General features: G+C 54.8%; 105 protein-coding genes and 4 tRNA genes (2 of these 109 running past the window's edge). 46 read left to right on the forward strand and 63 right to left on the reverse strand.

Annotated elements, in window-relative coordinates; genetic code table 11:
- Positions 1–161: the 5' portion of a helix-turn-helix domain-containing protein gene (locus tag ACOKCT_RS03950; RefSeq protein WP_103177863.1), read on the reverse strand. Its footprint begins 721 nt before the window's first position; the window shows 161 of its 882 coding nt (coding positions 1–161); the start codon lies at positions 159–161; the stop codon falls past the left edge of the window.
- Between the two features lie 9 nt (positions 162–170).
- Positions 171–815, reverse strand: a complete 645-nt coding sequence (locus ACOKCT_RS03955) for an NADPH-dependent F420 reductase (RefSeq protein WP_420193183.1) — start codon at positions 813–815, stop codon at positions 171–173.
- 69 nt (positions 816–884) lie between these two features.
- Between ACOKCT_RS03955 and ACOKCT_RS03960 the strand changes: the two genes are divergently transcribed.
- A complete protein-coding gene (locus ACOKCT_RS03960) occupies positions 885–1,784 on the forward strand; it encodes a LysR family transcriptional regulator (RefSeq protein ID WP_156653731.1) in 900 nt (299 codons plus the stop codon).
- Between the two features lie 78 nt (positions 1,785–1,862).
- Here ACOKCT_RS03960 and ACOKCT_RS03965 read toward each other — a convergent pair whose 3' ends face one another.
- Positions 1,863–2,144, reverse strand: a complete 282-nt coding sequence (locus tag ACOKCT_RS03965) for a YjcB family protein (RefSeq protein ID WP_103177866.1) — start codon at positions 2,142–2,144, stop codon at positions 1,863–1,865.
- A gap of 549 nt (positions 2,145–2,693) precedes the next feature.
- Between ACOKCT_RS03965 and ACOKCT_RS03970 the strand changes: the two genes are divergently transcribed.
- A complete protein-coding gene (locus tag ACOKCT_RS03970; RefSeq protein WP_103177867.1) occupies positions 2,694–4,097 on the forward strand; it encodes a sensor domain-containing diguanylate cyclase in 1,404 nt (467 codons plus the stop codon).
- Positions 4,098–4,436: 339 nt separating this feature from the next.
- Positions 4,437–6,023: an EAL domain-containing protein gene (locus ACOKCT_RS03975; RefSeq protein ID WP_159340261.1), complete on the forward strand. Its 1,587-nt coding sequence runs from the start codon at positions 4,437–4,439 to the stop codon at positions 6,021–6,023.
- Here the strand turns inward: ACOKCT_RS03975 and soxS are convergent.
- Positions 6,020–6,346, reverse strand: a complete 327-nt coding sequence (gene soxS, locus ACOKCT_RS03980; RefSeq protein ID WP_103177869.1) for a superoxide response transcriptional regulator SoxS — start codon at positions 6,344–6,346, stop codon at positions 6,020–6,022. The two genes, ACOKCT_RS03975 and soxS, sit on opposite strands and share 4 nt — an antisense overlap.
- A 98-nt stretch (positions 6,347–6,444) precedes the next feature.
- Here soxS and soxR point away from each other — a divergent pair, with 98 nt between their 5' ends.
- From soxR to ACOKCT_RS04000, 4 genes are all read left to right on the forward strand, one after another.
- A complete protein-coding gene (gene soxR, locus ACOKCT_RS03985; protein ID WP_103177870.1) occupies positions 6,445–6,903 on the forward strand; it encodes a redox-sensitive transcriptional activator SoxR in 459 nt (152 codons plus the stop codon).
- Positions 6,904–7,177: 274 nt separating this feature from the next.
- Complete coding sequence (locus ACOKCT_RS03990; protein WP_159340260.1) at positions 7,178–7,849, forward strand: glutathione S-transferase family protein; 672 nt, start codon at positions 7,178–7,180, stop codon at positions 7,847–7,849.
- A 298-nt stretch (positions 7,850–8,147) separates the two neighbouring features.
- Entirely contained in the window at positions 8,148–9,497 is a 1,350-nt protein-coding gene (gene ghxP / locus ACOKCT_RS03995) for a guanine/hypoxanthine transporter GhxP (RefSeq protein WP_103177872.1), read from the forward strand.
- A gap of 151 nt (positions 9,498–9,648) precedes the next feature.
- Positions 9,649–11,295, forward strand: coding sequence for a Na+/H+ antiporter (locus tag ACOKCT_RS04000; protein ID WP_103177873.1), 1,647 nt, complete (start codon positions 9,649–9,651; stop codon positions 11,293–11,295).
- Between the two features lie 78 nt (positions 11,296–11,373).
- On the opposite strand, the gene ACOKCT_RS04005 is transcribed toward ACOKCT_RS04000, so the two are convergent.
- On the reverse strand, positions 11,374–12,258 hold the full coding sequence (locus ACOKCT_RS04005; protein WP_103177874.1) for a LysR family transcriptional regulator: 885 nt from the start codon (positions 12,256–12,258) through the stop codon (positions 11,374–11,376).
- Positions 12,259–12,359: 101 nt separating this feature from the next.
- Here ACOKCT_RS04005 and ACOKCT_RS04010 point away from each other — a divergent pair, with 101 nt between their 5' ends.
- Entirely contained in the window at positions 12,360–12,770 is a 411-nt protein-coding gene (locus ACOKCT_RS04010; RefSeq protein ID WP_103177875.1) for a CidA/LrgA family protein, read from the forward strand.
- A complete protein-coding gene (locus ACOKCT_RS04015; RefSeq protein ID WP_106993951.1) occupies positions 12,763–13,452 on the forward strand; it encodes an LrgB family protein in 690 nt (229 codons plus the stop codon). The genes ACOKCT_RS04010 and ACOKCT_RS04015 overlap by 8 nt, the downstream gene beginning before the upstream one ends.
- 52 nt (positions 13,453–13,504) lie before the next feature.
- Here the strand turns inward: ACOKCT_RS04015 and ACOKCT_RS04020 are convergent, their stop codons facing one another.
- Both ACOKCT_RS04020 and ACOKCT_RS04025 read right to left on the reverse strand, forming a co-directional pair.
- Complete coding sequence (locus tag ACOKCT_RS04020; protein ID WP_420193184.1) at positions 13,505–14,782, reverse strand: ABC transporter substrate-binding protein; 1,278 nt, start codon at positions 14,780–14,782, stop codon at positions 13,505–13,507.
- Positions 14,783–14,889: 107 nt separating this feature from the next.
- Positions 14,890–16,185, reverse strand: coding sequence for a Gfo/Idh/MocA family protein (locus ACOKCT_RS04025; protein WP_420193185.1), 1,296 nt, complete (start codon positions 16,183–16,185; stop codon positions 14,890–14,892).
- Positions 16,186–16,230: 45 nt separating this feature from the next.
- On the opposite strand from ACOKCT_RS04025, the gene ACOKCT_RS04030 reads away from it, so the two are divergent.
- Positions 16,231–17,808, forward strand: coding sequence for a hypothetical protein (locus tag ACOKCT_RS04030; protein ID WP_156653736.1), 1,578 nt, complete (start codon positions 16,231–16,233; stop codon positions 17,806–17,808).
- Positions 17,809–18,018: 210 nt separating this feature from the next.
- Here ACOKCT_RS04030 and actP read toward each other — a convergent pair whose 3' ends face one another.
- The 3 genes from actP to acs form a co-directional block, all read right to left on the reverse strand.
- A complete protein-coding gene (gene actP, locus ACOKCT_RS04035) occupies positions 18,019–19,668 on the reverse strand; it encodes a cation/acetate symporter ActP (protein WP_103177880.1) in 1,650 nt (549 codons plus the stop codon).
- Positions 19,665–19,979, reverse strand: coding sequence for a DUF485 domain-containing protein (locus ACOKCT_RS04040; RefSeq protein WP_103177881.1), 315 nt, complete (start codon positions 19,977–19,979; stop codon positions 19,665–19,667). Before ACOKCT_RS04040 ends, actP begins: the two co-directional genes overlap by 4 nt.
- A gap of 132 nt (positions 19,980–20,111) precedes the next feature.
- Positions 20,112–22,070 carry an acetate--CoA ligase gene (gene acs / locus ACOKCT_RS04045; protein WP_103177882.1) on the reverse strand — a complete coding sequence of 653 codons (1,959 nt, stop codon included), beginning with the start codon at positions 22,068–22,070 and terminating at the stop codon, positions 20,112–20,114.
- Between the two features lie 420 nt (positions 22,071–22,490).
- On the opposite strand from acs, the gene gltP reads away from it, so the two are divergent.
- Positions 22,491–23,804, forward strand: coding sequence for a glutamate/aspartate:proton symporter GltP (gltP, locus tag ACOKCT_RS04050; RefSeq protein WP_103177883.1), 1,314 nt, complete (start codon positions 22,491–22,493; stop codon positions 23,802–23,804).
- Between the two features lie 76 nt (positions 23,805–23,880).
- Here gltP and ACOKCT_RS04055 read toward each other — a convergent pair whose 3' ends face one another.
- The 3 genes from ACOKCT_RS04055 to fdhF all read right to left on the reverse strand — a co-directional run bounded on the left by ACOKCT_RS04055 (position 23,881) and on the right by fdhF (position 27,296).
- The gene (locus ACOKCT_RS04055; RefSeq protein ID WP_159340258.1) at positions 23,881–24,555 is read right to left on the reverse strand and encodes a tetratricopeptide repeat protein; all 675 of its coding nucleotides are present in this window, start codon (positions 24,553–24,555) and stop codon (positions 23,881–23,883) included.
- 117 nt (positions 24,556–24,672) lie between these two features.
- Positions 24,673–24,825, reverse strand: coding sequence for a Hok/Gef family protein (locus tag ACOKCT_RS04060; protein WP_103177885.1), 153 nt, complete (start codon positions 24,823–24,825; stop codon positions 24,673–24,675).
- A gap of 323 nt (positions 24,826–25,148) precedes the next feature.
- Positions 25,149–27,296, reverse strand: coding sequence for a formate dehydrogenase subunit alpha (gene fdhF / locus ACOKCT_RS04065; RefSeq protein ID WP_420193186.1), 2,148 nt, complete (start codon positions 27,294–27,296; stop codon positions 25,149–25,151).
- A 266-nt stretch (positions 27,297–27,562) separates the two neighbouring features.
- Here fdhF and ACOKCT_RS04070 point away from each other — a divergent pair, with 266 nt between their 5' ends.
- The gene (locus tag ACOKCT_RS04070) at positions 27,563–28,297 is read left to right on the forward strand and encodes a response regulator (RefSeq protein ID WP_103177887.1); all 735 of its coding nucleotides are present in this window, start codon (positions 27,563–27,565) and stop codon (positions 28,295–28,297) included.
- On the opposite strand, the gene ACOKCT_RS04075 is transcribed toward ACOKCT_RS04070, so the two are convergent.
- The 6 genes from ACOKCT_RS04075 to ACOKCT_RS04100 are packed head-to-tail and all read right to left on the reverse strand — an operon-like array spanning position 28,294 to position 34,401.
- Positions 28,294–29,307 (reverse strand): carbohydrate kinase family protein, encoded by a 1,014-nt coding sequence (locus ACOKCT_RS04075; RefSeq protein WP_263951632.1) that lies wholly within the window; start codon positions 29,305–29,307, stop codon positions 28,294–28,296. The two genes, ACOKCT_RS04070 and ACOKCT_RS04075, sit on opposite strands and share 4 nt — an antisense overlap.
- Positions 29,304–30,164, reverse strand: a complete 861-nt coding sequence (locus ACOKCT_RS04080) for a ketose 1,6-bisphosphate aldolase (protein ID WP_156237530.1) — start codon at positions 30,162–30,164, stop codon at positions 29,304–29,306. Before ACOKCT_RS04080 ends, ACOKCT_RS04075 begins: the two co-directional genes overlap by 4 nt.
- Before the next feature lie 9 nt (positions 30,165–30,173).
- Positions 30,174–30,860 (reverse strand): D-lyxose/D-mannose family sugar isomerase, encoded by a 687-nt coding sequence (locus tag ACOKCT_RS04085; protein WP_103825422.1) that lies wholly within the window; start codon positions 30,858–30,860, stop codon positions 30,174–30,176.
- 54 nt (positions 30,861–30,914) lie between these two features.
- Entirely contained in the window at positions 30,915–31,856 is a 942-nt protein-coding gene (locus tag ACOKCT_RS04090) for an ABC transporter substrate-binding protein (RefSeq protein ID WP_103177891.1), read from the reverse strand.
- A gap of 32 nt (positions 31,857–31,888) precedes the next feature.
- Positions 31,889–32,884 carry an ABC transporter permease subunit gene (locus ACOKCT_RS04095; protein WP_103177892.1) on the reverse strand — a complete coding sequence of 332 codons (996 nt, stop codon included), beginning with the start codon at positions 32,882–32,884 and terminating at the stop codon, positions 31,889–31,891.
- Complete coding sequence (locus tag ACOKCT_RS04100; protein ID WP_156653742.1) at positions 32,881–34,401, reverse strand: sugar ABC transporter ATP-binding protein; 1,521 nt, start codon at positions 34,399–34,401, stop codon at positions 32,881–32,883. Before ACOKCT_RS04100 ends, ACOKCT_RS04095 begins: the two co-directional genes overlap by 4 nt.
- Before the next feature lie 130 nt (positions 34,402–34,531).
- On the opposite strand from ACOKCT_RS04100, the gene ACOKCT_RS04105 reads away from it, so the two are divergent.
- The 3 genes from ACOKCT_RS04105 to yjdP all read left to right on the forward strand — a co-directional run bounded on the left by ACOKCT_RS04105 (position 34,532) and on the right by yjdP (position 37,949).
- Positions 34,532–36,823, forward strand: a complete 2,292-nt coding sequence (locus ACOKCT_RS04105; RefSeq protein WP_103177894.1) for a hybrid sensor histidine kinase/response regulator — start codon at positions 34,532–34,534, stop codon at positions 36,821–36,823.
- Between the two features lie 100 nt (positions 36,824–36,923).
- Entirely contained in the window at positions 36,924–37,556 is a 633-nt protein-coding gene (locus ACOKCT_RS04110) for an N-acetyltransferase (protein WP_103177895.1), read from the forward strand.
- Positions 37,557–37,625: 69 nt separating this feature from the next.
- The gene (yjdP, locus tag ACOKCT_RS04115) at positions 37,626–37,949 is read left to right on the forward strand and encodes a DDRRRQL repeat protein YjdP (protein WP_103177896.1); all 324 of its coding nucleotides are present in this window, start codon (positions 37,626–37,628) and stop codon (positions 37,947–37,949) included.
- Positions 37,950–38,036: 87 nt separating this feature from the next.
- Here yjdP and phnP read toward each other — a convergent pair whose 3' ends face one another.
- From phnP to ACOKCT_RS04190, 15 genes are all read right to left on the reverse strand, one after another.
- Positions 38,037–38,795 carry a phosphonate metabolism protein PhnP gene (gene phnP / locus ACOKCT_RS04120; RefSeq protein WP_159340254.1) on the reverse strand — a complete coding sequence of 253 codons (759 nt, stop codon included), beginning with the start codon at positions 38,793–38,795 and terminating at the stop codon, positions 38,037–38,039.
- Between the two features lie 9 nt (positions 38,796–38,804).
- Positions 38,805–39,239 carry an aminoalkylphosphonate N-acetyltransferase gene (gene phnO / locus ACOKCT_RS04125; protein ID WP_103177898.1) on the reverse strand — a complete coding sequence of 145 codons (435 nt, stop codon included), beginning with the start codon at positions 39,237–39,239 and terminating at the stop codon, positions 38,805–38,807.
- Positions 39,226–39,783 carry a ribose 1,5-bisphosphokinase gene (gene phnN, locus ACOKCT_RS04130; protein WP_103177899.1) on the reverse strand — a complete coding sequence of 186 codons (558 nt, stop codon included), beginning with the start codon at positions 39,781–39,783 and terminating at the stop codon, positions 39,226–39,228. The genes phnO and phnN overlap by 14 nt, the downstream gene beginning before the upstream one ends.
- Positions 39,780–40,916 carry an alpha-D-ribose 1-methylphosphonate 5-triphosphate diphosphatase gene (gene phnM / locus ACOKCT_RS04135; protein ID WP_420193187.1) on the reverse strand — a complete coding sequence of 379 codons (1,137 nt, stop codon included), beginning with the start codon at positions 40,914–40,916 and terminating at the stop codon, positions 39,780–39,782. Before phnM ends, phnN begins: the two co-directional genes overlap by 4 nt.
- Entirely contained in the window at positions 40,913–41,593 is a 681-nt protein-coding gene (phnL, locus tag ACOKCT_RS04140; protein ID WP_420193188.1) for a phosphonate C-P lyase system protein PhnL, read from the reverse strand. Before phnL ends, phnM begins: the two co-directional genes overlap by 4 nt.
- A gap of 108 nt (positions 41,594–41,701) precedes the next feature.
- Positions 41,702–42,457, reverse strand: a complete 756-nt coding sequence (gene phnK, locus ACOKCT_RS04145; RefSeq protein ID WP_156653748.1) for a phosphonate C-P lyase system protein PhnK — start codon at positions 42,455–42,457, stop codon at positions 41,702–41,704.
- Positions 42,454–43,299 carry an alpha-D-ribose 1-methylphosphonate 5-phosphate C-P-lyase PhnJ gene (gene phnJ / locus ACOKCT_RS04150; RefSeq protein WP_103177903.1) on the reverse strand — a complete coding sequence of 282 codons (846 nt, stop codon included), beginning with the start codon at positions 43,297–43,299 and terminating at the stop codon, positions 42,454–42,456. Before phnJ ends, phnK begins: the two co-directional genes overlap by 4 nt.
- Entirely contained in the window at positions 43,292–44,356 is a 1,065-nt protein-coding gene (locus ACOKCT_RS04155; protein ID WP_420193189.1) for a carbon-phosphorus lyase complex subunit PhnI, read from the reverse strand. The genes phnJ and ACOKCT_RS04155 overlap by 8 nt, the downstream gene beginning before the upstream one ends.
- Positions 44,356–44,940 (reverse strand): phosphonate C-P lyase system protein PhnH, encoded by a 585-nt coding sequence (gene phnH, locus ACOKCT_RS04160; protein ID WP_103177905.1) that lies wholly within the window; start codon positions 44,938–44,940, stop codon positions 44,356–44,358. The genes ACOKCT_RS04155 and phnH overlap by 1 nt, the downstream gene beginning before the upstream one ends.
- The gene (gene phnG, locus ACOKCT_RS04165) at positions 44,937–45,389 is read right to left on the reverse strand and encodes a phosphonate C-P lyase system protein PhnG (protein WP_103177906.1); all 453 of its coding nucleotides are present in this window, start codon (positions 45,387–45,389) and stop codon (positions 44,937–44,939) included. Before phnG ends, phnH begins: the two co-directional genes overlap by 4 nt.
- Positions 45,390–46,115 carry a phosphonate metabolism transcriptional regulator PhnF gene (gene phnF, locus ACOKCT_RS04170; RefSeq protein WP_103177907.1) on the reverse strand — a complete coding sequence of 242 codons (726 nt, stop codon included), beginning with the start codon at positions 46,113–46,115 and terminating at the stop codon, positions 45,390–45,392.
- 20 nt (positions 46,116–46,135) lie between these two features.
- Positions 46,136–46,915, reverse strand: coding sequence for a phosphonate ABC transporter, permease protein PhnE (gene phnE, locus ACOKCT_RS04175; protein WP_159340249.1), 780 nt, complete (start codon positions 46,913–46,915; stop codon positions 46,136–46,138).
- 50 nt (positions 46,916–46,965) lie between these two features.
- Positions 46,966–47,982 carry a phosphonate ABC transporter substrate-binding protein gene (phnD, locus tag ACOKCT_RS04180; RefSeq protein WP_420193190.1) on the reverse strand — a complete coding sequence of 339 codons (1,017 nt, stop codon included), beginning with the start codon at positions 47,980–47,982 and terminating at the stop codon, positions 46,966–46,968.
- Between the two features lie 23 nt (positions 47,983–48,005).
- Positions 48,006–48,794: a phosphonate ABC transporter ATP-binding protein gene (gene phnC / locus ACOKCT_RS04185; RefSeq protein ID WP_103177910.1), complete on the reverse strand. Its 789-nt coding sequence runs from the start codon at positions 48,792–48,794 to the stop codon at positions 48,006–48,008.
- A 214-nt stretch (positions 48,795–49,008) separates the two neighbouring features.
- Complete coding sequence (locus ACOKCT_RS04190) at positions 49,009–49,344, reverse strand: zinc ribbon domain-containing protein YjdM (protein ID WP_156653751.1); 336 nt, start codon at positions 49,342–49,344, stop codon at positions 49,009–49,011.
- Positions 49,345–49,935: 591 nt separating this feature from the next.
- Here ACOKCT_RS04190 and crfC point away from each other — a divergent pair.
- Together crfC and ACOKCT_RS04200 are read left to right on the forward strand one after the other, a co-directional pair.
- Positions 49,936–52,293 (forward strand): clamp-binding protein CrfC, encoded by a 2,358-nt coding sequence (gene crfC / locus ACOKCT_RS04195; RefSeq protein WP_156653752.1) that lies wholly within the window; start codon positions 49,936–49,938, stop codon positions 52,291–52,293.
- Positions 52,290–53,168, forward strand: a complete 879-nt coding sequence (locus tag ACOKCT_RS04200) for a diguanylate cyclase regulator RdcB family protein (RefSeq protein WP_103177913.1) — start codon at positions 52,290–52,292, stop codon at positions 53,166–53,168. The genes crfC and ACOKCT_RS04200 overlap by 4 nt, the downstream gene beginning before the upstream one ends.
- 433 nt (positions 53,169–53,601) lie before the next feature.
- Here ACOKCT_RS04200 and kdgT read toward each other — a convergent pair whose 3' ends face one another.
- Positions 53,602–54,597 (reverse strand): 2-keto-3-deoxygluconate transporter, encoded by a 996-nt coding sequence (gene kdgT, locus ACOKCT_RS04205; RefSeq protein ID WP_103177914.1) that lies wholly within the window; start codon positions 54,595–54,597, stop codon positions 53,602–53,604.
- Between the two features lie 657 nt (positions 54,598–55,254).
- Here kdgT and proP point away from each other — a divergent pair.
- The 11 genes from proP (at position 55,255) to ACOKCT_RS04260 (ending at position 68,852) form a co-directional block, all read left to right on the forward strand.
- Positions 55,255–56,757, forward strand: a complete 1,503-nt coding sequence (gene proP, locus ACOKCT_RS04210; protein ID WP_103177915.1) for a glycine betaine/L-proline transporter ProP — start codon at positions 55,255–55,257, stop codon at positions 56,755–56,757.
- A 404-nt stretch (positions 56,758–57,161) separates the two neighbouring features.
- Positions 57,162–58,577, forward strand: a complete 1,416-nt coding sequence (locus ACOKCT_RS04215; protein ID WP_103177916.1) for an undecaprenyl-phosphate glucose phosphotransferase — start codon at positions 57,162–57,164, stop codon at positions 58,575–58,577.
- Positions 58,567–59,853, forward strand: coding sequence for an outer membrane beta-barrel protein (locus ACOKCT_RS04220; RefSeq protein WP_263951595.1), 1,287 nt, complete (start codon positions 58,567–58,569; stop codon positions 59,851–59,853). Before ACOKCT_RS04215 ends, ACOKCT_RS04220 begins: the two co-directional genes overlap by 11 nt.
- A 1-nt stretch (position 59,854) precedes the next feature.
- The gene (locus tag ACOKCT_RS04225; RefSeq protein ID WP_103825453.1) at positions 59,855–60,412 is read left to right on the forward strand and encodes a polysaccharide biosynthesis/export family protein; all 558 of its coding nucleotides are present in this window, start codon (positions 59,855–59,857) and stop codon (positions 60,410–60,412) included.
- A 2-nt stretch (positions 60,413–60,414) separates the two neighbouring features.
- Entirely contained in the window at positions 60,415–62,541 is a 2,127-nt protein-coding gene (locus ACOKCT_RS04230) for a GumC family protein (RefSeq protein ID WP_159340245.1), read from the forward strand.
- Positions 62,538–63,749 carry a lipopolysaccharide biosynthesis protein gene (locus tag ACOKCT_RS04235; protein ID WP_103177920.1) on the forward strand — a complete coding sequence of 404 codons (1,212 nt, stop codon included), beginning with the start codon at positions 62,538–62,540 and terminating at the stop codon, positions 63,747–63,749. The genes ACOKCT_RS04230 and ACOKCT_RS04235 overlap by 4 nt, the downstream gene beginning before the upstream one ends.
- The gene (locus ACOKCT_RS04240; protein ID WP_420193191.1) at positions 63,746–65,122 is read left to right on the forward strand and encodes a capsular biosynthesis protein; all 1,377 of its coding nucleotides are present in this window, start codon (positions 63,746–63,748) and stop codon (positions 65,120–65,122) included. The genes ACOKCT_RS04235 and ACOKCT_RS04240 overlap by 4 nt, the downstream gene beginning before the upstream one ends.
- The gene (locus tag ACOKCT_RS04245; RefSeq protein WP_103177922.1) at positions 65,119–66,117 is read left to right on the forward strand and encodes a glycosyltransferase; all 999 of its coding nucleotides are present in this window, start codon (positions 65,119–65,121) and stop codon (positions 66,115–66,117) included. Before ACOKCT_RS04240 ends, ACOKCT_RS04245 begins: the two co-directional genes overlap by 4 nt.
- The gene (locus ACOKCT_RS04250) at positions 66,117–67,328 is read left to right on the forward strand and encodes a glycosyltransferase family 4 protein (protein WP_214421520.1); all 1,212 of its coding nucleotides are present in this window, start codon (positions 66,117–66,119) and stop codon (positions 67,326–67,328) included. The genes ACOKCT_RS04245 and ACOKCT_RS04250 overlap by 1 nt, the downstream gene beginning before the upstream one ends.
- Before the next feature lies 1 nt (position 67,329).
- A complete protein-coding gene (locus tag ACOKCT_RS04255) occupies positions 67,330–68,442 on the forward strand; it encodes a glycosyltransferase family 4 protein (RefSeq protein WP_103177924.1) in 1,113 nt (370 codons plus the stop codon).
- 2 nt (positions 68,443–68,444) lie between these two features.
- On the forward strand, positions 68,445–68,852 hold the full coding sequence (locus tag ACOKCT_RS04260; RefSeq protein ID WP_103177925.1) for a hypothetical protein: 408 nt from the start codon (positions 68,445–68,447) through the stop codon (positions 68,850–68,852).
- A 40-nt stretch (positions 68,853–68,892) separates the two neighbouring features.
- Here the strand turns inward: ACOKCT_RS04260 and galE are convergent, their stop codons facing one another.
- Positions 68,893–69,909, reverse strand: a complete 1,017-nt coding sequence (gene galE, locus ACOKCT_RS04265) for a UDP-glucose 4-epimerase GalE (RefSeq protein WP_214421521.1) — start codon at positions 69,907–69,909, stop codon at positions 68,893–68,895.
- A 120-nt stretch (positions 69,910–70,029) separates the two neighbouring features.
- The gene (locus tag ACOKCT_RS04270; RefSeq protein ID WP_103177927.1) at positions 70,030–70,956 is read right to left on the reverse strand and encodes a hypothetical protein; all 927 of its coding nucleotides are present in this window, start codon (positions 70,954–70,956) and stop codon (positions 70,030–70,032) included.
- A gap of 230 nt (positions 70,957–71,186) precedes the next feature.
- Between ACOKCT_RS04270 and ACOKCT_RS04275 the strand changes: the two genes are divergently transcribed.
- Positions 71,187–72,611: a DUF4832 domain-containing protein gene (locus ACOKCT_RS04275; protein ID WP_420193192.1), complete on the forward strand. Its 1,425-nt coding sequence runs from the start codon at positions 71,187–71,189 to the stop codon at positions 72,609–72,611.
- Between the two features lie 230 nt (positions 72,612–72,841).
- Here the strand turns inward: ACOKCT_RS04275 and ACOKCT_RS04280 are convergent.
- A tRNA-Phe gene (locus ACOKCT_RS04280) sits at positions 72,842–72,917 on the reverse strand.
- A 172-nt stretch (positions 72,918–73,089) separates the two neighbouring features.
- Between ACOKCT_RS04280 and ACOKCT_RS04285 the strand changes: the two genes are divergently transcribed.
- The gene (locus tag ACOKCT_RS04285) at positions 73,090–73,932 is read left to right on the forward strand and encodes an AraC family transcriptional regulator (protein WP_103177929.1); all 843 of its coding nucleotides are present in this window, start codon (positions 73,090–73,092) and stop codon (positions 73,930–73,932) included.
- 36 nt (positions 73,933–73,968) lie between these two features.
- Positions 73,969–74,559 carry a LysE family translocator gene (locus ACOKCT_RS04290; protein ID WP_103177930.1) on the forward strand — a complete coding sequence of 197 codons (591 nt, stop codon included), beginning with the start codon at positions 73,969–73,971 and terminating at the stop codon, positions 74,557–74,559.
- Here ACOKCT_RS04290 and ACOKCT_RS04295 read toward each other — a convergent pair.
- The 5 genes from ACOKCT_RS04295 to aspA form a co-directional block, all read right to left on the reverse strand.
- Entirely contained in the window at positions 74,556–75,131 is a 576-nt protein-coding gene (locus ACOKCT_RS04295) for a transcriptional regulator (RefSeq protein WP_103177931.1), read from the reverse strand. The genes ACOKCT_RS04290 and ACOKCT_RS04295 overlap by 4 nt on opposite strands.
- Positions 75,132–75,178: 47 nt before the next feature.
- Positions 75,179–76,882: a protein-disulfide reductase DsbD gene (locus tag ACOKCT_RS04300; RefSeq protein WP_420193193.1), complete on the reverse strand. Its 1,704-nt coding sequence runs from the start codon at positions 76,880–76,882 to the stop codon at positions 75,179–75,181.
- Positions 76,858–77,181: a divalent cation tolerance protein CutA gene (gene cutA / locus ACOKCT_RS04305; RefSeq protein WP_103177933.1), complete on the reverse strand. Its 324-nt coding sequence runs from the start codon at positions 77,179–77,181 to the stop codon at positions 76,858–76,860. The genes ACOKCT_RS04300 and cutA overlap by 25 nt, the downstream gene beginning before the upstream one ends.
- Positions 77,182–77,293: 112 nt before the next feature.
- Positions 77,294–78,595 carry an anaerobic C4-dicarboxylate transporter gene (locus ACOKCT_RS04310; RefSeq protein WP_103791334.1) on the reverse strand — a complete coding sequence of 434 codons (1,302 nt, stop codon included), beginning with the start codon at positions 78,593–78,595 and terminating at the stop codon, positions 77,294–77,296.
- A 114-nt stretch (positions 78,596–78,709) separates the two neighbouring features.
- A complete protein-coding gene (aspA, locus tag ACOKCT_RS04315) occupies positions 78,710–80,146 on the reverse strand; it encodes an aspartate ammonia-lyase (protein ID WP_103177934.1) in 1,437 nt (478 codons plus the stop codon).
- Between the two features lie 335 nt (positions 80,147–80,481).
- Here aspA and ACOKCT_RS04320 point away from each other — a divergent pair, with 335 nt between their 5' ends.
- Positions 80,482–80,952, forward strand: coding sequence for an FxsA family protein (locus tag ACOKCT_RS04320; protein WP_103177935.1), 471 nt, complete (start codon positions 80,482–80,484; stop codon positions 80,950–80,952).
- 89 nt (positions 80,953–81,041) lie between these two features.
- Here ACOKCT_RS04320 and yjeH read toward each other — a convergent pair whose 3' ends face one another.
- The gene (gene yjeH, locus ACOKCT_RS04325) at positions 81,042–82,280 is read right to left on the reverse strand and encodes an L-methionine/branched-chain amino acid transporter (RefSeq protein WP_103177936.1); all 1,239 of its coding nucleotides are present in this window, start codon (positions 82,278–82,280) and stop codon (positions 81,042–81,044) included.
- Positions 82,281–82,457: 177 nt separating this feature from the next.
- On the opposite strand from yjeH, the gene ACOKCT_RS04330 reads away from it, so the two are divergent.
- From ACOKCT_RS04330 to ACOKCT_RS04340, 3 genes are all read left to right on the forward strand, one after another.
- Positions 82,458–82,751: a co-chaperone GroES gene (locus ACOKCT_RS04330; RefSeq protein ID WP_032616151.1), complete on the forward strand. Its 294-nt coding sequence runs from the start codon at positions 82,458–82,460 to the stop codon at positions 82,749–82,751.
- A 44-nt stretch (positions 82,752–82,795) separates the two neighbouring features.
- Positions 82,796–84,442: a chaperonin GroEL gene (gene groL / locus ACOKCT_RS04335; RefSeq protein WP_156653763.1), complete on the forward strand. Its 1,647-nt coding sequence runs from the start codon at positions 82,796–82,798 to the stop codon at positions 84,440–84,442.
- Between the two features lie 137 nt (positions 84,443–84,579).
- Positions 84,580–84,933, forward strand: a complete 354-nt coding sequence (locus ACOKCT_RS04340; protein WP_103177938.1) for a DUF4156 domain-containing protein — start codon at positions 84,580–84,582, stop codon at positions 84,931–84,933.
- A 51-nt stretch (positions 84,934–84,984) separates the two neighbouring features.
- On the opposite strand, the gene yjeJ is transcribed toward ACOKCT_RS04340, so the two are convergent.
- From yjeJ to ACOKCT_RS04380, 8 genes are all read right to left on the reverse strand, one after another.
- On the reverse strand, positions 84,985–85,848 hold the full coding sequence (gene yjeJ, locus ACOKCT_RS04345) for a YjeJ family protein (protein ID WP_103177939.1): 864 nt from the start codon (positions 85,846–85,848) through the stop codon (positions 84,985–84,987).
- 20 nt (positions 85,849–85,868) lie between these two features.
- Positions 85,869–87,992 carry a peptidase domain-containing ABC transporter gene (locus tag ACOKCT_RS04350; RefSeq protein WP_103177940.1) on the reverse strand — a complete coding sequence of 708 codons (2,124 nt, stop codon included), beginning with the start codon at positions 87,990–87,992 and terminating at the stop codon, positions 85,869–85,871.
- The gene (locus ACOKCT_RS04355) at positions 87,985–89,271 is read right to left on the reverse strand and encodes an HlyD family secretion protein (protein ID WP_156655429.1); all 1,287 of its coding nucleotides are present in this window, start codon (positions 89,269–89,271) and stop codon (positions 87,985–87,987) included. The genes ACOKCT_RS04350 and ACOKCT_RS04355 overlap by 8 nt, the downstream gene beginning before the upstream one ends.
- 105 nt (positions 89,272–89,376) lie before the next feature.
- Positions 89,377–89,742, reverse strand: coding sequence for a hypothetical protein (locus ACOKCT_RS04360; protein ID WP_103177942.1), 366 nt, complete (start codon positions 89,740–89,742; stop codon positions 89,377–89,379).
- Between the two features lie 191 nt (positions 89,743–89,933).
- On the reverse strand, positions 89,934–90,950 hold the full coding sequence (locus ACOKCT_RS04365) for a fimbrial protein (RefSeq protein ID WP_103181015.1): 1,017 nt from the start codon (positions 90,948–90,950) through the stop codon (positions 89,934–89,936).
- Between the two features lie 23 nt (positions 90,951–90,973).
- Positions 90,974–93,523, reverse strand: a complete 2,550-nt coding sequence (locus ACOKCT_RS04370; protein ID WP_159340238.1) for a fimbria/pilus outer membrane usher protein — start codon at positions 93,521–93,523, stop codon at positions 90,974–90,976.
- Between the two features lie 30 nt (positions 93,524–93,553).
- Complete coding sequence (locus ACOKCT_RS04375; RefSeq protein WP_159340237.1) at positions 93,554–94,240, reverse strand: molecular chaperone; 687 nt, start codon at positions 94,238–94,240, stop codon at positions 93,554–93,556.
- 56 nt (positions 94,241–94,296) lie between these two features.
- Positions 94,297–94,866: a fimbrial protein gene (locus ACOKCT_RS04380; protein WP_103177945.1), complete on the reverse strand. Its 570-nt coding sequence runs from the start codon at positions 94,864–94,866 to the stop codon at positions 94,297–94,299.
- A gap of 485 nt (positions 94,867–95,351) precedes the next feature.
- On the opposite strand from ACOKCT_RS04380, the gene ACOKCT_RS04385 reads away from it, so the two are divergent.
- The gene (locus ACOKCT_RS04385; protein ID WP_159340235.1) at positions 95,352–95,915 is read left to right on the forward strand and encodes a winged helix-turn-helix domain-containing protein; all 564 of its coding nucleotides are present in this window, start codon (positions 95,352–95,354) and stop codon (positions 95,913–95,915) included.
- A 362-nt stretch (positions 95,916–96,277) separates the two neighbouring features.
- On the opposite strand, the gene epmB is transcribed toward ACOKCT_RS04385, so the two are convergent.
- A complete protein-coding gene (gene epmB / locus ACOKCT_RS04390; protein WP_103177947.1) occupies positions 96,278–97,309 on the reverse strand; it encodes an EF-P beta-lysylation protein EpmB in 1,032 nt (343 codons plus the stop codon).
- 40 nt (positions 97,310–97,349) lie between these two features.
- Here epmB and efp point away from each other — a divergent pair, with 40 nt between their 5' ends.
- The 3 genes from efp (at position 97,350) to ecnB (ending at position 98,367) form a co-directional block, all read left to right on the forward strand.
- Positions 97,350–97,916: an elongation factor P gene (gene efp, locus ACOKCT_RS04395; protein WP_103822981.1), complete on the forward strand. Its 567-nt coding sequence runs from the start codon at positions 97,350–97,352 to the stop codon at positions 97,914–97,916.
- 93 nt (positions 97,917–98,009) lie between these two features.
- Positions 98,010–98,114, forward strand: coding sequence for an entericidin A/B family lipoprotein (locus ACOKCT_RS04400; RefSeq protein ID WP_371816544.1), 105 nt, complete (start codon positions 98,010–98,012; stop codon positions 98,112–98,114).
- Between the two features lie 106 nt (positions 98,115–98,220).
- The gene (gene ecnB, locus ACOKCT_RS04405) at positions 98,221–98,367 is read left to right on the forward strand and encodes a lipoprotein toxin entericidin B (protein ID WP_103177950.1); all 147 of its coding nucleotides are present in this window, start codon (positions 98,221–98,223) and stop codon (positions 98,365–98,367) included.
- A 65-nt stretch (positions 98,368–98,432) separates the two neighbouring features.
- Here the strand turns inward: ecnB and ACOKCT_RS04410 are convergent, their stop codons facing one another.
- Positions 98,433–99,020: a helix-turn-helix transcriptional regulator gene (locus ACOKCT_RS04410; protein ID WP_159340233.1), complete on the reverse strand. Its 588-nt coding sequence runs from the start codon at positions 99,018–99,020 to the stop codon at positions 98,433–98,435.
- 271 nt (positions 99,021–99,291) lie between these two features.
- Between ACOKCT_RS04410 and sugE the strand changes: the two genes are divergently transcribed.
- Complete coding sequence (sugE, locus tag ACOKCT_RS04415; RefSeq protein ID WP_014882209.1) at positions 99,292–99,609, forward strand: quaternary ammonium compound efflux SMR transporter SugE; 318 nt, start codon at positions 99,292–99,294, stop codon at positions 99,607–99,609.
- On the opposite strand, the gene ACOKCT_RS04420 is transcribed toward sugE, so the two are convergent.
- The 5 genes from ACOKCT_RS04420 to frdA all read right to left on the reverse strand — a co-directional run bounded on the left by ACOKCT_RS04420 (position 99,606) and on the right by frdA (position 103,517).
- Entirely contained in the window at positions 99,606–100,136 is a 531-nt protein-coding gene (locus tag ACOKCT_RS04420) for a lipocalin family protein (protein WP_103177952.1), read from the reverse strand. The genes sugE and ACOKCT_RS04420 overlap by 4 nt on opposite strands.
- An 87-nt stretch (positions 100,137–100,223) precedes the next feature.
- Positions 100,224–100,583 (reverse strand): fumarate reductase subunit FrdD, encoded by a 360-nt coding sequence (gene frdD / locus ACOKCT_RS04425; RefSeq protein WP_103177953.1) that lies wholly within the window; start codon positions 100,581–100,583, stop codon positions 100,224–100,226.
- Between the two features lie 10 nt (positions 100,584–100,593).
- Positions 100,594–100,989, reverse strand: coding sequence for a fumarate reductase subunit FrdC (gene frdC, locus ACOKCT_RS04430; protein WP_103177954.1), 396 nt, complete (start codon positions 100,987–100,989; stop codon positions 100,594–100,596).
- A gap of 10 nt (positions 100,990–100,999) precedes the next feature.
- Positions 101,000–101,734: a succinate dehydrogenase/fumarate reductase iron-sulfur subunit gene (locus ACOKCT_RS04435; RefSeq protein WP_103177955.1), complete on the reverse strand. Its 735-nt coding sequence runs from the start codon at positions 101,732–101,734 to the stop codon at positions 101,000–101,002.
- A complete protein-coding gene (frdA, locus tag ACOKCT_RS04440) occupies positions 101,727–103,517 on the reverse strand; it encodes a fumarate reductase (quinol) flavoprotein subunit (RefSeq protein WP_103177956.1) in 1,791 nt (596 codons plus the stop codon). The genes ACOKCT_RS04435 and frdA overlap by 8 nt, the downstream gene beginning before the upstream one ends.
- A gap of 309 nt (positions 103,518–103,826) precedes the next feature.
- Between frdA and epmA the strand changes: the two genes are divergently transcribed.
- Positions 103,827–104,804, forward strand: coding sequence for an elongation factor P--(R)-beta-lysine ligase (gene epmA, locus ACOKCT_RS04445; protein ID WP_103177957.1), 978 nt, complete (start codon positions 103,827–103,829; stop codon positions 104,802–104,804).
- An 85-nt stretch (positions 104,805–104,889) separates the two neighbouring features.
- Here the strand turns inward: epmA and mscM are convergent, their stop codons facing one another.
- The 3 genes from mscM to rsgA form a co-directional block, all read right to left on the reverse strand.
- Positions 104,890–108,213, reverse strand: a complete 3,324-nt coding sequence (mscM, locus tag ACOKCT_RS04450; protein ID WP_103177958.1) for a miniconductance mechanosensitive channel MscM — start codon at positions 108,211–108,213, stop codon at positions 104,890–104,892.
- A 17-nt stretch (positions 108,214–108,230) separates the two neighbouring features.
- Positions 108,231–109,199 carry an archaetidylserine decarboxylase gene (asd, locus tag ACOKCT_RS04455; protein WP_159340232.1) on the reverse strand — a complete coding sequence of 323 codons (969 nt, stop codon included), beginning with the start codon at positions 109,197–109,199 and terminating at the stop codon, positions 108,231–108,233.
- Positions 109,200–109,297: 98 nt separating this feature from the next.
- Positions 109,298–110,350, reverse strand: a complete 1,053-nt coding sequence (gene rsgA, locus ACOKCT_RS04460) for a small ribosomal subunit biogenesis GTPase RsgA (protein WP_168191995.1) — start codon at positions 110,348–110,350, stop codon at positions 109,298–109,300.
- 107 nt (positions 110,351–110,457) lie between these two features.
- Between rsgA and orn the strand changes: the two genes are divergently transcribed.
- From orn to ACOKCT_RS04480, 4 genes are all read left to right on the forward strand, one after another.
- Positions 110,458–111,003, forward strand: coding sequence for an oligoribonuclease (gene orn / locus ACOKCT_RS04465; protein ID WP_039028434.1), 546 nt, complete (start codon positions 110,458–110,460; stop codon positions 111,001–111,003).
- Positions 111,004–111,192: 189 nt separating this feature from the next.
- Positions 111,193–111,268 (forward strand) — tRNA-Gly (locus ACOKCT_RS04470).
- A 151-nt stretch (positions 111,269–111,419) separates the two neighbouring features.
- Positions 111,420–111,495: transfer RNA gene (locus ACOKCT_RS04475), tRNA-Gly, on the forward strand.
- A gap of 32 nt (positions 111,496–111,527) precedes the next feature.
- A tRNA-Gly gene (locus ACOKCT_RS04480) sits at positions 111,528–111,603 on the forward strand.
- A 270-nt stretch (positions 111,604–111,873) separates the two neighbouring features.
- Here ACOKCT_RS04480 and queG read toward each other — a convergent pair.
- Positions 111,874–113,013: a tRNA epoxyqueuosine(34) reductase QueG gene (gene queG / locus ACOKCT_RS04485; RefSeq protein ID WP_103177961.1), complete on the reverse strand. Its 1,140-nt coding sequence runs from the start codon at positions 113,011–113,013 to the stop codon at positions 111,874–111,876.
- On the opposite strand from queG, the gene nnr reads away from it, so the two are divergent.
- Positions 113,012–114,491, forward strand: partial view of a bifunctional ADP-dependent NAD(P)H-hydrate dehydratase/NAD(P)H-hydrate epimerase gene (gene nnr, locus ACOKCT_RS04490; protein WP_420193194.1) — the 5' portion only. Its footprint extends 47 nt past the window's final position; 1,480 of the gene's 1,527 nt are visible here — the first part of the coding sequence; the start codon lies at positions 113,012–113,014; its stop codon lies beyond the right edge, outside the window. The two genes, queG and nnr, sit on opposite strands and share 2 nt — an antisense overlap.

Raw genomic sequence — 114,491 nt, forward strand, 5'->3', positions numbered from 1 at the left:
ATGAAGGGCTCCGGCACGGCGGGAATAATAATCTTTTCCTGGACCTGGCGACGCGTCAGGATTTGGACAAATACATCCCGGGAGGAGAGCGCCCGGTGTTCCTTCTGCAACTCCCCGGGAATGTATTCTTCGAATGTCTCTGCGGAAGTACGCTGGGTCATGTTAATCGACTAGGCCAGTTTTACCAGGTTCAGGGCTGGCAGAGGACCGCCAGGGAACTGTTGCAGATGACCACCCGTTTCAAGGCTGCCTAAATCTATAGTGGCGAAGCCCATTCGCGCGGCCAATGCTTCCACTTCGGATTTCGCCCCGGCATCGTCTCCAGAGATAAACACGACGCGGCGTCCGCCCGCCTGGGCCGGATCCTGCGCCAGCACGCTGGCCAGAAGCGTGTTGAAGGCTTTGACGACGCGGGCGCCGGGTGCCCACTGCGTCATCACCTGGCTGGAATTTTTTCCACCCAGTTCGGCCAGGGTAAAGCCGGGTAAAATCACCGGATTGGTGGCATCAATCAGGATACGTCCACTCCAGCTTAGACCGCTTAGCGCGGCTTCGGTGCTGCTCCAGTTGGTGCTTACAAAAACTATCCCGGCTTCAGCCGCTTGCTGCACGGTACCCGCGCGAGCCCTGTCGCCTAACGCGTTCACCACTTCCGCCAGGCTGTCGGGGCCACGGCTATTGCTCAGAATAACGTTCAGCCCGGAATTGACAAGCTGTCTGGCAAAAGCCTGCCCGATGGCGCCAGCGCCAATAATACCCACGGTTTCTGTTTTCATCGCTTGTTTCCTTAAATGTATGGTTGAGAAGCTGACCAAATAGTAATCATCGCCATTCCATCTGTGTAGCCTATATAATTAGATGGATCCCATCTAACGGAGCGATACATGCTTGACGGTATGTCTATCGATCAACTGCGTACGTTTATTGCCGCAGTTGATGAGGGCAGTTTCTCGGCCGCTGGGCGCAAATTACGGCGGGCGCAGTCGGTCGTCAGCGCGACGCTGGCGAACCTTGAGTCTCAGGTTGGCTTTCCGTTGTTTGAGCGAACGGGGCGCTATCCCAGACTGACGGAGGCGGGGCTTGCCCTGCTGGAGTCAGCGCGTATTGCAACGGCGGGAATGGACGCGTTCAAGGCTAAGGCACGCACCCTGGCTGAAGGGCTGGAGCCTGAACTTGTGGTATCCGTGGATGTGATGTTTCCTGTTGAAAAATTGACTGCCGCGGTGCAAGCCTTTCAGCAGGCCTTTCCTGCTACGCCCTTGCGTCTGTACGTGGAGGCGTTGGGTGGGGTACTTCAGCCTTTACTGGCCGGTAGCTGCCGGGTGGCGGTAATCGGCTCGCTACCCGATTTACCTGCGGGTTGTGCAGCTGAGTATCTTCTCAGCGTAGGCGCCGTAGCCGTGGTATCGCCAGATCATCCGCTGGCTAAAATAGCCGGCCCTCTCCTTCGTTCGGTTGTGCAGGAGCAGGTGCAACTGGTGTTGGCCGATCGTTCCACGCTCACTGCGGGGCGCAACTTCGGCGTTATGTCGGGCAAGACATGGCGTATAGGGGACATGGGAGCGAAGCATGCATTCTTACGCGCGGGGCTGGGTTGGGGCTATATGCCTTTGCCAATGGTTGAGGAAGATCTTGCCAGCGGTCGGCTGGTCGCTTTGAATTTACAGATGCAGCCTGACGTTGGCGCGGGATTTTCAATGTACGCCGTACATTTGAGGGAATACCCTCCAGGCCCGGCCGGACGCTGGTTTATCAATAAGCTCAAAGCGCATGCAAATGAATAAGGTGAATTAGCGATCTGACAACCAGGCCGGCGATGGTCATAAAAAAACCAGACCCTGGTCTGGTTTTTATCGCTGGAACTAGGTGTACATCATTGGCCAGTCCGGCGGCGTATGGCTCATTGCCTCAACCATGATCGTTTTAACGTTATTCCAGACCGCGGCCATATCCAGCAGGGTGATGCCCAGCAGGCCGGTGGCAAACCAGCATGCCGCCGCCAGACCCAGACAGGTGCTGATCACCGCCAGTACTGCGTAATCCGACTTTTTAAACTGAACGTTCAGGGTGCTGGCCAGAAACATCAGCACCGCGCTCAACAATTCCCAGCGTGCAAAGACAACACCGGTGGTAATAGCTGCCATAAGACCGATCCTCAAAGATATCCGCCGCCGGGTATAGCGCGACGTTGCCCGGACGTGGCAAACTGGCTATCGGCAAGCTCAGACTGACAAAATGAAACGATGTTTTGCGTTACATCATATGTGTGAACTATATCACATTTGTTCTTTTATTCGCCAGTGGGCAAATGCATGAAAATGGCCTTTTTTAACCCTTTATTTAATATGGTTATAGGGCCGCAGGAATATATCTTTAATCAGCTAATTGCTCGGGTTGCGGTAACTTTATCGATAATTCATTGAGATAAGAAAACGTGTACAGGTAACCTGTGGTTGTACAATATTTACAGCCTCAGACCTATGGATTATGCTTCATCCGGTTACGTAATTAGCCCGTAATAAATAAATCAGGCTTTTACTGGTTATTATTTGCTGTACTTTTAATTTTACACACACATCTTTTTTCGACAGGGTCAGACAGCCGTAATAATAGATGCTGGCTGCGTATCCTTTCACTCCTGATTTATTCGTTGCGACATTTTTTATCTCGTTAAATGAGCGACGAATAAAACGATGAAGCAAGCAAATCGAGAGAATATAAATGACAGTACGCGGGCTCTGCACGCATTAGCTAAATTAATGCCAAAATTATCGTCGCAGCAAACCTTAACGGATCTTCTGCAGACGATTAATCATACCTTTGGCGCCCAGACCAGCTGGGTAATGGTGGAGGACGATGCGGGTCAGCAGCAGGTAGTCAGCGTCGGTGAATTAACCTGCCATTCCTCAGAAATTAAAGCCTTTCTTTCCAGCACGTTATTGCAGCGTCACCACCGCGCATGGCGGGTCATCTGTTGGAAAGAGAAGACCGGTACGCTTTTATTTCCTGCCATGCATCCGGGACACAGGCAACTACAGTGTGGCGTGCTGTATAAATTGTCGCTGCAACAGGATCGCTGCAACGGCTACTTCTTCCTCGGCTTTGCGCAACCGCAAAGCAGCATCACCGTGCTGAAACAGGTGGTGGTGATCCTGGTCGAAAAACTGAAGGACTATTTGACCGGTCTCGTTGCCCGTGAGCGCACGGCAAAAGAGATGCAGCGGGTGATCACCCAGTATAAAACCCTGTTTGAGCGGGCGCCGGTACTGATGAACTCCTTTGACCGCCATAGCCGCTGCGTATTGTGGAATGCCGAGTGCGAAAAGGTGTTTGGCTGGACGATGGTGGAGATCAACGCCCATGCCGATCCGCTGGCGCTCTTTTATCCAGACCCGGAGGAGCGCCGCCGGGTGCACGAGTCGGTGAATACCACCCCGCTGAACGATATGTACGAATGGCATCCGCTACGTCGGGACGGGGTTCAGCTGACCATCCTGTGGTCGAATATCTCTCTGCCGGACGGCTCAATCCTCAATATCGGGCTCGATATTACCGCGCGTAAAAAAGCGGAGCAGCAGCTGGAGATGAAGGCGACCACCGACGATCTGACACGCTGTCTGAATCGCTCTGCCATCCTGCAGCAGATTGGCGCTGCGCTGGAGGCCTGCCAGCGCGAAGAGGCGGATAGCCACTTCTCTGTCATGATGCTCGACCTGGATTTCTTTAAACAGATTAATGATAAGTGGGGGCATCTGGTGGGCGATGCTGCGCTGATGCATTTTTGCGACTGCCTGCGGAGGGTGATCCCCTCGGGGGCAGCGCTGGGCCGGGTAGGGGGAGAGGAGTTTTTACTGCTGCTGCCAAAGACCCGCAGTGACGCGGCGGTGCAGCTCTCCATGGTACTCCGTCAGGCGCTCTCTCTCACGCCGCTCAAGGTCGGCAGCCGCACCTTAACACTCTCTTTCAGTGCGGGCGTGGTGGAGGTGAATGGAAAACCACGCGATACCTCATCGCTACTCATTAGCGCAGATAAGGCACTTTACGATGCCAAGCGCGGCGGAAGAGGTAAAACAATCGTCGCGGTTGATTATTTATAAATCACTTCAATCATCCTGACGGGTTAAATAGCACAAAATTTCATGATGAAGTTGCGCTTTTTTCATTCTGTAGGTAGTTTGGCTTAATCGACGATTTTCTGTTGAGTTATCCGGGAGCCTGGCTTCCTGGAACGGTAATTATTTAACTTAATAAACACGAAACGAATACTTTCAGTTTGGCTTACGGACAAATATTATCGGCATAACTCAATATTAGGTTATTGGCGTTAAAAGTCAGTTGCTAACTTCGCATGATTCATGCAACGTAATCACCTGTTTAGCAAAGCATCCGGCCTTCATGACTACAGGCACATAAAAAGCAGGGATAATAGGGCGGAAATGAATCGTAACGCACGGGACAAGGTGCTGAGGATAGTCGGGGTTATCATGGTAGTTTTGCTACCTGTGATGCTTGCGCTATGGTTTGCTCAGCAACGCGCGGTCAACGAAACAAGCAGTCAACTTCGCTCATTTGCCGCACTCGCTTTAGACAAAACCGAACTGGTTATTCAGCAGGTTGAGCTGGCACGTCAGGCGGCTGAAAAATACTCGGGTGATATTTGTACACCGGATCACCGACAATATATGTTAAATATTGTCCGGGGCCGACTCTACATTGCCGACCTGCTGTACGCCGAAGGTAAAGCGTTTCTCTGCTCAACAACCAGCACGCCTGAAAACCCCTATTTAATTTCTGCTGCCAATTACCAACGCGCGCCTGACGTCTCTATCTATTATTACCGCGATACGCCATTTTATGCGGGATATAAAATGACCTATATGCAGGTCGGTAATTATGTGGTGGTGGTTAATCCTCTGACCTATAGCGAAGTCATGTCATCCGACCGCTCCCTGGCGTGGGGGGTATTTGATACGGTGAACAACGACTTTTTCTCCATTAGTGAACAGGCAAAAGAAAATGCCTTAAAAAAGCTGATTGGCGATAACGAAGCTATATTCCAGAAAGAAGGTCGTTTTTACACTATTGTTCGCTCCGAGAAACGCCCGATTGCCGCGATTGTTTCGACCACCAATCAGCGTTTTTATGAAGTTCTCTATTATCAGGCAACGTTAACCCTGCCGCTGGGCATGATCAGCAGTATTATCATTTTACTGATGTGGTCGCGGACGCGACGCGAATTTAATTCACCAGGCCGCTTATTGCACCGGGCATTAAATAAAAGACAACTATGCCTGCATTACCAGCCGATTATCGACATAAAAACAAATGCGTGTGTCGGCGCAGAAGCGCTGTTGCGTTGGCCTGGTTTTAACGGTCCGGTAATGAGCCCGGTAGAGTTTATCCCGCTGGCAGAAAAAGAGGGGATGAGCGAACGCATCACCGATTATGTGGTAGAAGAAGTCTTCAGCGATCTGGGCCATTTCCTGGCCTGTAACCCGCATCTCTATATCTCCATTAACCTCTCGGCAACGGACTTCCACTCTTCACGCCTGATTGCGATGATCACCGATAAAGCCCGACACTATAATGTGCGGGCCCAGCAGATCAAAATTGAAGTGACGGAGCGCGGTTTCATTGATGTTCCCAGGACCACGCCGGTGATCCAGGCATTTCGCCAGGCGGGATATGAAGTGGCGATTGACGATTTTGGTACCGGCTATTCCAACCTGCACAACCTCTACTCGCTGAACGTGGATATCCTCAAAATCGACAAGACCTTCATCGATACGTTGACCACCAACAGCACCAGCCATCTCATCGTCGAGCACATTATCGAAATGGCCCAAAGCCTGCGCCTGAAAACCATCGCGGAAGGGGTAGAAACCGTGGAGCAGGTGATGTGGTTGAACAAGCGCGGCGTTCAGTATTGCCAGGGCTGGCACTTTGCCAAGGCGATGTCACCGCAGGATTTCATGACCTGGCAACATCAGCCCGTCGCGGCAGCCCTTGCTCATAGCCACTAGTTAAGCTGATGGCGATAGTCGCTGGGGGTGCGATCAAATTCGCGGCGGAAGACGCGGGAGAACGTCTGCTGGGAGACATATCCCAGATCCATGGCGATATCAAAAATGGGCCGCTGGGTGGTGCGTAACGCCTGGGCAGCCAGCAATAATCTGCGTTGACGAATGTATTCGCCCAGCGTCTGGTGCGTGACGGCGCGGAACATTCTCTGTAAGTACCACTTCGAGTAACCCGACTTCTTCGCCACCACATCAATACTCAAAGGTTGATCGATATGGTCATCCATCCATTCAATAAGTGTCTGAATAATTTGTTGATGTGACATAGAGCAGCCTCTCTCTGGATACACCTGTATCGGTTGATTCGTCGTTTTGTCTGCGGGCGAGTATAATTCCTCAAGTTAACTTGAGGTAAAGAGGTTTTATGGAAAAGAAATTACCGCGGATTAAACCGCTGCTGTCGCCGGGCGAGGTGGCAAGGCGTAGCGGTGTGGCGGTCTCTGCACTGCACTTCTATGAAAGCAAAGGGTTAATTAAAAGCATCCGCAACGCCGGCAACCAGCGCCGCTATACCCGTGACGTGCTGCGCTATGTGGCGATCATTAAGATTGCCCAGCGTATTGGCATCCCGCTGGCCACCATTGGCGAGGCGTTTGGCATCCTGCCGGAAGGGCATACCCTGAGCGCAAAGGAGTGGAAGGCCCTCTCTTCCCAGTGGCGCGATGAGCTGGACCGGCGCATTCACACTCTGGTGGCGCTGCGCGATGAGCTGGATGGATGTATTGGTTGCGGATGCCTGTCGCGCAGCGACTGCCCGCTGCGTAACCCTGGCGATAAGCTGGGCGAACAGGGTACCGGCGCGCGGCTGCTGGAAGAGGATTAGCCGGACATATAAAAAACTAAAGCGCCACAACAGGGCGCTTTAGTTATTCCCGGTCTTTGTCTTTCTCTCTATCCCGCTGGTTCACAGGAGGGTTTCCCCCGACATCAACACCCCTCAGTCGAGCATCTGGTGGAGGTTCCGGCTTGTGCTGACACTTTAAGTCTAGGCCGCAGCCTTAGCTTTGCCAGCCTCATCGCGCAAAAACTCGGCAAAATTTTTTCGCCAGGTTGTGCAATTTTCTATAGTTAGTGGATACGCCTGACTGGAGATAACAATGATAACGGTCCACCACCTCAATCAGTCCCGATCGCAGCGCGTGCTCTGGGCGCTGGAAGAGCTCTCGCTGCCTTACCAGATCGTTCGTTATCAGCGGGATAAGACCATGATGGCCCCCGCCACGCTGCGTAAAATCCACCCGCTGGGAAAATCTCCGGTGCTGGAGGACAACGGCCTGATCCTGGCGGAATCGGGCGCTATCCTCGAATATTTGCAGGAAACTTACGATCCCGGGGGACAGATGAAGCCGCAGGAGCGTGAGCTAAAACTGCAATACCGTTTCTGGCTCCATTACGCAGAAGGCTCGTTAATGCCGCTGCTGCTGATGAAGCTGGTCTTCGCCAGCCTCGGTAAACCGCCCGTCCCGTTTGGCCTGCGAACGCTCGGCAAGGTGCTGGGGCAGGGGGTAGAGAAGGCCTATCTTAACCGCCAGCTGGAAACGCATGCCCGCTTTCTGGAGTCCTCGCTGGAGAAGCATCGTTGGTTCGCCGGGGATCATCTCAGCATGGCGGACGTGCAGATGAGCTTTCCGGTCTTCGCCCTGCTGGAACGCGGCGGCATAGATAATCTTCCCCGCCTGCAAAACTGGAAGAAAAATGTCGAAATGCGTCCGGCCTGGCAGCGGGCGATCCAGCAGGGCGGGCCGTTCGAGATCCCTGGCGGGTCCTGAAATTGTTATCAAATTGCGCATTCACGATAACGTTTGCGCATACTCTGTTCACTTCTTCACCGCCTCGCACGCATTTTAGCGAAAAACGTCAAAGTTAAGTTGAAAATGCCCGCATTGAGGACGGATAATCGTTTGCCTTCATTTCGACACCCGTTTTGTCAGCGCAAAGCTAAACGTTTGCTTTTTTTATGACTCCCCTTTTTGTCATAAACGCAGCACAAGGATATGACGTTTAGCGGGTCGTGGAGTGTCCGTCACGCTGACAGACGACAATTATAATTTTCAGGGGATGTTTTCTATGTCTACGCCATCTGCGCGTACCGGCGGTTCACTCGACGCCTTTTTTAAAATTTCTGCCCGCGGCAGCACCGCGCGTCAGGAGATCGTTGCCGGTCTGACGACTTTCCTGGCGATGGTCTACTCGGTGATCGTGGTGCCGGGCATGCTGGGTAAAGCTGGTTTCCCACCGGCGGCGGTCTTTGTCGCCACCTGTCTGGTTGCCGGTGTCGGCTCCATCGTGATGGGCCTGTGGGCTAACCTGCCGCTGGCGATCGGCTGTGCCATCTCGCTGACCGCTTTTACCGCGTTCAGCCTGGTGCTGGGTCAGCAGATCAGCGTGCCGGTTGCGCTGGGCGCCGTGTTCCTGATGGGTGTGCTGTTTACCATTATCTCTGCCACCGGTATCCGTAGCTGGATCCTGCGCAACCTGCCGCAGGGCATTGCCCACGGGACGGGGATTGGTATCGGTCTGTTCCTGCTGCTGATTGCCGCCAACGGCGTGGGTCTGGTTATCAAAAACCCGCTGGACGGTCTGCCGGTTGCGCTGGGTAATTTCGCCAGCTTCCCGGTGATCATGTCGCTGATTGGCCTGGCGGTGATCATTGGTCTGGAAAAACTGAAAGTGCCGGGCGGCATCCTGCTGACCATCATCGGCGTTTCCATTGTCGGCCTGATTTTCGATCCTGCCGTACACTTCTCCGGCGTATTCGCCATGCCATCCCTGAGTGACGAAAACGGCAACTCGTTGATTGGCAGCCTGGATATCGTAGGGGCGCTCAACCCTGTCGTGCTGCCAAGCGTACTGGCGCTGGTGATGACCGCGGTCTTCGATGCCACCGGTACCATCCGCGCGGTAGCCGGTCAGGCGAACCTGCTGGATAAAGATGGCCAGATTATCGACGGCGGCAAAGCGCTGACCACCGACTCCCTGAGCAGCGTCTTCTCGGGTCTGGTCGGGGCGGCACCTGCTGCGGTGTATATCGAATCGGCGGCGGGTACGGCGGCAGGCGGTAAAACCGGTCTGACGGCGATCACCATCGGCGTGCTGTTCCTGCTGATCCTGTTCCTCGCGCCGCTCTCGTATCTGGTGCCGGCTTACGCCACCGCCCCTGCGCTGATGTATGTGGGTCTGCTGATGCTGAGCAACGTGGCGAAGATTGATTTTGCCGATTTCGTCGACGCAATGTCCGGCCTTATCACCGCGGTATTTATCGTGCTGACCTGTAACATTGTTACCGGCATCATGATTGGTTTTGCCTCGCTGGTGATTGGCCGTATCGTCTCAGGCGAATGGCGTAAACTGAACATCGGTACGGTTGTGATTGCCGTCGCGCTGGTGGTCTTCTACGCGGGCGGCTGGGCTATCTAAGCCATATGCGGCGTAAAAAGACGGGTGGCTCAGGCCGCCCGTTTTTATTTTCAGGACACATCTCGTTGTCTTATGCGTTACTCTGGGAAAGGTACATTAAGGCACGATGCCAGTGGCCTAAACGAACAGAATTATCGCAAACAGGGAACGCATGGAAATTTTCTTCACAATACTCATCATGACCCTTGTGGTCTCACTTTCCGGGGTAGTTACCCGCGTACTGCCCTTTCAGCTACCGCTGCCGCTCATGCAGATTGCCATCGGTGCTCTGCTGGCCTGGCCGACGTTCGGATTGCATGTCGAGTTTGATCCGGAACTGTTTCTGGTGCTGTTTATTCCTCCTTTGCTTTTTGCCGACGGCTGGAAAACGCCCACGCGCGAGTTTCTTGAGCACGGGCGCGAGATCCTGGGTCTGGCGCTGGCGCTGGTGGTTATCACCGTCATGGGGATCGGTTTTCTCATCTACTGGGTGGTGCCGGGGATCCCGCTGATACCAGCCTTTGCACTGGCGGCGGTGCTGTCGCCAACGGATGCCGTGGCGCTCTCCGGCATCGTCGGTGAAGGGCGCATGCCGAAAAAAATCATGGGCATCCTGCAGGGTGAGGCGCTAATGAACGACGCCTCCGGTCTGGTGGCCCTGAAGTTTGCCGTTGCCGTGGCGATGGGCACCATGATTTTTACCGTCGGCGGCGCCACCGTAGAGTTCTTGAAAGTGGCGATTGGCGGTATCCTCGCCGGGTTTGTGGTGAGCTGGCTGTATGGCCGTTCGCTGCGCTTCCTCAGCCGCTGGGGCGGTGATGAACCCGCCACGCAGATCGTACTGCTGTTCCTGCTGCCATTCGCCTCTTATCTGATTGCCGAGCACATTGGCGTGTCGGGCATTCTGGCGGCGGTGGCCGCGGGGATGACCATCACCCGTTCCGGCGTGATGCGTACCGCGCCGCTGGCGATGCGCCTGCGTGCCAACAGCACCTGGTCGATGCTGGAGTTTGTCTTTAACGGCATGGTCTTCCTGCTGTTGGGCCTGCAGCTGCCGGGCATTCTTGAGTCTTCGCTGGTGGCGGCAGAGGCTGACCCGAACGTCGACACCTGGATGCTCTTTACCGATATCGTGCTGATTTATTCCGCGCTGATGCTGGTGCGTTTCGGCTGGCTGTGGACGATGAAAAAATTCAGCGTCCGCTTCCTGAAAAATAAACCGATGGAGTTTGGCTCCTGGACGACCCGTGAACTGCTGATTTCCACCTTTGCGGGCGTGCGCGGGGCGATCACCCTGGCCGGTGTGCTCTCCATTCCGCTGCTGTTGCCGACCGGCGATGTCTTCCCGGCCCGCTACGAGCTGGTGTTCCTGGCCGCCGGGGTGATCTTGTTCTCGCTGTTTGTCGGCGTGGTGATGCTGCCCATCCTGCTGCAACATATGGAGGTGGGCGATCACGTCCAGCAGCATAAAGAGGCGCGTATCGCCCGGGCGGCCACCGCGGAAGTGGCGATTGTCACCATCCAGAAGATGGAAGAGCGCCTGGCGGCCGATACCGAAGAGAACCTCGATACGCAGCTGCTGAAAGAGGTGAGCTCGCGGGTCATTGGTAACCTGCGCCGCCGTGCGGATGGCCGAAATGACGTAGAGAGCTCGCTGCAGGAAGAGAACCTGGAGCGTCGCTTCCGCCTGGCCGCGCTGCGCGCCGAACGTGCGGAGCTTTATCATCTGCGCGCCACCCGGGAGATCAGCAACGAGACGCTGCAAAAACTGCTGCACGATCTCGATCTGATGGAAGCCCTGTTGGTTGAGAAGCCGTAATGGTTGATTGCCCGGTGGCGCTGCGCTTACCGGGCCTGGTAAACCGTAGGCCGGGTAAGGCGACGCCGCCACCCGGCGCTATTCTCCCACCCAAAACCCTTCACAACATTTCAACCACGCCTGAGCGCTGTGCGACAGATAGACCCCTTCCCGCCAGATCATCCCCAGCTGCCAGTGCAGATCGCTCTGGAGCGGGATCCAGCGCAGGGTCTTTTTATCCAGCCGTTCGCAGATGGGCTGCGGCAGGATGGCAATTCCCACCCCCGCCTGCACCATGGCGGCCAGAAAGTCCCACTGCCCGCTGCGCACCGCGATACGCGGCTTAACGCCGTGCTGGTTGAACAGCTGCATCAGCTGGCGGCTGAGGGCAAAATCTTCGTTGTAGATCAGCAGCGGATGCTCGGCGAGGAGTTCAGGGTTGATGGCGTCGAGCGACAGCCAGCTGCCGGAGCGCGGCACCAGCACACAGAGCGGATGGCTGAACAGCGGCAGCGCCGTCAGACCGCTATCCTCTTCCACCGGCAGGGCGGTCATGGCCAGATCCAGCTCGCCGTTGATCACCGCCTGCTGGACGGTTAAGCCGCCAAATTCAGAAATTTTTAGCTCCACGCCGGGATAACGCTGGCGAAACAGGCCGATAGGGCCCGCCATCATCATTCCTACCATTGGCGGGATACCGAGGCGCAGTATGCCCTTGTTCAGGTGGTTGATGTCGCCAAGCTCGGCCTCCAGCTGGCGAAACTCCGCCAGGATCGCCAGCCCGCGCTCAAACACCACGCGGCCTGTGTCGGTCAGCAGCAGCTTGCGCCCGTCGCGGATCAGCAGGGTACAGTTGAGTTCATCTTCGAGGTTTTTCAGCATTTTGCTGATGGTGGGCTGGGTAACAAAGAGCTTCTCCGCGGCGCGGGTAAAACTCTGCTGGCGGACCACTTCGACAAAGTAACGCAGCGTGCGTATGTCCATGACTATTCCTCGAAACTATACCTTTGATGATTTTAATTCATTTCAGTCAATTACGGGCGCTGACTATACTGGCGCTCCGTCTCATTTTGAGGAAATCCCCCATGACCGTGGCGTTAGGTCGCGTTACGCCTGCCGTCGTGCAACGACTCCAGGTACCGGTTCAGGTCCTGCTCTATGCCGCTCTTTTTGTCTTCGCTGAATACCTTGTTCGCTGGCTCCATCTGCCGCTGCCGGCCAATCTGGTCGGCATGGTGCTGATGTTCAGCCTGATCCTCTGTCGCGTTATTCCTCTCAGCTGGGTGCGGGCGGGGTCGCGCTGGCTGCTGGCGGAGATGCTGCTCTTTTTCGTTCCGGCAGTGGTGGCGGTAGTCAATTACGTCCAACTGCTGATGGTGGACGGCTGGCGTATCTTTGCGGTGATCGCCCTGAGCACGCTGATGGTGCTGGGCGCGACCGCGTGGGTGGTGGATAAAGTCTACCGCTTTGAAATCAGCAGGCAGAAACATGACTAACTTTCAGGTCAGCGTCCTCTGCCTGGTGGTGACGCTGATTATCTATTTTGCCAACAAGCGCCTCTACCGCCGCTTTCGTAAACTGCCCCTGATGCCGCTGGTTTTCACCCCGATCCTGCTGGTGATGATGCTGGTGTGGGGGCATATCTCGTGGCAGAACTATATTGGCGAAGCGCACTGGCTGCTGTGGCTGCTGGGTCCGGCGACCATCGCCTTTGCGGTGCCGGTCTACGACAACCTCGCGGTGATAAAACGCCACTGGATGTCGCTCTCCGCCGGGGTGATCACCGCCACGGTGGTGGCCGTCACCAGCTCGGTCTGGCTGGCGCGGTTGTTTACCCTGTCGGACGAGATCCAGCGCAGCCTGGCGGTACGCTCCGTCACCACGCCCTTTGCCCTGGCGGCGGCAAAACCGCTCGGCGGACAGCCGGATCTGGTGGCGCTGTTCGTGGTGGTCACCGGGGTGTTTGGTATGGCGGTAGGGGACATGCTTTTTCTGCGCCTCTCCATTCGCGAAGGGATGGCGAAAGGGGCCGGGTTTGGCGCGGCCTCCCACGGGGCGGGCACCGCGCGCTCCTACGAGCTGGGCCAGCAGGAGGGCGTGGTGGCAAGCCTGGTGATGATGCTCTCCGGCGTGGTGATGGTGCTGGTGGCCCCGCTGGTGGGCTGGCTGATGTTCTGATAAATGCCGGGTGGCGCTGCGCTTACCCGGCCTACCGATTCTGAATGCGGCGCTAACGGTTCAACCGCCGCACAATTCGCTCCACCTTCTGGCGGAAATCCGCCGCGACCTGAGCGGGTGCCTGACCCTGCTCCAGTTTTTCCCGCGCCGAGGTGAACTGGTCGATCACCTGTAAATCCTCGATATAGGGCGTGGCGACGACCGTGGTATGCAGCGATTGCGCCTGGCGTAGCCCGGCAATCACCGGATCCTGCGGGTCAATCACCCCTTTCTCCGTCAGCTGCGCCTCCGCCGCCTTGTTGAGCGGAATGCCGCGCTCCAGCCCAAGAGCCTCCACCGACTGCGGATCGTTAAGCAGGTAATTCACCAGAATCGCCGCCTCTTTCGGATGTTTAGTGGATTTTGCCACCGACAGCATCTGTGCCGTTTTGAAGTAGACCCCGGACTCCTCTGTGCCGGGCTGCATCACGTAATCGCCCAGCACCAGTTTCGCCGGTGGCGTCATGTTGTTGGCAAACATGCGAATGGTGATGTTCCAGGTGAAGAGCCCGCCCCACTCACCGTTAATCCACGGCTTCATCTCATAGAGGTTGCCCTTGCCGTAGGAGGAGAGGGTTTTGGGCGACGGCAGAACGTGGTCGTCGCTCAGACGTTTCACAAAATCGAAGGCCTCGACCCACTGCGCGTCGTTCCAGGCGAAGGTGCCATCACTGTTGAACATCGACTTCTGGTGGGTCTGCATCATGTACGCATTGAGCAGCAAAATGACATCCTGATCGACCATGGCGTAGGGGTAGTAGTTGTTGCCCAGCGTCTGCTGGAACACTTTCCCGGCGGCAAAAAAGTCGTCCCAGGTTTTCGGATACGCCAGCCCGGCTTTCTGCCAGGTGACGTCGTTGTAGTAAAAGACCGGGGCGTTGACCGAAATCGGCAGGCCATTGAGCTTGCCTTTCACCGTGGTCGATTGCAGATCCTGCGCCTGGTACTGGCTTAAATCGAGCTCCGCTTTCAGCTTATTCAGGTCGTAATACCCTTCACCATTTTTGGAAAAGAGGATTAGCCAGGGCCAGTTGGTCTGCATTACGTCCGGCTCGGTGCCGCTCGCCATCTGGGTGGTCAGGCGCGAAAGATGCCCGTCCCAGCCGGTATATTCGGGCTTCACCTTAATCTCCGGATGCGCTTTTTCGAAGGCTTCCAGCGCTTTCAGCGTCGCCTGGTGGCGGCTGTTGCCACCCCACCACGACATGCGTAGTTCAACGGGCGCTTGTGCCCAGACAGAGGTACAGGAAAATAACAGCGATGCGATAACACCTGAAACGAGTTTTTTCATTATTGTCTCCGGAACAGAGGCATAAATATTGTTATTAAACAGGTTAGTAACTGCACAATACTACCGGCGGTTCCGGCGCGGTAGCGGGCCGCGCCGGCGTGAGACGCTTAGCGTTTCGTCAGACGGGATACCAGCTCAAACTCCTTAAAGTTGACCGGACGCTGCTGCTGCATGGAGATATTGCCCGCAATGCCGGTGAGGATAGACATGGCCCCGGCACGGTGGTCGGCTGCGCGCTGCAGCGGATCGTGGCGTGGCGCGCCGAACAGGTCGGCCAGCATCGCGTTGTCGCCGCCGCCGTGCCCCCCTTCACCGAGGCTGAATTCCGCTTTCCAGGGTTCGGCAAACATCGGGAAGACGGTGAGGTCGCACTGCTCCAGGCTGCCCTCATTTTCCCGCTCTCCCCCGGCATTGACGTAGGACTTCTCGACAATCTTCATCTCCAGACGCCCTTCGGTGCCGTTAAAGACCACATTCAGCCCTTCCCACGGCAGGTAGGCATTGAGGGAGTAGGTGAGCTGGACCTGGTTCTGGTATTTCACCAGCACCGACATCGTATCTTCGATGGTGATCCCGTCGCTGAAGACGCTCTGGTCGCGGAAGTAGCGATCTTCGTGTTCGGCGTCCAGATAGAGCGCCTTAAGTTGCGCATTCTCTTCCATATGCAGCGCAAACGGGTCGTCTTTCGCGTCGGCAAAGCCGTGGGCGCGCGGGTAGAACCGGGTCACGCCGCGCTTCTCCGCATTCTCCCTGCCGTAGAACTGCAGGCTGCCTTCGGCGTAAACCCGTTCCGGGTAGCTGCCCAGCCAGAAGTTCATCAGATCGAAGTGGTGGGTGGATTTATGCACCAGCAGGCCGCCGCTGTTGCGCTTTTCCCGATGCCAGCGGCGGAAGTAGTCCGCGCCGTGTTCGGTGTTAAGCAGCCACTCGAAATGGACCGAGGTGACCTTGCCGATCGTCCCCTGCATCAGCAGTTCGCGCACTTTACTGTGGTGCGGCGCGTAGCGGTAGTTGAAGGTCACGCGCACGCTACGGCCCGTCTCTTCAATGGCATCAAGTATGCGCAGGGCGCGCTGTTCGTCGATGGTCATCGGCTTTTCGGTGATCACATCGCAGCCGGCGTGCAGGGCGCGAACGATGTAGTCGTCATGGGTGCGGTCCATGGTGGTGACAATGACGACATCGGGCTGCGTCTCGCGGATCATCTCTTCAAACTGCGCCGCCTGCCAGGTGGAAACCGGATCCGCCCCTTCGTTTTTTAATAACTGATTGGCGTACTGCATGCGCGTCTTGTTAGTATCACAGAACGCGACCAGTCTGGCATTTTCCCGCCAGGCGCCACCGATGGCGGAAATATATAAACCCGCGCGACCGCCGGTCCCGACCAGAGCATATTTTTTCATGGCATCCTCGATTAAATAACAGAATTAATATCAGCAGGTGACGCAATGAAACGTATTCCCCATCAACTGATGGAGCTGAACAGCACGTTTATCTGGCACTGGCCCTGGTTTATTCAGGGGGTAAAAAGCGCGAAACAGCACGGTTTCACTGGCATCATCCTGCACCAACAGGAACTGCTTTCAATACTTGCGACGCCCTCGCCGTTAAGCCAGAAACTCAACGTCGAGAACCTTATTCATCAGCAAAATTACGCCCTGCACTATTTAAAACGCGTCGACCGTTACCTGGCGGAAAATAATTTATCGTTCTGGCTTCAGGGTGAGGCCGCGCCCAATGACGACATTATTAAGCGTAAATTTCCGGAACTGACGTTCGACGAAAAGCACGCGCCCGATTTCTGGCACCCTTTTTATGCCGCGATACTGCATCCGCTTTTACAGGCGCTGCCCCATCTCGGCGGGCTTATTCTCAGCCTGACGACGCCAGACTTTCAGACCAGCCGCTGGCAGCAAAGCCTGCATGATGTCTGGAGCCTGCTGCGCGCCCAGGGAAAAAAGCTCATCCTGCGCGACTTCATTGACAACAGCTGGCCGCGACAGCAGCTCTCCGGCATTCTGGCGACGCTCCCGGACGACGTGCGCGCCTCGGTAAAAGCCACCGAGCTGGATTACCACCCCGGTTTTGCCAACCATCCCAACATCGCCACCCTGCCGGGGCATAAAAAGTGGATCGAGTACGATCTCTTCGGTATCGGCTACGGCTGGAGCGCACTGCCGTGCTATCTGGCCGATGAGATTGGTGGCCGCTTAAGCTGGGCGCTCAGCGCCACAGAAAACGAAATCGAAGCGATTACCTCCCGCGTGAGCTGGCAGTGGTTACCCGACAGCCGGGTGATGGACTCCGTCAACGCCATCAACCTGTTTGGCCTCTCTGCCGCCAACCATGCCGCCGATGCCGCGCTGCCCGCTACCTTCGAGCGCTGGGCGGAACACCACCAGTTCGGCTTTCGCGCTTTGGCGGACAAACATCAGCTTTCGGCCATCCTCCACGCCAGCTACGACTGGCTGTGCAAAACGCCAAACTTCCTCGGACGGCGGTTGCACTACCAGAGCCAGATCCCGGAGAGCATTGCCCAGGCGCAGCAATTGCTCCATACGGACACCCGTAGCGCTAACTGGCTGCACGCCTGGCAGCCGCTGATGCCCGCCGACGATCCCGCCCTTGGCAAAGAGCAGCGTGAGCGGGTAGCGCTGGAAAAAGAGGCCGCCTGCTTCCTGGCGTCACGTACGCTGCACAACCTGCGTGAGCTGATGCCGCGTATGACCTGCCCGGACGACACCCTTGCGATCCTGCTGGCCGCCTGGCGCAGCGCGGAGATCTACAGCCAGATGTTCTCTCACGTCGCCGCCGCCGTGACCGACGTCGTGTGGCTGGATCACTACGGTCCGCAAAGTCTGCCTGCCGACATCCTGAAGCAGCATCAGCAGCGGCTGCTGCACTTCAGCGACACCCTGGATCGCTGGCTGACAGATCCGCCCGCCAGCAGCCCGCTCTTCCTGCCGCTGTTGCTGAGCCCGGCGCGGCTGGAGCGCTTTGCCAGAAGCCTCGGCGAGTCGCTGTAACTAAAGAATAAAAACTGCGGTCGGGGTTGTCTGTATACCGCGGGTAGGGAAAGCGGGGGATCGGCGTGGAATAGGGAAAAGTGTGATGGACGTTGCGGATTGCAGATAAAGCCTGTGATCCGCATCGGCTTTTTCTGTTCTGGCGACGTGATAAACGTCACCAGAAGGGGAAAAAAATGTGATCCCCGACCAGTGGCCGGGGAGGGGGTTTTAGTGCGCGCGGCCCTGTTCGACACCCAGGCCGGTTTGGGAGCGGATAAACTGGGCGCGGAACTTCTCGCGCTCCAGGTTGCCTTCCGGCGAGTTATCAGTTGCCGAGAAGACCCAGATGCCGATAAAGGCCACGGCGATGGAGAAGAGCGCCGGGTACTCATACGGGAAGATGGCGCTTTCGTGGCCGAGGATCTGCACCCAGATGGTCGGACCGAGGATCATCAGGATCACCGCCGTCAGCAGGCCGAGCCAGCCGCCAATCATCGCTCCGCGGGTGGTCAGCTTCGACCAGTACATAGAGAGCAGAATGATCGGGAAGTTGCAGCTTGCCGCAATGGAGAAGGCCAGCCCCACCATAAAGGCGATGTTCTGATTTTCGAACAGGATCCCCAACAGAATGGCGACGACCCCCAGGACCAGAACGGTGATTTTGGAGACCTTCAGTTCGTCGCGTTCAGAGGCGCCTTTACGCCAGACGTTGGCATAGAGGTCGTGGGAGACCGCAGAAGCACCCGCCAGGGTCAGGCCAGCCACCACCGCCAGAATCGTGGCGAAGGCCACGGCGGAGATAAAGCCGAGGAACAGGTTGCCGCCCACCGCGTCAGCCAGATGGACTGCCGCCATGTTGTTGCCGCCAATCAGCGCGCCCGCCGCATCCTTGAAGGCCGGGTTTGCACCCACCAGCATGATGGCGCCGAAGCCGATGATAAAGGTCAGGATGTAGAAGTAACCCATAAAGCCGGTGGCGTAGAAGACGCTTTTACGCGCTTCGCGCGCATCTGACACCGTGAAGAAACGCATCAGAATGTGCGGCAGGCCCGCGGTACCAAACATCAGGCCCAGCCCTAACGACAGCGCCGAGATCGGATCTTTCACCAGCCCGCCGGGGCTCATGATCGCTTCCCCTTTCGGGTGTACCGCCATCGCTTCGGTAAAGAGGTTATTAAAGCTGAAGCCGACATGCTTCATCACCATAAAGGCCATAAAGCTGGCGCCGAACAGCAGCAGTACCGCTTTGATGATCTGCACCCAGGTGGTGGCGAGCATGCCGCCAAACAGGACATACATCACCATCAGCACCCCCACCAGCACCACCGCGACATGGTAGTTCAGGCCGAACAGCAGCTGGATCAGCTTGCCGGCCCCCACCATCTGGGCAATCAGGTAGAGGGCTACCACCACCAGCGAGCCGCAGGCGGAAAGGGTACGAATCGGCCCCTGTTTCAGGCGATAGGATGCCACGTCGGCAAAGGTATAACGCCCCAGGTTACGCAGGCGTTCGGCGATCAGGAACAGGATGATCGGCCAGCCGACGAGGAAGCCCAGAGAGTAGATCAGCCCGTCGTAGCCGGAGGTATAGACCAGCGCGGAGATGCCGAGGAAAGAGGCCGCCGACATAAAGTCACCGGCGATGGCCAGCCCGTTCTGGAAACCGGTAATGTTGCCGCCCGCGGTGTAGTAATCGTTACGGGAACGCACGCGTTTCGACGCCCAGTAGGTGATGTACAGCGTCAGCACCACGAAGATCAGGAACATCACAATCGCCTGCCAGTTGGTCGGCTGGCGTTCAACCGCGCCGCCAATGGCATCGGCGGCATTTGCCGCGAGGGGGAGGGCGGCGGCAAGCGCCGTCAGGACTCTCTTCATGATGCTTTCACCTCGCGCAGTACCGCTTTGTTCAGACGGTCGAACTCACCGTTAGCGCGCCAGACGTAGACGCCGGTCAGCACAAACGAAACGACGATCACACCGATACCGATAGGGATGCCGCGCGTGACGTTGGTGCCCGCATGCAGCGGCGTGCCCAGCCAGTGCGGCGCAAAAGCGATCAGCAGGATAAAGCCCACGTAGATGATCAGCATGATAATAGAGAGAATGAAGGCAAACCGTTGCCGTTTATCCACCAGCTCCCTGTAGTGCGCACTGTTCTCTATCTGCTGACAAATATTGTCATTCATCACAGAATCTCCAGAGGTATCCCCCTTCGGTTTTCACGCAGCCTGAGCAGTCACGTGCCTGCAACGTGAAATCCTATGGGGTGGTTTTTATATTCCCCTCTCCCTTGAAGGGAGAGGGCTAAGGTGAGGGTGTTACGATGGCATTGCGATGGCCTGCTTCTCTTCGAGCAGTTTGTCCACCACGCCAGGATCGGCGAGCGTAGAGGTGTCGCCTAAATTGCTGGTATCCCCCGCCGCAATCTTGCGCAGAATACGGCGCATGATTTTGCCGGAGCGGGTTTTCGGCAGCGAGTCGGTCCAGTGCAGCACGTCCGGGGTGGCAAGCGGGCCAATCTCTTTCCGCACCCAGTTACGCACTTCGGTATAGAGCTCGGGTGACGGCTCTTCGCCATGGTTTAAGGTGACGTAGGCATAGATCGCCTGGCCTTTGATGTTGTGTGGAATACCGACCACCGCCGCTTCGGCGATTTTCGGATGCGACACGAGGGCTGATTCGATCTCGGCGGTCCCCAGACGGTGGCCGGAGACGTTCAGCACGTCGTCCACGCGGCCGGTGATCCAGTAGTAGCCATCTTCATCACGACGCGCGCCGTCGCCGCTGAAGTACATATTTTTGAAGGTGGAGAAGTAGGTCTGCTCAAAGCGATCGTGATCGCCAAACAGGGTGCGCGCCTGACCCGGCCAGGAGTCGGTGATGACCAGGTTGCCTTCGGTGGCCCCTTCCAGCGGCGTGCCTTCGTTATCCACCAGCGCAGGCTGAACGCCAAAGAACGGACGGGTCGCGGAACCGGCTTTCAGCTGAGTGGCGCCCGGCAGCGGGGTGATCATGAACCCGCCGGTTTCGGTCTGCCACCAGGTATCGACCACCGGACATTTCTCGTTGCCGATCTTCTTCCAGTACCACTCCCAGGCTTCCGGGTTGATGGGCTCACCCACGGAACCGAGGATACGCAGGGAGGAGCGGTCGGTGCCTTCAATCGCCTTATCGCCTTCCGCCATCAGGGCGCGGATTGCGGTCGGGGCGGTGTAGAGAATATTGACCTGGTGTTTGTCCACCACCTGGCTCATGCGCGCCGGCGTCGGCCAGTTTGGCACCCCTTCAAACATCAGGGTGGTGGCGCCGCAGGCCAGCGGGCCGTACAGCAGGTAGCTGTGGCCGGTGACCCAGCCCACATCGGCGGTGCACCAGTAGATATCACCCTGATGATAATCAAAGACATACTTAAAGGTGGTGGCTGCATAGACCAGATAGCCGCCGGTGGTGTGCAGGACGCCCTTCGGCTTACCGGTTGAACCCGAGGTATAGAGGATAAACAGCGGATCTTCCGCATTCATCGCTTCCGGCTGGTGCTGGTCGCTGGCCTGCTCAATCAGGTCGCTCCACCAGAGGTCGCGCCCCTCATGCCATTCAATGGCGTTGCCGGTGCGCTTGAGCACAATCACACTGTTGACGCTGTTTACATTGGGGTTTTTCAGCGCGTCATCGACGTTCTTTTTCAGCGGAACGGCACGGCCAGCACGCACGCCTTCGTCGGCGGTGATCACCAGTTTGGAGCTGGAGTCGATAATGCGCCCGGCCACCGCTTCCGGCGAGAAGCCGCCAAAGATAACGGAGTGCACGGCGCCGATGCGGGCGCAGGCCAGCATCGCCACGGCCGCTTCCGGCACCATCGGCATATAGATGGCAACCACGTCGCCTTTCTTGATGCCCTGCGCCAGCAGCACGTTAGCAAAGCGGCAGACATCGCGGTGCAGTTCACGGTAGGTGATATTTTTGCTCTGGGTGGCGTCGTCGCCCTCCCAGATGATCGCCGTCTGGTCACCGCGCTCGGCGAGGTGACGATCCAGACAGTTGGCGGCCAGGTTCAGTGTACCGTCTTCATACCATTTAATAGAGACGTTACCTGGGGCAAAAGAGGTGTTCTTGACCGTCTGATAGGGCGTGATCCAGTCAAGGATTTTGCCCTGCTCGCCCCAGAAGGCGTCAGGGTTGGTGATGGAGTGTTGATACTTCTCCTGGTACTGCTCAGGGTTAATCAGGCAGCGGTCCGCAATATTTGCGGGAATGTCGTGTTTATGGACTTGGCTCATGGTTTTTGTTCTCCTTGTAGGATGTTAATAATATGTCGCAAAAACGTTAATTGTAGGGGCTTTGGCAGCTTTGTTTACTATTTGGGCGACAGATCACGCAAATGTTAAAGAGAACAAAAAACGCGCAAATGACACTTTGAAGGAAAATAATTGCTCTTGTAGATTATTTGCTTTTATGGATAAAAAAGCGTTTTCATTACAAAAGGTTATTTATCATCACCAATATAAATTAGCGTAATGACCTTTTTTGTCAGTCAAATGCCTCGTTCTTAAAGGCTTGCGCAGCATGCCGTGCAAATGGTACTGATACCGCGCGTTAAAAAACCCCATAAATGAACGCAACACAATTCATACCCTTTCAGTATGTGTCGTCCCCTTCGTTTTACGAGTACGAACACTTCGTTGAGGAAGTCTCTTGTTATGAAAAATTTGAAAGTCAGCCTGGCCTGGCAAATTTTGCTGGCCCTTGTGCTGGGTATCTTGCTGGGTAGTTATCTGCATTATCACAGTGACAGCCGCGAATGGCTGATCGCCAACTTACTGTCACCGGCCGGCGATATCTTTATTCATCTGATCAAGATGATTGTGGTGCCGATTGTCATCTCGACGCTGGTGGTGGGGATTGCCGGGGTGGGTGACGCGAAGCAACTGGGCCGCATCGGCGCGAAAACTATCCTTTATTTCGAAGTGATCACTACGGTGGCCATTGTTCTCGGCATCACGCTGGCGAATCTGTTCCAGCCGGGGGCGGGCATTGATATGTCGCAGCTGGCGACGGTGGATATTTCGAAATACCAGAGCACAACCGCCGATGTGCAGAGCCACTCTCATGGCCTGATGGGGACGATCCTGTCGCTGGTGCCAACGAATATCGTGGCGTCGATGGCGAAGGGCGAAATGCTGCCGATTATCTTCTTCTCGGTGCTGTTTGGTCTGGGGCTGGCGTCGCTGCCCTCCGCCCACCGCGAGCCGCTGGTGACCGTGTTCCGCTCCATCTCTGAAACCATGTTTAAAGTGACCCACATGGTGATGCGCTATGCGCCGGTAGGGGTGTTTGCGCTGATCTCGGTGACGGTGGCGAACTTCGGTTTTGCCTCCCTGTGGCCGCTGGCGAAGCTGGTGCTGCTGGTGCATTTCGCCATCATCTTCTTCGCGCTGGTGGTGCTGGGCTTAGTGGCGCGCATGTGCGGGCTGAGCATCTGGATCCTGATCCGCATCCTGAAGGACGAGCTAATTCTGGCGTACTCCACCGCCAGCTCTGAAAGCGTGCTGCCGCGCATCATCCAGAAGATGGAGGCTTACGGCGCGCCGGCGTCGATCACCAGCTTCGTGGTGCCGACCGGCTACTCCTTTAACCTTGATGGCTCCACGCTGTACCAGAGTATCGCCGCGATCTTTATTGCCCAGCTGTACGGCATTGACCTCTCCCTGTGGCAGGAGATCGTTCTGGTGCTGACGCTGATGGTGACCTCGAAAGGCATTGCCGGCGTGCCGGGCGTGTCGTTTGTGGTGCTGCTTGCGACCCTGGGCAGTGTGGGTATTCCGCTGGAAGGACTGGCGTTTATCGCCGGTGTTGACCGTATCCTCGACATGGCGCGTACCGCGCTGAACGTGGTGGGTAACGCGCTGGCGGTGCTGGTGATTGCCAAGTGGGAACATAAGTTCGACCGTAAAAAAGCGCTGGCCTATGAGCGCGAGGTGCTGGGGCGGTTTGATAAGACGGCTGACCAGTAAAGTGAAAAGCCGGGTGACGCTTCGCTTACCCGGCCTACATGACCTTAGGCCCGGCAAACATAGTGCCGCCGGGCATTTACTCCCCGCTTAACGCATCAAACTCCTCACATCCGGTATCAAACCCTTCGCTACAGCTCAGATTCAACCAGTAGAGCGCCTTCTGTTTATTGGGGGTGATAAATCCCTCCTCGCCCTGCTTAAAGATCTGGCCCGCCCAGTACTCCGCATAGCCTGTGCGTGACAGCGTGGAGCTTTGCTTAAACCACCGCGCGGCCTGCACATCATCCTGCGCCACTTCCACGCCGTTGGCGTAGATCAGCCCCAGCAACTGCTGGGCATCAACGGCGGCGTCGTCTTCGGTATTCTCAGCGACCTTGTGCAGTAAGCTCAGCGCCTGCGGATAGTCGGTCTTCCCGGCCCGGGTGTTTACCAGCAAACGCGCCAGCATCACCGCGCCCGGCGAGCTGCCCGCCACCGTGGCCTGCTGCGCCAGCCCTTTGGCCTGAGCGAAATCGCCGTGCTTTAACTTGATTTGGGACAGCAGGGCCATGGCATCGATATCGCCGTTTTTCGCTGCTTTTTCGGCCCAGGTTTCGGCCTGCTTATCATCACCCGAGCTGTAATATGTTTCGGCAAGGTAATACTGGGCACGGCTGTCGCCCGCCTCAGCCTGCTTCCGGTACTGGCCGCCAATCTCCTCGGCGCTCGCCAGAGAAGTAAAAAGGATCAACAACAGATAAAGAGGTTTCATGCGTTATTTTCGTAGGAGTAGATACCGGGCAGTATAAGCGCGTGATGTGAAGAAAAAAATGGGTGCATTAAGACCTCAACCTCCCACAAGCCGGGCGGGTCTCCCCGCCCGCTGAAGTTAGCCTGCTGCGCAGGCTAATTTAGCCGCCACTTCGTGTTGTTCACTCTTTATTGTGAGTTCGCATAACTTACCGCGATTAATAAAGGCGAATATCACGATAGTCAGACAAATAATAACTATTATGCCTGCGACATATTTTAATGGCGTCATGCCCTTTACTCCTTGCTAACAAAAGAAGAAGGGGCTATCCTCAACTTGTTGGGTAGTTGAGGGATAGCCCCGGTTAATGGAAACATTTCCGGGGTTTTTCACTTTCTGTCCCTCAATACGGCTTAAGACAGAAAGCCTTAAGCACCCGCCGATAATCTTATCCCTCTGAAGTAAAAAGAAAAGATGTAATTTTCTTTGTGCGAAATTACATTTCTCTGGAATACTGCTCGCAAAATAATATTCGGTTTTTAAATTTATATTTCATAAATAAAAGAGGGGTGAATAATTCATCCCTCTTTATTCGCTGTTCCGTTAATTACAGGTTATCCCATCGCGGTTTCCCGTAAACGCTTTTTCAACGCATTATATTCATCGATAACATAGCGCTCGGCGGCAACCTGATCCGCTATCGGCTCGAGGCGCACGGCACAATATTTATATTCCGGCGTTTTGGTTATCGGGCTCAGGTTTTCCGTTACCAGCTCGTTGCAGGCGCCAATCCACCACTGGTAGGTCATGTATACCGCACCTTTGTTTGGCCGATCGCTCACCTGGGCCCGGGTGATGACCCGGCCTTTACGTGAGGTGATCCACACCAGGGCGTCATCCTCAATGCCCAGCTGTTTGGCATCCCCGGTGTTGATTTGTACATAGCCGGGCTCATCCGCCAGCGCCGACAGCGCCGCACAGTTGCCGGTCATGGAGCGGCAGGAGTAGTGACCCACTTCGCGCACGGTGGAGAGCACCATCGGATACTCTGGCGACAGCGTATCCATCGGCGCCATCCAGTCGCAGGTGAAGAACTGCGCCAGCCCGTTCGGGGTATCGAATTTCTCGGCGAACAGGTACGAGGTGCCCCGATCTTCCGGCGACTCGTCCCGGCAGGGCCACTGGATATAGCCCTGCTCGCCCATCTTCTCGTAGGTTGCCCCCTTAAAGGCCGGGCAGAGCTGGCGCAGCTCGTCCCAGATTTGCTGGGTGTTGTCGTAGTGCATCGGATAACCCATCCGGGTGGCAATCTCGCTGATAATCTGCCAGTCGGTTTTCAGGTCCCACTTTGGCTCCACGGCTTTGAAGAAGCGCTGGAAGCCGCGATCGGCTGCGGTGTAGACCCCTTCATGCTCGCCCCAGGAGGTGGAGGGGAGGATCACGTCCGCCGCCGCCGCGGTTTTGGTCATAAAGATATCCTGGACAATCACCAGCTCCAGATCGTCAAAAGCTTTGCGCACCGCCGAGAGCTCAGCATCGGTTTGCAGCGGGTCTTCGCCCATGATGTACGCCGCCCGCACCTCGCCGTGGGCCGCGCGGTGCGGCAGCTCGCTGATACGGTAGCCGGGGTTCGCCGGCAGGCTCTCCACGCCCCAGGCTTTGGCAAATTTCTCGCGGTTTTCCGGAAACTTAACGTACTGGTAGCCCGGATAGGTATCCGGCAGTGCCCCCATGTCGCATGCCCCCTGCACGTTATTCTGGCCACGCACCGGGTTGACCCCCACATGGGCTTTGCCGAGATTGCCGGTCAGCATGGCAAGGCTGGTGAGCGCACGCACGGTTTCCACCCCCTGCCAGAACTGGGTCACCCCCATGCCCCACAGCAGGGTAGCGGTGTTGGCCCCGGCATACAGACGTGCCGCCTGACGGATCTCCCCCGCACTTACGCCGGTAATGCTCTCCACCGACTCCGGCGTATAGCGTTCAACGATCTCACGGTACTCATCAAAGCCCTCCGTGCGGCTGGCAACGAAGGCCCGATCGTAGAGCTGCTCGGTAATAATCACGTGGCCGATGGCGTTGAGCAGGGCGATGTTCGAGCCGTTTCGCAATGCGATATGCATATCGGCAATGCGGGCGGTTTCGATGCGCCGCGGATCGCAGACGATGATTTTTGCCCCGTTCTGTTTCGCGCGCAGAATATGGTTGGCGACAATCGGGTGCGAATCCGCCGGGTTATAGCCAAAAATAAAGACTAACGCAGTGTTATCAATCTCGTTGATGGCATTGCTCATGGCGCCATTGCCGACCGACTGGTGCAGACCTGCAACCGAGGGGCCGTGTCAGACGCGGGCGCAGCAGTCGACGTTATTGGTGCCGATAACGGCGCGCGCAAACTTCTGCATCAGATAGTTGGTTTCATTCCCGGTGCCGCGTGACGAGCCGGTGGTCTGGATCGCATCCGGGCCGTGCTTTTTCTTGATGGCGGTGAGGCGACTGGCCACATAATCCAGCGCCGCTTCCCACGAAACAGGCGTCAGCTTGCCGCCGCGCGTTCTGCGGATCATCGGGCTTTTCAGCCGCGGGGTGAGGATTTGGGTATCGTTAATAAAATCCCAGCCGAAGTAACCCTTCAGGCACAGCGTGCCCTGGTTGGTTTTGCCGTTGGCCGCCTCCGCCCGGACGATTGTGCCGTTATCGACCACCAGGTTGATCTTGCAACCTGATGCGCAATAGGGGCAAACCGTGATGACGTTTTTCATCGATCTCGCTCCAGTTTCATATGATGCTGATATGTCGGTTGAGTATGCCGCCTCTAAGCCGCATTCTTGTTGTGGTTTTCCCCTGACTTTACGGGTGAATCCTGGGCAATACCCTGACGAAAAACAGGCCTGCGGCAAAAATTGCGGCGGCGGAAGTGACGGGGGATGTGACGGCGGTTGAAGATTCGTGATGGAAAAAGCGTTTGGGCTGGAGCCTTGCACAGAATGGGCCAGACTGATCTTTATCTTCTCTATGGGGTCCCGTAATGAAACCAGCAATTCTGGTGGTCGATGACGACACCGCGGTCTGCGAACTGTTGCAGGACGTTCTCAACGAGCACGTCTTTACCGTCCATGTCTGCCACAACGGGCAGGATGCGCTGCGTCTGGCCAGCCAGATGCCGGATATTGCACTGGTTTTGCTCGATATGATGCTGCCGGATATCAACGGCCTGCAGGTGTTACAGCAGCTGCAAAAACAGCGTCCTGAGCTGCCGGTCATTATGCTCACGGGTCTTGGTAGCGAGTCGGATGTGGTGGTGGGGCTGGAGATGGGGGCGGACGATTATATCGGCAAACCCTTTAACCCCCGGGTGGTGGTGGCGCGCGTTAAAGCTGTGCTCCGCCGCACCGGCGCGCTGGCGGCAGAGCCTGCGGCGGTCCCGCGGGCGGGCGGGATCGGCTTTAACGGCTGGACGCTGGATACCGCCCGCTGTGAGCTGATTGACGCCGCGCGCAACGTGGTCTCCCTGACCCAGGGCGAATACGGTCTGCTGCTGGCGCTTACCCAGAATGCCCGGCGGGTGTTGAGCCGGGAACAGCTGCTGGAGCTGACCCACAGCGAAAGCGCGGAGGTGTTTGACCGCACCATCGACGTGCTAATCATGCGCCTGCGAAGGAAAATCGAAATCAATCCCCATCAGCCGCTGCTGATTAAAACCATCCGCGGGCTGGGCTATGTCTTTGCCGCCGACGTGCAGCATGGCGACAGGGCGGCCTAGACCAGGGGGTTCTCCTCAATAAACAGCTGTAGCTCCTGCAACGTTTTTGCCCCGTCGATGGCGTTGGCGGCCAGCAGGCTGGCCCGGGCGCAGGCGTGCGCCATCTGAATACTCTCCGTCAGCGACAGCGATTCGTGGCAGCCATACAAAAATCCGGCGCAGAAGGCATCGCCAGCCCCGACGCTGCCGACAATCTCCTCCTGCGTAAGCCGCCACGAGGGGAGCCAGCTTCCCGCCTGGCCCGGCTCCTGACCCCACGCCCCCTCCGGGCAGTGGATCACTACCCGTGACGTCACCCCCGCCGCCAGCAGATCTGCCGCCGCCGCGGCAATATTAACGATCACCGGCGTATCCTGGTCATCGCGCATCGGCAGGCCGCTGAACTCGCCCGCCTCCAGCTCGTTGATCACCAGATAGTCGAGATGGCGCAGGGCAGGGAGCACCAGCGGCTGATAGCGCGGATCGCCCTTACGCGACACCAGATCGAGGGACGTTTTAAACCCCAGATCGCGCATCTGCGCCAGCAGCCGCGCGCTGCGGGTGCCATATTCTTCGTCCGGCATATCCAGGCTGTCGAGCAGCAGCAGATAGCCCAGATGGAAGATCTTCATGCTGTAATCGAGCCGGTCAAAGGCGGGCAGATCCAGCAGGCGGTTCGCCCCCGGTGAGTGGAAAAAGGTGCGCTGGCCGCTGGGGTCGGTCATTACCTGCGACATGGAGGTTGGGGCAAAGGTGGTGCGCTGTACCCGCTGGCGGTTGACGTGATACTGGTCGAGCATGGCGAGAATGTAATCCCCGTCGTTATCCTCCCCCACCAGCCCGACCGCCTGTAGCGGGATCCCGGTATGCATTTTTGCCACGGTTAACAGCACGTTGAGCGGTGCGCCGCCGGTGGCGCGCTCGCTGTGGGTGATCTCCGCCAGCCAGCCGCGCTCCGGCCACTGCACAATCTGGTGGACATGGTCCACCAGCATATTACCCGCCGCGATAATGCCCCGGCGTTCCATTATGCTTGCCCCGCGCTGCCGAAGATGCGCATCTGCGCGGCGACGGTGTCGGTAATCGCCTCTTCGATGCCCAGCAGCAGCTCAGCAAACTCGTCATACAGCGGCTGCCGGTTGGCCATGCGCTGCTCCACGGCCCCCAGCGCCGCCTGGGACATGCCGGTATAGAAGTTAATTTTGTGGATCCCAAGCTCAATGGCCCGGCGAAAATCGGCGTCACCGATCCCGGAGCCGCCGTGCAGCACCAGCGGCAGGCCGGTTTGCTGGCGGATGGCGTCAAGACGGGCAAAATCGAGCTTCGGCTCCCCCTTGTACTTGCCGTGGGCATTGCCGATGGCCACCGCCAGGGCATCAATGCCGGTCTGGTCGACAAATTCCCGCGCCAGGGCTGGATCGGTGAAAAAGGCTTCGTCGGCGTGACCGTACAGGGCGCCGCCCTCATCGCCCCCCACCGCGCCCAGCTCCGCCTCCACCGACACGCCCACCGCGTGGCACATCTTCACCACTTCCCGCGTCTGGCGGATGTTCTCCTCGTAGCTCAGCGTGGAACCATCGAACATCACCGAGCTGAACCCCAGACGCAGCGCCCGCACCACCGCCTCGAAATGCAGACCGTGATCGAGGTTCAGCACCACCGGGATGTCATGCCGGGCGGCTTCGAACTTCACCGCCTCCACCAGGGAATCGAGCGACACGTACTTAAAGTGCACTTCGGCAATGTTGATGATAAAGGGCGAGCTCTCCTGGCGGGCCGCGGCAAAGAGCGCCCGCAGGAAGTGAGAGTCGAGGACATTAAACGCCCCCAGCGCGTAACGCTGTTCCCGGGCGTGCGCCAGCCCGTCGGCGAGAGAGATAAGCGGCATGTTCACTCCTTACAGACGAAACAGGCTGTACTCGTTACACAGCACCAGCACGGCCGGTTCGTCTTCATCAATGTTGTTATAGCGGGCGGTGGGGTGCAGGAAGTGGTTGTCGGTGTCGTCATCATTCACCGAGGAGACCTCGCCCACCAGCACATCCCCAAAACCCGCCTCACCCCAGAAGCTGTGGTACAAACCGGGCGGCAGACAGATGCTCTCTCCCGGCGCGAGACGGATATGGCTGCCTGCCGCGTGGGTCTGCTGGCACCCGTCGATGGAGACCGTAATATCGCCATCCTCTTTCTGCTCATTTTCATCGGCGTTCCACAGCTCCAGAATCAGATTGCCGCCGCCGCGGTTAATGATGTCCTCGCGTTTGCGCCAGTGGAAATGCAGCGGCGTGACCTGCCCGTCGCGCACGTGCATGATCTTTTCCGCATAGCATCTGGCCCACGGCTTGCCGCCGGGCGAGCCGTTGCGCAGGGTAAAAAGGGTCAGCCCCTGGGCGGCGAAGTTATCGCCGCCGAAGGCGGTCACGTCCCAGCCGAGGCGAAGATCGAACACCTCGCGCCAGGCCTGTGCGTCGAGCTGCTGCCAGCGGGCAGGGGGAAAGCTGGCAAAGGGGGGCAAATGCACATCGTGCATGGAGAAAAACTGCCGCGTGTGGCCGAGGATTTCGTTAATTTCGGAGCGTTTCATGGTAACTCCTTACGTGATATGCAGAGCCCCTGATAAAGAGGCTCTGCACCGATCTCACTTAACCGTCCAGCCCTTATAGGTGCCGACGTTGTTCTTATCGATCATCGTCACCGGGATCAGCACCGGCTCTTTCGGCGCCGGTTTACCCTGCAGAATGCCATAGCCAATCTCCACCGCTTTCGCCGCCATCACCTGCGGGTCCTGCGCCGGGGTGGCGATAAAGAGGGAGTTTTCGCGCTTCAGCGCCTCTTCCGCATCCGGGGAACCATCCACGCCAACGATAAAGAACTCGTTACGTTGCGCCTGTTTCGCCGCCAGATCGGCCCCGATCGCCGTCGGATCGTTGATGGCGAACACGCCGTCGATCTTCGGATTGGCGGCCAGCAGCGAGGTCATCACCTCCAGCCCGCCTTCACGGCTGCCCTTGGCGTTCTGGTTATCCGAGAGCACCTTGATATCCGGATGTTTTTTAAATTCGGTCTGGCACCCTTCCACGCGGTTCTGTACCGCAGAGACCGGCGGTCCGTTGATGATGACCACGTTGCCTTTGCCTTTCAGACGGTCGGTAATCAGCTTACAGGCCATCTCGCCCGCCTGGGTGTTGTTGGAGGTGATGGTCGCATCGGCACCCTCTGCCGCCACGTCAACCGCCACCACCACGATCCCGGCATCTTTCGCGCGCTTCACCGCCGGGCCGATCCCCTTCGAGTCTGCGGCGTTAAGAATGATCATATCGACCTTAGCGGCGATGAAGTTATCAATCTGCGACACCTGCTGGCCGAGATCGTAACCGCTGGAGACCAGCGTCACTTTCACGTTATCTCCCGCCAGTTTGCGCGCTTCCAGCTCCGCCCCTTTGGTGATCTGCACAAAGAACGGGTTGGCCAGGTCACCCACCGTCACGCCGATGGACTTCAGCTCTTTGGCCTGGACAAACGGGGTTGCTGCAAGCAGTGCGCCAGCACAGAGCGCGGTAACAAGAGGTTTTAAACGCATATTTTTCGTCCTCGTTATGTAGGGTATTGTTGTTATGCACTTTGATGGTGTCGGGTACGGTATTTGTCGATCAGTACCGCAATGATGATCACCGCCCCTTTGATCACCAGTTGCCAGAAGTAGGAGACGCCCATCAGCGTCATGCCGTTGTTAAGGGTGGCGATAATCAGCGCCCCCACCAGCGTGCCGGTGATGGTGCCGATGCCGCCGACAAAGCTGGTGCCGCCGAGGATCACCGCGGCGATGGCGTCCAGCTCATAGCCGGTGCCGAGGTTGCCGTTGGCGCTGTAGAGTCGCGAGGCGCTCATCACCCCGCCGAGGCCCGAGAGCAGGCCGCTCATGCCGTAGACAAACAGCAGTACCATCCAGACCTTGATGCCCGTTAAGCGCGCCGCCTGCATGTTGCCGCCCACCGCATAAATGTGTACCCCGAGGGTGGTGCGGCGCAGGATGAACCAGCAGATGACGATGACCGCGAGGGCGATCACCACCAGCCATGGCACCGGCCCGAGGTAGTTATTGCCGATCCACTCAAAGCTGATGCTGGAGTTAATCACCGTGGTGCCGTCCGCCAGCAGATAGGCCGCCCCGCGCAGCGCCGTGTAGGTGCCGAGCGTGACGATAAAGGGGGGCAATCCGGCAAAGGCCACCAGCGCCCCGTTGATGGTACCCAGCACCAGCCCGAGCATCAGGGCCGCCGGGACCGAGAGCATGGAGAGCTCCGGCATCAGCGACACCACCATCGCCGCCACCGCGGTGGTGCCCAGAATCGAGCCTACCGAGAGGTCGATGCCGCCGGTCAGAATGATGAAGGTCATCCCCGCCGCCAGCACGATATTGATGGAGGCCTGACGGGTGATGTTCAGCAGGTTGCTTTCGGTAAAGAAGTTCGGGGCGATAAAGCCAAAGACGGCGACAATCAGGATCAATATCGGCAGGATCCCGATGGTTTGCATCAGATCGCCCATCAGCATTTTTTTGGCGGAGGCCGCTTTGGCCACCTGTTGCGGACTATTTTGTTGGCTCATGATTTTACCGCCTGGTGATGAGAGTCGTTAACGCCGGTTGCCAGCGTCATAATGTTTTCTTGTGTGATATCGGCCCGATGCAGCTCGCCGGCGATGCTCCCTTCGCGCATCACATAGACGCGATCGCTCATGCCCACCACTTCCGGCAGTTCGCTTGAGATCATCAGGATCGCCACCCCTTTGCGCGCCATCTGGTTCATGATCCGGTAGATCTCGCTTTTGGCCCCGACATCCACGCCGCGGGTCGGCTCGTCGAGGATCAGAATGCGTGGGCCAATCGCCACCCAGCGGGAGATGAGTAGCTTCTGCTGATTGCCACCGGAGAGGCCGCCCGCCCGCACCTGGGAATGCGGCACGCGAATGTTAAGCAGGGCGATGGCGTCATCGGAGATCGACTGCGCTTTTTTGCGGTTAAGCATGCCGAAGGTGGCGTCGCGCTCCAGCGTCGCCATGGTGATGTTCTCCTGCGCCGCCAGCTCAAGGAACAGCCCCTGCTCCTTGCGGTTCTCGGTTAAAAAACCGATGCCGTGCTCAATGGCGGCACGCGGGGAGTGGATCACCACCGGCTCGCCATCCACCTCAATCATGCCGCCGGTGGCCTTGCGCACGCCAAAAATCAGTTGGGCCAGCTCTGAGCGCCCGGCCCCTACCAGCCCGGCGAGCCCGACGATTTCGCCGGAGCGCACCAGCAGACTGCACGGCTGCACCTTGCCGCCGTCGGTCAGATGGTGGACATTCAGGCGCGGGCTGCCGAGAGGGATATCGCGCTCTTTATTGAACAGATCGCTCAACGGACGCCCGACCATCATCCGCACCAGTTCAGCGGCGTTGAGCTTGTCGCGGGTCAGGCTGCCGACGTACTGGCCGTCACGCAGTACGCTGACGCGATCCGACAGCTCATATACCTCCGCCATGCGGTGGCTGATGTAGATGATCGCCATCCCTTCATCGCGCAGGCGCAAAATCAGTTCAAACAGACGATGGGTCTCGCGAGAGGAGAGGGCGGCGGTGGGTTCATCCATCACCAGAATGCGGCTGTTGCGGTGCAGCGCGCGGGCAATCTCCACCTGCTGCTGCTCGGCGATGGTCAGCTTCATCACCAGATCGGTGGCCTTAAACTGGGCGCCAAGCCGGTCAATTACCGCCTGGGCCTGGGCCGCCATCTCTTTACGCTGCACCAGCCCGCCGCGCGACAGCTCGCTGCCGAGGAAGATGTTTTCGGCCACGGTAAGGTTTGGTGCCAGCTGCATCTCCTGATAAATCAGGGTGATGCCTGCCGCCAGGGCATCTTTTGGGCCTTTGATGTGAAACGGCTTGCCGTCGATCAGGATCTCGCCGCTGGTGGCGATGTAAGCCCCGGCGAGAATTTTCATCAGCGTACTTTTTCCGGCGCCGTTTTCACCCATTAGCGCGTGGATCTCACCGGGGAAGACCGTCAGATCCACACCCTTCAGCGCGTGAAAGCTGCCAAAGGTTTTGGCAATGCTGCGCATCTCTAAAACCGGGGTCCTGCTCATGGCGGATCTCCTGTGACGTTCGATATCCGCACTTCATCACAGCCCGGTAAATGCAAAATGTCAGAAGTCGTTCATATTTGTCATAGTTATGAATAGTTAATGTGGATCACAGTTACGCCACGGAGCCAACATGCCTTCACGCCGTCCTCCCTTTTTCGCCAGCGCCCGTGGCCGCCTGCTGATCTTCAATCTGCTGGTGGTGGCGGTGACGTTAATGGTCAGCGGCGTGGCGGTGCTGGGCTTTCGCCACGCCAGCCATATCCAGGAGCAGGTGCAGCGCCAGACGCTGGACGACATGACCGGCAGCATGAATTTGTCGCGGGAAACCGCCAACGTGGCGACGGCGGCGGTACGTTTGTCGCAGGTGGTGGGGGCGCTGGAATATAAAGACGAAGCCAACCGGCTGAAACAGACCCAGACGGCGCTGGGCCATTCACTGGCGCAGCTTGCCGATGCGCCGCTGGCGCAGCAGGAGCCGGCGCTGGTGGCGCGGATCATCCGGCGCAGCAACGAGCTGCAACAAAGCGTGACCGGGATGCTGGAACGCGGACAACGACGCCACCTGGAGCGTAATGCCCTGCTCAGCGCGCTCTACCAGAGCCAGAGCTATCTCCGCCATCTCCAGGAGATCAACCGCCGCTACGCCAGTAACGTGCCCGATGCCCGCCTGCTCAGCGAGATGGACCGGCTGATCGTCGCCGCCATCGAAACCCCTTCGCCGCGGGCGACCATCCAGCAGCTTGATACGGTGACGGCGATGCTGCCCCCTGGAGCCACTCAGCCGGTGGTGGGCTTTGTGCTGCCCGATTTTAACGCCGAGCTGAACAAGCTCGGCCCGCTCTCCCGGCAGCTGGAAGAGAGCGATCTGTCGATCAGCTGGTATATGTTTCACATCAAAGCGCTGGTGGCGATCCTCAACAGCGATATCAATCAGTATGTGGAGCAGGTGGCGCAGGCATCCCAGCTGCGTACCGCCCAGAGCCATCAGGAGCTGCGCTCCATCAGCGTCTTTATTACCCTTTCCGCCGTGCTGGCGCTGATCATTACCGCCTTTGCCTGCTGGTACATCTACCGCAACCTGGGCACCAACCTGACCGCCATCTCCCGGGCGATGTCGCGGCTGGCCCACGGGGAACAGGATGTCTCGGTGCCTGCGCTGCAACGGCGGGATGAGCTGGGCGAGCTGGCGCGGGCATTCAACGTCTTTGCCCGCAATACCGCCTCGCTGGAGCACACCACCCGGCTGCTGAAAGAGAAAACCTCCCAGATGGAGGTGGATCGCATTGAACGTCAGGGGCTGGAGGAGGCGCTGCTCCACAGCCAGAAGATGAAGGCGGTGGGTCAGCTGACGGGCGGGCTGGCGCATGATTTCAATAACCTGCTGGCGGTGATCATCGGCAGCCTGGAGCTGGCCGACCCCCATTCACCGGATGCGCCGCGCATCAGCCGCGCGCTGAAGGCCGCCGAGCGCGGGGCGCTGTTGACCCAGCGCCTGCTGGCCTTCTCCCGCAAACAGTCCCTTAACCCGCACGCGGTGGAGATGAAACCCCTGCTGGAAAACCTGGCCGAGCTGATGCGCCACTCCCTGCCCGCCACCCTTTCACTGGAGATCGAAGCGCAGACCCCGGCCTGGCCGGCGTGGATTGACATCAGCCAGCTGGAAAACGCCATTATTAACCTGGTGATGAACGCCCGGGATGCGATGGAAGGGCAAAGTGGAGTGATAAAAATCCGCACCTGGAACCAGCGCGTCACCCGCAGCGACGGACGCAGGCAGGATATGGTGGCGCTGGAGGTGATCGACCACGGCTGCGGGATGTCGCAGGCCATTAAATCCCGGGTCTTCGAACCCTTCTTCACCACCAAGCAGACCGGCAGCGGCAGCGGGCTGGGGCTGTCGATGGTGTATGGCTTTGTGCGCCAGTCCGGCGGGCGGGTGGAGATCGAAAGCGCGCCCGGGCAAGGCACCACCGTGCGGCTGCATCTGCCCCGCGCCACCCAGCAGGCACTTCCCCAGCCAGAGACGCTGGCGGCGGCCGCAGCGGTACAAAGCGACCGGCTGGTACTGGTGCTGGACGACCAGAGCGATGTCCGCCAGACCCTGTGCGAACAGCTGCACCAGCTGGGCTACCTGACGCTGGAGGCGGAAACCGGCGAGCAGGCGCTGCAGATGCTGAACGCATCGTCGGATATCGAGATGTTTATCAGCGACTTAATGCTTCCCGGTACCCTGAGCGGCGCGGAGGTGATCCAGCAGGTTCGCCAGCAGTTCCCGCATCTCCCCGTGCTATTGATGAGCGGCCAGGATCTGCGCCCGGCACATAACCCACAGCTGCCGGACGTGGAGCTGCTGCGCAAGCCTTTTACCCGTGCGCAGCTGGCGCAGGCGCTGCAAAAAATCGGTGCCATGTTTAAGAATTAATCAATCGTGTCCGCTGCATGGGTGATGTTAATCTGCGCAAAAATGAGCGGATTAGGATATAAAAGGACTTATGCCGGTACTGACGAGAGGGGACTCACATATGATCGTGATGCCTACAACCTATAGCCCGATGACAGTCGCACGCGCCTTTACGCGGGTGGAAGAGATTGAACTCTCAGGGCGATTGCTGCATGTCATCTATGATCCCCAGACGCCTCGCGCGGCAATCATTGAAGCGGATATCGAAATCTTTGAAGGCATACCGCGACATCGGGTTGTGGCAGCGCTGGATTTACAGCGCAAACCTGCACTCGGTAAAGATATCGTTGCTGTTGAACGCTGCTGGGAAGATGCCCACATCCTTCAGGTTGAAGGCGTCTGTGTTGATCCTGGCGAGCGGGATAAAGGGCTGGCAACCCGACTTTATGAGGCATTAATCCTCCAGTGCGGAATTACGCTAATAAGCGATTTTGAACAGTACGAAGGCGGTAAAATGCTTTGGCAAAAGATTGCCCGTGAATCGGATCAAATCGCTGTGTTCGTACTGGATACCGAGCAAGGCGCATTTTGGCCTTATGATGGCAGTAAAGTGATTTACGATGGCGGCTGTATTCCTGAGGAGCGTATCTGGAGTGTTTCGCCTGACCAAAAATGCCATCGCGTTGTTTTAGTGGCCGAGAACAGGCAACGTGCGAATCACCTTATGGAAGAAACTTCCCCTTACAGAATTTGAGATTCCTCCGCTACTCGCTCCACCCGCTGTTTATTACCGTAAAGCCAGCTCACCTGCGAGACTGGCTTTATGAAACATTACTCTACCGCCCTGTTATTGGGTCTGCTCTCATTAACCAGCCATCTGGCTCACGCTGATATTGTTGACGACACCATCGGCAATATTCAGCAGGCGATTAACGACGCCTACAACCCCAACAGCGACCGCAGTAACGATGACGATGACCGTTACGATCGGCGTCGCAGCAGCGATAACCGACAGTATGAAGAGCGCCAGCGCCAGCTGGACGATCGCCGTCGTCGCCTGGATGAACGTCAGCGCCAGCTGGATGAAGACCGGCGTCGTTTAGAAGATGACGAGCGCAGGCTGGAAGAGGATTACGATCGGCGGTAATGCCAATGCCCGGCGGCGCGCCGCTTGCACGGGCCTACGGTTTTGTAGGCCGGGTAAGGCGAAGCCGCCACCCGGCATTGCGATACCTCAGTCCAGCGCCAGTACCATCCCGTCATACCCCGCTTCAAACCCCACAGGGAGCGGGTTGTCCATCATCCACACGTCAAACTCATGGCTGATATGGGTCAGGATCACCTGCGGGCAGACAATTACCTGATTGAGCGCAATAACCGTATTTAAATCGCAGTGGTTGCGCGGGGGCTCGTCCTGCGGCGCATGGCTACAGTCAATCACGATCGCCTGCGGCTGGTTGTTGAGCAGAAACTTCACCGTTTTCTCCGGCAGTCCGGCGGTATCGGAGAGCCAGGCCACGCGGCTGTGGGCGCTCTCCAGCAGATAGCCAAAAGTCAGCTTCGAATGGTTGAGCGGCAGCGGCGTCACCCGCAGGCCCTGGAGTTCAAAGACCACAAACGGCTCGAGAGTATGGCTAAAGTCGAGAAGGCCGGGATGTTTAAAGAGATCGTCGCACCCGGCTTCATCTGGCGGGCCGTAAACCGGAATGGTCGCCCCCACGCCCCAGCGCAGCGGAAACAGCCCCTGGACATGATCCATATGGTAATGGGTGAGTAAAATCTGCTGAAAACTGCCCGCAGGCCAGTCGTCCATCAGGTGCGGGATCCCGGCATCCAGCAGCGTCACCGCATCATTGAATTTGACCACCGCGCTACAGGGGCGACGGCGATAATCTTCCTGCAAACGCGCCCGGCGGCAGGCCGGACAGTCGCAGCCAAAAGCGGGCACCAGCTGGGCGCCACCGGTTCCCGTTAACGTAATGGTCAGACTCATGGCGCCTCCTTACAGAGGTTTAGTGAAGCGGAAGTGGCTCTGGGTATACCCTTCACGAAGATAAAAGCGGTGCGCATCGAGACGCTTTACGCTGGTGGAGAGCTCGGTCATCTCCGCCCCGGCGTGGCGGGCCTCTTCTTCCGCCCAGGCCAGCAGCCGGCTGCCGACCTTCAGACCGCGCGCCTGCGGCATCACCACCAGCTCCTGGATCTCGCCGATCCAGTTGGCGTGATGCAGGTGAAACTGCATGTGCAGGCCGATCATCCCGATGATATGTCCATCCTGTTCCGCCAGCTGGTAACGCATATTGTGATCCTGCAGATTGGCCGCGAACCCCGCATGGAACGCCGAACGGTCAAGCTCCGCCTGTTTTAACTCACAGATCAGGCCATAGACCGCGTCAACGTCCTCCGCGGTGGCGGGGCGCAACTCACACTCGGGCATGGTTTTTCTCCTTCTGGCTAATGAGTGAAAGGAAGTTGTCGACAGACTGATGCAAACTGCCGTCATTGTTAAGGATCGGGCAGTCGGACGGCGTATAACGGGCGGCGCGCGCCAGCCGCTGGTCGATCTCTTTAGCGCTCTCCCGCCCACGCGCCTGCAGCCGGCTACGCAGGATCTCCGGCGACACCTGCAGGCAGATCGGCAGCAATGCCCCGGCGTAACGCGCCTGCGCCTGGGGCAGATGGGCGCGCGAGCCGTTTACCACCACGTCGAACCCGGCGTGCAGCCAGAGATCGATCTCCAGACCCACCCCATAATAATAGCCATTAGCGTGCCAGCTCAGGGCAAACAGATGCTGCCCGGCGCGGGTAAAAAACTCCGGCTCGCTGAGGGCGATGTGGTTTTCGCTCCCGGCAGTAGCGGCGCGCGTGATATAGCGGTGCGCCACCAGCAGTTGTGGATGAGGCTGCTCGCGCAACGCCGCCAGCAGGCTATCTTTTCCGGAGCCGGAAGGCCCCATTAACCAGATTAGTCTTCCCATCAGAACACCCGTTTTCCCTGACGCCAGACGTGGTCGATATGAATGTGCTCGCCTTTACGGTGCGCCAGCACCAGGTCCGCCCGCTTGCCTTCGCCAATCACCCCGCGATCGTGCAGGTTGAGCGCCTGCGCCGGGTTGCGGGTCACCAGGCGGATCGCCTGCGGCAGGGTAAAACGATTCTCCTCGTCGTCCGCCACCCGGAACGCCGCATCCAGCAGGCTGGCGGGGTAGTAATCGGAGGAGAGGATATCCAGCAGGCCGAGGGAAGCGAGCTGGCTTGCCGCTACGTTGCCGGAGTGCGAGCCGCCGCGCACGATATTCGGGGCGCCCATCAGCACGTTCATTCCGTGCTGGCGGGAGGCCTCTGCGGCTTCGAACGTGGTAGGAAATTCGGCGATCACACTGCCAAGCTGCCGGGATTCAAGCACATGATCCGCGGTGGCGTCGTCATGGCTGGCGAGGGCGATATTGCGCGCCCGGCACAGCGCAGCAATGGCCTGGCGGTTGGGCTGCGACCAGCGGGCGGCAAGCTGAAGCTGCTCCTCTTCGTAGCGCGCCATCTGCGCGTCGTTGAGGGCATATTTACCCTGATAATATTCACGATACTTTTCGATATTAGCGAACTGGCGCTGGCCCGGAGAGTGATCCATCAGCGACACCAGAGTGACCGGCTCACGGTCCACCAGCTTCTCGAACAGCGGCAGGGTGGTGTGATGGGGTAGCTCGCAGCGCAGGTGCAGGCGGTGCTCGGCGCGGTTGAGGCCGCGCTTCTGCGTCTCTTCCACGGCGTTGATCATCTTCTCCAGATTCTCCAGACGATCGCCGCCGTCGCGCACGTCGCCAATCGCCACCGCATCCAGCACCGTGGTGATGCCGCTGGCGACCATCATCCCGTCGTGGCTGCTCATTGCCGAATGGGCGGGCCAGTCCACTTTGGGCCGCGGGGTGAAGAACTTATCCATGTTGTCGGTGTGCAGCTCAATCAGCCCTGGCAGCAGCCAGCCGCCTTCACCGTCCATCGCTTCCGGCAGGCGGCTTTGGGTTTCGGCAAAGGCGCGAATGATGCCGTCCTGAATGTCGATGGAGCCGTCAACGACCTCGTTTTTCAGCACCAGTTTTACGTTATTGACGATCATGCGGTGATCCCCATCGGGTGCAGACGATCCGCCACGCGATCCCGCACCGCGTCGTCGTGGAAGATCCCGACGATCGCTGCGCCGCGCGCTTTGGCCTCTTCGATCAGTTCAATAACCGCTGCGCTGTTTTTGGCATCCAGCGAGGCGGTCGGTTCATCGAGCAGTAAAATCGGGTAATCGACGATAAAGCCGCGGGCTATATTCACCCGCTGCTGCTCGCCGCCGGAGAAGGTGGAGGGGGCGAGATGCCACAGGCGCTCCGGCACGTTAAGGCGCGTCAGCAGGCTGGCGGCTTTGGCGGCGCAGATGTTGCGCGGTACGCCCAGATCCAGCAGCGGCTGCATCACCACCTCCAGCGCCGGAACGCGCGGGATCACCCGTAAAAACTGGCTGACCCAGCCAATGGTGGTGCGCCTGACGTCCCGCACCTTACGCGCCGGGGCCTGCACCAGATCGACCCATTCGTCGCCGTGGCGCACATGGATATGGCCTTCGTCCGGCAGGTAGTTGGCATACAGCGAGCGCAGCAGGGTCGATTTGCCGCTGCCGGAGTGGCCGTGCAGCACCACGCATTCGCCATTTTTTACCTCAAGGGAGGCGTTTTGCAGCACCGGCAGGCGCACGCCGTTTTGCTGGTGGAGTACAAAGGTCTTACTTACGTTTTGTACGTGGATCATTTTGGCCTCGTGGCGTTTTCTTGCCGGGTGGCGCTTCGCTTACCCGGCCTACAAAGAGCGCGGTTCGTAGGCCGGGTCAGGCGAAGCCGCCACCCGGCAACAGCAACCTCAATTCTGCAATACGGACGACACCAGCAACTGGGTGTAAGGATGGTGGGGATCGTCGAGTACCCGGTCGGTCAGCCCACTTTCCACCACTTCGCCGCTCTTCATCACCAGCAGACGGTCCGCCAGCAGGCGGGCAACGCCCAGGTCGTGGGTGACAATCACCACCGCCAGGTTCAGCTCCACCACCAGACCGCGGAGCAGATCCAGCAGGCGGGCCTGCACCGACACGTCCAGCCCACCGGTAGGTTCATCCATAAAGACCAGTTTCGGATGGGTAACCAGGTTGCGGGCGATCTGCAGGCGCTGCTGCATCCCGCCGGAGAAGGTGGTGGGTAGGTCGTCGATGCGCGACGCCGGGATCTCCACCTCCTCCAGCCACTGTTTCGCCGTCGCGCGGATGTCGCCGTAGTGGCGCGCGCCGGTGGCCATCAGCCGTTCGCCGATGTTGCCCCCCGCCGAGACCTGGCGGCGCAGGCCATCCATCGGATGCTGATGCACCACGCCCCACTCGGTGCGCAGCAGGCGACGTCGCTCGGCCTCGCTCATGCCATACAGCGAGTGGCCGTCATAGAGAATGTCGCCGTTCTGCGGCGTCAGGCGCGCCGAGAGGGATTTCAGCAGGGTGGTTTTGCCGGAGCCGGACTCGCCGACAATCCCCAGCACTTCCCCCGGCCACAGGTCAAACGACACGTCGCTGAAGCCTTTGCCCGGCGCATAAAGATGGGTCAGGTTAGTGACCGAAAGCAGCGGTTTCATTGGCTGTTGGCCTCGCTCTGTTGGCGGCAAAAATCGGTATCGGAGCAGACAAACATCCGTTTGCCGGTGTCATCCAGAACCACTTCGTCGAGATAGCTGTGCTTCGACCCACAGATGGCGCACGGCTCATCCCACTCCTGCACCGTAAACGGGTGATCGTCAAAGTCGAGGCTCTCAACCCGCGTGTAGGGCGGCACGGCGTAGATGCGTTTTTCGCGCCCGGCGCCAAAGAGTTGCAGGGCGGGCATCATGTCCATCTTCGGGTTATCGAACTTCGGGATTGGTGACGGGTCCATCACGTAGCGCCCGTTCACCTTCACCGGGTAGGCGTAGGTGGTGGCGATGTGGCCGAAGCGGGCGATATCCTCATACAGCTTCACCTGCATTACGCCGTACTCTTCCAGGGCGTGCATGGTGCGGGTTTCGGTTTCGCGCGGCTCGATAAAGCGCAGCGGTTCGGGGATCGGCACCTGGAAAATCAAAATCTGATCTTCAACGAGCGGGGTCTCCGGGATGCGGTGGCGGGTCTGGATCAGCGTGGCGTCTTCGGTGCGCTCGGTGGTGTTCACCCCCGTCACGCGCGTAAAGAACTGGCGGATCGAGACGGCGTTGGTAGTGTCGTCCGCCCCCTGGTCAATCACCTTCAGCACGTCCGCTTCGCCAATCACGCTGGCGGTGATCTGAATCCCGCCGGTGCCCCAGCCGTAGGGCATGGGCATTTCACGGCCACCGAACGGCACCTGATAGCCGGGGATGGCGACCGCTTTTAAAATGGCGCGGCGGATCATGCGTTTGGTTTGCTCATCCAGATAAGCAAAGTTGTAGCCGCTGAGGTTAGCCATTGTCGCGCTCCTGTTGCAGACGTTTAAGCAGCTCCAGTTCAGCCTGGAAATCGACGTAGTGCGGCAGCTTGAGGTGCGAGACAAAGCCTGCGGCCTCAACGTTATCCGCATGGGCCAGCACAAACTCCTCGTCCTGCGCCGGGCCAGTAATGTTCTCGTCGTAGTCGGGAGCCTGAAGGGCGCGGTCAACCAGCGCCATCGCCATCGCCTTGCGCTCGCCCATGCCGAACACCAGGCCGTAGCCGCGGGTGAAGTGCGGCGCGTCGTTATCCGGGGTGACGAAGCCGTTCACCATTTCGCATTCGGTCATCAGCATTTCACCGACGTTCACCGCAAATCCCAGCTCTTCCGGCACAATATTGATGTCGATATAGCCGCTGCGGATCTCCCCCGCGAAGGGGTGGTTACGGCCATAGCCACGCTGGGTGGAGTAGGCCAGCGCCAGCAGGTAGCCCTCGTCGCCGCGCATCAGCTGCTGCAGGCGCGATGAACGTGAACAGGGGTAAACCGGCGGCGTGCGGGTGATGTCGTCTGGCTCATCGCCATAATCTTCTTCCGCTTTCGCCAGCCCCTGATTGGCCAGCAGGCTAAAGACGTGCGGCGCGGCGTCCTGCTTGGTGTTTGAGGGGGTAAGGCGAGGGGCTTCGCCGTTTGCCAGCAGGGTGAAATCGAGCAGGCGGTGAGTGTAATCGTAGGTCGGGCCAAGCAGCTGGCCGCCGGGAATGTCTTTATAGACCGCCGAAATACGGCGCTCCAGGCGCATCTCTGCGGTGTTGATGGGCTCGCTCACCGCCAGCTTCGCCAGCGTAGTGCGGTAGGCGCGCAGCAGGAAGATGGCCTCGACGTTATCGCCGCTGGCCTGCTTCAGCGCCAGGGCCGCCAGCTCGCGATCGGCGATGCCGCCTTCGGTCATTACCCGGTCAACGGCCAGGTTCAACTGCTGTTCAATCTGGGCGACGCTCAGCTCGGGGATCTGCTCATCGCCCCGGCGTCTGTGCTCCTGCAACGAGTGGGCGGCGGCGATCGCCTTCTCGCCCCCTTTGACGGCAACGTACATCAGCACACCTCCACGTGGGTGGTTCGCGGGATCGCCAGCAGGCGCTCGCCGCAGGTCAGCAGCAGGTCGATGCCCAGCGGAAACGGGTGCGGGCGCTCGGTCAGCTCGTGAATGATGCACTCCGGCAGCTGCGGGGCGACCATCCGCTCCTCGGCGATGCCGGCCCCGGTCAGGCGCAGCATGCGTCCGCCACTCAGGCTGGAGACCTGCAAAATCAGGGTGGCGCTGGTCTCCGGCGCCACAGCGGTGCCCTCGCTCAGGGCGTTGAGCTGCTCGTGGCCGATCTGCTCGTCGGCGACGGCGAACACCGCCTGCTGCGGCTGCTCCACCAGCGGGGCGCTGGTATGAAAACGCAGGTTGCTGCTGACGATATCGTTGCTGACGGAGCCCGACAGCCAGACCGGGGTGTCGTTATCGGCCAGGGTCAGCAGCACGCTGGTGGTGGCGAGGTTCAGCGGCTGCCAGCCATGCTTAAGCTGATGCAGCGAGACGATGACGCCCGGCTCGCTCATCGCTTTCAGCAGACGACGAAAGCTGTGCTGGGCATCCTGCACGGCAAGGGTAAAAGCGGGGTGAAGTGTCATGCGTTGTCTCCGCGAACGAGCGTAAAGAAGTCGACCCGGCTGGTGTTCACTTCGGCCTGACGGGCGGCAAGGCGTGCGGCGCGGTCGGCTTCCAGCGGGGCAATAACGGTTTCCATCAGGGCCTGAAAATGGGGCGCTTCCTGCAGCAGGGCGTCCACAACGGCGCACTGCTCGGCGTGGGGTTTGTTACGCCCGAGCAGGTAGCTGTAGCCGAGGGTGCCGCTGGCAAGACGCACCACGGCGCGGGTCAGGGTGGCATCGCCAGCGAAGTAGCGGGCCCCGGTACCGCCCATCCGCGCCTGGATCTGCACCAGTCCGGTTTCAGGCGCGCGGATCAGTTCATAAGCGGGCGACAGGCTCAGCGCCGACATCCGCGCGGCAAGCGCCGCAGGCTGGCTGTGGGCTAGCACCGCCATCCAGTGCTGACGGGTGGAGGTATCGAAATGCATTCAGTGCTCCATGGTGAATTCAATCATGTCGGCGCGGGTCAGGCTGACGGAGTACTCCGTCGCGTTCACCTCGCCGTCACGGTGGTTAAGGGTGCGCACGCAGAGCAGAGGCGCCATATTGGGGATCTCCAGCACCTTGCTCTCTTTGGCCTGGGCGCGGCGGGCGCTGATGCGCGTCTGGGTGCGTTTGAGCGCAACCCCCGTGGCATCCTGCAGAAAGTCATGCAGCGAGCCGCTGGTGAAATGTTGCAGCACCGGCCAGAGGGCCAGGTCCGCGAAGTAGTGATCGATCTGGCACACCGCCACGCCATTGACCCGGCGCAGGGTACGCAGGTGGATGACGTTGTCCCCCTCCTGGATCCCCAGCGCATCCGCCACGTGGCTGGAGGCCGGACGCAGCACCGAGAGCAGCTTTTCGCTGGTGGGGTGGCTGCCCTGATCCAGCAGGTTCTGGCTGAAGCGCGCCTGGGCGTTGAGCGGGTAGTCGAACGGGCGCATCAGCACCAGCACGCCGACGCCCTGGCGGCGCTGCACCCAGCCGCGCTCCACCAACTGGTCAATGGCCCGGCGCAGGGTGTGACGGTTGACTTCATAGCGGTCGGCAAGCTGCTGTTCCGCAGGTAGATAGTCCCCGCAGCGGTAGTGCGTGCGCAGCTCCACTTCGAGCTTCGCCGCAATCTCTTGCCAGCGGGTGGGGTAACTGGTCGGATGTCTGGATAAGTGCATACAAATCAAAGCCTCGCTTCTCAGATGAAGTGCTTACGCAAACGTTGAGAGAGGAAGTCCAGCAGGCTGACGGTGATGATGATGAGCACCATCAGGGCGCAGGTTTGCTGGAACTGGAAACCGCGAATCGCTTCCCACAGGGTGACGCCAATTCCGCCTGCGCCCACCATGCCAACAACGGTGGCGGAGCGGACGTTGGACTCAAAGCGGTAGAGGGAGTAGGAGATGAGCAGCGGCATCACCTGGGGCAGCACGCCGTAAAGGATCTCTTCAATTTTGTTGGCACCGGTGGCGCGAATGCCTTCGACCGGGCCGGGCTCAATGGCTTCTACCGCTTCCGAAAGCAGCTTGGAGAGTACGCCGGTGGTGTGAATAAAAAGCGCCAGCACCCCGGCGAAGGGACCGAGACCGACGGCGACCACGAACAGCATCGCAAAGACCATTTCGTTGATGGCGCGGCAGGCGTCCATCAGGCGGCGCACCGGCTGGTAAACCCACCACGGCACAATGTTGTCGGCACTCATCAGGCCGAAGGGAATGGAGAGCACCACGGCCAGGGCGGTGCCCCAGACGGCAATTTGCAGCGTGACGGCCATTTCGCTGAGGTAGTCCTGCCACTGGCTGAAGTCCGGCGGGAAGAAGTCGGCGGCGAAGGTCGCCATGTTGCCCGAGTCCTGGATCAGCGTCAGCGGGGCCATTTCCGCGCCCTTCCAGGAGATAACCAGCACCGCCAGCAGGATGGCCCAGCTTATTAGCGAGAACCAGCTGCGTTTTGGCGGTGGGAGGGTGATGGTTTGCATGTGTGCTCCTTAATCTGTTCTCCCTCTCCCTTAAGGGAGAGGGGACTTAATCACTGCACCGCTTTGGTCACGCTGGTCATCGCGCCCAGCGCGGCGGTCAGGCGGTCGAGATCGTCCAGCTGCGCCTGAATTTCAGACAGCTTGCTGTTCTTCTCTTCCTCTTTCAGCGTCTTGTTGTCCTTCACGCCCTGGATCTGTTTGAACAGCGCCAGCTGGCGAATCGGCACCAGCTGCAGGTCGCTGGAGGCGCGGAACGGCGCCCAGCCCAGGCGTTCCAGCACGGTTTTCTCTTCCGCGGTTTTGCCGTAGTTCATAAAGAAGTCGTACACCTTCTCCTTGGTGCTTTCGGAGAGGTTCTTACGCCACACAATCGGGTCGCCCGGGATCAGCGGGGATTTCCAGATCACCTTCAGTTGTTTCAGCTTGTCTGGCGCGGAGGTCTTCAGCTTGTCGAGGTTTTCGGTGTTGTTGGTGGCAACATCCACCTGTTTGTTGGCGACGGCCAGGGCGTTGGTTTCATGCCCGGCGTTGACCGTGCGTTTGAATTCGCTGGTGGAGACATTGTTTTTGGCAAAGACGTAATAGCCCGGCACCAGGAAGCCTGATGTGGAGTTGGGATCGCCGTTGCCAAAGGTGAGCTCTTTACGCCGGGAGAGCATGTCGTTGAGGTTGTTGATCGGACTGTCTTTGTTGACGATCAGCACGCTCCAGTAACCCGGGGAGCCGTCGGCGGCCACGGTTTGCGCAAAGACCTGACCGTTGGCACGATCCACCGCTTCCATCGCCGAGAGGTTGCCGTACCAGGCGATATCCACTTTATTGAAGCGCATCCCCTGGATGATGCCCGCGTAGTCCGGGGCGAAGAAGGCGTTCACTTTGATCCCCAGTTTGGTTTCCATATCTTTCAGGAACGGTTCCCACTGTGGCTTCAGGTTCTGCTGTGATTCCGTCGAAATAATGCCGAAATTCAGCGCTTTTTCCTGCTCCTCTGCAAACGCAGGGCTGAATAGGGTGCTGATGCTGAACATGCTGGTGAAGGCCAGCGCGGCAACCGTCTTATAGCTCATTTCCATTCCTCATTGTGGGGACGTTAAGCAGCCTGCGCGCGCTCTTCGACGCGGTTAATGCTGCGGTAGAGATGATCAAAGCGTTCGTTATCAAACTGATGGCTGGCGCCATCGAAGAAGACGTGCCCCTGACGCAGGGCGACGATGCGCTCGCAGTAGCGCAGGGCGTAATCCACCTGGTGCAGCGTGACCACCACGGTGATGCCGTCCTTGCGGTTAATGTCGCGCAGGGTTTCCATGACGATGCGGGCCGACTCCGGGTCCAGCGAGGCGATCGGCTCATCGGCGAGAATGATTTTGGCTTTCTGCATCAGCGCCCGGGCAATGGCCACGCGCTGCTGCTGACCGCCAGAAAGGGTGGAGACGCGCTGGTGGGCGAAGTGGGCCATGCCGACGCGGGTGAGCGCCTGCAGCGCCTCCTGCTTCTGAGCTGGCGAGAACCAGCGCAGACAGGTGCGCCAGAACGGGGTGCTGCCGAGCGCGCCAATCAGCACGTTCTCCAGCACCGTCAGGCGGTTCACCAGGTTGAACTGCTGGAAGATGTAGCCGGTCTGGGCGCGGCTTTTGCGGATATCACTCGCCAGACGGCCCGCGCGCTGCACGGTATTGCCCAGCAGCTCAACGTGGCTTTCTGAGGTTTTGTCGCAGGTGATGAGGCCGCTTAAGTGGCGCAGAAGAGTGGATTTACCTGAACCGGATGGCCCGAGCAGCGCTACCATTTCGCCCTGCTGGACGGTCAGATCAACGGCATGCAGAGCCTTGTTGTGATGGAAGGTCTTGCTGAGTTTCTCGACACGGATGACAGTGTGCATGGGTAAGGCCTCAATTCAAATGTGGCCTCATGCTGGCGGATCAATGTGACATTTAGGTTAAGTGTTGGTTGCGAGAGTTTGAAGAGTTGAGGTGAAAGCGATGACAGGCGATCAACGAGAAGGGGGAGGTATTTGTAGGCCTGATAAGCGAAGCGCATCCGGCAAAAGTGCCCGGCGGCGCTGCGCTTGCCGGGCCTCAAAAGACAACGACAAATCAGTTCTTCTTCACGAACTCGGATTTGAGCTTCATCGGGCCGAAGCCGTCAATTTTACAGTCGATATTGTGGTCGCCCTCGACCAGACGGATGCCCTTCACTTTGGTGCCGATCTTCAGCATTGAAGAGCTGCCTTTGACCTTCAGATCTTTAATGACGGTGACGTTGTCGCCATCCGCCAGCAGGTTGCCGTTGGCATCTTTAACGATCAGCTCATCGCTCTCGGCTACGGGTTCTGCGTTGTTCCATTCGTAAGCGCATTCCGGGCAGATGAACATACCGTTATCTTCATAGGTGTATTCAGAGTTGCATTTAGGACAGTGTGGAAGCTGCATGGTGTTCTCCTCAAAATAGTGCGAACCGGCGGCAATGAGGCCCGCCAAAAATCGACAGGTTGTCGAAAAAGGCGGCAAGTATAGCGCATGTCCTTACTTTTGTCGGTGATATTATTTTTCGCTTTTGGCTAAAAAAAGCGTTTCTGATGACAGGGTCTGTCAGTGACTCAGGTAATGATAAGTACCCGGCGCGAGAATGAAACGCTTGCGAATGAAAGCAATAATATTTTATTGCGGCAAATTGATACGCCGTGTCATTTCGGATAAGGTTAAGGTGCTAATGATATTCACCGTAAATGTTTTTATAGCCATCCCCGGGCTTGCAGGGATGATTACCCCCTCATTTTTGGTGGGCGATTAAAGATGGTTTATCCTGAAATTTATTAAATTTGAGCTACGCTCTTAGTCTTTCGGTTTCCCTGACCGAAGGAGCGCGCTCCGCTGCTTTCAGCGCTTAAAGAATATATTTGATTGTCATCAGGCAATTATTTTGCGTCGAACATATTTGCTACACGGAATCATATAAGCCGATCCTTCATTCTTAAAATAATTCGGTTATATAAAATTTGTGTTAAGGGAAGGCTTTTTACTATGCATACACAAACAATATTTGAGTTAAGCCAGGAAGCTGAAAGACTGCTGCAACTCTCATTGCAGAATCTCGAGTCACTTAGCGCCATGCCTGTTGCGATGCTGGACAATGCAACATCGGCCATTACCGGCGAAACCAGCAACGTTTTACCTCTACATTTTAGTACCCGTGGTTTAGAAGCGCAGCAGTCCATGCTGAATAATGAACTGCGCAAAATTACCCGTCTGGAGATGGTGCTGGCGATTGTGGGCACCATGAAAGCCGGTAAATCGACGACGATTAACGCCATTGTGGGAACGGAGGTGTTGCCCAATCGCAACCGTCCCATGACCGCCTTGCCGACGCTGATCCGTCATACGCCTGGTCAGAAGGAGCCGGTGCTGCATTTTTCTCACGTGGCGCCGATCGATACATTAATAAAACAAATGCAAAAGAAGCTGGCCAATTACGATCGCGGCAAGCTGGCCCAGCAACTTGAAATTGATAAAGATATGAATGCGTTGCTGGGGCGCATTGAAACCGGCGAAGCGTTTGAAAAACATTATTTAGGCGCGCAGCCGATATTTAATTGTTTAAAAAACCTGAATGATTTAGTGCGACTTTCTCAGGCGCTTGGAACAGATTTTCCCTTCTCCGCCTATGCAGCGATTGAGAATATCCCGGTTATTGAGGTGGAGTTTGTCCATCTGGCCGGGCTGGATGGTCATTTGGGGCAATTAACCCTGCTGGATACCCCCGGGCCGAATGAGGCCGGGCAACCGCATCTGCAAAAAATGCTTACTGAGCAGCTCGCCCGCGCTTCGGCGGTGCTGGCGGTAATGGACTATACGCAACTGAAGTCGATTTCGGACGCCGAAGTGCGGCTGGCTATTTCTGCCGTCAGCAAATCGGTACCGCTCTACGCGCTGGTCAACAAATTCGATCAGAAAGACCGCAACAGCGATGATGAAGAGCAGGTGCGGGCGATGATCTCCGGCACCCTGATGAAAGGCCATATCTCTCCGGGGCAGATCTTCCCGGTCTCCTCGATGTGGGGATACCTGGCGAATCGGGCGCGTCATGAACTGAATCAGCACGGCAAGCTGCCGGATCACCAGGAGCAGCGCTGGGTGCAGGATTTTGCCGAAGCTGCGCTGGGCCGCCGCTGGCGGACTGCCGATCTGGACGATATTGAGCACGTTCGCCACTCCGCCGATCTGCTGTGGGAGGATTCCCTCTTTGAGCAGCCGATCCGTAAGCTGATTTATGCTGCCTACGCCAATGCCTCGCTGTATGCGTTACGCTCGGCGTCGCATAAGCTGTTGAACTATGCCCAGAACGCCCGGGAGTATCTCGATTTCCGCTATCAGGGGCTGACGGTCGCCTTCGACGAGCTGGAGCTGAATATCGCCCGCCTGGAAGAGGATATGGCGCTGTTGCAGTCCCGCCAGGCGTCGGTAAGCAATGAGGTGCGGCATGAAGTCGGACAGGCGCTGGCGGCGACCGACCTGTTTATCAGCACGCAGCAGAACGATATCAAACATGCGGTCGCGCACATCTTCAACCCGGATAATTTGCTCGATCTGGCCGGGTTTAAGCCGCACACGCTCCATGCCGAGGCGTTAGCTACCCCGGGACAACTGGTGCTGGACGATGAAGGTCAGGCGCAAATCCTGCTGAGCAAAATCCGCTCCTCCTGTGAAATGATCCTGCTGGATGCACAGGCAAAAATCGGTCGCGAGCTGTCGCTGCGGTTTGACCAGCTGGAAACCACGCTGGCCCGCTCCCTGAACGACGCCATGCGGCCCATTGAAACGCGGATTAAAGAGGAGCTAAGCCATGCCGGATTCCGCGCGCGGATCAGCTTCCCGGCGTTTCAGGCAAACCAGCTTAACTTCAATACCCGGGGGCTGTTCAGCGATGCTATCGCTCAGGAGAGCCTGCCGGCTGGCCAGGGGCAGGGAACCAGCAGTGCGCTGCGCGACACGGTCTCCCGCTGGTTGAATAATCCGGGCTGGGGCTGGGAAGATTATGTAATGACGCGGACGCGCTATGTTATTAACGTGTCAGAGCTTCATGAAAAATTTAAACAGCATATAGATCACTTTTGTGAACAAATTCGTAAAGCTTTGGCTGCGCAGGTCGATGTCTCTGTTACAGCGGGTATGGCGACATTCTTTGCGGAATTCTCGTTATGCCTTGCAGGGTTACAGGAAAGCTTGCGTGATAGCCTCGCAGTGCGTCAGCAAAATGAGCATGCCACACGGGCGCTCAGCCAGCTGTTGCAGCAATGCATTACGACTGCGACGTGGATTCAGGAAGATACCCGACTGTTACGCGATGATATTCAAACGTTATTCGCGGCAGAGCAACCATGACAAAACAACTACTGGACGGTCCCGGACGGACGCTGGAATGTATCCATCCTAAATTTATGGTCGACCTGGTGCAGGGGGCTGACGCGCAGCGTCACACCTCTGTGGTGTCGCAACAGCAGCACTTTCGTGAACGTTTAACCCAGGAGATCATGGCGCAGTCTCATCTTCGTCAGTGGGCCATGGGGGGAATGTTCAGCGAAAATGCTGTGCTGCGACTCGGGCTGGCAGAGAAGCTGGCGGGCATGTTCGACCCCGGCCATCTGGCGCTGACCCGGATGACGCACATTCTCTCCACGCTGCGCCAGCAGGCCAGCCTGCGTAATCAGCCGCCGATTGGCGTGGTGCATCAATACGAAACCCTCTCCGCCCATTTTCAGCAACGTGCGCAGTTCAAAGAGAAGGCGTTAACCCAGCGCGGATTAACGGTGCAGGCAGGCGTTCACAGCGAGCAGATTTTTACCCGCTGGCGCGCCGGGCACTACGACGGCTGGTCGCTGGCCGGTCGCGGTTATGTGGCGCTGGAGGAGCTGCGCTGGGGGGCGTTCGGTGATGCCTGTCGGCTGGCGAATGCGGACGTCAGCGCCATGTTGAAAGATAACCTGTGCAGCATGGTGGCTAACTATCTGGCGCAGGGGATCAACGCTGCACCTAATACCCGCCATTTTTATCACCAGTGGCTCACCACGCCCAGTACGCCGGGGATTATCGACCATAAAGATATGCTGGGCTGGCTGGGTGACTGGTGTGATGTGGAGAGGCATCCGGTGTGCTGGTCGGTGACGCAAAGCTGGCAGAATGTGGCGCTGGGGATGCCGAGATTGTGTTCGGCGGCGAGGCTGGCGAAAGCGATGGTGGAGGAGGTTTTTGGGGAGTAGGGGATTCCCTCTCCCGTGAGGGGCTGAGGAACCCTCAGTCATTTTCTTATGCTTAACGCAATGAAATAATTAGAGAGTAATAAAAGACTTACAGCGACTCCCTGGTCCGGCTGAAAATCGCTGAGGCGTTGACCGTAGGCCGGGGCGAGGCGCAGGGATGCGCCGAGAGGGCGTGACCTACATGGATGTAGGATCACGCCCGACCCGATAGCCGAAGGGAATAAGCCGAAGGAACCGCGAAGCGGCGATTTTCTTTGCCGGGAGCCGGGGTAGCCAGGGGGGAGGCGGCGAGCCCCCCTGGCACGTTCACCGGTTCAGGTGTGACAGAGAGGCAAAGAACGTAAGGTGAACGGAACCAACAACGGAGTTGCATGTTCCCCCTCACCCTAACCCTCTCTCAAGGGAGAGAATAGTCCGGGCGAGGGCTTATATCTCAGTGGTGCAGTGATTCAACCGGGCGCTGTTCTTCGGTCGTGGTTGGGACGTTGCCAAAGCGTTTGGCGTACAGCGCGGTAATAATCGGCACCAGAATCGCGGTGACGATGACGCTTGCAGCAACCAGCGCGGTAGCGGAGGCGGCAACCGGTTCGAACGCCGGGTTAATCTGGGCGATAATCACCGGGTTTGCCACCGCAGCGCCTGCTGCGGAAGAGGCGGCGACACCCGCAGTACCATTCCCGCCGCCGATAACGCGGTCGGCAATAATCAGTGGGATACCGGTGATAACGATAACCGCCACACCCAGCACGATACCCAGCAGACCCGTATCGAGGATAACGTTCAGGTTGATGGTGTTACCCAGCGCGAAGCCGAAGAACGGGATCAGAACCGGGGTCGCTTTGCTGAAGAAGTCGCGCAGATCGTGGTCCAGGTTGCCGAGGGCAAAACCGATCAGGAACGGCAGGACGGCGCCGACAAAGTGGTGCGGTTCAAAGGAGGCCAGACCGGCGGAGCCGAGGATCAGCATGGTCATCAGCGGGCCAGATTCCAGAGACATCAGCACGAACGCGCCGGACTCCTCTTTGGTGCCGTACTGGTTCATCAGGCTGGCATACAGGCCACCGTTGGTCATGTCCATTGCAGAAACAATGGCCAGCACCGAGAGGCCTGCGAAGAAGCCGGTCTGAATACCGTTTTCCGGAATAAACATGGCACAAACCATCGCCACAATCCACGCCACGGCAATTTTGGTAATTACCAGCGTACCGGATTTACGTAATACCGTACCCGTTGCACGTAAATTTATGGAAGCGCCAATACAGAAGAACCAGACCGCAAGGATCGGTACTGTGCCGGTAATCATGCCTTTGGTGAATCCACCAAAATAGGCTCCAGTATTAGGCGCTAAGGTATTTAAAATTGCACCCAGAACCAGCGGAACCAGCATCATCCCTCCGGGGATGCGTTCTATCGCGGCTTTAATCTTCATCATCAACCCTCACATCTCATCGCGCATCGCCAGCGGACAAGTGATATTTAATAATCTAATGAATTCAACGAATTGTGACCTGGTGGCGTCAGCGGATTCGTCATTCATACAGCAGATATAACCAGTTTGGTTTTTTTAAGCCTTCACTCAAAGGCCACCAGACTCGTTGTAACGGGCTTATGATGCGATCGTTGGAATTGTGATTCAATAAAAATAAAACAGTGTTTTAGTTATCTTCGTCACATATTTTAAGGAAACACGATATTTGCCTCTTGATTATTAAAACCGCTGTAAATGCATTGTAAAATAATGTCGTTCTTTTTTAATTTCACAGCAAATAATAACGTTCGAAAGGGTATTTACAGAACCAGACATAAGAAACAACTGATGGGCATGTATTTACAGTTTTGACACTTCTGGTGATAACCATAAAAAAATATGTGAAGTTGATCACACATATAAACGCTGGTAGGGTAAAGGCTGTCATTCACAGCCCAGACAGGCGTCAACAGGTTCGGTTGTACCGGTCCGAAAGGTCAGTGTAAGTAAACCTGCTACGCTTGAGAGACGAGAATGCGCATGAAGCGCTTCCCGGGTTCCATAGAGCGCATTTTTCAGCGCTGTGGTGAGGACTGGGCTTAGTCTATGAGGATAGCAATGCTTAAAAGGAAAAAAGTTAAACCGATCACCCTGCGCGACGTCACCATTATTGACGACGGCAAACTGCGTAAAGCGATCACCGCCGCCTCGCTCGGTAATGCGATGGAATGGTTCGATTTTGGTGTGTATGGCTTCGTGGCCTATGCGCTAGGTAAAGTCTTCTTCCCCGATGCCGATCCCAGCGTGCAGATGATTGCCGCCCTCGGGACCTTCTCTGTTCCTTTCCTTATCCGACCGCTGGGTGGCCTGTTCTTCGGGATGCTGGGGGACAAGTATGGCCGTCAGAAAATCCTCGCCATCACGATTGTGATTATGTCGGTCAGCACCTTCTGTATTGGTCTGATCCCGTCGTACGCCAGTATTGGCATCTGGGCGCCGATCCTGCTGCTGCTCTGTAAGATGGCACAGGGCTTCTCGGTCGGGGGTGAATATACTGGGGCGTCGATCTTCGTCGCCGAATACTCCCCGGACCGTAAGCGCGGCTTCATGGGCAGTTGGCTCGACTTTGGCTCCATTGCCGGGTTCGTGCTGGGCGCGGGCGTAGTGGTGCTGCTCTCCACCGTGGTGGGCGAAGAGAACTTCCTCTCCTGGGGCTGGCGTATTCCGTTCTTCCTGGCGTTGCCGTTGGGCATTATCGGCCTCTACTTGCGTCACGCCTTAGAAGAGACCCCGGCGTTCCAGCAGCATGTTGATAAGCTGGAGCAGGGCGATCGCGAAGGGCTGCAGGATGGACCGAAAGTCTCGTTCAGAGAAATTGCCACCAAACACTGGCGCAGCCTGCTGACCTGTATCGGTATGGTGATCTCCACCAACGTGACCTATTACATGCTGCTGACCTATATGCCGAGCTATCTGTCGCATAACCTGCACTACTCGGAAGATCACGGCGTGTTGATTATCATCGCCATTATGGTGGGCATGCTGTTTGTCCAGCCGATCATGGGTCTGCTGAGCGACCGCTTTGGCCGTCGCCCCTTCATTATTTTTGGCAGTGTCGCGCTGTTCGCGCTGGCTATCCCTGCCTTCATTATGATTAACAGCAATGTGATCGGGCTGATTTTTGCCGGCCTGCTGATGCTGGCGGTGATCCTTAACTGCTTTATCGGCGTGATGGCCTCCACCCTGCCGGCGATGTTCCCGACGCACATTCGTTACAGCGCACTGGCGGCGGCGTTTAATATCTCGGTGCTGATCGCCGGTCTGACCCCTACGCTGGCGGCGTCGCTGGTGGAGAGTACCCAGAACCTGATGATGCCAGCGTACTACCTGATGGTGATTGCGGTCATCGGTCTGGTAACCGGCATTTATATGAAAGAGACGGCGAACCTGCCGCTGAAAGGGGCGACGCCTGCTGCGTCTGACCTTCAGGAAGCGAAAGAGATCCTGCGTGAGCACCACGACAACATTGAGCAGAAGATAGAAGATATCGATGCTGAAATTGCGCAACTGCAGGCGAAGCGTTCCCGACTGGTCGATCAACATCCCCGCATCAATGAGTAAATAACAAAACCCGGCTTCGGCCGGGTTTTGCGTCTTTTGTCACCATAACGTCACAGCATATAAGGTAGATCATATTTTCTATGGTTTTCCTGATTTTGCCTGCGTAATCGTTTTTTTTCATACCGAAAAGGAATACGACTAAAGTTTATTGGCGCTTTGATTGAATAGTGCTTACGCTGTATACAAGCAGATGCCTCTAAAAAATCGACGCTTTGAGCGCTATGAGAGAAGTGTATGCCGGGTTCAACACCAATGTAGTTGTGAATGCAGACAGACCCTGAGATGCTGAATCTTTTCGGTAACGTATCCTTGCGCGAAACAGCATTTTATTATTTTTATTACGCTTACTAGTGCAATTAGCACAAAAAAATAATACCGATGCTTAATTATAAGTAGGTCAGGACATGCTGAGAAATTCGCAGAAGATCATCCATGGAGGTTACTCAGTATTCATTAAATTAATTGATTTCTTCTCAATTAATTTAATTTTGATGCTGAGTGGTTGGTGGTTGAAAATGGAGTCTTTCGACACTGTGATTTTGATCAGCTTGTTGTACTCCATCTCGTTTTTACTGTTTGGTGAGTACACAGAGTGTTATCTGTATCGGCCTAAAAACAACAAATTACGCAACCAGCGGCGTCTTCTTCTGACGGCGTTTCTGGCCATCCTGTTTATCGGCATGGTGCGCCTTTTAGTCGCGAAATTATATTCTTTAGGTTATCTGAGCTTTATTGATGTGCGCAATATCCCGGCAATGCCGCTCTGGTATGCCTCGCCGATCCCTTTTCTTTACGTGAGCCGGCTGATTATCTTTAAGCTCTCGACTAAAAAACGTATTAGAGTGGCGATTATCGGTATCACCGATAACGGCCTGGCGGCGGAAAAGGCCCTGCGGCTGGAATATGCGGACGTGCAGCTGGAGCTGGCCTTCTATGATGAACGTGGTCCGGAGCGGCTGGGTGAACTGGCGAAAAGAATTACCAGTCCTTATAACGGGCCGGTGATCAAGCTGGTAGAGGAGGCGAAGGCGGGCAGAGTGGATGAAATCTACATCGCCCTGCCGATGGTGGCGCTGCAGCGTATACGCCATTTTTTAGCCATGATGTCTGATACCACTGTCAATACCTACATCGTGCCAGACTTTTACGCTTACAGTACCAATACATCGCAGATACGCTCTATCCATAACTTACAAACGATCGGTATTTTCACTTCGCCGCTGGATGGCGGAGGTTCGTTTATTAAACGCGCAGAAGATCTGGTGCTGGGCAGCGCGATTATGGTAATGATTATCTCGTTAATGATCGTCATTGCCATCGGCATCAAGCTCACCTCGCGCGGCCCGGTTTTCTTTAAACAGGATCGTTATGGTCTGAGCGGGCAGAAGATCAAAGTCTGGAAGTTTCGGACCATGAAAGTCATGGAAAATACCGACACGGTGATACAGGCGACACGAGATGACCCCCGGGTCACGCGCTTTGGAGCATTCTTACGTCGGACGTCTCTGGATGAACTGCCGCAGTTCATCAATGTTATTCAAGGAAATATGTCGATTGTCGGCCCGCGGCCTCATGCTGTGGCGCACAACGAGCTTTACCGTAAGCAGGTCGAAAACTACATGATTCGCCATAAAGTAAAGCCTGGGATCACAGGTTTAGCGCAAATTAATGGCTATCGTGGCGAAATTGATGCGCTATATAAAATGGAAAAGCGAGTCCAGTACGACATTGAATATATTCAGAACTGGTCCTTTTGGTTAGATATAAAAATCATCATTAAAACCATTTTTAAGGGATTTGTCGGTAAGAATGCATACTAAAATAATTATTATCGCTGGGATGATAGCGTCTCCGGTCGCGTTAGCAGAATTAACGCCAAAATCACACATCGGCTGGGCGGGCATCGACTTTCAGAGCAACGCCGCTGTGGATTATGGGCATAACGATAACGTGACTTTCCAGCCTCACGACAGCGACGAAAAAGGCTCCGACTTCCAGGGGCTCAAGCCGGTCCTGAGCATGAACGGGGAGCGGGGCCAGGATAAGTACCTGCTGATGTACTCCGGAGATTATCGCCACTACTCGAGCGATTCTACGGATGATTATGACGATCACTTTTTTCGCTTTAAAGGCGACTGGCGTTTTGGGCTAATGCATGGCCTGACCCTGAATCTGGAAGATTCTCTTGGCCATGAGGAGCGCGGGCGCGGCGTGACGGAAGGCTTCCTGCCCGAACAGTTCCGGCAATTTGGCGTGAGGTCACCGTTAACCACCAATTTGTTCAACAGTGAGCTGCGCTATAGTTACGGTGCGCCAGATGGCCGTGGAAGGGCAGACCTGGCGTTGATGCATCGCAAGTGGACCTTCGGCAATACCGGCCAGGTTGAGAGCAAGGATGAGGATTTCGCACAGTATATCCGCGAACAGGAGTGGGACGAAAATACGCTGATTGCAGAAATTTTCGATCAATACACATCTAAGACGCGTTTTCGCTATAGTTTTATTACCAACCAGTTTCGCTATGGCCATGCGTCAGAAAAAGACAGTAATGAATACTATTTGCGTTATGGCATTCAGTCGCAGCTGACGGGCAAAACGAACGTTGATATGAACGTGTCGTGGCTTTATAAAACCTTTGAAAATAACCCTGGATCGAAGGATTTTAACGGGATTAACTGGGATATTCTGGGTGAATGGCGACCTCTCCAACAGTCACTTTTTACGTTAAGAACATCCCAAAGTATTAAAGACCCTTCCGAAGCGGGAGGATATAATTTAGTCACGGAGTACGGCGTTTCATACAAACATTTTTGGATGAATAACCGGTTAACGACGTTGCTTGATTACGCATACATTACAGAAGACTACAAACATCAGGACAAGGACCGTCACGATAAGAATGGCGTGTTTTCATTTATTGTAGGTTATGACCTCACACCATCGATTAATTTTGGTGTGGAATATCATCTAGATACGCTTAAGTCTAATAAAGATACCGATACCTTTACCATCGGCCCTAACGACGATCGCGTGGTGACTGAAACGTTGGGCTACGATCAATCTTTGATTATGCTTACAGCTAAGGTTCAGATTTAAAATGAAAATAATGAAACTGTGCGCGTTTTTACTTCTCAGTGTCCTTTTTGCTGGCTGCAAATCACCGCAGCCGACGTTAAAGGACAATAGTGTGGTCGATACAGCAAATTATTTACTGGGCTCAGGGGATATCGTCAACATTAACGTTGCCGGTCAACCTGACCTGACCATGAAAGTAGTACTTGATAATAGTGGGGCTATTAATTACCCCTATATTGGCAAGCTGGAATTAAAGGGCAAAACCGCAAGCCAGGTCGATGCAGAGATTACGCAACGCCTGCGTAATGGCTTTGTGCTTAATCCCATGGTGACCGTAAATATCGCCGAATTCCGTAAGTTCTATATCTCTGGTGAAGTTGAGAACCCCAATGGCTATTCCTATGAGCCGGGTATGACCGTGGAAAAAGCCATCGCGCTGGCGGGGGGTTATACCGACCGGGCAGACCGTACGGATCTCAGCATTCGTCAATCATCCTCCGGTGAGTTACTCGAAAATGTTGATGTTACCCACTCCGTTCTCCCGGGCGATCTCGTAATTATTGGCATAGGGTTCTTCTGACCATGAAACTATCAATAGTGGAAAATGGCAAAAAGCGAGAAAGCGCTATCGATATCGCCAGATTTGCCAGAGAAATTAAAAAGAACTCCTGGAAAATCGTTCTCTCCGGCGTGATTGCCGGGGCGATTGCCTGGCCATTAATGAGTTTGATGTCATCGAAGTATGTTTCCACTGCCACGGTACTGATTAAAGCTCAGCCGGACAATGTTTCACCTTTCCAGAAAGTGGAAGGCTATGACTCCACCCGTAACGGGTACTACGAAACGCAAAACGCGCTGATGCAATCGCGCGTGGTGCTTGAGCAAGCCATTCGCACGCTAAAACTCGATCAAAACCCGGCGTTTAACGGTGAGGGGTCTGGCAGTAGCGCAACGCCTGCAAATGAACAGCAGCGGGTTGATCATGCCCTGAAAACGCTGCAGAAGGATCTGACGATCAGCAACGTGCGTACGACCCATTTGTCTACCGTCTCCTATGAATCCACCTCGCCACAGCTGGCGGCGGATATCGCCAATGGCGTGGCGGAGTCGTTTATTAATTACACCCTTGCGCTCAAGCAGCAAAAAACAGCGAAGGCGAGAGAAGATAACCAGCAGAAGCTGCAGGAACTCCAGCAGCAAATGGTGCAGCAAAAGAGTGCGCTGGATAGCTATCTGGCAAAAGAGGGGCTGCTAACCTTCCGTGGCGTTGATGGCTTTGAAACGGAGCAGATGGGCATTATCACCAACCGCCTGGCAAACGCGACCGAGCGCCGGGTAGCGGCGGAGTCTGTTTATAACGAAATCCGCTCCGGTGGCTCGCGGGGGCAGGTCATTTCACTGCCATCTATCTCAAATCACGCCCAGATCCAGGATCTACGCATTGCCCTGATCCAGGCCAACAGCGAGCTTTCCCAACTGGAGAAATCCTACGGTCCCCAGCATGACAAAGTGATCCAGGCCCGGGCGCGTATCAGTGCCATTCAGGCGCAAACGGCGATGACGCTCAGGGAGCAGGAGGCAGGAATACGCCAGACCTACGAGGCGGCGCTGGCGGACGAAAAAAATTACCAGAAGCAGCTGGAAGAGCAGAAAGCGAACTTCCAGAAGCTCTCCCTGAAGCGTGACGGCTACAACGATCTCAAGCTGGCGCTGGATAAAACGGAAGAGATGTACAAGATGGCCTATCAGCGCACGCAGGAGCTGGCACTACCCGGCTCTTATTCCGATGCGGATGCGGAGATCTACGATCCTGCCGTGCCCGCAGCGCAGCCGGCTAAACCGAACAAGCCGCTGCTGATGCTGATGATTGTGCTGCTGGTGATGCTCTTCTACGTGATGTACATCATGGTGAAAACGGCCACGGACAAGTCGGTGAACAGCCTGAGCCAGATGCAAAAACGGCTGAATCTGATGCCGCTGGGTGAGATCCGCCGCTTCAAGGGGGTAGGAGGACGCAGCAAAATCCGCGATCTGATGATGAGCGATCCGCTGAACGCGGACGTTATTCACAGTATGCGCACTCAGATCATGCTCAGCAGCCATCCGCTGCAGGTGATTACCGTGACGTCGGCGGAGGGTGGAGAGGGACGGACGCTGCTGGCGAATCTGCTGGCGAGCTCCTTCAGCTTCGACCAGAAAACGCTGCTAATCGATATGGACTTCTTTAACAGCGACGGGCTGTCGGGCGAGCTGGGCTCACCGAAGGCGCCTGGCGTGGCAGAAGTACTGCGCGGCGACAACGCGACCGACAACGTGCTGGTGAAAATAAACGATAATCTCGATTTCCTGCCGCGCGGCAATACGCCGGTCTCGGCGCTGCTGCTGCTGTCGCCTGAACGGTTAAAACCGCTGATTGATTCGCTGCGTAGCCGCTACCAGCGCATCATTGTCGATGTCGCCGCAGTGAATCAGAGCCAGGAAGTGCAACTGGTTAACCAGGTAACGGACGGCCTGATCTTTGTCCTCAAAGCGGGTCTGAACACTGCCGACACCACTGGACCGGCGATTGAGAAAGCGACCCACCACCACAATGTGATTATCGGCGGCGTGCTGAACCAGGTCGTGGATAAAAATCTGGAGAGTAAAGAGGGACTGCGTTCACTTAACTACCATACGCATGAACTGATGAATAACACAGGCCGGGCATGAGTCTTCTCAAGAGCGCCTCCACGATCGCAGGGTCATCAGTTATTTCACAGCTGATTGGTGCCCTGTCGATCTGGCTCATTTCGCATAAGTACGATCTTGGCGAAGTGGGGCTCTACGCGCTCAACTACAGTATTGCCCTGATTGGGGCGCAGGTCTGCACCTTTGCCTCGCAGCTGTTGATCCCCAGACAACAGGATGACGAGCTGGCCCAGAATGTGGTGTTTTGTCTCCTGCAAAGCCTGACCATCGCCATTCCTTATGCGGTGCTGACGGGCTGGCTGTTTCACCAGAATATGCTCTTTCTTTACCTGCTCACGCTCTCGAATACCTGGGTGCTGGTCGCCGAGAACCTGTCGCTGCGTACGGCAAACTTTCGCTTTCTGGTGGTGCAACGCATCTCCGTCTCGGTGGTGGTGGTGGTCTCCGTGCTGCTCACCCACCAGGTGATGGCGTTTTACTGGATGTGGGCGATCCTGATGATGGCGCTGACCAGCGCCTGCATTCTGCGGGCGTTTGATATTCGCACCGTCACCCTGCATCACCTGTGGCCCTCCAGTAACCTGGCGTTCCTGAAAAAAAATATCCACCACATTACCAAAGTGGGCAGTGCCGAAGTGCTGGCGATGGCTAATAACAACCTGCCGATTATGCTCATCAACTTCTGGTTCTCGGCCTTAACGGCGGGCTATTTCTCGGTGGTGAGCCGCTTCTGTCTGGCCCCGGTGGTGATTGTCGGCAATGCGGTGCGGAACACCATTTTCTCGAAATGGTCGATAGATTTCAGAAACAACGTCTTCAACTACGAAGAGTACACGAAGGTCCGTCTGCTGCTGTTGGTGCTGGGGGTGATCTGCACGCTGGGGGTCTTCATCTTCTACCCGATTGTGATGAATCTGGGCTTCAGCGAGGAGTGGATCGCCTCCGTGCCGACCTCGCGCTATATGCTGCCCTACCTCTTCCCGGCGCTGGCGGTCTGTCCGCTGACGGTGATTGAACTGATTTTCGGCTCGCACCGCTACTTCCTGCGGATCCAGCTTGAACAACTGGCGATTGTGGTTATCGCGTTCCTCGTTGTGCCCTATTTTTACAATGACTATGCGACCTCCATCATCTTATTTTCGATTCTGACGTTCATTCGCTACGCCTTCATCTACCTGAAGGTGAATAAGCGCGCCGACATTCTGAAAAACGGGTCAGTGGCATCATGAATCTTAATACCGGACATTACTTACAAACCTTCACCCTGCTGACCCTCATCTTCATCGGGCTGGTGCAGTACTTCACCGGTGAGTTGGCGGTGCTGTGGCTCCCCTTCTTCATGACGATGCTGATGGCCGGTTTCCTCGTGCTGCAAACCCGCCATGAACCCGTGCGGCTGGATGCGCAGGAAGCGATTGTTCTGACGTTGTATCTCTCGTTTATCGTGCTGGCGGGGATTTCGACCCTGTTCCAGGGCGGGGCGCTGATTACCCTTATCGGGTTTAAGAATGAGATTGCGCTCTCGCTGGTGATGCTCTGCCTTCTGCTGGGCTTCTGCCGGGAATCGCAGATCTATCAGGTGACGCGCGGCCTGTACTGGATTTTTTATATCCAGTTCCCGGTTGCGCTCTACCAGCTCCTCTTTGTGGTGCCGCAGCGCGTGGCGTTACACGGCGAAGAGGAAAAATGGGACTCCGTGGTGGGGACGTTCGGTGGTGACCCGATGGGTGGCGGCAACACCGCGGCGATGGGGCTGTTCTGTCTGCTGATCATGCTGCTGAAGGTCTCGGAGTATAAGCATGGGCTGACCAGCTTTAAAAACATGGCGTTGCATATCGCGCTGGGGTTTGTGATGTGCATTATTGGTGAAGTGAAATTCGTGATCCTGCTGTCGCCGTTGCTGCTGGTCTGGGTGTGGCTTATGCCCTCCTGGGTCAAAGAGGCGAGTCGGGTGAATTTAGCCGTGCTGCTCTCCATTCTGGTGGCGATGGTGTTGTTAATCGGGCTGGCCATTGTCATTCTCGCCTACAGCTATACCGCCGCTTATGGCATCGATATGTCGGAGAACCCGTTCACGGTTTTCTTTGGTTCACTCAGCTATATTTTCGACCCGAATTTCATCTTGCCTGGCGGGGAGATCGGGCGTTTTACTACCCTGACGTTCTGGCTCCAGCATAACGACCTGTCGGGGTTGCCGGGCACGCTGTTCGGCTACGGGCTGAATGCCACCAACAGCGGTAGCTTCCTCTCGCCAGGTTTCCTGAATCAGGTCTATAACCTGATCCTCGACAGTACCGCCATGAGTATGCTGCTCTGGGAAGTGGGCGTGGTGGGCACGCTTATATTTATTGGGCTATTTGTTTATATACTGAAAGTGGTTCAGCCTGAACCTCTGTTATCCGTTGACCAAATTGATAAACAAGATCTCCAGCTTCTGAGCTTTGCACCGGCATTTAATGTTTTTGCCATCGCCTGTCTGCTTAGTCTGCCCTACAGTCAGATACTGATGATCGTGCCAATGCTGCAATTCTTATTCTATTTATCTTTAGGTTCCAGCTTGATTATCCGCCGGACCGTACGCCGTTATACGGGGCTCTATTGATGTACAAACCGTTTATTACCGTAAGTATTAAAACGTTTAACGAAGCCGAGTGTATTGAGAAAACCATCGACAGTATTCGCAGCCAGATCGTTGAGTATCCGCATAAAATTATCGTTGCCGACAGTCTTTCTACGGATAACACCCAGCAGCTGGCCAGCGATAAAGGGGTGATGGTGGTGTCGTTAACCGAACCGGCAGACCGCTGTTGCGGTGTCGGGCATCAGCTGGGCTACCTTCACAGCGAAGGGGAGTTCATTCTGCTGATGGATGGCGATATGGAGCTGGAGCCGGGCTTTATCGATCGGGCGGTGGCGTTTCTGCAGGAAAATCCTGGCTATGCTGGCGTGGCCGGCACGGTGGAGATGGACGACGCCTCAAACTATGAGTTTACCTCCCGCAAACAGCGCATCAATAAGATCTATCCGCTGGGCGACTGCGACCATTTAGGTGGTGGCGGCCTGTATCGCCTGTCGGCGATTGCCGACATCGGTTATCTGACCAACCGCAGCCTGCACGCCTATGAAGAGGCGGAGCTGGGCATTCGCCTGCTGACCGCGGGCTACAAACTGCATCGCCTGAACGTGCCCTATTTCCGCCATACCTCCTACACCATGCCGACCTTTAAAATGCTGCGCTATCGCTGGAAAAGCGGGTTTCATCAGGCGCCGGGAGAACTGCTGCGCAGCGCATGGGGCAAGCCCTGGTTTCGCGATGCGCTAATGCTGGTGAAAAACGAAGTGATTTTCGCAAGTTACATCTTTATCGTTCTGATTGTGTTCTTCACTTTCGACGTCAGCCTGATCGACATTGCGCTGCTGCCGTTGCTGGCCTTCATCCTGCTGAAAACCATTCGCAACCGCTCATTAAAAAACGGCCTCAACAGCGTGATTAATCTGGCGGTGCTCTCTGCCGGGCTGGTTAAAGGCCTTTTCCACCCCCTTCGCGATCCCAGGGTGCCACCGGGCAATAAAGTTATTCATGAGCAGGTAGAGTAATGAAAGTCTTACTGGTGAATAAGTTCTTCTTTATTAAAGGAGGAGCTGAAACGGTCTATTTTCAGGAACGTAACATGCTGAAAGAGGCCGGGGTGGAGGTAATTGATTTCTCAATGCAGCACGAGAAAAATTTTCCCTCTGACTATGCGGACTACTTCGTCACTAATGTGGATTACCACAAAGAGGGCGGCCTGCTGGCGGGGGCAAAAACCGCCATCAGCTTTATTCACAACCGGGAGGCGTGCAAAAAAATGGTGGCGCTGCTGCAACAGACGCGCCCGGAGATCGTCCATTTCCACAATATTTATCATCAGTTGACGCCTGCGCTGATTAAAGTCGCCCGGGATTTCGGCTGTAAGACGGTGCTAACCGCTCACGACTATAAAATTATGTGTCCCTCCTACTCTATGCTGCGTGACGGCAAGGTGTGTGATGCCTGCGTGACGGGCAGCGTGTTTAATGCGTTTCGCTATCGCTGCCAGGAGGGCTCGGCGGCGAAGAGTTTGCTGCTGTCCTTAGAAGCGACCTGGCAGTACTTCGCGCAAAATTATCAGGCGCTGGATGTGATTGTCTCCCCGAGCGAATTTCTGCGTAACGAGCTGAGGCGCTCGCTGCCGGACTCCCGTATCGATGTTATCGTGAACGGTATTGACGATAGTCAGCAGCCGGAAGAGGGCCCGGACGAAGGCTATCTGCTCTACGTTGGCCGCCTGAGCCGTGAAAAAGGGGTGCCGACGCTGACCCAGGCGCATCAGCTTATGCGGAATAAAATGCCGTTAAAGGTGGTCGGCCACGGGCCGCTGTATGACGACATGGTAAAAACCTTCCCCCATGCGGAGTTCCTCGGCTATGTGCAGCAAGGGCCGGAGCTGGATGCGCTGATTAAACATGCCCGGGCGGTGGTGCTGCCTTCTGAATGTTATGAGAACTGCTCCATGGCGGTACTGGAGGCGATGTCGTTCGCCCGCCCGGTGGTGGGGGCCCGAATTGGCGGCATCCCGGAGCAGATACGACACGGTATTGAAGGATTGCTGTTTGAACCTGGCAACGCTCAGGATCTGGCCGATGCGCTGGACGAGATCGCGGAAAACCCGCAGCAGGCCCGGGAGATGGGGCAGAAAGGCCGCGAAAGACTTTGCCAGAAATACTCACTGCGTAAGCACATGGAGACGTTGCAGGCGCTCTACCGCGAGCTGCTCGACGGGCGATAACATGGCAAAAAAAATCACGGTGTTGGGTACCCGCGGCATCCCGGATGTCTTAGGCGGCGTCGAAACCCATTGTCAGAATCTCTACCCGGCTATCCGCCAGCAGTATGAGGTGGAGATTTGCGTCATTGCCCGGTCACCCTACGTACCCTACCGGCGCTCACGCTACAAAAACGTGGAGACCCTGGCGCTGTGGGCGCCCAAAAAACGCAGTTTTGAGGCCATTGTGCACTCTGTTATTGCTGCGTTGAGGACATTCGTCGATCGATCCGATATTGTTCATGTTCACGCCATCGGGCCGGGTCTCGTGGTGCCGCTGTTACGCCTGCTGGGTAAACGCGTGGTCTTTACCCATCACGGGCCGGATTACGATCGCCAGAAGTGGGGCAAGATGGCGAAAAAAATCCTGATGCTCGGCGAGAAAGTGGCGGTGAAGTATGCCCACGAAGTGATTGTGATCTCCGAGGTGATCAACCAGCTGATCCAGCAGAAATACCACCGTTATGATGCACATCTGATCTATAACGGGGTTAACGTGCCGGGCCCGCTGGATAAAGAGACGATCGATAAGATCCTCGGGCGCTACGAGCTGCAGCCCGAGCGCTATATCGTGATGGTCGGGCGCTTTGTGGAAGAGAAGGGGATGCATGATGCCATCGCCGCATACCAACAGTCAGGCCTGACGCTGCCGCTGGTGCTGGTGGGAGATGCGGATCATCCCTCGGAATACAGTTTGCGTTTGAAACAGCTCGCGTTTGACACGCCTGGCGTGGTGATGACGGGGTTTTTAAAGGGCGAGGCGTTGCAGGTTGTCTTCTCTCAGGCGTCGCTCTTTGTGATGCCATCGTACCATGAGGGTTTACCCATTGCGCTACTTGAGGCGATGTCCTATTCCCTGCCAGTGGTGGTGAGCGATATCCTGCCGAACCTTGAGGTCGGTTTGCCGGATGAGACCAGTTTTAAGCTGGGAAACGTTGCTGATTTAGCAGCAAAAATGGCAAGCCAGGCGCATTTGCCCCGCGTTGATTACGGCGATTTTCTGAAGCGTTACAACTGGGATGAAATCGCCAGGAAAACCGTCTCCATTTACCACAAATTAGACAAATCAATAGGTTAAAATTGACCAGTAAGCCCAGAAACCCGATCGTTATCGATCGTTTTTACGAAGTGCTTGATAAGAACGTGACCGCTCAGCTGACGCCTGAGCAAAAAGAGGAGATCGAGAGCGCGATCGTCTCGATCACCCTGGCGTCGCGGCACCGGATCGATATCCGTAAAAGTTTCCCTTTCTTCGGCAAACGCCTCTATATGGTGTTTTTACTGGGGCGGGATCTCCGCACGCGGTCGCGCCCGGAGTCAAAGCTGTCGCGTATCGTGGTCACTTTTCTCATTCTGTTTGCCACGCTGTTCCTGCTGTGTTGCGTGCTGCTGACGCTCTATATGATCAAATCAGCCCTGGGGATAGACCTGTTCCAGCACTTTCACGTCGGGATCTGGGACTGGTGGCTCAACCTGAAATATCAGTAATTAACAGGAGCCATATGGCCCCTGTTTACCCTGCCGGTAGTCAGGCGTTATAGCCGTCGGGGTTGTTCTTCTGCCAGTTCCAGGCGTCGCGCATCATCTCATCTAAATTGCGCGTCGCCTGCCATCCGAGAAGCTGGCGCGCCAGCGATGAATCTGACCAGCACTCTGCCACATCGCCGGATCGCCTGCCAACGATGCGGTAATTGATTCTGGTCTGCGCCGCTTTTTCGAATGCTTTGATCAGGTCAATCACCGAATAACCGACGCCGGTACCGAGGTTGATGACCTTGAAAGCGTCCCCTTCGTCTTTATGATCCAACGCCGCCAGGTGGCCGTGGGCCAGGTCCATCACATGAATATAATCACGGATGCCCGTTCCATCAGGCGTGGGATAGTCATCGCCAAAGACGGTCAGACACGCCAGCTTGCCGATAGCGACCTGAGAAATATAGGGTACAAGATTATTGGGGATCCCGTTTGGATCTTCTCCCAGGCGTCCGGAAGGATGCGCCCCCACCGGATTAAAATAGCGCAGGCAAGTGATCCTGAATTGCGGTTGCGCCGCCGCGAAATCTCGCAAAATCTGCTCCACCATCAGCTTGGAAGTGCCGTATGGATTAGTTGTACCGCCGGTAGGGGACTTTTCGCTTAAGGGAACGGTATCGGGATTGCCATAAACCGTGGCCGAGGAGCTGAAAATAAGGCTGGCGACACCCGCCTGCTGCATTTCCTGTAGAAGCACCATCGTCCCGGCCACATTATTTTCATAATAGGCGAGAGGATGTGCAATAGATTCAGATACCGATTTAAGGCCAGCGAAGTGAATGACGTCGGTGATGCTGTGTTGAGTGAAAAGGCTTTTTAAAGAGTCGCGATCCAGAATGTCAGCAATACAGACTATTGGCCGTTTGCCCGTTAATTCTGCGACCCGGATTAATGACTCCTGCGAGGCATTTGAAAGGTTATCAATGACAACGACCTCTTCTCCCCGCTCGAGTAATGCCAGTACCGTATGTGAACCAATATAGCCTGCACCGCCCGTAACCAGAATCGCCATATTAACGCCCTCAAAAAGCCAGCAGTGGCCCGCGCACTGACGTGGCGGAGCAGGGGAGCTCTTTTACAGTGTTTATCCTGTCACTCTGGTTAGATTAGTTCTGAATACCGCTATTGTCACTTAGCTAAAAAGACGCTTGCGGTGATTCACCATCACTTTATAGGCCAGCTTTTTAAGGGTGGAAAGTAGGCTGAAAGTCAGGTGTTTTGTATCGTAGACAATATAGTTATCGGTAAAGTTTAACGTGTGGATACCGTCACTGTTATTAATCGACGGGCTTATTTTACCGACCAACTTTTCTTCATATTTATGCGGCGTCAGATTGGTCAATTCCTTGATGAATATGGATTTTCCATAAAACCCAGCACTGCACTCCTGGGTAAAGAGGTAGGTTTTATCGTTGATCGAGTAGGGCTTTCCGGCGCCTCTGGCATGCATATTACAGATATCCAGGTCAGGAGAAATTTGCTGCCAGTCACCGAGAATAGCGTCTGAGGTGTGGATCACCAGCTCATTGTCCATGGTGGTGGAGGCCATGAAATTCACGCCATTCAGCTCAAAGATTACGTTATCCGTCACGGCCATATCGGAAACCAGGACTTTCACCTTTTCCCAGCGCGCGGGAAAATCAACCGACTGGAACAAAATGACCTCTTTCCGCTCTGCCGATTCCGGGATCATAAACAGTTTGCCGTCGAGTTCGAACAGGAAGGGAAAGGAGAGATGACATTTTAAGTCGTCAAACCCCTCGAGCTTAACGTCTTCTATCTCCTCCAGGTCTTTATTAAGGACACGGCAGCGCAGTACCCCCTTTGAGGTGAGGAAGGAGAAAGCTTCATAAAAAACATACAGCCGTTCACCTTTATCGATAATAAAAGGATCGGCCTGGAAAATATATTTTTTATCAAGCTGCCGTGCTTTTGCATTACAGAGAATATCCAGCGTGTTTTCCGGGAAAACATGCTGGCCGTGGCTGTTGATGACCATAATGTCCCAAGACTCATGGAAGAACAGCTTCTTGATTATTCTGTTATTTTTATTGAACATTTTACCATGGTACTCATGAGTAAATATGAATAAACTCAGAAATAAGCGGTGTCTTTAGTCCCAGAAGTATGAAAGGTGAATCATAACACTCGCTCTTCCCGCGCAGTAACATATCAACATTAGCCCAGCGTTTACGCATGGAAATAGTAATATTGGGTGAGTCCGGGAATATATCGTGTGAAATAAAATCTTCTCTGTTGGATGTAACACTCTGGGGAAAGGAGTATTTAATGTGCATTTACAAACTGCCACGCCATAAAAATCGGTTGTTACTTCTGGTCGCCGGAGCACTGCTATTCCTTTCAGATGGCGCCTGGGCGGAGAGCGCAGACAGGTTACAAACGGTGAATCCGGCCGCCCTTAGCGGTCCTCTGGCAAACCCGGGAAACGGTGTTGCCCGTTTTCACGATCAGGACTTAAGCATTGCCGACTATCCGGCGACGGGTCTTGAGTATCGACGCTACTACTGGCGCGAAGTGGAACCGCGAGAAGGAGAGTACAATTTTGCGCTGGTGGATGAGGGGTTTGCTGCTGCGGCCGCGCATCAGCCGGCCATGAATGTCGGTCTGCGGTTTATGATCCTCGATGGGCCGGAGTCTGGCTCAGAGATCCCCCAGTGGCTTATCGATAAAGGGATCAAAGGCACCTGGACGCCGGATCACAAAACCTTTGCCCCCGATCTGGACGACCCCACCTATATGGCTTATGCCCGGCGCCTGCTGCAGGCATTTGGCGCGCGCTATAACAATAACCCGGAACTGGCGTTCATTGATATCGGGATGGTCGGCGCATGGGGAGAGTGGCACAACAGCAATTTCCCGAACCTGCCGCCGTTACAGGAGCGCTATCCGCCCGCGCTGCTCAACCAATACGTTGATATGCATTTCAGCGCCTTTCCTGACACACCCAAAATCATGTTGATTAACGGCTATGATTCCGTGGCCTATGCGGCAAAAAAAGGGGCTGGCTGGCGGGCGGACTGCTGGGGAGACTGGCGTAACTTCAGCCCCACATGGAGCCACATGGCCAAAGATTACCCGGAACGTATCGCGGCGACGCAGTCAGCCTGGCCGGGGTTCAACGAGGCATGGAAAAAAGCGCCGGTCAGTCTGGAGATTTGCGGTCATATGGCGGAATGGCTGACCGAGCAGAAGTATACGCGCGAAGAGGTACAGGCCACCTTTGACTGGGCGCTGGCGCAGCATGCCAGCACCCTGAACATTAAATCTACCGAAATACCGAAGGTCTATCGCGATATCGTCGACAAGGCGCTGGCCAAAATAGGCTATCGCTTCCGGGTGGTATCGCTGACCCATCCGGCGAGCGTGCATGCAGGAGAGGCCCTGTCGCTCAATAGCCAATGGTCAAATGAGGGTGTGGCGCCCGTTTATCTGCGTTATACGCTGGCCTGGCGGCTGCAGGACAATCAGGGGAGCACGGTTGCCCAGGGCAGCGCCGGGGATGATATCCGTCAGTGGCTGCCGGGCAGGCACAGTTCGGCTTATCAGCTGGCTACCCCGCGTAACCTTGCGGCAGGACGCTATCAGTTGGATGTGGCATTGGTGGATAAACACAACAAAGCGCGTATTCAGCTGGCTAACGAGGGGAAACGCAATGATGGCTGGTACCGGCTGTCGACGGTGATGATTGAGTGAGGGGCGGTTTGGGTTAGCCAGAACACAGGAAAGCAAAAACCCGCCTTTTGGGCGGTTTCTTTAAAGAGTGGTGCCCGGACCCGGACTAACGCCGGAGGCGTTGAACAGCGCGCTTGTCGCGCTGGCCCCGAAGGGGTGAGCCGCTTGCGGCGAATAATCGAACGTAGTTCGATGAAGAGTCCAGCTCTCAGAAAGCAAAAACCCGCCTTTTGGGCGGGTTCTTTAAATAGTGGTGCCCGGACTCGGAATCGAACCAAGGACACGGGGATTTTCAATCCCCTGCTCTACCGACTGAGCTATCCGGGCAACGAGGCGCATTAAACCGTAATCACATACAATCGTCAACCTTATTTCGGGAATTGCTGTTCAACTGCTTAAGTTTGCGGCAATCTGTCGGTTTGCGCGTCGATTTTGCACAAATCTTCCAGACAGAAAAACTATCTCAGGCAATGCTGACAGCGAAAAAGGGGGCGCGACGGTGAAAGACTGGCTTGAGCTGCGACAGCATGCGGATACGGGAATAGAAACGATCAAGGCGCACTTTGAAGGGCATGCCTTTGATCCTCACTGGCACGACAGCTATCTGGTTGGTATCACCCTCAGCGGTACCCAGCAGTTCCATTGCCGTCGTGAACGTCATCGTAGCCATCCGGGTGATGCGTTTCTGCTTGAGCCGGGCGAGATCCACGACGGTGATGCCCCTGTTGCGGGGGGCTTCACCTATCTGACGTTCTATCTCGATGAGCGCTGGTTGACCCAGACCCTGCATGGCCTGTATGACTCGACACCCGGAAGCTATTCGCTGCATTTCACGCAGACCTTGACCCGCGAGCCGCAACTGGTCCGCGCCATTGGCGACACCTTTGCGACGCTGCACACTGACGAGATGAAGATCGTCCAGCAAAGCACGATGGATAATCTGCTCTCTCAACTGACCTCCCATTGCTACTGGCGCAGAAAATTGCCCTCACAGTTGCAGAGCGCGGCGGTGGCGCACCGGGCGCGGGACTATCTCTATGCCCACCTGGGCGACAATATTGGCCTCTCCGATCTGGCACGGGAGACCGGCACCGATCGCTTCACACTCACCCGTTGCTTTAAGCGCGAGTTTCACCTGGCACCCCATGCCTGGCTGATTCAGCTGCGGCTGGCGAAAGCGCGGCAGTTTCTGGCGCGTGGGGATCAGCCCGTCGATGTAGCGGCAGCGCTGGGGTTTGCCGATCAAAGCCATTTAGGGCGCTGGTTCCAGCGCGCCTATCGCATTACGCCTGCCCACTACCGTAGGTTGTGCACAAACCTTCCAGACGTTTCCAGAAAATAACGGCAATGTCAGGGCTCTTATAAAAAGGAGCCACCTGTGAATATGTTGCCGTTTCTGTTGTTTGCTTTTGTCGCCTCGATAACCCCAGGCCCCACCAATATCCTTATTCTGACCAACAGTCAGCACTACGGCGTGAAGGCGACCCTGCCTGCGCTGGTGAGCGCCTGCGCGGCAGCGAGCACCATTGTGCTGATTTCGGGGGCCGGAGCGGGCGAGATACTGAGGCAGTATCCACTGGTGCGCCAGGTGATGAGCTGGGCCGGGGTGTTGTGGTTAAGCTGGATGAGCTGGCAGCTTTTTTGCGCGCCTGCGGCAAATTTATCCGGGCATAATTATACCCGCTTCACCGCGCGTGCCGCGGCGCTATTGCAGGTTATCAATCCCAAAACCTGGATGATGGCGCTGGCGGTAGTCAGCCTGTTTGCGCCAGCGGGAGAGGGGACATTACGGGAGATCGCGCTGATGGCGCTCTGCTTTTTACTGATTTCGGTGGCCTGCCTGCTGTGCTGGGCATGGCTGGGGCAGGCGGTAAACAGGCTGTTTCGCACCCCTGCCGCCATGGTGCGTTTTCAGCGCCTGATGGCGCTCTGTCTCTTCATTTCCGCCTGGGCGGGGATGCTGGCTTAGGTCAGCGCCCCACCTTTGCGACATTGCGCGAAGTGCAGGATATCTTCCGCCAGTCGCTGGGCAGTATCGACATCGGCCTGGCTTCGATTCACCAGCATCCGGCTAAGACAGCCTTCTATGATCAGATCCATCTGCTTTGCCACCATTGCCGGGTCGTCCACTTCGAGGGTGGTCAGCAGCTCATGCGTAAAGTCATGTGAGGCGCGTTTTTGCTGATCGGCCAACTGATGAATCGGGTGGCCGGGATCCGGGTAAAAGGTGCAGGCGGCAATAAACAGACAGCCCGGATAGCGGTGATTACGCACGCATTCGGTGAGCGCGGAATAGCGCGCCAGGAGCTTTTGCTCCGCCGAGAGCTCCGTGTTAAGCATCAGTTGCCTGCGCCAGGTGTCCACCTGCTGGCTAAGGTAGCGCAGGGCATCGTACAGGAGCGCTTCTTTATCGGGCCAGAAACGACGTAGTTCATCCAGAGGATAATTGACACGTTCAGCAACCATCTCTAGCGAGGTGCTGGCTATCCCTTGTATTTCAAGCAACTGTAGGGTTGCGCCCAGAACATCTTCACGTTGCACGGTTTATTCCTCCGTCTACTTTCGTACTTTCCCGCTTAAAGTGTCGTTTACGGTTGGCGATTGCGCAAATGCGCACTGAACGCGGCGGCATTCATAAAGCCCGTTACCCGTTGAGCAGGCTGCTCTTCACCCTGAGCGTTGAAAAACAGGATGGTGGGCAGACCGAGCACGTTGAGCGCCTTCAGCAGGGCCTTGTTCTCTGGACCGTTCGCCGTGACGTTGGCCTGCAAAAGGACGGTATCGTTCAGGGCGTTTTGCACCTGCGGGTCGCTGAAGGTGTATTTTTCAAACTCCTTGCAGGCGACGCACCAGTCGGCGTAGAGGTCGAGCATCACCGGCTTTCCTTGCGCCTGAGCCAGCGCGCGGTGTAAGTCGTCGACGTTCTTAACCGGCATAAAATTCAGGTGGGCCTGGCTTTGCGCGGCCGGCGCGCCAAATGCCCAGTCCTGTAGCGGACGCACGCTGACCAGCGCGGCGGCCAGCAGCAGAATTTGCACAATGCGGACCCAGGGCTTGCGGGCACTAAGGCTGCTGATAAAGGCCCAGCTAAAGAAGGCCACGCCCAGCATTGCCCACAGGCGCTGACCCCACACATCGCCAATGACGCGCTCGAGCAGGAAGACCGGCAGCGCCAGGATGACAAAGCCAAACGCGGTTTTGACCGTCTCCATCCACGGGCCGCTTTTCGGCAGCAGACGGTTACCGAATACCGTCACCAGAATTAGCGGCAGACCCATTCCCAGGGCATAGAGATAGAGCGTGCCACCGCCGAGCCACATATTGCCGCTCTGGGCGATGTAGAGCAGGATCGCGCTGAGTGGCGCCGTGGTGCAGGGCGAGCAGATCAGCCCGGCGATGGCGCCCATGGCAAACACGCCCCCCACGGAGCCGCCCTGCTGACGGTTGCTCATCAGCGTTAAGCGGGTTTGTAGAGACGAGGGCAACTGCAGGCTGAAGAGACCAAACATCGACAGCGCCAGCAGGATAAAGACGATCGACAGCCCGATGAGCACCCAAGGATGCTGGAGCGCCGCCTGAAACTGCAGCCCAGCCGCCGCGACGATCAGGCCGAGAGCGGTATAGGTGAGCGCCATCCCCTGCACGTAGCTAAACGCCAGCAACAGCGCGCGGGCAGTAGAGAGGCGCTGCTTACCGCCGAGCACGATGCCGGAGATAAGCGGATACATAGGCAACACGCAGGGCGTGAAGGCGATGCCAATGCCGATCAGCAAGGCCCAGAAGGCGGAGAAGGGCAGTTCACTGCCGCTATTGTGTGGGGCCGTTTTCCCCTTCTCAGGAGAGACGGGAGCGGATACAGCAGCCGCTTTGACTTCGCTCAGCGGCACCACTTTCGTCTCTGGTGGATAGCATAGCCCGGCGTCGGCACAGCCCTGATAAGTGACCGTCAGGGTGGCGCCTTTGGCGGCCTGATCCACCGTCACGGGAACTGACAGCTGGCCCCGGTAGATTTCGCTTTTGCCGTAGAATTCGTCTTCGTGGGCGACGCCAGCAGGCAACTGGAGTTTGCCGACCTGCGCCTGAGCGGGGGTGATGCTGATCTGCTTGCGATAGAGGTAATATCCCTCCTTCACATTCCAGTTGAGAGTCAGTTCGTGCTGGTTTTGCTGAAAATCGAAGACGAAAGCCCGATCGGCAGGGGTGAAGTTCGAGCGGCCGGGTGCATCAAACAACCCGGCAAAGACTGATGTGCTGCACAGCAGCAGGATTAGCGTAAGGAAGCGTTGAGCCATGAGAGATAGTCGTTATCGCCGTGAAGCACTGGCAGCACCAGCAGCTCCGGAGTCTGGTAAGGGTGATGCGATTTGAGGCAGTCGAGGAGCGCTTGCTGTTTCGCCACGCTCGATTTGAGCAGCATCTGCACTTCATACTCCTGTTCCAGTTTGCCTTCCCAGTAGTAAAGGGAGGTGGCGCCGGGGAGGATGGTCACACAGGCGGCGAGCTTTTCTGCCAGGACTTTGGCCGCCAGATCCTGAGCGGTCGCTTCATCGGGGGCGGTACAGAGTACAACAACAGTGTCAGGCGTGTTCACAGGTCGACCTCGTTATCGCAAAAAAATCACTATACCACGACGGGACGCTGCTCATTAATGAATCGGGCCGCTAAGCGGCCCGACTTTAACTCTTTTTACAACCAAAAAGGATTTACAGCACAATCCCGCCGATGATGAAGCCGAGGATCACGCACAGGGTAATGGCGATCACGCCCGGGATCAGGAAGGCGTGGTTAAAGACATATTTACCGATGCGGGTTGAGCCGGTGTCATCCATCTCGACGGCTGCCAGCAGCGTCGGGTAGGTAGGCAGCACAAACAGCGCGGAGACGGCAGCAAAAGAGGCAATGGCGGTGAGCGGTGAAACGCCCAGCATCAGCGCCGCAGGCATCAGCGCCTTGGTGGTGGCCGCCTGAGAGTAGAGCAGGGTCGCGGCAAAGAAGAGCACCACCGCCAGCAACCACGGATAGTTATGCAGCAGGTCGCCCGCCACGGTCTGGATGTCGGTGATGTGCGCTTTCACGAAGGTATCGCCCAGCCAGGCCACGCCCAGTACACACACGCAGGCGCTCATACCGGATTTAAAGGTGCTGGCGTTGAGCACTTCGCTGGTGTCGATTTTACAGGTGATACTAATGAGCGTGGCGATGGTCAGCATGAACACCACGATCGCTTCGTTACGCGGCAGGACCGGGTTCTTGATCAGCCCAACGGTATCGCTGATGGCGGTGGCGTAGAACATCACCGCGACAATGCCGATCAGGAACAGCAGCACGGAGCGTTTCGCGTGTGGCTTCAGGATAAACGCCTGGCTGCCGCGCAGCTTCACTTCGCCTTTTGCCAGACGCTCCTGATAGACCGGGTCGTCTTTCAGCTCGGCGCCGAGGAAGTTACAGAACACCGCGGTGATCATCACAGCAATCAGGGTCACCGGAATACAGATCGCCAGCAGCGTCAGGTAGCTCACGCCCAGCGGCTCAAGGATACCGGCAAAGAACACCACTGCCGCCGAAATGGGCGAGGCGGTGATGGCAATCTGCGAGGCGACAACGGCAATAGAGAGCGGACGGGAGGGACGGATGCCCTGCTCTTTTGCCACTTCGGTTATCACCGGCAGGGTGGAGAATGCGGTATGGCCAGTACCGGCCAGAATGGTCATAAACCAGGTGACCAGCGGAGCAAGGAAGGTAATGTATTTTGGATGACGGCGCAGCATACGCTCCGCCAGGCTCACCAGGTAGTCCATACCGCCTGCAACCTGCATGGCTGCGATAGCGGCGATAACGGCCATGATGATTTCAATTACATCAAACGGAATAGCGCCGGGTTTAATCTGGAGAAAGAGAGTGAGGACAAGTACGCCGAGACCACCGGCGAAACCGATGCCGATCCCCCCGAGTCTTGCGCCTAAGTATATCGCCAACAGGACGATGACGAGTTCTGCTCCGAACATAAGTGCCTACCTTGCTCATTAACAAGTTGATATTAAATTGTTGTGTTTTGGTAACGCCTAAAAACAAAAAAGGCACGTCATCTGACGTGCCTTCATGAAGTTTAACCTGAACTGTTATTGTTCACTTTCATCCGTATATCTTTTTGCTTTATAGGCCGGGTGCATTAAGTTTTGCGCCGAGAAGATATCATCCAGCTCGGCTTCTGTCAGCAAGCCACGTTCAAGTACGACCTCTCGCACGCTCTTACCGGTTTCTGCACAGATCTTACCGACGATGTCGCCGTTGTGGTGACCGATGAACGGGTTGAGGTAAGTGACGATACCGATGGAGTTATAGACGTAGCTTTCACATACCGCTTTGTTGGCGGTGATGCCGTTGATGCATTTTTCCAGCAGGTTGTAGCAGGCGTTGGTCAGGATATGAATGGATTCAAACATCGCCTGGCCAATCACCGGTTCCATAACGTTCAGCTGCAGCTGACCCGCCTCGGAAGCCATGGTAACGGTAATGTCGTTGCCGATGACCTTGAAGCAGACCTGGTTAACCACCTCTGGCACTACCGGGTTCACTTTGGCTGGCATGATGGAGGAGCCCGCCTGCAGTTCCGGCAGGTTGATTTCATTCAGACCGGCACGCGGCCCGGAAGAGAGCAGGCGCAGGTCGTTACAGATCTTGGAGAGTTTCACCGCCAGGCGTTTCAGCGCACTGTGCACCATCACGTAGGCGCCGCAGTCTGATGTGGCTTCAATCAGGTCTTCTGCTGGCACCACCGCCAGGTTAGAGACTTCGGCCAGCTTCTGCACCGCCAGCTGCTGATAGCCGTCCGGGGTATTCAGGCGCGTACCGATGGCCGTTGCGCCCAGGTTCACCTCAAGCAGCAGCTCAGAGGAGCGCATCAGGTTTTTGGTCTCTTCATTGAGCAGCACGTTAAATGCGTGGAACTCCTGACCAAGGGTCATTGGTACCGCGTCCTGCAGCTGGGTACGGCCCATTTTCAGGATGTCCTGGAATTCGACGGCCTTGTTCTGGAAACCTTCGCCCAGCTGGTTAATGGCATCAACCAGCTTCACGATGGAAGCGTATACGGCGATACGGAAACCGGTCGGATAGGCGTCGTTGGTAGACTGGCATTTATTGACGTGATCGTTCGGGTTCAGGTACTGGTACTCACCTTTCTGGTGGCCCATCAGCTCAAGGCCGATGTTTGCCAGTACCTCGTTGGTATTCATATTCACTGACGTACCCGCGCCGCCCTGATAGACGTCCACCGGGAATTGATCCATGCACTTGCCGTTGTTCAGCACTTCATCGCAGGCGGCGATGATGGTATTGGCGATACTTTTCGGAATGGTTTGCAGCTCTTTGTTTGCCATTGCTGCCGCTTTCTTCACCATTACCATGCCACGCACAAACTCAGGGATATCACTGATTTTGCTGTTGCTGATGTAGAAGTTTTCAATCGCTCTCAGAGTGTGAATACCATAGTAGGCATCCGCTGGAACTTCCCTGGTACCCAACAAATCTTCTTCGATACGAATGTTGTTTAACATGTGAACCTTCTTTTCAAGCTGCCGATTGATGTACTAAACGCACAGTACATATGTGGTTATGTCTATTTTCTGACCGACGATTATCCCCTGAATCGACCAGATACCCGGAATGATATGCTGATGATAGCGAATTGCCGTAACCTGGATCACTTATTATGGACCCGGTGACATGATATTTATCAATCTGTGAAATGAATCACCGCTTTAATATTTCCAGAAAAAATATCCGTGCAAACCGATTGAATTTTGACTAAACGCCTCCATCTCTGACAAACGCGAATCGCAAATTGTTACCGACAGGGGCCATAACGGCGTCTGCCACACAGGAGAAGCCAGTGCGCTGGATACCGTTAGCTGCAATCTTTCTTTATGTTTATATAGAGATTTCTATTTTTATTCAGGTCGCCCACGTGTTTGGCGTCCTGCTGACCCTGGTTCTGGTCATTTTTACATCGGTGATTGGCATGTCACTGGTGCGCAACCAGGGTTTCAAAAATTTCCTGTTAATGCAGCAGAAGATGGCCGCCGGGGAGAGTCCGGCAGCGGAGATGGTCAAAAGCGTGTCGCTGATTATCGCCGGCCTGCTGCTGTTGCTTCCGGGTTTCTTTACCGATTTCCTGGGGCTGCTGTTGCTGTTACCGCCGGTGCAGAAACACCTGACCCTGAAGCTACTGCCGCATCTGCGTTTTAACCGGATGCCGGGCGGCGGGTTTAGCGCCGGAACGGGCGGTGGGGAGACCTTTGACGGGGAGTATCAGCGTAAGGATGAGCAGCGCGATCGCCTGGACCATAAAGACGACCGTTGATATCAGTAGCCCGGCGGCGCTGCGCTTGCACGGGCCTACGAAACCGTAGATTCTGTAGGCCCGGTAAGCGAAGCGCCACCGGGCGTTAATTAAACCGCACCACGCTTCGGCAAGAACCACCACAATCCCGCCAGCATCACAATGGCGTACAGACTCTTCCATCCCACCATCGCCAGCAGCAGTAAACAGAGTACCCCACCAATCATCGCCAGCACTTTATAGCGTCCTTTTAGCAGGCGACATCCCGCCAGCATGCACAGCAGATAGATCATAATGAAGATGCCGTTGGCATAGACGATAAGCGCGTCGAGGTTGATATCCAGCCAGTAGATTGCCAGGGTGCTTATCACACAGCAGCCCAGCACCGCGTTCAGGGCGTTAAGCGGGAGCTGGCGTCTGGACAGGCGGGCGAGAGGGCTTTTGGGTTTGTACAGCGCCTGGGACCACACTAGCCGGGCAAAGCTCTGAATGTAGATATTCAGGCTGGCGAAGCAGGCGAGGTAACCAATCACGCAGGCAACCCACAGCGCTTTCACGCCAAATAGCTGGACCACGATGGCGGGAAGCGAGGCTGCCGCAGCCATATCGGCACCATAGGCAGTGAAATGAAGCACCAGCACCGTACAGGCCCAGTAGACCGTACCTGCCAGCAGCAGCCCTATCATCAGCGCCCGCGGGAAATCACGTTCCGGCTGTTTAAACTCTGAGGCCAGATGCGCAAAGGCTTCAAGACCGACGAAACACCAGAACATGACGGAAAGGGCTGCGAATAGCTGCAAATGATCGAGATCGGTTAAGGCAGGGAAGGGGATCTGTGTCACCTGAAGATCCCCTGCCCACCAGATAGCGGCAATCAGCGCCACAATCAGCACCGCCACCAGGGTTTGCAGGTTGGCGCTGGAACTGGCGCCGCGTGAGCCGACCCACCAGACGATGGCCAATGTACCCAGCTCAGCCAGTAAGAGCTGCGCGTCATGCCAGCCAAACAGCGCCTGGCCAAACCCCGTCGCAATATGCAGGGCGGCAGGTAAGCCCACGGGGATAACAGAAAGGAACAGCCAGCCGGTGACGCGCTCCAGACGCGGGCCAAATGCCATCCCGACAAAGTGAGCCACCCCACCGGCGCTCGGGAAGTGTCGCCCGAGAAGCGCAAAAACAATCGCCACCGGGAAGACCAGCACGATGAGCACCGGCCACGCCCAGAGACTGTTATCACCCGCCACCAGGGCCGCCAGCGCCGGTACGGCAAACACCCCCGTGCCTAATAAAGAGGTTGAAAGTAAGCCAACACCCTGCGCGAGTCCCAGCTCTTGTTTGAGTCCACTCATTCCATTGTCCTGCCGCCATCAAAAGAGAGGCGATGGTAACACTTTCACAAATTTTTTTTCGACTACCCCTTGAAGGGGTAAAACCCCATCCCCATCTCTCAGGGCACTAGCCGGAAAACCGCTTACGGCCCGGCGTCACCCATAACTGATAATGACTTTCTCAAAGGAGAGCTATCAATGAGTATTCGTCCGTTACATGATCGTGTGATCGTCAAACGTAAAGAAGTTGAAACCAAATCTGCGGGCGGCATCGTTCTGACCGGTTCTGCAGCAGCAAAATCAACGCGTGGCGAAATCATCGCTGTCGGTAAAGGTCGCATTCTGGAAAACGGAAATGTGCAGCCGCTGGACGTTAAAGTTGGTGACATCGTCATTTTCAACGATGGCTACGGTGTGAAATCCGAGAAGATCGACAATGAAGAAGTGCTGATCATGTCCGAAAGCGACATTCTGGCAATTGTTGAAGCGTAATCCGCGAACGACACTGAACATACGAATTTAAGGGAAAGATTAAAATGGCAGCTAAAGACGTAAAATTCGGTAACGACGCTCGTGTGAAAATGCTGCGCGGCGTAAACGTACTGGCAGACGCAGTTAAAGTGACCCTGGGCCCGAAAGGCCGTAACGTGGTTCTGGACAAATCCTTCGGCGCACCAACCATCACCAAAGATGGTGTTTCCGTAGCGCGTGAGATCGAGCTGGAAGACAAGTTCGAAAACATGGGTGCCCAGATGGTGAAAGAAGTTGCCTCTAAAGCGAACGACGCTGCAGGCGACGGCACCACCACCGCAACTGTACTGGCGCAGGCTATCATCACTGAAGGTCTGAAAGCCGTTGCTGCGGGTATGAACCCGATGGATCTGAAACGTGGTATCGACAAAGCTGTCGCTTCCGCTGTTGAAGAGCTGAAAGCGCTCTCCGTACCGTGCTCTGACTCTAAAGCTATTGCTCAGGTTGGTACCATCTCCGCTAACTCCGACGAAACCGTAGGTAAACTGATCGCTGAAGCGATGGATAAAGTCGGTAAAGAAGGCGTGATCACCGTTGAAGACGGTACCGGTCTGGAAGACGAACTGGACGTGGTTGAAGGTATGCAGTTTGACCGCGGTTACCTCTCCCCATACTTCATCAACAAGCCAGAAACTGGCGCTGTTGAGCTGGAAAGCCCGTTCATCCTGCTGGCTGACAAGAAAATCTCCAACATCCGTGAAATGCTGCCAGTTCTGGAAGCCGTTGCGAAAGCAGGTAAGCCGCTGGTTATCATCGCTGAAGACGTTGAAGGCGAAGCGCTGGCAACGCTGGTGGTTAACACCATGCGTGGCATCGTGAAAGTGGCTGCGGTTAAAGCACCTGGCTTCGGCGATCGCCGTAAAGCGATGCTGCAGGATATCGCTACCCTGACTGGCGGTACCGTTATCTCTGAAGAGATCGGTATGGAGCTGGAAAAAGCGACGCTGGAAGACCTGGGTCAGGCGAAACGCGTTGTTATCAACAAAGACACCACCACCATCATCGATGGCGTGGGTGAAGAAGATGCCATCCAGGGCCGTGTTACTCAGATCCGTAAGCAGATCGAAGAAGCGACCTCTGACTACGATCGTGAAAAACTGCAGGAGCGCGTTGCTAAACTGGCAGGCGGCGTAGCCGTTATCAAAGTGGGTGCCGCTACCGAAGTTGAGATGAAAGAGAAGAAAGCCCGCGTTGACGATGCCCTGCACGCGACCCGTGCTGCGGTAGAAGAAGGCGTGGTTGCCGGTGGTGGTGTTGCTCTGGTTCGCGTTGCAGCGAAACTGGCTGGCCTGACCGCTCAGAACGAAGATCAGAACGTGGGTATCAAAGTTGCGCTGCGCGCAATGGAAGCGCCACTGCGTCAGATCGTTTCCAACGCCGGTGAAGAGCCGTCTGTTGTGGCGAACATGGTGAAAGCGGGCGAAGGTAACTACGGTTACAACGCTGCTACCGAAGAGTACGGCAACATGATCGACTTCGGTATCCTGGACCCAACTAAAGTGACCCGTTCTGCGCTGCAGTACGCGGCCTCTGTTGCTGGCCTGATGATCACCACCGAGTGCATGGTCACTGACCTGCCAAAAGGCGATGCCCCTGATTTAGGTGCTGCTGGTGGTATGGGCGGCATGGGTGGTATGGGCGGCATGATGTAATCATGTTGTTCTGCACCTCGCAGAAATGAACAAACCCCCGGTCAGAAATGATCGGGGGTTTTTCTTTTGGTCATCTTTTAGGTATAAGGTTTAGACGCGGGCAGCACGTGCCCAGCTTATTGAAAACGAGGAATAACATGCGCGTTAAAGTGGGTGCAGGGATCGTAGCGGCAGCGTTGCTGCTGGCGGGGTGTAGTTCCGGTAACGAACTCTCTACTGGTGGGCAGAGCGTTCGCTTTGTAGAAGATAAGCCGGGCAGTGAATGTCAGCTGGTCGGTACCGCAACCGGTAAACAAAGTAACTGGCTTTCAGGGCAGCATGGCGAAGAGGGCGGTTCAATGCGCGGTGCGGCAAACGCTCTGCGTAATCATGCAGCGGAGATGGGCGGGAACGTGATTTATGGCGTAAGCAGCCCAACCCAGGGTTTACTGTCGAGTTTTGTCCCGACCGCCAGCGAAATGCAGGGCCAGGTTTATAAGTGCCCGAACTGATTTGATTGGTGCCTTTTTCAGTGATGAGAGGCACCTTTTTTATAAAAGCTATCAGGCGCTAATTTGTGCATTTATTTCTGAATAAAAAGACTTTAGATACTGCATGCACTCCTCCAGCGTCATCATTTTACCCGGCTCAGAAGGGAAGTATTTGCTAAATATCTGGCTGGGCTGGCACTGGGTATGAACTTCTATAAGTTTTGGATTTCTTTCAGCCATGCGCATTATAACGCTGTTTTCATGTTCTGATGGATGTGGGGCGCTGGTTTTAATTAAAGCACCAGAAATAATTTTCTTACCCTCGTCCGTATCGCAACAAAAAAGTATGGCCAAAGAGTGCGTAAAAAGATTAAGTTTCCACTCATCTGGAGAATAATATTGGTAGTCGACACCATGAGCTTTTGTCAAATCTACAGCACAAAGCATCAGAAAATCCATCGTTGAACTCAAATAATGAGTTACATCACTATCATCACAATTTTTTAACGTCTGCTGAATTCCTACTAAAAGCGCCTCTACCTGCATATCATCAATACGCAACGAGACTATCTGTTCATTCTGAAGTACCAGGATCAGCGTTGACCAGCTCTCTCCTGGTTTTAATGTAATCGACATTACGCGTTTTTCCGGGTTTGGTTGCTGTATTTCCGAAAGGTCGATCATTGGGGTATTAGATATTAAGCGCTCATTAAAAGCAGTAAGTTCTGTTTTATAAGCCTCGCCTTCATTATTGAGACGCTGCAGTACTGCTACCATTCTGTTCTGAAGGACTAATAGTAAATCAGCCAGCATCTGAACTTGAAAATAATATGTATGGCAAATTTCATTTTGCAGTTTGGTTTTAAGCATGAGAGCCATAAAACGTCCTTCATATTTAATCCCTGCAGTATTGAAACCAATAAATGAACCTTGCATGCGACTCTCCTTGTGTGCTGTTACGCTGAAATTAGTGTATTGGGTTGCGATAAATCAATAATGCGATCGGCTGAAGCAATAGTGGACGGCCGATGAGCAACAATAATTCGGGTAATACTTAAACCAGATATAGACTGGTTAATAGCAGATTCGTTTTTAAGGTCGAGATGGCTGGTTGCTTCATCCATAAATAAAATGCTGGGCTTACGATAAAGTGCACGTGCTATCAAAATACGTTGCTTTTGGCCGCCAGAAATACCTAAGCCAAGCTCACCCACAATGGTTTCATATCCCATCGGCATTTTCATTATTTCGTCATGGATGTTACAGCGACGTGCGCATTCGATAACAAAATCCATATCTGCGTTATCTTCAAAACCGCTGATATTTTCAATAAGCGATCCTGAGAATAGTCTGTCTTCCTGGAGTACGCAGGCCGTTCCCTGGCGAAAATTATTAAGCCCAATTTTCTGAATATCGAGGTTGTCCGCCAGAACATCACCAGTTGTCGGAGACAGCAGGCCACACATAACTTTTAACAGCGTAGTTTTTCCCACGCCGGAAGGGCCAACCAGAGCCACTGATTCACCGGGTTCGACGATGATATTTAAATTTGAGAAAATTGGCTGTGAGAACGGATCGTACTGATAGCTAAGGTTTTTTACCTCTAACTTAACGCCGGAATTTTCTGTAAAGATACGCCGCGAAGGCAACTCTTTTTCTGGTTCACTAAAAACAATCTCAGAAAGACGCTCATTATGTAATGACAGCATACGCAACTGCATGACCAGATCGACCAAACTGGATGCTCGCTGGGAGAATTGCCCACGATAGGCATTAAATGCCATAAACATACCGAGCGTCATATTATTTTCAATCACCATAATAGCGCCAAGCCAAAGCACTGCAACCTGATCGATAGAGGTAATTAAAGTATTGATACCGCCAAACATCATGTCGAAACGAGTCTGTTTTATACCAGCATTACAAGCATCGATATTAATGTTCAACCAGTGCTGTGAACGACGGTCTTTTAAATTCAATGCCTTGATCGTCGAAATACCATATAGTGACTCCATGAAGTGTGAACTGGAGCGAGCACCCTTTATAACCTGCTCTTCAGAAACTCGACGATAGAAACTATAGGTAGCGAATCGCATAATGGCATAGCACAATGTGAAACCTACAACCACCCAAACCAGCCAGCCGCCATAAAGCGTTAACATCACCAACAGGCCAATGGTCATTATTGTGTCGATAATGCCTGTCACAATACTATTAGTAAAAGTTGCACGAATAGTATCCAGCGATGAGAAACGAGACTGAATGTCACCTAAATGCCGTTTTTCAAAAAAGGATAACGGTAAACTCGCCAGATGATCAAAGAGCGTTGTTTTCCACTGAATATTGGTGAGGGTATTCAGCGTCAATGAAGTCCATGCCCGAAGCATGCTGATAAACATGCGGAATAGAGTAAAGAACACCAGACCAATACAGATAACTGACAGTAAGCTCTGATCGTGCGCCATAATAACATGGTCAGTGACCAGCTGTGTTCCAATCGGTAATAATAAACTGATAGCTTCAACCACTACCGAAAAAGCGAAGATTTTTAGCAGGACGGATTTCAAGCCTACAATATTACGCATAAGATCCAGCAGGCGTAGACGAGACTTAGCATGCTCTTGCTGGAAATTTTTGTCCGGCCAAAGCTCCAACGCAACGCCAGTGAAGTTGTTGGACATCTCCTGAATGCCAATAATTCTTTTGCCCAAAGCAGGATCATGCACTATGAAGCTATTCTTACGCACTTTAGTCAGTACAACGTAATGGTTCATACCCCAGTGGATAATGCAGGGGAGCTTTAGTTGTTTTATTTCATCGAGATCGAGAGAAAGCGCCCGGCTTTTCAGTCCAGTATGCTCAGCTGTTTTACTCAGAGACATTAGTGTTACGCCCTGAGAAGGACTGCCGTAACGGTGGCGGAAATTAAATAGATCAATATTGAGTCCGTAGAAGCCGCAAATCATAGCCAGGCAGGCAATCCCGCATTCTGATGCCTCTGACTGTAAAATAACGGGTGTTTTATGACGGATTGAAAAGTTAAGTTTATTTATAATCGTTTTAAAAATCTCTTTATTCATCAATCGGCCCGCTCACGCTTTGCATAATTTTATAGAAAGGGGTAAACATCCACATATAAAGAGGACGTTCCTCCAGGAAAACCACAGCCTGCGCCTTCAAACCATTTGAAAGCGTAAGTACTTTCCCATTATAATTAAATTCTTTATTTTTAATTTTTATAATGGCTTTATAAAGCGCTAAATCTTGCTGGTTAGAACCATTACTTACGTTGGTATATTCAGCCATCTCCTGTCTCGAGGCAGGAACTGATGAAAGCGTAAGAACTTCACCAGGGAACTGACCAAACTTATCCGCCGGGAATGCATCGTAGCGTATATTAATAATATCCCCTTTCTTAATGTAGGGGATTGCGTTATTTGGCAACCAAATTATTAGGTAATATTCAATGTTTCCTGTCGGTTTAATTTGCGCAAGACTGCTGCCATTTTCAACCATCTGGCCTTTAGTAACGGCCAAAGATTCTATTTTACCATCGATTGTTGCTTTGATAATAATATTGCCATTTGCATTTGACTCTACTAATTGGTTTTTAAAATCATTTATTTGATTGTTCTGGCCAGAAATTTGATTGTCAAAGTCGGCCGCTTTAGTAACTTTATCACTGTTCGCTTGTGTAAGCTGAGTTTCAAGCTGCATTTTTTGACTAACAAGAGACTGATAAGCGCTTTGTTGCTGAAAGTATAACGAATGTTGATAGTTATATTGGTCTTTTGTAATCAATCCATCTTTAAGATACTTATCGTAGCTGGCCAGGTTAGTATGCATTTTATTTAACCCTGCCTGAGTGTTTATCAACATGCGGCTAGTTTCTTCCAGTGAATCTTTTATAGTTGCAATTTGTTTTTCGATGGCACGCAATGTTTCTGATTTGTTATGCGAAAGTTTGCTAATTATATTTTCCGCATTCGCTATTTTTTGATCAATAACTTCGATCTGCGCAGTATTTACGTTACCATTAATGGTGCTACGCGAAATGTCCAGTTTATAAAGCGGCTGTCCTTTATTTACAATTTCGCCCACTTTGACATACTGATTAACAACAAAACCTTGCTGAGGAGCAAAGACGTTAACAGAGTGAGGGAGAGTGATAACTTCACCTCGAACATCAATACGTTGGGTAAAGGAGCAAAAAATAAGTGACAAAACAAGTACAGCAATAAAAGTAAAAGCCAGTAGAGTGACTATCCAGGCTGGCATTCCTGCTAATAGTAATGCCTTTCCTTTCCAGTGATTTTTTTTATATTCAATCGCTTCCCTGCGATAAATTTTTCTCAGCATAACTACCACTTATTTCTGCTTTAGTAATAAAGGCCTGAATTATCAGGCCTTATTTAAGTATAAAAGGATTTATACTATTTTTTTATATAACCATTCGGTTATACATTAGCTCCATGGAGCGAAGGTTCCACTAAAGAAACCGTTAGCGCCCGCAGAAGATTGCTCTAAAGCAAAATCCCAACCGCCCATGGCGCCATAAATAGCGCCGCCAATGGCACCGACTACCAGACCCCAAATCATCCCAACACCCTGACCAGCTGCGCCAACGCCAAGCAGACCACCGCCGTTACCGCCCTGGGAGCCGCCAATGATTGAGCCATACATAGCAAATGCTGCTCCAGTAATTAAACCGGAGGCAACCGCTTCAAAACCGTTGCTCACAACACTGGTAATTGCTGAGCCGAGAGAAGAAAAATCCCAGGAATAGCCACCAGAGATAGCTTCCATTTCAAATGTAGTTAAATTTTGCATGTTTAATCCTTTAAGTGGTATGTCAAAATATATTTCTTTTAGGCCATTCACTAATAACTGACCTGCTGAAAATATAACTTTTACTATGAGGTTGAGCAACTAAATTAAATATTAAGATATAATTAAATGGTCGTTTGTTTTCTAAAAAAAAAGAGATTTTCACAATCTCTTTTTTTTAATTTTGGATCTATTTACTCTTCTTGAATGACAACTTCTAGTATAGCTTTTACATTTCCTGTGGTGATTTCGTTGATATTGCTGCTCGATCTATAATAGTCTGCTGTAAAGGCAAAGGATTGAGATGTTGTTACATTATTAATATAGTATTTATCCATATCATAAAAAACGATTGGTTTGTTATCTTTTTTGAAAATAATGCCTACATTACTTGCTGCATTGGCACCAGTTAACATATTATCAATGATGCCATCACCATATGCGCTGGTTCCTGTTATGGGGTTGAACCAATAGGTTACTTTGTTACCCAGCGCGTTTGCTGGACAAAGTATATTCATAGTAATCGTTTTTTGAGCCGGAGTTATTCCTCCTCTTGATACTGATAGAAGTGTATTTTTTTCAATTCTATTTAGTGTTACCTGACTTGAGCCTGCAACTGATATATCACATGAGCTATCTTTAAAAGTGATATTACTGATTTTAACATTTGCGTTGACTAAAGTCCTCTCTGCAGGTTTTGGGTTAGTGACTAAATTGCCAACAGAGAAATTGATTGATGCATCAGCACTTGTTCCAGATATGTCAATAACAGATTTGGTTTTTATCAACCAAATCGTTATAAATTCATAATCATTATTAGACTTTTCGATCGGTACTATCGTTGATCCCACAACTGCAGGTTTTACCGAACCATTTTTGCTGGCTAAAATATCTGAAACCTGAAAACCGATGCCGTCAATACCGGTCGCATATACGGGCTTCCCTTGTAATCCAGTAACGCCCGGCACTTCAGGGGCGGTAGATGAAATTATATACTGATCACCCAAGACCTTACTACACGAGAAAGTTTTATAATGTCCAGTACCAAATTTCTTGCTGAATAATACCGAACCAACCGGAATAGATGGGTCGGTCGCTATTTTAGGCGATATGGAAAGGGTTAATAATTTGCTGCTGCCGTCATAAGTACACTTTGCCATAGCATCGCTATAACAAAATATAATTCCCAAAAAAAATAATACTTTCTTCATAAATTCAACTCCCTTGAAAGTCATTAGCGGCATATGGCATCAATTTGATTAACTCCACTGACACCCTCTTCCCTTGCCGATAAATCAAATGATGCACGGCATTGCTGAGCGGTGCTTTCTCCCCACTTGACATCGAGAATACCGGTTTGCTTAAGGCCAGAAAAGTAAACCATGCCAGCATCACCCACTATGTTAGTTTGCTTGCTAATATCATTTAACAACAATGCAATGGCACCAAAAGGAACGTTTTTACCATCATTTGTTTTAAGATGGATAAAAGCACGCTGCCCAATTTTTCCTGAATAATTTGTGCGCACTATAGCTCCGCGGGTGGGTACCACCGTTTGAGTTGTTTCCGGTAATTCCATATTATCAGCCAACGTTGAGCTATCCAGCGTAATATCAGTCCGGCGGTAAGGCGTTACATATGGAACAATTGCATAGCCGCGATAATCTGTAGAAATGGTGGCATCGTTAGTCAGTTTTACATCATTTAACCCAGGTGCTTTTACCAGAACTGCAGCGTCGGTTATATCCTGACCAAAAGTGAGGCCATCAGCATGGGCAATAACGCTTCCGCTGGCACCATAATCAATACGCTGACTATTACGATTATAGCTATAACCCGCGTTAATACTACCTCGTGAGCCGTTATAGGTTGCGCGCATATCGCCGCTATAGTAATCCTCTCGGTTGCTGTACCCCTGCTGAATACTCCACTCCAGGCTATCATTTTCGAGCCCGATACCACCGATAGCGACAGATTGATCAGTTGAGCCGGGATTACTGTTGGTTAACTGATAGCTGGTATAGGTGCCAGGCAGCCAGTTACTCAGAGGAACAGTTACTGTCAGATTTACCCGCTGGTCGTCCTGAGCATCTTTGCCTGAACTGTTGCCATTCCAGGTATAGCGGTTATAACTGTAACCGAGATAATAAGTAATGCTGTTCCAGCCACCGTTATAGCCGATGCTTATCGATTTGTTGGTGCGCTTATTATCCCAATAATCTTCAATAAGTCCGCTGATTGATAAACTTCCCAGGCCTTTTCCTAAGTTTTGGTTTACTGTCAAATTTGTTCTGTTGCGCAGTGCGCGGCCAGCTGAGTAGCTACCGTCATTAGAATAGGTATCCAGCACATCAGTTAATGTATTGAAACCTTTTGTAGAGTAACGATAACCCGCAATGGTAATGTTAGTCCCTGTTTCAATAATGTTTTTACCGTAGCGTACCCGCCAAGATTGCCCGGATGTTTTTTCCTGGTCGCGTTTTTTTGACCATGCCTGGATAACATCCACAGAGATGGCACCGAGATCGCCAAGATTATAACCAAGGCCTGCTGAAATGGACTGGTAATGTGAAGAGAACTGGGTTCCCCCATAAACTGTTGTACTACTGGTCGCCCCATAGCTGGCCGTGGCTTGGGTAAACGGTGTTTCATCAACACTGTTATCGTAGGGACGGTATTTACCTGAGGTAATTTCATACTCAACTTGTTTTTCACGAAGCATCAGCGGGAGCGTCGCAAATGGCACGACAAAGTTTTGTGTTGTACCATCGGATTCTTCGACAGTGACATAGAGATCGCCGCTACCACCGCTGGGGTACATGTCGGTAATCTCGAAAGCTCCAGGTGCGACGTAAGTCTGATACACCTGGTAGCCGTTCTGTTTAATCACCACACGGGCATTGGTTTTTGCGATACCGCGTACGATCGGCGCATAACCACGCATACTTTCTGGTAGCATGCTGGTATCTGTCGCTAATTGCAGGCCTGTAAAGGGAACGCTATCAAAAATGTTAGACAGTGAAGAGCTTTCCCCGATTACCAGATTACTGTTAAGTGAACGGATACTGCGTTGCATATAAAGATAGGCAGAATCCCATGCTCCCTCATCACTACGGGTTTTATTCCAGGTACTGAGATTGCGGATACGCCATGCCCCTACATTCAGCCCGGACTGTAGGTTCAGGCTATAATATTCATCCTTGGACTCAAGATCCTCTGAACCGCTGAACTGATAATTCACCAGCAGCGCATTGATGCCGTCATCAAATTGCTCTGGAGGTATATATCCCTGAGCGGTTGTAGACATCGCAGCCTGGGGGATCGAAATATTAAGCCGCTGTGTTGCAAAGTCGAATACGGTTTCAGTATCAGGAATTACATTAAGGTTGGCGCACCCTTGCTTATTTTCCTGTAAAGCGGGAAATGAACTCACTTTGACGCCATACCTGGATAACATCTCCAGGCTTAAACAAGGGGCAAGTTTAAGTTGGTCGTCATTAGCGTTGGCATTGCTGTCAATAACAAAATTAATGCTTTTTGTCTCAAGGTAACGACCATTAAAGATGATATCTACACGGTACTCCCCTGGTGCCTGGGCATGTCTGTTCTGAAAAACTGATAAATCTGGAATATCTAAGGGACTGCCATTATTTGCAGAGTTAATAAATGCGGGATCAAAGAAATCGCGTGCATATGCCTTATTGTTTAATTCGTGGTACAACGCACAAAGCATTGCCAAACACAGAGTTGATAACTTTAATAGCCCTTTATTTTTATTTTTCATAGACACATCCCTTTTTATTGCTAACATCTATCACAAAGGTGAAGAGTATAAAGATCCTGCTCCGCCATAATCATTTACTATCTTCCAGCTAATACTGGATGCATTGATGTCTTTAATATCAATTTTCTTAGTCGAGAATGGCGATATTGTTCTCACATCAAGGTTTATATCTGTATTTCCAAGATTAACCATATTAAAGTAGTAAAAAAATGGAGTAGGATTCTTAAGCGTTATGGTTTTACCGGACTTACGCCATTCCAGTTTTTTTGCTTCAGTGTTCGGCGATAAACTATTTATTGATTTCGGCCGATAAATGAGGCGCATACGATGACGAACTGCAAGCTGAATGGTGTTATTATTAGCATAGGTATTATCAGAAGGGGGAATCGCCATCACGTTGAAAAAGAATAAAGATTCGCGGTCATCTGGTGCATCAACTTTAGTTGTAGCAAAAAGACGTACCGTATTTTGCTGTTTAGCTTCCAGACGAAACAACGGAGGAGTGGCTAGAAATGAAGGTGATTTCCCTGCCGGAGTCTCAACCCATGATTTAATTAAATAAGGCATGTCATCTTTGTTTTCAATTTGTGCGGTGATTTCACGCGAACCTTCTTTGTAAAGATAGCGAGTTGACTCAATTACAATGCCAGCATGAGCGAGATTACTTACTAATAATGTGCACGCCAGGTTAACGATAAATAGAATAGTTCTGAGCATACGGATTTCTCAAACAGAGAGAGCCTGAGCGCATACGCCCAAGCTCTAAAAGGATATTACTTGGTGGTGTAATCGATAGTAAAGGTTGCTACACCTTTAACCGGACCTTCAGTGACAGAAGTTGTTGAGTTAACTTTTACATAACCGGTGGTATAGTTCAAATAGGTCACTTTACCAGCCGTGTAAGATTCATTCATAACATTACCATCGAAGGATACGCGGGAACCATCGCTAACCTTCTGAATACCAATGCCGATACCAGCAGCGCCGTTTTCTGCAATATTGTCCAGGATGTCAGCGCTTGAACTGGTAGTACCGGTTACGGCAACGGTCAGGCCATTTACGTTGGAAGCATTCGAGCTGCCCAGAGCACAGTCTTTAACTTCAAAACCGAACTTCTGTGCTTTAAACAGAGTATTTGCTGCCTGTCCATTTGCTTCACTTGTGGTGACAGTAGCCAGACGAACAATACCGTTGTTCAGGGTACCAGTCGGAGTCACGACGCAAGAAGTAGAGGAGTCAGAAACTTCACCAAGAACAGTCACTTCTGCATTGTTAATTGCCAGAGCCTGTGCGCTTACAACTGCAGAAGCAGCAACCATTACAGCTACGATTGTTTTTTTCATTTGTTTAATCCATTTAAAAGTACTAGGGTCCTAAATAGTTGCCAGCCTTACGGTTATCGTTATTAAGATAATAACTAATACTAATAACAATTTTTATTAATACTAACGTGGTTGACACTATAGTTACTTGCTTGCCATTCCATAAAGCACAAATCGTGTTCGAAACACGTATACTGTTGCCCGGTGGAAGCTACATAAATTAAAAATGTTCTCTCCAAAAAAAGCATGTGAATGTTTCATCATTTTACTTTCGCAATGGTGATTCATATTGTGTTTAGCCAAGGTGAAGAAGGAGATGGTTAATGTGAAATCAGAATTATCATTTTTATCTGGATGTGATAATCTTCATTCATATAAGCCAAAGCACATGCACCTGGTGTTTAAAGTATCTTTTTTCAAAGAGTTATGTATCTATCATGGTTTATGTTTATGGTTTTTGGTGATGTATTGTTATTTTGCATAAATAAAGGGTAGGGAGATTCTTTATGTTATTCAATTCTTACATGATAAATGATAAAGTTATATTTAATGTGAATAAGAGTGAACTTCAGTCATTAACGGATAATGGTGTTACGGTGACCTTAAATGCGCCTACAGCGCGATGTTTGCAGCTATTACTTGATAGTTCCGGAAAAGTGATTTCGCGTGAGAAATTTTTGGATGAGGTTTGGAATGCGAGAGGAGTGGTGGTTTCAGAAAATACGTTTTACCAAAACATTTCACTCCTCAGGAAATCTTTAATCAGAGCCGGGCTCAATAACGAAATAATTATAACGGTAAGAAGACGTGGTTTTGTTATTTCTGAAGGAACGGTAATCAAAATGCTTCCTCCAGACGAGAAGGCAAGTTCTGGGGATCAAATTCTTCATAAGAGAATTATTCAGGATGTAAATAAAAGTCAGTTGCTAGCAATACAAACGGGACTACCAAAGAAAAAAATGGAGGGTTATTCATATAATATATCAAAGCTTTCAGTAAAACTGTCATTTTTAACACTTGTATTAATGGGGTTTATGACAGTAGCTAATATAATAATATGTTTCATTTAAATGAAGGGGGAATGATTTTATAGAAGCTTGTGAGGATCTTTTTTATTATTTATCCCAAGTGTTAATGTGACTGTTTTAAAAACCCAAAGCATGAGATCCCGCTTTTTAACGGGGTGGAGCGTGCGTCGGATGGTGTTACGTTTGAGGCTGCAGGTTGTGGGAGTGCACTTTCTTACTATTGCCTATTAGTGCAAACCCCAATTCCGAACCTTTCATAAACTTTTTTGCTGAAGTGAAGATAGCATCAACGGATATTGCCCACTGTTTCATATGATGGGTCCTTTTTAATAATATTCAGCCAGCCCCCATACTTCTGAAAGGAGATAGGGGGCTACCGGTATTTGTTACGGCCGAAAGAAGGCTCAGGAACGCTGCTTCAGGCCCAAATCCAGCGGCGTCTTACTGGGCTCCCCCCCAATCTCACGCGCCAGCTTAGGCACCATATAACCGGACACCAGGGTTAACAATTCACGCATTATGGCGCGCGCTTCTTCATCATCGACCATAAAGTGCGCCGCACCCTGCACCTTATCCAGTACATGGATGTAATAGGGCATTACCCCGGCATCAAACAGGGCATTACTCAGGTCGGCCAGCGTTGCCGCACTGTTATTCACACCACGCAGGAGAACGCTTTGATTGAGTAATGTCACGCCAGCACGTCGCAGTTTTGCCATTGCAGCCCGAAACGTATCGTCAATCTCGTTGGCATGGTTGATATGGTTGACCAGCAAGATTTGCAGCGAAGAACGCGCCAGCCGGTGAGTCAGCTCATCGGTAATACGTGCCGGGATCACAATGGGTAAACGGCTGTGAATGCGTAGCCGCTTGATGTGCGGGATCGCTTCCAGCTGCGTAATTAACCACTCCAGCTCATGATCTTTCGCCATCAGTGGGTCACCGCCAGAAAAGATGATCTCATCCAGCTCCGGATGAGCGGCGATGTAATCAAGCGCCGTCTGCCAGTTACGCTTGTTCCCCTGGTTATCGGCATAGGGGAAGTGGCGACGGAAACAGTACCGGCAATTTACCGCGCAGCCGCCCTTAACCAGTAACAGTGCGCGATTACGGTACTTGTGCAGTAAACCGGGCACCACGCTGTTCTGCTCTTCAAGGGGATCGGTGCTGAAGCCGGGGGCGGCGATAAACTCATCCTGCGCGGTCAGCACCTGTTTTAAAAGCGGATCGTCAGGGTTGCCTTTTTCCATTCGCGCAACAAAAGCGCGGGGAACACGCAGCGCAAACAGACGTTTTGCGTCACGCCCGGCAAGGAGTTTTTCGTCAGCGTCTACATTCAAAAGACGGAGTAGTTCATCAGGACTGGTGATTACATCGGCAAGTTGCAATAACCAATCTTCTCTGGACGGGGTATTTAGGGTTACAATATGCGCCATTTTGTGGCTTAGCTACCAGTTAACAATTTCAGAGGGCCTTATGGCGACTTACTATAGCAACGATTTTCGTGCCGGTCTTAAAATCATGATGGATGGCGAACCGTACGCGGTTGAAGCCAGCGAATTCGTTAAACCAGGTAAAGGTCAGGCATTCGCACGCGTTAAGCTGCGCCGCCTGCTGACCGGTACCCGTATCGAGAAAACCTTCAAATCCACCGACTCTGCCGAAGGCGCAGACGTTGTTGATATGAACCTCACCTACCTCTACAACGACGGTGAATTCTATCACTTCATGAATAACTCTACTTTCGAACAGCTCTCTGCTGACGAGAAAGCCGTTGGCGACAGCGCGAAATGGCTGCTGGATCAGGCGGAGTGCATCGTGACCCTGTGGAACGGCCAGCCTATCGCTGTGACCCCACCAAACTTCGTTGAGCTGGAAATCGTTGAAACCGATCCAGGTCTGAAGGGTGACACCGCAGGTACTGGCGGCAAGCCAGCTAAACTCTCTACCGGTGCTGTGGTTAAAGTTCCACTGTTCGTCCAGACTGGCGAAGTGATCAAAGTTGACACTCGCTCTGGTGAATACGTTTCTCGCGTGAAGTAATTCATTTCGGGATGTTGGGCGCAGCACTCTGCTGCGCCTTACCATTCTAAAGAAGGGTCATGGAAGATGTCGCGTCCACTCAAAATTATCCTGATGACAATGATTGCCAGCGCTCTGCTTTCCGGCTGCAACACCGCCCGTGGTGTTGGGGAAGATATCAAAAGCCTGGGTAACGCAATTTCGCACGCCGCCTCCTGATACTTTCTACTTTTCCTAAAAATTCTTCCTTTTCCGTCACTCGTCGGGATCCTGGCTATGCTTATGTTGCTGTACACAATAACTTTGCCTAAAAAAGGAAGACATTATGCTTAAGAAAACATGTGTAGCGATCTTTTCTGTCCTGGTGCTTTCATCTGTATTAACCGCCTGTAATACCACTCGCGGCGTCGGTGAGGATATCTCCTCTGGCGGCAGCGCGATTTCTGGCGCAGCAACTAAAGCACAGAACTAAAGCACAGGCGTAATTTTGGGCGGTACGGTGCTGAATATCCAATCGCCGTACCCTCAGTTTACCGCTCAGGGCAGTGACAGAAACGGCGAGTACCGGGTATCCATGTGCAATTTCATCCGAATATTGCGCTTGTAGGTATAAACCGTTTTTCCATGAATCCTCAGTTTGCTGGCAATGATGTGGTTGCTGGCACCCTCCATCCATAGCATTAACACCTTCTCCTCCTGGCGCGTTAATAGTGGCGTCGCGACGGGCCCTTGCTCACTGACTTCCTGCGCGGCTAAGGCTTTATTAACCGTCTGTGCCAGCATCTCCAGCCGGACCGTTTTAGACAACGATGCCCATAATGGGAACGTATCTAAAAATGCTGACATTTCAGGATGTTCTTCGGAATGCAGCAAAATGAAAGGTATGGTTTCACTGGCGCTCATCACCGAAGAAAGCTGCTGGATGTGCTGAATATCTGACATAAAGCCTTGAAAATCAGCGATGACTAGCGCCGGTTTCCACTGCAGAATATGCTCTCTGGCAAGATAGAGATTGTTAAGGCCCGTCACCAACACGGGTGAAGGAAACAGCCCTGAATGATTGATCCACATTTCCAGGCCCTTACGGGTGTAATGACACCGGTCAATCAAGAGAATTTTGAACATTTTATTTCGCAATTGGCAAAGTAGGGTCGCTTCCTGCTATCAGGAAGAGCCTCATCATAAAGAAGTCGGATGAGTAATAAATGACTGAATTTCGCAGCGAATTGCGTCTATTTCCTGGCTTTAATATCTCAACTATTGAATAAAACAAACGAGTTGAAAAATGAATTCAGGCTCTTCACAATAGGAAATTCCTATCCCTTACAGGACGACCTGTAAGTGTTTCTTTCATCGGGGACGGCCCCAGACTGTTATTTAAGTTAAGGAGCCTCATATGTCCTGGATCATTCTTTTTATTGCCGGTTTACTCGAAGTGGTATGGGCCATCGGCCTGAAATATACCCACGGCTTTACGCGCCTCACCCCCAGCGTGATTACCGTTTCCGCCATGATTGTGAGCATCGTGCTGCTCTCCTGGGCCATGCGTTCGCTGCCGGTGGGCACGGCTTATGCCGTATGGACGGGGATTGGTGCGGTAGGGGCAGCTATAACCGGGATTTTACTGCTGGGCGAGTCCGCGAGCCTGGCGCGTATCGCCAGTCTCGCATTGATTGTTGCCGGTATTATCGGGCTGAAGCTCAGCACCCATTAATGGGTCTGCTCAACCCAGATAAACTTACTGACATCAAATCCCTGACGCGTTGCGGAATTCAGTAACGCTTGTTTCACCTCATCTGAAATCGTCGGTGTGCGGGAGAGGATCCACAGGTAGTCACGATCTGGCCCGCACACCAGCGCATGCCGGTAATCTTTATCCAGCGCAATCACGTTATAGCCGCCATAAAAGGGGCCTATGAAGGAGACTTTCAGCGCTGCGGTATCAGACGCGCCGGTAAAGTACGCCTTGCCCGTCACCTTCTGCCACATGCCGCGTGCAGGATTGTAGCCCCGGTTGATCACCTGAATTCCCCCGTCTTGCATCAGGCTGTAATTCGCCGTCACTTTTTCCAGTCCACGTTCAAAACGGTGGTCAAAGCGGGCAATTTCATACCAGGTACCAAGGAATCGCTGGACTTCAAAAGGACGAACGACCGTCACGCCCCGGGGTGGGGTAGGGGAGCTACAGGCAACAACCAGAAACGCAACGGTAACTGCGGCGATGACAGGCAGGATGCGCATAGGAATATCCTTACAGGATTTTTGTTAAGTGTAGAACCTGTCAGGAATTTTGCTCTCCCACCGGCAGGCGGGAGAGCGGGGGAGAGATCACATAAAGACGACGGCAACCAGCGTGACGACGCTCAGAATAGCCGCCAGACCGTAGAACACCCATTTACCGTTAGGCACGTGGATCTTCAGGTCATGCATGGCGTGATGGATACGGTGCAAACCGCACCACAGCGGCAGAACAATCATCAGGAAGATGAATACCCGACCAATAAAGCTGTGGGCAAAGGCCAGCACCCGCTCGTAGCTCAGCGCATCGCCAGGATAGAGCCCCAGCGGCAGCATAATGCCTACCAGCAGAATAATGACCGGCGCGATAATGGCGCACCACATGCCGCCTGCGCCAAAAAGCCCCCAGAAGAGGGGTTCATCGGAGCGTTTTGGATTTGGATTAATCACGGTGCTCTCCTTACCAGAACAGGGCTACGCCAAGAATCACCACGGTTACTACCGCAGTCACCACCCAGAGTCCTTTAATGACTGGCTCTGGCCCAAGTTTTTCGTTTTTCACGATAATATTTGCTGCTTTTGGCGCCAGTTCAAACCAGGTTTTGGTATGCAACAGCGCCGCCGCCAGTACGATGATATTGAGGATCACCACAATCGGATTCTGCAGGAATCCGACGAAACCGGCCCAGCTTTCCGGACCGTGTTTAAGGGCAAACAGGCCGTACATCAACTCAATACTGAACCACACCGCCGGTACTGCCGTGCCTTCACGCAGCATATAGAAGCGATAAAACGGCAGATTTTTCCACCAGGTGGACGGCATCGGCCGTACATAGGCTTTGCGTTTAGTCGTCATCATGCACTCCTTAGCGTGGTTTCAGGGTGGCAATAAGAAAGTCTTTCGAACTTTCCACCTTACCCTGTTGGATCGCGGCGGCCGGATCGACATGCTTCGGACAGACTTCCGAGCAGTAGCCGACAAAGGTACAGGTCCATACGCCGTTCTGGCCGTTCAGCTGCGTCATACGTTCCTTCTTGCCGTGATCGCGGCTGTCTTCGTTGTAGCGGTGCGCCAGGGTAATGGCTGCTGGCCCGATAAACTCCGGATTCAGGCCAAACTGCGGGCAGGCGGCATAACACAGACCGCAGTTGATACAGCCGGAGAACTGGTGGTATTTGGCCATCTGCGCCGGGGTCTGTTTGTTCGGCCCTTGGTCTGGCGTGCGCGGGTTACCAATGATGTACGGCTTAATGGCTTCCAGGCTTTCGATAAAGTGGGTCATGTCGACCACCAGATCGCGCTCAATCGGGAAGTTCCCCAGAGCTTCGACTTTCATGCCCTTCGGGTATTCACGCAGGAAGGTTTTACAGGCCAGCTTCGGCACCTTGTTGACCATCATGCCGCAGGAGCCGCAAATGGCCATACGGCAGGACCAGCGATAGCTCAGGTCCGGCGCCAGATTGTCTTTGATGTAGCCCAGCGCATCCAGCAGGGAGGTCTGTTCATCGTAAGGCACTTCATAGAAAGCACTGTGCGGGGCGCTATCCACTTCCGGGTTATAGCGCACCACTTCGACTTTCAGGGTTTGCATCTCAGCCATTCGCCGTCTCCTTCTTATCGGCTGCTTCCGCTTCTGCCCCGTAAACGCGTTTCGCCGGTGGCAGCGTGGTGATTTTCACGTCGCTGTAGTCCAGACGGGTCGTGCCGTCCGCATCGCGATAAGCGAGGGTGTGCTTGAGGAAGTTCACGTCGTCACGCTCGGTGCAGCCTTCGTCCAGACGCTGATGCGCGCCGCGCGACTCTTTACGCGCCATGGCGGAGTGCGCCATACATTCGGCCACATTCAGCCCGTGGCCCAGCTCAATGGTGTAGAGCAGATCGGTGTTGAAGACGCTGGAGGTATCCGTCACCCGCACGCGTTTGAAGCGCTCCTGCAACTCAGCCAGCTTATCGATGGTTTTCTGCATCAGCTCCGGCGTACGGTAAATTCCGCAGCCCTCTTCCATAGAGAGTCCCATCTCATCGCGGATCTTCGCCCAGTTTTCGCTGCCTTCCTGATTCACCAGATTTTTCAGGCGCTGCTCGACATCGGCTGCCTGCGCATCAAGCGCGGCGCCGTTCGCCTCACCAGCAGCAGCGGCGCGCGCAACGGCCTGCTCCCCGGCCAGACGGCCAAACACCACCAGTTCCGCCAGCGAGTTTGAACCCAGGCGGTTAGCCCCGTGCAGGCCAACGGAGGAGCATTCGCCCACTGCAAACAGGCCCTGAATGCGGGTTTCACACTGCTGATCGGTTTCAATACCGCCCATGGTGTAGTGTGCGGTGGGACGCACAGGAATCGGATCTTTAACCGGGTCGACGCCGACATAGGCTTTGGACAGTTCGCAGATGAACGGCAGACGTTCCAGCAGTTTTTTCTCACCCAGGTGGCGCAGATCGAGGTAGACCACATCCCCGCGCGGGGTAGAGATGGTGTTGCCTTTGCGCCACTCATGCCAGAAGGCCTGAGAGACTTTATCGCGCGGGCCAAGCTCCATATATTTGTTCTTCGGCTCGCCAAGCGGGGTTTCCGGGCCCATGCCATAATCCTGCAGATAGCGATAGCCGTTTTTATTGACCAGAATACCGCCTTCACCGCGGCAGCCCTCGGTCATCAGGATCCCGGAACCCGGCAGGCCGGTCGGGTGATACTGTACAAACTCCATGTCGCGCAGCGGAACGCCGTGCTGCAACGCCATGCCCATCCCGTCGCCGGTCACGATGCCACCGTTGGTGTTATAGCGGTAGACACGCCCGGCCCCGCCGGTCGCCATCACCACGGCATTGGCGCGGATCTGGACCAGCGTACCTTCCATCATGTTCATCGCCACCAGGCCGCGAGCCTGGCCGTCATCGACCAGAATATCGAGGACGAAATGTTCGTCGAAGCGCTGGATCTGGGGGTACTGGAGTGACGTCTGGAACAGGGTGTGGAGCATGTGGAAGCCGGTCTTATCGGCGGCAAACCAGGTACGCTCAATTTTCATACCGCCGAAGCGCCGCACGTTGACGCTGCCGTCATCCCGGCGGCTCCACGGACAACCCCACTGCTCAAGCTGGGTCATTTCCGTCGGACAATGATGAACGAAATAATCAACGACATCCTGCTCGCATAGCCAGTCGCCGCCGGCCACCGTGTCGTGGAAGTGATAATCAAAGCTGTCATGATCCTGCGCGACGGCGGCGGATCCCCCCTCGGCGGCAACCGTATGGCTGCGCATAGGATATACTTTTGAAATCAGGGCGATTTTAGCGTTCGGATTAGCCTGGGCTGCAGCTATCGCTGCGCGTAATCCTGCTCCGCCAGCGCCTATAATGGCAAGATCGGCTTGAAAGGTATGCACGACATTCCTCCAGATTTTTGATATTCGCATCACGACTACCCTTGGGTAGTGCAGGGCCCAGGAGGGCAAATGCGAAGGCGATTCCACTGCTCCTTTATGGGTAACGCAGTATAGCCGCAGGGAAAGAAGGGAAATTTGACGTGTTCGATTTTTTTGCGGTTATTTCCCTTCATTTATCACTGCAATTGATGAATTGCGTCACGTAATTATTGGAGGTTATGAAAACCCTAAAATTCATTGGGCAAAATTTGTCTCCGCCCTGGGTTGCGAGTAGACTTCGTCCCCTTGTCTGAAATCGGAGAAATTCTCATGAGCGAAACGGCCACCTGGCAGCCGAGCGCATCCATCCCCAATCTGTTAAAACGCGCTGCAATTATGGCGGAGATCCGCCGCTTCTTTGCCGACCGCGGAGTGCTGGAGGTGGAAACGCCCTGCATGAGTCAGGCGACGGTCACGGATATTCATCTGGTGCCGTTTGAAACCCGTTTTGTTGGCCCTGGTCACTCTCAGGGGATGAATCTCTATCTGATGACCAGCCCGGAATACCATATGAAACGCCTGCTGGCAGCCGGGTGTGGCCCGGTGTACCAACTGTGCCGCAGTTTCCGCAACGAAGAGATGGGGCGTCATCACAATCCGGAATTCACCATGCTGGAGTGGTACCGTCCGCACTATGACATGTACCGCCTGATGAACGAGGTGGACGACCTACTGCAACAGGTGCTGGAGTGCCCGGAAGCGGAAACGCTCTCTTATCAGCAGGCTTTCCAGCGTCATCTGGAGATTGATCCGCTCTCGGCTGACAAAACGCAACTGCGTGAAGCGGCAGCGAAACTGGATCTCAGCAATATTGCCGATACCGAAGAAGATCGCGACACGCTGCTGCAGATGCTCTTTACCTTTGGTGTTGAGCCGCAGATTGGCAAAGATCGTCCGACCTTCGTCTATCACTTCCCGGCAAGCCAGGCGTCACTGGCGCAAATCAGCACGGAAGATCACCGCGTGGCGGAGCGCTTCGAGGTTTACTTTAAAGGTATTGAACTGGCGAATGGTTTCCATGAGCTGACCGATGCCCGGGAGCAGCAACAGCGTTTCGAACAGGATAACCGCAAGCGTGCCGCACGCGGCCTGCCGCAACAGCCTATCGACCACAACTTACTGGGTGCGTTAAAAGCGGGCCTGCCGGACTGCTCCGGTGTGGCGCTGGGTGTCGATCGTCTGGTGATGCTGGCGCTGGGCGCCGAGCAACTGGGTGATGTGATTGCGTTTACCGTAGATCGCGCCTGAGATGTTGTTTGCCCGGCGGCGCTGCGCTTGCACGGGCCTACGGATTTTGTAGGCCGGGTAAGCGTAGCGCCACCCGGCATTTGCACTACAAACTCCCCGCCGGGCGCTGCTTCGCCGCCGACGTCAAGGTTCTTCCCGTCTTACGTCCATCCAGCGTTTCCAGGCGCATCTGGAACGGTGGGAACGGCATATCGATGCCGTGTTCACGGAAGCCCGCCAGAATCAGCTGGTGGATCTCATGACGCAGCGGCATACGATGGCCCATCTCCGCCGCGTAAATACGCAGTTCGAAAATCTGGATCCCCTGCTGTAAATCCACCAGGAACACTTCCGGCTCCGGGGTGCTGATCACCAGCGAGCAGCGCTCGGCCGCCGTGTAGAGGATCTGCGTTACCTCTTCGCTGTTGGCATCCGACGGTGCCGGCACGGTCAGGACCACACGCGTGACGGAGTCAGACAGCGACCAGTTAATAAACTGCTCGGTGATAAACGCCTTGTTTGGCACGATGATCTCTTTGCGGTCCCAGTCGCTGATGGTGGTAGCGCGGGTGTTGATTTTGGTGATGCTCCCGGTCAAATCGCGGATCGTCACGGTATCGCCAATACGAATCGGCTTTTCAAACAGGATGATCAGGCCGGAGATAAAGTTGGCGAAGATCTCCTGCAAACCAAACCCGAGCCCCACCCCGAGCGCAGCCACCAGCCACTGCAACTTCGACCACTCAATGCCGATCATCGAGAAGCCCACCAGCCCGCCAAAGAGCATCAGCAGGTATTTGGTGATGGTGGTGATGGCGTATCCGGTTCCTGGGGTCAAATCCAGATGCTGCAACAGGGCCAGCTCCAGCAGCGCCGGGAAGTTCCGGATCAGCTGGGTGGTGATGATGAAGACCAGAATGGCAATCAGGACTGCGCCGAGCGTAATCGGCTCCAGACTCTCCACGCCCTGTACCGTCGAGGTTACATCCCAGAGGGTGATGTTCTCCAGGAAGCCAAACGCCGAATGAATTTCCGACCACAGGAAGATAACGGAGAGCAGGGCGATCAGCATCAGGATGGATCGTACCAGCCGCAGTGACTGGGTACTGATGGCATCCAGATCCAGCTCGGTTTCATCTACCTCTACTGCCCCCTCGGTACTGAGCATGTGAGGTGGCTCCTCTTCACCGCGCGCACGCTGGGCGAGGATTTCGGCCCGGCGGTTTTTCGCCCGGTCGAAGGCCAGGCGACGGCGCTGGATCAGCATCCAGCGGCGGATCACGTGGTAGACCACCAGCAGCAGGAACCAGATCGCTACCGAGGTCTCAAGACGCGCCAGCAACGCCTGAGCGGTGGCCAGATAGCCGACGGCCGCCGCGAGGATCGCCGCCAGCGGGGCGCCGAGCAGCAGATTCCACAGCATATGGTTGACCATGTTATCGCCGCTACCCTCTTTGTCGAGATAGAGCGGGATCCCGGCCTTCTTCAGGCTCAGCGTCACCACCGCAAGCGCACCGCAAATCAGCATAAAGCAGAGGCGACCCAGCGAGCCGGAAAACTCCCGATCGTTGAGGTTATCAAACATGATCAGCGCCATAATCAGCGGCACGATAAGCCCGATGCTCATCAGGTAGTAGCGCATGGCCCGCGCCACGCGATTACGCGGCCAGCCAAAGTGGGCGACAAACAGCCCGTTCGGACGCGCGAAGGTGGCGCAGATCATCACCACCCACAGCAGCGGCACGGTAGCCGTTACCCCGAAACCTATCGCCACCGCCAGCGGGTAAGGCCAGGCTTCGCGCAGGCCATAACCCAGGGTCATCCACAGCACCGGCAGCGGTGAGGCAACCAGAATCGACCAGAAAACCGTGCGCAGCGTGAGCCAGAAATGATCCTGCGTCACCTTGCCTACACGGGCGCTGGAGCGGTCAAGGAAGCGGGTGAAATGGCGACGCGAATAAATGCTGAATCCGACCAGGATCAGCGCCCCCAGCAGCGGGAAAATCGTCTCCTTGCTGGTGAGCATCATAATGCTGGCTTTGCCAAGCTGGCTGAAGGTATCCAGCGAAATCAAGCGGCGCAGGTCCTGAACAATATCAATCGGCCAGGAGAAGGAGACGGGGCGCACGTCCGAGGTCCAGAACAGATAGCGGTGGGTCGCCTCGTTGACCTCTTTTAACGCATCTTCCAGCTGGCTGTTCGATACTTTCAGTTTGGTCAGTTCAAGCAGCAGCGTATCGCCGCCCTGCAACAGAGAGTTCAGCAGCTCGCGCTGCGTTCTCAGCTGGGCTTCCAGAATCCGGTTTTGTTCGGCGGTCAACGGCTTGCCATCCGGCTGGTGGATCTGGCGCAACTGGGGCTGCTTATTCAGTTGATCCTCAAAGCGCAGTCGCTGTACGCGCAGCTGTGCCATTTCGGTATCCAGCTGCTGCGGTTTTGGCATCTCGGGCAGACGCGCAACCTGAGCGCGCAGCGCCTCGCCCAGCAGATTCGACGAACCCAGCCACTGGGACTGTTCGCGAAGGGTATTCAGCGCCTGGCGCACCTGCAGGGTCTGACTGGTTGCCTGACGTTGCTGCGAGGCCACCAGATCCATACGCTGCGCCTGCTGGTTAAGCGCGGCCGAAAGCTCCCGGTTGACTTTGAATTGCTCCACGATGCCGGACGGCAGGTTCTCGCTATTCTCCGCCAGCATCTCGGTGCTTTCCAGCGCCCGCTCAGCTTCACGCTGGCGCTGGCTGTTCAGCTGATTGCGCAGCGCCTGAAGATAAGCGTCCAGCTGCTCACCCTGCTTTTTCGCCAGCTCAGAGCGCATACGGGCCAGCTCCTGACGGTTGTTAGCCGAGAGTTGCGCCAGCTCCAGTTCATCCACCAGGGCTTTTAATCTGGCGGACTCCGCCTGCATGCCGAGATTCTGTGCCTGGTTAAGGGGGGTATTGCCGGTTTGCGCCCCGGCCCGGCGTTCAACCTCATTGAGCTGGCGGCGGGCGTCGGTTTGCTGCTGTGGTAGCTGATTCAGCGAGTCGGCGATATCCCGGGCACGCTCCTGCTCCTGCTGCGCCTGGCGGGTTTTTTCCAGTAGCTGGCTGCTGACCTGTAGGATCTCCTGGTTGAGCGCGTCAGAGGTTAAGCCCGCGGGCACCTGACGTGGCTCTTCACGGATATCGCTCAGCTGCGCGCGGAGGGTTTGCGAAAGTTTGGGGAAATTATCGATAACCTGCTGATACTGCGTGGCACGCTCAAGGGAGCCTTTACGCTCCTCAAGGGCGTTCAGCGCAGCCTGGAGCACCTCTACGGTTTCTGGCTGGGCGGGTTTTGCCGCCTTTGCCTGCTCCAGTTCTTGCGTGATTTGTTTGGTATCGGGGGCCGTCGCTGCGTAGGCCCCCATACTGAGGCACCAGGCCATCAGAAAAGTGATAATCAGGCGCACGTCAGTTTACCTTTTGCTTAGCTTACGTCTTTTTTATCGTCGACCAGTGGGCTGGCTTCGTGTTCGGCGGCAATCTCTTCTGCTGGCAGTGGCGCAGGCTCTGCATCCGTGGTGACGAAGGGCTCTGTTGATACCGCCAGCGGCTGGCCGAGCTTGGTCACGGACAGACTTTCAAGCTGCTCTACCAGCTTCACTTTACCCTGCGCAAACAGGTTGATAACGGTGGAGCCGAGCTTGAAGCGGCCCATTTCCTGACCTTTAAGCAGCGCCACGGAACCTTCGCTTTCGCCCGCAGGCCACGTCCAGCGTTTGATGATCCCTTCACGCGGCGGCGTAATGGTGCCCGCCCAGACCGTTTCGATGCTGCCGACAATGGTCGCACCCACCAGAATTTGCGCCATTGGGCCAAACTCGGTGTCGAACAGGCAGATAACGCGCTCGTTACGGGCAAACAGGTTCGGTACGTTTTGCGCGGTGAGGTGGTTAACCGAGAAGAGATCGCCCGGTACGTAGATCATCTCGCGCAGGATACCGTTGCACGGCATATGCACGCGGTGGTAGTCACGTGGCGACAGGTAGGTGGTAGCAAAGGTCCCGTTGCGGAACAGATCCGCCATCAGGTAGTTACCGGCCAGCAGGGCTTCCAGGCTGTAGTTGTGGCCTTTAGCCTGCAAAATTTTGTCGTTTTCGATAGCACCCAACTGGCTGATCACGCCGTCGGCAGGCATTACCAGCACGTTCGGGTCAGTGTTCAGGGGGCGTACTTCATCGCGCAGTGGGCGGACGAAGAAATCGTTGAAGGTGCGGTAGCTTGCCGTATCCGGCTTCTGCGCTTCCTGCATATCGACCTTGTAATATTTCACGAACAGATCGATTACCAGCTTAGTCAGCCAGCCCGCTCGTTTGCTTGCGCCCCAGCCCGCCAGGCGAGTGAGCCACAGTTTCGGCAGAATGTATTGAAGCGAAAGTTTAAATGAGTTTAACAAGGTAGCCTCCAGGCCATTGTTTTGTCGTTCCTGAGCCGGCTGTTAAACAGCCGGAACCTGAAAAAAGGGGACGATTTTAGCGACGCTTAGCTTAGTTGTCAGTCATCAGATTCAGAAAAGCTTTTACGCGTTTTTACCTGAGCCATGCTTTCGAGAATGCGGTGGTAGTTTTCAAAACGGGTTTCCGCAATTTCACCGTTTTCGACCGCTTCACGAATGGCGCAGCCCGGGTCGTTGTCATGCTTACAGTCGCGATATTTGCACGCGCCTAGGTAGTCGTGGAATTCGACAAAACCGTTAAAGATTTGTTCCGGTTCAAGATGCCAAAGACCAAATTCACGCACTCCAGGGGAGTCGATCACATCGCCGCCGTGCGGGAAGTGATAGAGGCGTGAAGCGGTAGTCGTGTGCTGGCCAAGACCGGAGGTGTCGGAGACATCGTTAGTCAGGATCTCCTGCGGCAAGCCAAGCAGATTATTCAGCAGGCTGGATTTGCCCACCCCGGACTGGCCCGCAAAAATGCTGATGCGGTCGGTCAACGCCTCTTCAAGCGGCTTCAGGCCATCCTGAGTGCGGCTTGAGACCATCAGTACGCGATAGCCAATCTTGCGATAGATATCCATCTGCTCGTTAACAAATGCGGTGCCTTCGGCGTCGAGCAGATCAATCTTATTCAGGACGATCAGCGGCTCAACCTGCAGGGTTTCACACGCGACGAGATAACGGTCGATAATGTTCAGCGACAGTTCGGGCAGAATGGCCGAGACAATGACAATCTGATCGATATTGGCGGCAATCGGTTTTACGCCGTCATAAAAGTCGGGGCGGGTTAATACCGACGAGCGCTCGTGCACGGCTTCGACGATACCTTTCACCGTCACGCCTTCAGCAGCGGCTTTACCGGGGCGCCATACCACGCGGTCACCGGTTACCAGCGAGCGGATGGTGCGACGAATATTGCAGCGGTGAACGTCGCCGTCGGCAGACTCTACATCAGCATGCATACCGAAGCGGCTAATCACGATGCCTTCCGCGGGCTCGCCAAACAGGTTGTCGTCGTAGTCGACCTTCTCTGAAGTGGTTTTAAGGCGGCGCTGATGGTTGGCTTTAACGCGGCGCTGCTGCCCTTTGGAGAGTTTATTTTTACTCAATCGTGCTGGCTCCTGGTCGCCCATATTGGGCAAAACCTCTATGATACACACTAATTAATAGTAGTTAACCTGCCACGGCCGGTTATGCGAGAAGGGTGGAAAATAACATGAGTGCAGATGAAAACAATCTGATTTGGATCGATCTGGAGATGACCGGGCTCGATCCTGAGCGCGATCGCATTATTGAGATCGCCACGCTGGTCACTGACGCGAACCTGAATATCCTGGCGGAAGGGCCGACCATTGCCGTGCACCAGTCCGACGAACAGCTGGCGCTGATGGATGACTGGAACGTGCGCACCCACACCGGCAGCGGGCTGGTGGATCGCGTGAAAGCCAGCACCCAGGGCGACCGCGAAGCCGAGCTGGCGACAATCGAATTTCTGAAGCAGTGGGTACCGCAGGGAAAATCACCGATTTGTGGCAACAGCATCGGCCAGGATCGCCGCTTCCTGTTTAAGTACATGCCGGAGCTCGAAGCGTATTTCCACTACCGTTACCTGGACGTCAGCACCCTGAAAGAGCTGGCGCGTCGCTGGAAGCCGGAAATTCTCGACGGCTTTAAGAAGCAGGGCACCCACCAGGCCATGGATGATATCCGTGAGTCGGTGGCGGAGCTGGCCTACTACCGCGAACATTTTATTAATTTATAAGCGATCTTTCCGGCAGGCGTGCGCCTGCCGGGGTATAACGCTTTAAATCTGCACAATGTGACGAATATTGCAGCACTTGAACTAAATTTATAAAAAAACGCTTTTTGGGGGGTTGCAGCAGAAAGGATTTCTCGTATAATGCGCCTCCCGTAACGACAGAGAATTCATCGTTACGACAGCACAGATTTTGCGGGAATAGCTCAGTTGGTAGAGCACGACCTTGCCAAGGTCGGGGTCGCGAGTTCGAGTCTCGTTTCCCGCTCCAAATCTGTTTGCTGAGAAGTAAGACCACCAATCGCAGGATTTCAGGTTGCAACAAGGCGGCAACTGAACGAATCCTTAGAAGCTTACTAAAGTAAGTGACTAAGGTGAGTGAAGGCAGCCAACGCAGTGGCGGCTTGAAAGACGAAGATTAAGCGGGAATAGCTCAGTTGGTAGAGCACGACCTTGCCAAGGTCGGGGTCGCGAGTTCGAGTCTCGTTTCCCGCTCCAAAATTTGTTCGCAAAGAAGTAACACCACCCAAGCGGGAATAGCTCAGTTGGTAGAGCACGACCTTGCCAAGGTCGGGGTCGCGAGTTCGAGTCTCGTTTCCCGCTCCAAATTTTTTCTCCTCCTCCAGATATCCACCGCGGAAAGCCCCGCCGGGGACGACTTGTTTCATTTCTGACAAACTCTTCTTAACAGACTTATCCACAGGTTAATCTCTTTTTACCGAATATTCAGAAACTTCGCCTGATGAATAGTAACGTTTTAATGTATTGAAATTTATAAAGAAAATTTCATTTCAAAATGTTAGCTCGATCACTTGACCAATAGCCAGAACCAGACTCTCTCTGCCTTTTAATTTTTATTCACAGGCTGTGGAAACATCATGCATCTCTCGGAAGCCCTTTTTCGACGACCCTTACCAGCCTGAGTTTCTGCGGAGATTGCACCTCAACCACGCAGGCATTTCGTTTGGCGATTTGCTGCGCAACCGCCCACTCTATGTGTTCATCGAGAAGTGGGTGCTCACCTCGGCGACTTTCCAGCGCCCGGAGATTGGCTTCATCCCAGGGGGCATTTCCCAGCGCAACGGCGATATTACGCAACCAGCGCAGGTGACCAATACGGCGAATCGCCGATCCTTCCGTCACTTTCAAGAACCAGGCTTCGCTCCAGGCAAACAGCTCTGTCAGCGGCGGCGCGTGTAACGCCTTGCGCGGGCTGAAGTCGTCCTCTTCCGTTAGCTGTGAATAACGATTCCACGGGCAGATCAGCTGACAATCATCGCAGCCGTAAATGCGATTGCCGATTAACGGCCGAAACTCTTCCGGGATCGCCCCTTCCAGTTCAATGGTCAGGTAGGAGATGCAGCGGCGGGCATCGACGGTATAAGGCTCGACAATGGCACCGGTAGGGCAGATGGTCATACAGGCCACACAGCGGCCACAGCCTTCTTCGACCGGCTTATCCACCGGCAGGGGAAGATCAATCAGCAGTTCTCCGAGGAAGAAGAACGACCCGGCGTCGCGGCTGAGGATAAGTGAGTGCTTACCTGTCCAGCCGAGCCCGGCTTTTTCCGCCAGCGGGCGCTCAAGAACAGGCGCAGAATCGACAAAAGGTCTAAAATTCAGCGTGGCGCACTGCTCCTGAATCATTTCCCCAAGCTTTTTGAGCCGGTTACGCAACAGTTTATGATAGTCACGCCCCAGGGCATAACGGCTGACATACCCCAGAGAGGGGTTCTTCAGCGTACTGGCAAAAGCGGCTCCGGTGGGAAGGTAGTTCATACGCACGCTGATCACGCGCAGGGTTCCCGGCAACAGTTCATGCGGGCGGGCGCGCATCATGCCGTGACGCGCCATCCACTCCATCTCGCCGTGGTATTGATTATCCAGCCATGCCTGCAGTTTGGGCTCGCTGGCAGAGAGATCGGTATCGGTGATACCCACGTGTTGAAAACCAAGCTCAGCGCCCCACTGTTTAATGTTTTGCGCTAACTGATTGAGATCGAGGGGCTGTGACATGACGGACCATACTGTGAAGAAAAACCCCGCAAGTATACCACACTCTGTCTGGCCCGCGGACGACCTGCGGCGCGCCGAAAAAGAGGCGGCAGACAGTCTGGGCATTACCCTTTATGAACTGATGCGGCGTGCGGGTGAGGCAGCGTTCACCGTTGCCCGTACCGCTTACCCGCAATCCCGCCACTGGCTCATCCTGTGCGGTCATGGCAATAACGGCGGTGATGGCTATGTTGTCGCCCGGCTGGCGATTGCCGCAGGCATTACCGTTACGCTGCTGGCGACAGAGAGCGACAAACCGCTTCCGGAAGAGGCCACAGACGCGCGGCAAGCCTGGCTGGATGCGGCAGGGATTATCCACGCTGCGGATACCCCCTGGCCGGAAGGCATCGACCTCATCGTTGACGGCCTTCTGGGAACAGTTTTGCGCAGCGCGCCTCGCGACGAGGTCGCCGGATTGATCGCCCACGCTAACCAGCATGCGGCCCCCATCGTTGCGCTGGATATTCCCTCCGGGCTGGTTGCTCAGACGGGCACCACGCCAGGCGCGGTCATAAATGCCGACCATACGGTGACGTTTATTGCCCTTAAACCGGGCCTGTTGACCGGTAAAGCGCGCGATGTGGTGGGCACGTTGCATCATCACGCGCTTGGGCTGGAGGGCTGGCTCGCCGGGCAGGAGACCGCCATCACCCGCTTTGATGCCTCGCATCTGGCGCAGTGGTTGCCGCCACGCCGTCCAACTTCCCATAAGGGCGATCATGGCCGGCTGGTGATTATCGGCGGCGACCATGGCACAGCGGGCGCTATTCGCATGACCGGCGAAGCGGCACTGCGCACGGGGGCTGGGCTGGTGCGCGTCCTGACCCGCCGCGAAAATATTGCCCCGATCGTTACCGCCCGGCCTGAACTGATGGTGCATGAACTGACGCCGAAGGCGCTGGATGACAGTCTGCAATGGGCCGATGTGGTGGTGATTGGCCCCGGTCTCGGTCAGGAGCCGTGGGGGAAGGAGGCACTACGCAAGGTCGAAAACTTTCGCCATGCGATGCTATGGGACGCTGACGCGCTGAACCTTCTGGCAATCAATCCGGATAAACGTCACAATCGCATCCTGACGCCGCACCCCGGCGAGGCCGCGCGGCTGCTTAACTGTAGCGTTGCAGAAATTGAAAGCGATCGCTTACATTCTGCCCAGCGTCTGGTAAAACGTTACGGTGGTGTTGTGGTGTTGAAAGGCGCCGGTACCGTCGTCGCCAGCGAGAGCGGAGAGACAGGCATCGTGGATGTCGGCAATGCCGGAATGGCGAGCGGCGGCATGGGCGACGTGCTTTCCGGTATTATTGGCGCGTTGCTTGGACAGAAACTGGCGCTTTATGATGCCGCCTGCGCAGGCTGCGTCGCGCATGGTGCAGCTGCCGATCGGCTGGCTGGCCACTATGGTACGCGCGGCATGCTGGCAACCGATCTTTTTGACACGC

Source organism: Leclercia sp. M-A074-M, from assembly GCF_965195605.1.
In the GTDB taxonomy this organism is placed as follows: Bacteria; Pseudomonadota; Gammaproteobacteria; order Enterobacterales; family Enterobacteriaceae; genus Enterobacter.

What these genes read in the sequence shown, in the direction of transcription:
- ACOKCT_RS04200 (WP_103177913.1), top strand. Translation starts at nt 52,290, where the DNA reads ATGACAAAACAACTACTGGACGGTCCCGGACGGACGCTGGAATGTATC.
- ACOKCT_RS04070 (WP_103177887.1), top strand. Translation starts at nt 27,563, where the DNA reads ATGAAACCAGCAATTCTGGTGGTCGATGACGACACCGCGGTCTGCGAA.
- phnG (WP_103177906.1), bottom strand. Translation starts at nt 45,389, where the DNA reads ATGCATTTCGATACCTCCACCCGTCAGCACTGGATGGCGGTGCTAGCC.
- epmB (WP_103177947.1), bottom strand. Translation starts at nt 97,309, where the DNA reads ATGGCGCATATTGTAACCCTAAATACCCCGTCCAGAGAAGATTGGTTA.
- ACOKCT_RS04380 (WP_103177945.1), bottom strand. Translation starts at nt 94,866, where the DNA reads ATGAAAAAAACAATCGTAGCTGTAATGGTTGCTGCTTCTGCAGTTGTA.
- ACOKCT_RS04095 (WP_103177892.1), bottom strand. Translation starts at nt 32,884, where the DNA reads ATGAGCCAACAAAATAGTCCGCAACAGGTGGCCAAAGCGGCCTCCGCC.
- epmA (WP_103177957.1), top strand. Translation starts at nt 103,827, where the DNA reads ATGAGCGAAACGGCCACCTGGCAGCCGAGCGCATCCATCCCCAATCTG.
- frdC (WP_103177954.1), bottom strand. Translation starts at nt 100,989, where the DNA reads ATGACGACTAAACGCAAAGCCTATGTACGGCCGATGCCGTCCACCTGG.
- ACOKCT_RS04300 (WP_420193193.1), bottom strand. Translation starts at nt 76,882, where the DNA reads ATGGCTCAACGCTTCCTTACGCTAATCCTGCTGCTGTGCAGCACATCA.
- kdgT (WP_103177914.1), bottom strand. Translation starts at nt 54,597, where the DNA reads ATGAAGATTAAAGCCGCGATAGAACGCATCCCCGGAGGGATGATGCTG.
- ACOKCT_RS04000 (WP_103177873.1), top strand. Translation starts at nt 9,649, where the DNA reads ATGGAAATTTTCTTCACAATACTCATCATGACCCTTGTGGTCTCACTT.
- ACOKCT_RS04340 (WP_103177938.1), top strand. Translation starts at nt 84,580, where the DNA reads ATGCGCGTTAAAGTGGGTGCAGGGATCGTAGCGGCAGCGTTGCTGCTG.
- ACOKCT_RS04350 (WP_103177940.1), bottom strand. Translation starts at nt 87,992, where the DNA reads ATGAATAAAGAGATTTTTAAAACGATTATAAATAAACTTAACTTTTCA.
- ACOKCT_RS04420 (WP_103177952.1), bottom strand. Translation starts at nt 100,136, where the DNA reads ATGCGCATCCTGCCTGTCATCGCCGCAGTTACCGTTGCGTTTCTGGTT.
- ACOKCT_RS04435 (WP_103177955.1), bottom strand. Translation starts at nt 101,734, where the DNA reads ATGGCTGAGATGCAAACCCTGAAAGTCGAAGTGGTGCGCTATAACCCG.
- proP (WP_103177915.1), top strand. Translation starts at nt 55,255, where the DNA reads ATGCTTAAAAGGAAAAAAGTTAAACCGATCACCCTGCGCGACGTCACC.
- ACOKCT_RS04020 (WP_420193184.1), bottom strand. Translation starts at nt 14,782, where the DNA reads ATGAAAAAACTCGTTTCAGGTGTTATCGCATCGCTGTTATTTTCCTGT.
- ACOKCT_RS04030 (WP_156653736.1), top strand. Translation starts at nt 16,231, where the DNA reads ATGAAACGTATTCCCCATCAACTGATGGAGCTGAACAGCACGTTTATC.
- ACOKCT_RS04230 (WP_159340245.1), top strand. Translation starts at nt 60,415, where the DNA reads ATGAAACTATCAATAGTGGAAAATGGCAAAAAGCGAGAAAGCGCTATC.
- gltP (WP_103177883.1), top strand. Translation starts at nt 22,491, where the DNA reads ATGAAAAATTTGAAAGTCAGCCTGGCCTGGCAAATTTTGCTGGCCCTT.
- phnH (WP_103177905.1), bottom strand. Translation starts at nt 44,940, where the DNA reads ATGACACTTCACCCCGCTTTTACCCTTGCCGTGCAGGATGCCCAGCAC.
- ACOKCT_RS04080 (WP_156237530.1), bottom strand. Translation starts at nt 30,164, where the DNA reads ATGCCGCTTATCTCTCTCGCCGACGGGCTGGCGCACGCCCGGGAACAG.
- sugE (WP_014882209.1), top strand. Translation starts at nt 99,292, where the DNA reads ATGTCCTGGATCATTCTTTTTATTGCCGGTTTACTCGAAGTGGTATGG.
- ACOKCT_RS04250 (WP_214421520.1), top strand. Translation starts at nt 66,117, where the DNA reads ATGAAAGTCTTACTGGTGAATAAGTTCTTCTTTATTAAAGGAGGAGCT.
- ACOKCT_RS04220 (WP_263951595.1), top strand. Translation starts at nt 58,567, where the DNA reads ATGCATACTAAAATAATTATTATCGCTGGGATGATAGCGTCTCCGGTC.
- ACOKCT_RS04355 (WP_156655429.1), bottom strand. Translation starts at nt 89,271, where the DNA reads ATGCTGAGAAAAATTTATCGCAGGGAAGCGATTGAATATAAAAAAAAT.
- efp (WP_103822981.1), top strand. Translation starts at nt 97,350, where the DNA reads ATGGCGACTTACTATAGCAACGATTTTCGTGCCGGTCTTAAAATCATG.
- groL (WP_156653763.1), top strand. Translation starts at nt 82,796, where the DNA reads ATGGCAGCTAAAGACGTAAAATTCGGTAACGACGCTCGTGTGAAAATG.
- ACOKCT_RS04090 (WP_103177891.1), bottom strand. Translation starts at nt 31,856, where the DNA reads ATGCGTTTAAAACCTCTTGTTACCGCGCTCTGTGCTGGCGCACTGCTT.
- ACOKCT_RS04100 (WP_156653742.1), bottom strand. Translation starts at nt 34,401, where the DNA reads ATGAGCAGGACCCCGGTTTTAGAGATGCGCAGCATTGCCAAAACCTTT.
- ghxP (WP_103177872.1), top strand. Translation starts at nt 8,148, where the DNA reads ATGTCTACGCCATCTGCGCGTACCGGCGGTTCACTCGACGCCTTTTTT.
- ACOKCT_RS03990 (WP_159340260.1), top strand. Translation starts at nt 7,178, where the DNA reads ATGATAACGGTCCACCACCTCAATCAGTCCCGATCGCAGCGCGTGCTC.
- orn (WP_039028434.1), top strand. Translation starts at nt 110,458, where the DNA reads ATGAGTGCAGATGAAAACAATCTGATTTGGATCGATCTGGAGATGACC.
- ACOKCT_RS04365 (WP_103181015.1), bottom strand. Translation starts at nt 90,950, where the DNA reads ATGAAGAAAGTATTATTTTTTTTGGGAATTATATTTTGTTATAGCGAT.
- ACOKCT_RS04360 (WP_103177942.1), bottom strand. Translation starts at nt 89,742, where the DNA reads ATGCAAAATTTAACTACATTTGAAATGGAAGCTATCTCTGGTGGCTAT.
- ACOKCT_RS04235 (WP_103177920.1), top strand. Translation starts at nt 62,538, where the DNA reads ATGAGTCTTCTCAAGAGCGCCTCCACGATCGCAGGGTCATCAGTTATT.
- soxS (WP_103177869.1), bottom strand. Translation starts at nt 6,346, where the DNA reads ATGTCACATCAACAAATTATTCAGACACTTATTGAATGGATGGATGAC.
- ACOKCT_RS04055 (WP_159340258.1), bottom strand. Translation starts at nt 24,555, where the DNA reads ATGAAACCTCTTTATCTGTTGTTGATCCTTTTTACTTCTCTGGCGAGC.
- ACOKCT_RS04370 (WP_159340238.1), bottom strand. Translation starts at nt 93,523, where the DNA reads ATGAAAAATAAAAATAAAGGGCTATTAAAGTTATCAACTCTGTGTTTG.
- yjeJ (WP_103177939.1), bottom strand. Translation starts at nt 85,848, where the DNA reads ATGCAAGGTTCATTTATTGGTTTCAATACTGCAGGGATTAAATATGAA.
- ACOKCT_RS04275 (WP_420193192.1), top strand. Translation starts at nt 71,187, where the DNA reads ATGTGCATTTACAAACTGCCACGCCATAAAAATCGGTTGTTACTTCTG.
- ACOKCT_RS04255 (WP_103177924.1), top strand. Translation starts at nt 67,330, where the DNA reads ATGGCAAAAAAAATCACGGTGTTGGGTACCCGCGGCATCCCGGATGTC.
- aspA (WP_103177934.1), bottom strand. Translation starts at nt 80,146, where the DNA reads ATGTTAAACAACATTCGTATCGAAGAAGATTTGTTGGGTACCAGGGAA.
- ACOKCT_RS03965 (WP_103177866.1), bottom strand. Translation starts at nt 2,144, where the DNA reads ATGGCAGCTATTACCACCGGTGTTGTCTTTGCACGCTGGGAATTGTTG.
- ACOKCT_RS04085 (WP_103825422.1), bottom strand. Translation starts at nt 30,860, where the DNA reads ATGAAACGCTCCGAAATTAACGAAATCCTCGGCCACACGCGGCAGTTT.
- galE (WP_214421521.1), bottom strand. Translation starts at nt 69,909, where the DNA reads ATGGCGATTCTGGTTACGGGCGGTGCAGGCTATATTGGTTCACATACG.
- queG (WP_103177961.1), bottom strand. Translation starts at nt 113,013, where the DNA reads ATGTCACAGCCCCTCGATCTCAATCAGTTAGCGCAAAACATTAAACAG.
- ACOKCT_RS04215 (WP_103177916.1), top strand. Translation starts at nt 57,162, where the DNA reads ATGCTGAGAAATTCGCAGAAGATCATCCATGGAGGTTACTCAGTATTC.
- crfC (WP_156653752.1), top strand. Translation starts at nt 49,936, where the DNA reads ATGCATACACAAACAATATTTGAGTTAAGCCAGGAAGCTGAAAGACTG.
- ACOKCT_RS04270 (WP_103177927.1), bottom strand. Translation starts at nt 70,956, where the DNA reads ATGTTCAATAAAAATAACAGAATAATCAAGAAGCTGTTCTTCCATGAG.
- phnL (WP_420193188.1), bottom strand. Translation starts at nt 41,593, where the DNA reads ATGATCCACGTACAAAACGTAAGTAAGACCTTTGTACTCCACCAGCAA.
- ecnB (WP_103177950.1), top strand. Translation starts at nt 98,221, where the DNA reads ATGCTTAAGAAAACATGTGTAGCGATCTTTTCTGTCCTGGTGCTTTCA.
- ACOKCT_RS04240 (WP_420193191.1), top strand. Translation starts at nt 63,746, where the DNA reads ATGAATCTTAATACCGGACATTACTTACAAACCTTCACCCTGCTGACC.
- ACOKCT_RS04010 (WP_103177875.1), top strand. Translation starts at nt 12,360, where the DNA reads ATGACCGTGGCGTTAGGTCGCGTTACGCCTGCCGTCGTGCAACGACTC.
- ACOKCT_RS04225 (WP_103825453.1), top strand. Translation starts at nt 59,855, where the DNA reads ATGAAAATAATGAAACTGTGCGCGTTTTTACTTCTCAGTGTCCTTTTT.
- ACOKCT_RS04400 (WP_371816544.1), top strand. Translation starts at nt 98,010, where the DNA reads ATGACAATGATTGCCAGCGCTCTGCTTTCCGGCTGCAACACCGCCCGT.
- soxR (WP_103177870.1), top strand. Translation starts at nt 6,445, where the DNA reads ATGGAAAAGAAATTACCGCGGATTAAACCGCTGCTGTCGCCGGGCGAG.
- acs (WP_103177882.1), bottom strand. Translation starts at nt 22,070, where the DNA reads ATGAGCCAAGTCCATAAACACGACATTCCCGCAAATATTGCGGACCGC.
- ACOKCT_RS04040 (WP_103177881.1), bottom strand. Translation starts at nt 19,979, where the DNA reads ATGAATGACAATATTTGTCAGCAGATAGAGAACAGTGCGCACTACAGG.
- ACOKCT_RS04375 (WP_159340237.1), bottom strand. Translation starts at nt 94,240, where the DNA reads ATGCTCAGAACTATTCTATTTATCGTTAACCTGGCGTGCACATTATTA.
- actP (WP_103177880.1), bottom strand. Translation starts at nt 19,668, where the DNA reads ATGAAGAGAGTCCTGACGGCGCTTGCCGCCGCCCTCCCCCTCGCGGCA.
- phnM (WP_420193187.1), bottom strand. Translation starts at nt 40,916, where the DNA reads ATGATCGTCAATAACGTAAAACTGGTGCTGAAAAACGAGGTCGTTGAC.
- phnE (WP_159340249.1), bottom strand. Translation starts at nt 46,915, where the DNA reads ATGCAAACCATCACCCTCCCACCGCCAAAACGCAGCTGGTTCTCGCTA.
- ACOKCT_RS04025 (WP_420193185.1), bottom strand. Translation starts at nt 16,185, where the DNA reads ATGAAAAAATATGCTCTGGTCGGGACCGGCGGTCGCGCGGGTTTATAT.
- phnF (WP_103177907.1), bottom strand. Translation starts at nt 46,115, where the DNA reads ATGCACTTATCCAGACATCCGACCAGTTACCCCACCCGCTGGCAAGAG.
- phnP (WP_159340254.1), bottom strand. Translation starts at nt 38,795, where the DNA reads ATGAGTCTGACCATTACGTTAACGGGAACCGGTGGCGCCCAGCTGGTG.
- ACOKCT_RS04385 (WP_159340235.1), top strand. Translation starts at nt 95,352, where the DNA reads ATGTTATTCAATTCTTACATGATAAATGATAAAGTTATATTTAATGTG.
- ACOKCT_RS04005 (WP_103177874.1), bottom strand. Translation starts at nt 12,258, where the DNA reads ATGGACATACGCACGCTGCGTTACTTTGTCGAAGTGGTCCGCCAGCAG.
- yjdP (WP_103177896.1), top strand. Translation starts at nt 37,626, where the DNA reads ATGAAACATTACTCTACCGCCCTGTTATTGGGTCTGCTCTCATTAACC.
- ACOKCT_RS04110 (WP_103177895.1), top strand. Translation starts at nt 36,924, where the DNA reads ATGATCGTGATGCCTACAACCTATAGCCCGATGACAGTCGCACGCGCC.
- ACOKCT_RS03970 (WP_103177867.1), top strand. Translation starts at nt 2,694, where the DNA reads ATGAAGCAAGCAAATCGAGAGAATATAAATGACAGTACGCGGGCTCTG.
- ACOKCT_RS04330 (WP_032616151.1), top strand. Translation starts at nt 82,458, where the DNA reads ATGAGTATTCGTCCGTTACATGATCGTGTGATCGTCAAACGTAAAGAA.
- ACOKCT_RS04310 (WP_103791334.1), bottom strand. Translation starts at nt 78,595, where the DNA reads ATGTTCGGAGCAGAACTCGTCATCGTCCTGTTGGCGATATACTTAGGC.
- ACOKCT_RS03960 (WP_156653731.1), top strand. Translation starts at nt 885, where the DNA reads ATGCTTGACGGTATGTCTATCGATCAACTGCGTACGTTTATTGCCGCA.
- ACOKCT_RS04105 (WP_103177894.1), top strand. Translation starts at nt 34,532, where the DNA reads ATGCCTTCACGCCGTCCTCCCTTTTTCGCCAGCGCCCGTGGCCGCCTG.
- phnD (WP_420193190.1), bottom strand. Translation starts at nt 47,982, where the DNA reads ATGAGCTATAAGACGGTTGCCGCGCTGGCCTTCACCAGCATGTTCAGC.
- phnC (WP_103177910.1), bottom strand. Translation starts at nt 48,794, where the DNA reads ATGCACACTGTCATCCGTGTCGAGAAACTCAGCAAGACCTTCCATCAC.
- ACOKCT_RS04410 (WP_159340233.1), bottom strand. Translation starts at nt 99,020, where the DNA reads ATGTTCAAAATTCTCTTGATTGACCGGTGTCATTACACCCGTAAGGGC.
- phnK (WP_156653748.1), bottom strand. Translation starts at nt 42,457, where the DNA reads ATGAAACCGCTGCTTTCGGTCACTAACCTGACCCATCTTTATGCGCCG.
- ACOKCT_RS04155 (WP_420193189.1), bottom strand. Translation starts at nt 44,356, where the DNA reads ATGTACGTTGCCGTCAAAGGGGGCGAGAAGGCGATCGCCGCCGCCCAC.
- ACOKCT_RS03975 (WP_159340261.1), top strand. Translation starts at nt 4,437, where the DNA reads ATGAATCGTAACGCACGGGACAAGGTGCTGAGGATAGTCGGGGTTATC.
- ACOKCT_RS04015 (WP_106993951.1), top strand. Translation starts at nt 12,763, where the DNA reads ATGACTAACTTTCAGGTCAGCGTCCTCTGCCTGGTGGTGACGCTGATT.
- phnJ (WP_103177903.1), bottom strand. Translation starts at nt 43,299, where the DNA reads ATGGCTAACCTCAGCGGCTACAACTTTGCTTATCTGGATGAGCAAACC.
- yjeH (WP_103177936.1), bottom strand. Translation starts at nt 82,280, where the DNA reads ATGAGTGGACTCAAACAAGAGCTGGGACTCGCGCAGGGTGTTGGCTTA.
- ACOKCT_RS04060 (WP_103177885.1), bottom strand. Translation starts at nt 24,825, where the DNA reads ATGACGCCATTAAAATATGTCGCAGGCATAATAGTTATTATTTGTCTG.
- ACOKCT_RS04190 (WP_156653751.1), bottom strand. Translation starts at nt 49,344, where the DNA reads ATGCAGCTTCCACACTGTCCTAAATGCAACTCTGAATACACCTATGAA.
- phnO (WP_103177898.1), bottom strand. Translation starts at nt 39,239, where the DNA reads ATGCCCGAGTGTGAGTTGCGCCCCGCCACCGCGGAGGACGTTGACGCG.